Source organism: Klebsiella sp. Lac1, assembly GCF_009825425.1.
Classification (GTDB): domain Bacteria; phylum Pseudomonadota; class Gammaproteobacteria; order Enterobacterales; family Enterobacteriaceae; genus Klebsiella; species Klebsiella electrica.
Genome location: NZ_VJZJ01000001.1, coordinates 2,108,635 through 2,223,977 on the forward strand (window position 1 = coordinate 2,108,635; position 115,343 = coordinate 2,223,977).

General features: G+C 54.2%; 107 protein-coding genes, 2 tRNA genes, 1 other RNA gene, 1 pseudogene and 1 other annotated feature (1 of these 112 running past the window's edge). Of the genes and pseudogenes, 42 read left to right on the top strand and 69 right to left on the bottom strand.

Annotated elements, in window-relative coordinates:
* Together pykF and lpp are read left to right on the top strand one after the other, a co-directional pair.
* Positions 1 to 154: the end of a pyruvate kinase PykF gene (pykF, locus tag FNY10_RS10225; RefSeq protein ID WP_100683582.1), read on the top strand. 1,259 nt of this gene lie to the left of the window's left edge; the window shows 154 of its 1,413 coding nt (coding positions 1,260-1,413); its start codon lies beyond the left edge, outside the window; its stop codon occupies positions 152 to 154.
* A gap of 307 nt (positions 155 to 461) precedes the next feature.
* Positions 462 to 698, top strand: a complete 237-nt coding sequence (gene lpp, locus FNY10_RS10230) for a murein lipoprotein Lpp (RefSeq protein WP_001082307.1) — start codon at positions 462 to 464, stop codon at positions 696 to 698.
* Between the two features lie 72 nt (positions 699 to 770).
* Here lpp and ldtE read toward each other — a convergent pair whose 3' ends face one another.
* The 7 genes from ldtE to sufA form a co-directional block, all read right to left on the bottom strand.
* Positions 771 to 1,769: a L,D-transpeptidase LdtE gene (gene ldtE / locus FNY10_RS10235; protein ID WP_160704588.1), complete on the bottom strand. Its 999-nt coding sequence runs from the start codon at positions 1,767 to 1,769 to the stop codon at positions 771 to 773.
* A 98-nt stretch (positions 1,770 to 1,867) separates the two neighbouring features.
* The gene (gene sufE / locus FNY10_RS10240) at positions 1,868 to 2,284 is read right to left on the bottom strand and encodes a cysteine desulfuration protein SufE (protein ID WP_100683580.1); all 417 of its coding nucleotides are present in this window, start codon (positions 2,282 to 2,284) and stop codon (positions 1,868 to 1,870) included.
* An 11-nt stretch (positions 2,285 to 2,295) separates the two neighbouring features.
* Entirely contained in the window at positions 2,296 to 3,516 is a 1,221-nt protein-coding gene (gene sufS, locus FNY10_RS10245) for a cysteine desulfurase SufS (RefSeq protein ID WP_131047916.1), read from the bottom strand.
* On the bottom strand, positions 3,513 to 4,787 hold the full coding sequence (gene sufD, locus FNY10_RS10250; protein WP_131047915.1) for a Fe-S cluster assembly protein SufD: 1,275 nt from the start codon (positions 4,785 to 4,787) through the stop codon (positions 3,513 to 3,515). The genes sufS and sufD overlap by 4 nt, the downstream gene beginning before the upstream one ends.
* Complete coding sequence (gene sufC / locus FNY10_RS10255) at positions 4,762 to 5,508, bottom strand: Fe-S cluster assembly ATPase SufC (protein ID WP_131047914.1); 747 nt, start codon at positions 5,506 to 5,508, stop codon at positions 4,762 to 4,764. The genes sufD and sufC overlap by 26 nt, the downstream gene beginning before the upstream one ends.
* 31 nt (positions 5,509 to 5,539) lie before the next feature.
* Positions 5,540 to 7,027 (bottom strand): Fe-S cluster assembly protein SufB, encoded by a 1,488-nt coding sequence (sufB, locus tag FNY10_RS10260; protein ID WP_131047913.1) that lies wholly within the window; start codon positions 7,025 to 7,027, stop codon positions 5,540 to 5,542.
* A gap of 2 nt (positions 7,028 to 7,029) precedes the next feature.
* Positions 7,030 to 7,407 carry a Fe-S cluster assembly scaffold SufA gene (gene sufA, locus FNY10_RS10265; RefSeq protein ID WP_160704586.1) on the bottom strand — a complete coding sequence of 126 codons (378 nt, stop codon included), beginning with the start codon at positions 7,405 to 7,407 and terminating at the stop codon, positions 7,030 to 7,032.
* Between the two features lie 769 nt (positions 7,408 to 8,176).
* Between sufA and FNY10_RS10270 the strand changes: the two genes are divergently transcribed.
* Positions 8,177 to 8,494, top strand: a complete 318-nt coding sequence (locus FNY10_RS10270) for a hypothetical protein (RefSeq protein ID WP_100683575.1) — start codon at positions 8,177 to 8,179, stop codon at positions 8,492 to 8,494.
* A 160-nt stretch (positions 8,495 to 8,654) separates the two neighbouring features.
* Here the strand turns inward: FNY10_RS10270 and FNY10_RS10275 are convergent, their stop codons facing one another.
* Positions 8,655 to 8,903 carry a GlsB/YeaQ/YmgE family stress response membrane protein gene (locus FNY10_RS10275; RefSeq protein ID WP_100683574.1) on the bottom strand — a complete coding sequence of 83 codons (249 nt, stop codon included), beginning with the start codon at positions 8,901 to 8,903 and terminating at the stop codon, positions 8,655 to 8,657.
* 166 nt (positions 8,904 to 9,069) lie between these two features.
* Between FNY10_RS10275 and FNY10_RS10280 the strand changes: the two genes are divergently transcribed.
* Positions 9,070 to 9,258 (top strand): YegP family protein, encoded by a 189-nt coding sequence (locus tag FNY10_RS10280; protein WP_141964424.1) that lies wholly within the window; start codon positions 9,070 to 9,072, stop codon positions 9,256 to 9,258.
* 74 nt (positions 9,259 to 9,332) lie between these two features.
* Here FNY10_RS10280 and menI read toward each other — a convergent pair whose 3' ends face one another.
* Positions 9,333 to 9,743, bottom strand: coding sequence for a 1,4-dihydroxy-2-naphthoyl-CoA hydrolase (menI, locus tag FNY10_RS10285; RefSeq protein ID WP_141964423.1), 411 nt, complete (start codon positions 9,741 to 9,743; stop codon positions 9,333 to 9,335).
* The gene (locus FNY10_RS10290; protein ID WP_141964422.1) at positions 9,740 to 12,796 is read right to left on the bottom strand and encodes an FAD-binding and (Fe-S)-binding domain-containing protein; all 3,057 of its coding nucleotides are present in this window, start codon (positions 12,794 to 12,796) and stop codon (positions 9,740 to 9,742) included. Before FNY10_RS10290 ends, menI begins: the two co-directional genes overlap by 4 nt.
* Before the next feature lie 370 nt (positions 12,797 to 13,166).
* Here FNY10_RS10290 and ydiK point away from each other — a divergent pair, with 370 nt between their 5' ends.
* Both ydiK and rprA read left to right on the top strand, forming a co-directional pair.
* Positions 13,167 to 14,291, top strand: coding sequence for an AI-2E family transporter YdiK (gene ydiK / locus FNY10_RS10295; RefSeq protein ID WP_131047909.1), 1,125 nt, complete (start codon positions 13,167 to 13,169; stop codon positions 14,289 to 14,291).
* Positions 14,292 to 14,465: 174 nt separating this feature from the next.
* Positions 14,466 to 14,573, top strand: an RNA gene (gene rprA, locus FNY10_RS10300) — antisense sRNA RprA.
* Between the two features lie 130 nt (positions 14,574 to 14,703).
* Here rprA and ppsA read toward each other — a convergent pair.
* Positions 14,704 to 17,082 (bottom strand): phosphoenolpyruvate synthase, encoded by a 2,379-nt coding sequence (gene ppsA / locus FNY10_RS10305; protein ID WP_131047908.1) that lies wholly within the window; start codon positions 17,080 to 17,082, stop codon positions 14,704 to 14,706.
* A gap of 76 nt (positions 17,083 to 17,158) precedes the next feature.
* Here ppsA and FNY10_RS10310 point away from each other — a divergent pair.
* The 4 genes and pseudogenes from FNY10_RS10310 to hemP all read left to right on the top strand — a co-directional run.
* Positions 17,159 to 17,275, top strand: a pseudogene (locus FNY10_RS10310) (hypothetical protein); the annotation flags it as partial.
* 148 nt (positions 17,276 to 17,423) lie between these two features.
* Positions 17,424 to 18,257: a pyruvate, water dikinase regulatory protein gene (locus tag FNY10_RS10315; RefSeq protein WP_100683568.1), complete on the top strand. Its 834-nt coding sequence runs from the start codon at positions 17,424 to 17,426 to the stop codon at positions 18,255 to 18,257.
* A 155-nt stretch (positions 18,258 to 18,412) separates the two neighbouring features.
* Positions 18,413 to 19,459 carry a 3-deoxy-7-phosphoheptulonate synthase AroH gene (gene aroH / locus FNY10_RS10320; protein ID WP_131047907.1) on the top strand — a complete coding sequence of 349 codons (1,047 nt, stop codon included), beginning with the start codon at positions 18,413 to 18,415 and terminating at the stop codon, positions 19,457 to 19,459.
* A gap of 163 nt (positions 19,460 to 19,622) precedes the next feature.
* A complete protein-coding gene (hemP, locus tag FNY10_RS10325) occupies positions 19,623 to 19,802 on the top strand; it encodes a hemin uptake protein HemP (RefSeq protein WP_160704874.1) in 180 nt (59 codons plus the stop codon).
* Between the two features lie 44 nt (positions 19,803 to 19,846).
* Here hemP and selO read toward each other — a convergent pair whose 3' ends face one another.
* The 4 genes from selO to FNY10_RS10345 form a co-directional block, all read right to left on the bottom strand.
* Entirely contained in the window at positions 19,847 to 21,289 is a 1,443-nt protein-coding gene (selO, locus tag FNY10_RS10330) for a protein adenylyltransferase SelO (RefSeq protein ID WP_141964420.1), read from the bottom strand.
* A 115-nt stretch (positions 21,290 to 21,404) separates the two neighbouring features.
* Positions 21,405 to 21,869, bottom strand: a complete 465-nt coding sequence (locus tag FNY10_RS10335) for an NlpC/P60 family protein (protein WP_100683564.1) — start codon at positions 21,867 to 21,869, stop codon at positions 21,405 to 21,407.
* Positions 21,870 to 21,950: 81 nt separating this feature from the next.
* A complete protein-coding gene (gene btuD / locus FNY10_RS10340) occupies positions 21,951 to 22,700 on the bottom strand; it encodes a vitamin B12 ABC transporter ATP-binding protein BtuD (RefSeq protein WP_131047904.1) in 750 nt (249 codons plus the stop codon).
* Positions 22,700 to 23,251: a glutathione peroxidase gene (locus FNY10_RS10345; RefSeq protein WP_100683562.1), complete on the bottom strand. Its 552-nt coding sequence runs from the start codon at positions 23,249 to 23,251 to the stop codon at positions 22,700 to 22,702. Before FNY10_RS10345 ends, btuD begins: the two co-directional genes overlap by 1 nt.
* Positions 23,252 to 23,475: 224 nt before the next feature.
* Between FNY10_RS10345 and FNY10_RS10350 the strand changes: the two genes are divergently transcribed.
* Positions 23,476 to 24,276 carry a MetQ/NlpA family ABC transporter substrate-binding protein gene (locus tag FNY10_RS10350; RefSeq protein ID WP_131047903.1) on the top strand — a complete coding sequence of 267 codons (801 nt, stop codon included), beginning with the start codon at positions 23,476 to 23,478 and terminating at the stop codon, positions 24,274 to 24,276.
* 48 nt (positions 24,277 to 24,324) lie between these two features.
* On the opposite strand, the gene btuC is transcribed toward FNY10_RS10350, so the two are convergent.
* From btuC to FNY10_RS10405, 11 genes are all read right to left on the bottom strand, one after another.
* Positions 24,325 to 25,311: a vitamin B12 ABC transporter permease BtuC gene (gene btuC / locus FNY10_RS10355; RefSeq protein ID WP_131047902.1), complete on the bottom strand. Its 987-nt coding sequence runs from the start codon at positions 25,309 to 25,311 to the stop codon at positions 24,325 to 24,327.
* Positions 25,312 to 25,550: 239 nt separating this feature from the next.
* Positions 25,551 to 25,850 carry an integration host factor subunit alpha gene (gene ihfA / locus FNY10_RS10360; protein WP_004102960.1) on the bottom strand — a complete coding sequence of 100 codons (300 nt, stop codon included), beginning with the start codon at positions 25,848 to 25,850 and terminating at the stop codon, positions 25,551 to 25,553.
* Positions 25,851 to 25,854: 4 nt separating this feature from the next.
* Positions 25,855 to 28,242 carry a phenylalanine--tRNA ligase subunit beta gene (pheT, locus tag FNY10_RS10365; RefSeq protein ID WP_141964419.1) on the bottom strand — a complete coding sequence of 796 codons (2,388 nt, stop codon included), beginning with the start codon at positions 28,240 to 28,242 and terminating at the stop codon, positions 25,855 to 25,857.
* A 15-nt stretch (positions 28,243 to 28,257) separates the two neighbouring features.
* Entirely contained in the window at positions 28,258 to 29,241 is a 984-nt protein-coding gene (gene pheS, locus FNY10_RS10370; RefSeq protein WP_160704584.1) for a phenylalanine--tRNA ligase subunit alpha, read from the bottom strand.
* A 174-nt stretch (positions 29,242 to 29,415) separates the two neighbouring features.
* Positions 29,416 to 29,541 (bottom strand) — a sequence feature (Phe leader region).
* Positions 29,492 to 29,536, bottom strand: a complete 45-nt coding sequence (gene pheM / locus FNY10_RS10375) for a pheST operon leader peptide PheM (protein WP_001386830.1) — start codon at positions 29,534 to 29,536, stop codon at positions 29,492 to 29,494. Its footprint overlaps the feature before it by 45 nt.
* A 118-nt stretch (positions 29,542 to 29,659) precedes the next feature.
* Positions 29,660 to 30,016, bottom strand: coding sequence for a 50S ribosomal protein L20 (rplT, locus tag FNY10_RS10380; protein ID WP_004102963.1), 357 nt, complete (start codon positions 30,014 to 30,016; stop codon positions 29,660 to 29,662).
* A 51-nt stretch (positions 30,017 to 30,067) separates the two neighbouring features.
* A complete protein-coding gene (gene rpmI / locus FNY10_RS10385) occupies positions 30,068 to 30,265 on the bottom strand; it encodes a 50S ribosomal protein L35 (protein WP_001124225.1) in 198 nt (65 codons plus the stop codon).
* A gap of 96 nt (positions 30,266 to 30,361) precedes the next feature.
* The gene (gene infC / locus FNY10_RS10390; RefSeq protein ID WP_049267827.1) at positions 30,362 to 30,904 is read right to left on the bottom strand and encodes a translation initiation factor IF-3; all 543 of its coding nucleotides are present in this window, start codon (positions 30,902 to 30,904) and stop codon (positions 30,362 to 30,364) included.
* A 3-nt stretch (positions 30,905 to 30,907) separates the two neighbouring features.
* On the bottom strand, positions 30,908 to 32,836 hold the full coding sequence (gene thrS / locus FNY10_RS10395) for a threonine--tRNA ligase (RefSeq protein WP_100683558.1): 1,929 nt from the start codon (positions 32,834 to 32,836) through the stop codon (positions 30,908 to 30,910).
* A 454-nt stretch (positions 32,837 to 33,290) separates the two neighbouring features.
* Positions 33,291 to 33,524, bottom strand: a complete 234-nt coding sequence (locus tag FNY10_RS10400; protein ID WP_142255869.1) for a hypothetical protein — start codon at positions 33,522 to 33,524, stop codon at positions 33,291 to 33,293.
* Positions 33,525 to 33,794: 270 nt separating this feature from the next.
* Positions 33,795 to 34,553: a DUF481 domain-containing protein gene (locus FNY10_RS10405; protein ID WP_131047900.1), complete on the bottom strand. Its 759-nt coding sequence runs from the start codon at positions 34,551 to 34,553 to the stop codon at positions 33,795 to 33,797.
* Between the two features lie 412 nt (positions 34,554 to 34,965).
* On the opposite strand from FNY10_RS10405, the gene pfkB reads away from it, so the two are divergent.
* From pfkB to FNY10_RS10420, 3 genes are all read left to right on the top strand, one after another.
* Complete coding sequence (pfkB, locus tag FNY10_RS10410) at positions 34,966 to 35,898, top strand: 6-phosphofructokinase II (RefSeq protein ID WP_141964418.1); 933 nt, start codon at positions 34,966 to 34,968, stop codon at positions 35,896 to 35,898.
* A gap of 90 nt (positions 35,899 to 35,988) precedes the next feature.
* The gene (gene ghoS / locus FNY10_RS10415; RefSeq protein ID WP_131047899.1) at positions 35,989 to 36,273 is read left to right on the top strand and encodes a type V toxin-antitoxin system endoribonuclease antitoxin GhoS; all 285 of its coding nucleotides are present in this window, start codon (positions 35,989 to 35,991) and stop codon (positions 36,271 to 36,273) included.
* 105 nt (positions 36,274 to 36,378) lie between these two features.
* Entirely contained in the window at positions 36,379 to 37,251 is an 873-nt protein-coding gene (locus FNY10_RS10420) for a fructosamine kinase family protein (RefSeq protein ID WP_100683553.1), read from the top strand.
* Between the two features lie 21 nt (positions 37,252 to 37,272).
* On the opposite strand, the gene tonB is transcribed toward FNY10_RS10420, so the two are convergent.
* Positions 37,273 to 38,007, bottom strand: a complete 735-nt coding sequence (tonB, locus tag FNY10_RS10425; protein WP_100683552.1) for a TonB system transport protein TonB — start codon at positions 38,005 to 38,007, stop codon at positions 37,273 to 37,275.
* Positions 38,008 to 38,096: 89 nt separating this feature from the next.
* On the opposite strand from tonB, the gene FNY10_RS10430 reads away from it, so the two are divergent.
* The 4 genes from FNY10_RS10430 to FNY10_RS10445 all read left to right on the top strand — a co-directional run bounded on the left by FNY10_RS10430 (position 38,097) and on the right by FNY10_RS10445 (position 41,895).
* The gene (locus FNY10_RS10430) at positions 38,097 to 39,668 is read left to right on the top strand and encodes a recombinase family protein (protein ID WP_160704582.1); all 1,572 of its coding nucleotides are present in this window, start codon (positions 38,097 to 38,099) and stop codon (positions 39,666 to 39,668) included.
* 282 nt (positions 39,669 to 39,950) lie between these two features.
* On the top strand, positions 39,951 to 40,373 hold the full coding sequence (locus FNY10_RS10435; protein WP_223325918.1) for a hypothetical protein: 423 nt from the start codon (positions 39,951 to 39,953) through the stop codon (positions 40,371 to 40,373).
* Between the two features lie 205 nt (positions 40,374 to 40,578).
* Positions 40,579 to 41,202, top strand: a complete 624-nt coding sequence (locus tag FNY10_RS10440; RefSeq protein WP_048331938.1) for a recombinase family protein — start codon at positions 40,579 to 40,581, stop codon at positions 41,200 to 41,202.
* 330 nt (positions 41,203 to 41,532) lie between these two features.
* Positions 41,533 to 41,895: a protease inhibitor I42 family protein gene (locus tag FNY10_RS10445; protein WP_053092156.1), complete on the top strand. Its 363-nt coding sequence runs from the start codon at positions 41,533 to 41,535 to the stop codon at positions 41,893 to 41,895.
* 46 nt (positions 41,896 to 41,941) lie between these two features.
* Here FNY10_RS10445 and FNY10_RS10450 read toward each other — a convergent pair whose 3' ends face one another.
* Positions 41,942 to 42,259 carry a hypothetical protein gene (locus FNY10_RS10450; RefSeq protein ID WP_160704580.1) on the bottom strand — a complete coding sequence of 106 codons (318 nt, stop codon included), beginning with the start codon at positions 42,257 to 42,259 and terminating at the stop codon, positions 41,942 to 41,944.
* Between the two features lie 1,265 nt (positions 42,260 to 43,524).
* Between FNY10_RS10450 and FNY10_RS10455 the strand changes: the two genes are divergently transcribed.
* The 3 genes from FNY10_RS10455 (at position 43,525) to FNY10_RS10465 (ending at position 45,687) form a co-directional block, all read left to right on the top strand.
* Positions 43,525 to 44,046: a hypothetical protein gene (locus FNY10_RS10455; protein WP_080792513.1), complete on the top strand. Its 522-nt coding sequence runs from the start codon at positions 43,525 to 43,527 to the stop codon at positions 44,044 to 44,046.
* Positions 44,039 to 44,392 (top strand): hypothetical protein, encoded by a 354-nt coding sequence (locus tag FNY10_RS10460; protein WP_170918840.1) that lies wholly within the window; start codon positions 44,039 to 44,041, stop codon positions 44,390 to 44,392. Before FNY10_RS10455 ends, FNY10_RS10460 begins: the two co-directional genes overlap by 8 nt.
* Before the next feature lie 998 nt (positions 44,393 to 45,390).
* On the top strand, positions 45,391 to 45,687 hold the full coding sequence (locus FNY10_RS10465) for a YciI family protein (protein WP_004863379.1): 297 nt from the start codon (positions 45,391 to 45,393) through the stop codon (positions 45,685 to 45,687).
* Between the two features lie 312 nt (positions 45,688 to 45,999).
* Here FNY10_RS10465 and FNY10_RS10470 read toward each other — a convergent pair whose 3' ends face one another.
* The 5 genes from FNY10_RS10470 to FNY10_RS10490 form a co-directional block, all read right to left on the bottom strand.
* Complete coding sequence (locus FNY10_RS10470; RefSeq protein WP_202395492.1) at positions 46,000 to 46,320, bottom strand: hypothetical protein; 321 nt, start codon at positions 46,318 to 46,320, stop codon at positions 46,000 to 46,002.
* A gap of 8 nt (positions 46,321 to 46,328) precedes the next feature.
* Positions 46,329 to 47,021 carry an EAL domain-containing protein gene (locus FNY10_RS10475; RefSeq protein WP_141964416.1) on the bottom strand — a complete coding sequence of 231 codons (693 nt, stop codon included), beginning with the start codon at positions 47,019 to 47,021 and terminating at the stop codon, positions 46,329 to 46,331.
* A 348-nt stretch (positions 47,022 to 47,369) separates the two neighbouring features.
* Complete coding sequence (locus FNY10_RS10480) at positions 47,370 to 48,434, bottom strand: diguanylate cyclase (RefSeq protein ID WP_131047896.1); 1,065 nt, start codon at positions 48,432 to 48,434, stop codon at positions 47,370 to 47,372.
* Between the two features lie 568 nt (positions 48,435 to 49,002).
* On the bottom strand, positions 49,003 to 49,383 hold the full coding sequence (locus FNY10_RS10485) for an RND transporter (protein WP_131047895.1): 381 nt from the start codon (positions 49,381 to 49,383) through the stop codon (positions 49,003 to 49,005).
* Positions 49,384 to 49,875: 492 nt separating this feature from the next.
* Positions 49,876 to 50,049: a YciY family protein gene (locus tag FNY10_RS10490; protein ID WP_131047894.1), complete on the bottom strand. Its 174-nt coding sequence runs from the start codon at positions 50,047 to 50,049 to the stop codon at positions 49,876 to 49,878.
* Positions 50,050 to 50,193: 144 nt separating this feature from the next.
* Between FNY10_RS10490 and cls the strand changes: the two genes are divergently transcribed.
* Positions 50,194 to 51,654 (top strand): cardiolipin synthase, encoded by a 1,461-nt coding sequence (cls, locus tag FNY10_RS10495; protein ID WP_100682461.1) that lies wholly within the window; start codon positions 50,194 to 50,196, stop codon positions 51,652 to 51,654.
* Positions 51,655 to 51,688: 34 nt separating this feature from the next.
* Positions 51,689 to 52,018 carry an HI1450 family dsDNA-mimic protein gene (locus FNY10_RS10500; protein ID WP_100682460.1) on the top strand — a complete coding sequence of 110 codons (330 nt, stop codon included), beginning with the start codon at positions 51,689 to 51,691 and terminating at the stop codon, positions 52,016 to 52,018.
* An 80-nt stretch (positions 52,019 to 52,098) separates the two neighbouring features.
* Here FNY10_RS10500 and FNY10_RS10505 read toward each other — a convergent pair whose 3' ends face one another.
* The 7 genes from FNY10_RS10505 to FNY10_RS10535 all read right to left on the bottom strand — a co-directional run bounded on the left by FNY10_RS10505 (position 52,099) and on the right by FNY10_RS10535 (position 59,962).
* A complete protein-coding gene (locus tag FNY10_RS10505; protein ID WP_100682459.1) occupies positions 52,099 to 52,932 on the bottom strand; it encodes an ion transporter in 834 nt (277 codons plus the stop codon).
* A gap of 45 nt (positions 52,933 to 52,977) precedes the next feature.
* Positions 52,978 to 53,982, bottom strand: coding sequence for a murein tripeptide/oligopeptide ABC transporter ATP-binding protein OppF (oppF, locus tag FNY10_RS10510; RefSeq protein WP_141964414.1), 1,005 nt, complete (start codon positions 53,980 to 53,982; stop codon positions 52,978 to 52,980).
* A complete protein-coding gene (locus FNY10_RS10515) occupies positions 53,979 to 54,992 on the bottom strand; it encodes an ABC transporter ATP-binding protein (RefSeq protein ID WP_100682457.1) in 1,014 nt (337 codons plus the stop codon). Before FNY10_RS10515 ends, oppF begins: the two co-directional genes overlap by 4 nt.
* Positions 54,993 to 55,003: 11 nt before the next feature.
* Positions 55,004 to 55,912, bottom strand: a complete 909-nt coding sequence (gene oppC, locus FNY10_RS10520; protein ID WP_141964413.1) for an oligopeptide ABC transporter permease OppC — start codon at positions 55,910 to 55,912, stop codon at positions 55,004 to 55,006.
* Between the two features lie 14 nt (positions 55,913 to 55,926).
* Positions 55,927 to 56,847: an oligopeptide ABC transporter permease OppB gene (oppB, locus tag FNY10_RS10525; RefSeq protein ID WP_004863406.1), complete on the bottom strand. Its 921-nt coding sequence runs from the start codon at positions 56,845 to 56,847 to the stop codon at positions 55,927 to 55,929.
* An 84-nt stretch (positions 56,848 to 56,931) separates the two neighbouring features.
* Positions 56,932 to 58,563 carry an oligopeptide ABC transporter substrate-binding protein OppA gene (oppA, locus tag FNY10_RS10530; protein WP_131047893.1) on the bottom strand — a complete coding sequence of 544 codons (1,632 nt, stop codon included), beginning with the start codon at positions 58,561 to 58,563 and terminating at the stop codon, positions 56,932 to 56,934.
* 751 nt (positions 58,564 to 59,314) lie between these two features.
* Entirely contained in the window at positions 59,315 to 59,962 is a 648-nt protein-coding gene (locus FNY10_RS10535; RefSeq protein ID WP_131047892.1) for a YchE family NAAT transporter, read from the bottom strand.
* Positions 59,963 to 60,437: 475 nt separating this feature from the next.
* Here FNY10_RS10535 and adhE point away from each other — a divergent pair, with 475 nt between their 5' ends.
* On the top strand, positions 60,438 to 63,116 hold the full coding sequence (gene adhE / locus FNY10_RS10540; RefSeq protein WP_131047891.1) for a bifunctional acetaldehyde-CoA/alcohol dehydrogenase: 2,679 nt from the start codon (positions 60,438 to 60,440) through the stop codon (positions 63,114 to 63,116).
* A 331-nt stretch (positions 63,117 to 63,447) separates the two neighbouring features.
* On the opposite strand, the gene tdk is transcribed toward adhE, so the two are convergent.
* The gene (gene tdk, locus FNY10_RS10545; protein ID WP_131047890.1) at positions 63,448 to 64,065 is read right to left on the bottom strand and encodes a thymidine kinase; all 618 of its coding nucleotides are present in this window, start codon (positions 64,063 to 64,065) and stop codon (positions 63,448 to 63,450) included.
* A 559-nt stretch (positions 64,066 to 64,624) separates the two neighbouring features.
* On the opposite strand from tdk, the gene hns reads away from it, so the two are divergent.
* Positions 64,625 to 65,032: a histone-like nucleoid-structuring protein H-NS gene (hns, locus tag FNY10_RS10550; protein WP_004863421.1), complete on the top strand. Its 408-nt coding sequence runs from the start codon at positions 64,625 to 64,627 to the stop codon at positions 65,030 to 65,032.
* A 117-nt stretch (positions 65,033 to 65,149) separates the two neighbouring features.
* On the opposite strand, the gene galU is transcribed toward hns, so the two are convergent.
* The 3 genes from galU to rssA form a co-directional block, all read right to left on the bottom strand.
* On the bottom strand, positions 65,150 to 66,052 hold the full coding sequence (gene galU, locus FNY10_RS10555) for a UTP--glucose-1-phosphate uridylyltransferase GalU (RefSeq protein ID WP_100682452.1): 903 nt from the start codon (positions 66,050 to 66,052) through the stop codon (positions 65,150 to 65,152).
* Between the two features lie 196 nt (positions 66,053 to 66,248).
* Positions 66,249 to 67,262, bottom strand: coding sequence for a two-component system response regulator RssB (gene rssB / locus FNY10_RS10560; RefSeq protein WP_100682451.1), 1,014 nt, complete (start codon positions 67,260 to 67,262; stop codon positions 66,249 to 66,251).
* Between the two features lie 90 nt (positions 67,263 to 67,352).
* Positions 67,353 to 68,249, bottom strand: a complete 897-nt coding sequence (rssA, locus tag FNY10_RS10565) for a patatin-like phospholipase RssA (protein WP_100682450.1) — start codon at positions 68,247 to 68,249, stop codon at positions 67,353 to 67,355.
* A 111-nt stretch (positions 68,250 to 68,360) separates the two neighbouring features.
* Between rssA and FNY10_RS10570 the strand changes: the two genes are divergently transcribed.
* The 4 genes from FNY10_RS10570 (at position 68,361) to FNY10_RS10585 (ending at position 70,168) form a co-directional block, all read left to right on the top strand.
* Entirely contained in the window at positions 68,361 to 68,819 is a 459-nt protein-coding gene (locus FNY10_RS10570; RefSeq protein WP_131047889.1) for a YchJ family protein, read from the top strand.
* A gap of 43 nt (positions 68,820 to 68,862) precedes the next feature.
* Complete coding sequence (gene purU / locus FNY10_RS10575) at positions 68,863 to 69,705, top strand: formyltetrahydrofolate deformylase (RefSeq protein ID WP_100682449.1); 843 nt, start codon at positions 68,863 to 68,865, stop codon at positions 69,703 to 69,705.
* Between the two features lie 159 nt (positions 69,706 to 69,864).
* Positions 69,865 to 69,949 (top strand) — tRNA-Tyr (locus FNY10_RS10580).
* Between the two features lie 134 nt (positions 69,950 to 70,083).
* A tRNA-Tyr gene (locus tag FNY10_RS10585) sits at positions 70,084 to 70,168 on the top strand.
* A 146-nt stretch (positions 70,169 to 70,314) separates the two neighbouring features.
* Here FNY10_RS10585 and FNY10_RS10590 read toward each other — a convergent pair.
* Positions 70,315 to 70,758: an Lrp/AsnC family transcriptional regulator gene (locus FNY10_RS10590; protein WP_004863438.1), complete on the bottom strand. Its 444-nt coding sequence runs from the start codon at positions 70,756 to 70,758 to the stop codon at positions 70,315 to 70,317.
* 108 nt (positions 70,759 to 70,866) lie between these two features.
* Here FNY10_RS10590 and FNY10_RS10595 point away from each other — a divergent pair, with 108 nt between their 5' ends.
* Entirely contained in the window at positions 70,867 to 71,763 is an 897-nt protein-coding gene (locus FNY10_RS10595) for a DMT family transporter (RefSeq protein WP_141964411.1), read from the top strand.
* Positions 71,764 to 71,781: 18 nt separating this feature from the next.
* Here the strand turns inward: FNY10_RS10595 and narI are convergent, their stop codons facing one another.
* The 5 genes from narI to FNY10_RS10620 form a co-directional block, all read right to left on the bottom strand.
* The gene (narI, locus tag FNY10_RS10600) at positions 71,782 to 72,459 is read right to left on the bottom strand and encodes a respiratory nitrate reductase subunit gamma (protein ID WP_131047886.1); all 678 of its coding nucleotides are present in this window, start codon (positions 72,457 to 72,459) and stop codon (positions 71,782 to 71,784) included.
* Complete coding sequence (narJ, locus tag FNY10_RS10605; protein ID WP_160704578.1) at positions 72,459 to 73,169, bottom strand: nitrate reductase molybdenum cofactor assembly chaperone; 711 nt, start codon at positions 73,167 to 73,169, stop codon at positions 72,459 to 72,461. The genes narI and narJ overlap by 1 nt, the downstream gene beginning before the upstream one ends.
* Entirely contained in the window at positions 73,166 to 74,704 is a 1,539-nt protein-coding gene (gene narH, locus FNY10_RS10610; protein ID WP_131047884.1) for a nitrate reductase subunit beta, read from the bottom strand. Before narH ends, narJ begins: the two co-directional genes overlap by 4 nt.
* Positions 74,701 to 78,444, bottom strand: a complete 3,744-nt coding sequence (locus FNY10_RS10615; RefSeq protein ID WP_141964409.1) for a nitrate reductase subunit alpha — start codon at positions 78,442 to 78,444, stop codon at positions 74,701 to 74,703. The genes narH and FNY10_RS10615 overlap by 4 nt, the downstream gene beginning before the upstream one ends.
* Before the next feature lie 343 nt (positions 78,445 to 78,787).
* On the bottom strand, positions 78,788 to 80,179 hold the full coding sequence (locus tag FNY10_RS10620) for a NarK family nitrate/nitrite MFS transporter (RefSeq protein ID WP_141964408.1): 1,392 nt from the start codon (positions 80,177 to 80,179) through the stop codon (positions 78,788 to 78,790).
* A gap of 311 nt (positions 80,180 to 80,490) precedes the next feature.
* On the opposite strand from FNY10_RS10620, the gene narX reads away from it, so the two are divergent.
* Together narX and narL are read left to right on the top strand one after the other, a co-directional pair.
* On the top strand, positions 80,491 to 82,269 hold the full coding sequence (gene narX / locus FNY10_RS10625) for a nitrate/nitrite two-component system sensor histidine kinase NarX (protein ID WP_131047881.1): 1,779 nt from the start codon (positions 80,491 to 80,493) through the stop codon (positions 82,267 to 82,269).
* A 10-nt stretch (positions 82,270 to 82,279) separates the two neighbouring features.
* Positions 82,280 to 82,930: a two-component system response regulator NarL gene (gene narL, locus FNY10_RS10630; RefSeq protein ID WP_004863467.1), complete on the top strand. Its 651-nt coding sequence runs from the start codon at positions 82,280 to 82,282 to the stop codon at positions 82,928 to 82,930.
* On the opposite strand, the gene FNY10_RS10635 is transcribed toward narL, so the two are convergent.
* The 7 genes from FNY10_RS10635 to nasR all read right to left on the bottom strand — a co-directional run bounded on the left by FNY10_RS10635 (position 82,927) and on the right by nasR (position 95,484).
* Positions 82,927 to 84,303 (bottom strand): YchO/YchP family invasin, encoded by a 1,377-nt coding sequence (locus tag FNY10_RS10635; protein ID WP_131047880.1) that lies wholly within the window; start codon positions 84,301 to 84,303, stop codon positions 82,927 to 82,929. The genes narL and FNY10_RS10635 overlap by 4 nt on opposite strands.
* Before the next feature lie 102 nt (positions 84,304 to 84,405).
* Positions 84,406 to 87,006: a nitrate reductase gene (locus tag FNY10_RS10640; RefSeq protein WP_160704576.1), complete on the bottom strand. Its 2,601-nt coding sequence runs from the start codon at positions 87,004 to 87,006 to the stop codon at positions 84,406 to 84,408.
* Positions 87,006 to 91,067, bottom strand: a complete 4,062-nt coding sequence (gene nirB / locus FNY10_RS10645; RefSeq protein WP_141964406.1) for a nitrite reductase large subunit NirB — start codon at positions 91,065 to 91,067, stop codon at positions 87,006 to 87,008. The genes FNY10_RS10640 and nirB overlap by 1 nt, the downstream gene beginning before the upstream one ends.
* A 9-nt stretch (positions 91,068 to 91,076) precedes the next feature.
* Positions 91,077 to 91,865 (bottom strand): ABC transporter ATP-binding protein, encoded by a 789-nt coding sequence (locus FNY10_RS10650; protein ID WP_047665141.1) that lies wholly within the window; start codon positions 91,863 to 91,865, stop codon positions 91,077 to 91,079.
* Positions 91,866 to 91,875: 10 nt separating this feature from the next.
* Positions 91,876 to 92,760, bottom strand: coding sequence for a nitrate ABC transporter permease (gene ntrB, locus FNY10_RS10655; protein ID WP_160704574.1), 885 nt, complete (start codon positions 92,758 to 92,760; stop codon positions 91,876 to 91,878).
* A gap of 1 nt (position 92,761) precedes the next feature.
* Positions 92,762 to 94,018 carry an ABC transporter substrate-binding protein gene (locus FNY10_RS10660; RefSeq protein WP_160704572.1) on the bottom strand — a complete coding sequence of 419 codons (1,257 nt, stop codon included), beginning with the start codon at positions 94,016 to 94,018 and terminating at the stop codon, positions 92,762 to 92,764.
* Positions 94,019 to 94,287: 269 nt separating this feature from the next.
* Positions 94,288 to 95,484 carry a nitrate regulatory protein NasR gene (nasR, locus tag FNY10_RS10665; protein ID WP_160704570.1) on the bottom strand — a complete coding sequence of 399 codons (1,197 nt, stop codon included), beginning with the start codon at positions 95,482 to 95,484 and terminating at the stop codon, positions 94,288 to 94,290.
* 70 nt (positions 95,485 to 95,554) lie between these two features.
* On the opposite strand from nasR, the gene FNY10_RS10670 reads away from it, so the two are divergent.
* Positions 95,555 to 95,908, top strand: coding sequence for a DsrE/DsrF/TusD sulfur relay family protein (locus FNY10_RS10670; protein WP_100682433.1), 354 nt, complete (start codon positions 95,555 to 95,557; stop codon positions 95,906 to 95,908).
* A gap of 240 nt (positions 95,909 to 96,148) precedes the next feature.
* Complete coding sequence (locus tag FNY10_RS10675; protein ID WP_004863495.1) at positions 96,149 to 96,391, top strand: DUF1883 domain-containing protein; 243 nt, start codon at positions 96,149 to 96,151, stop codon at positions 96,389 to 96,391.
* Positions 96,392 to 96,422: 31 nt separating this feature from the next.
* On the opposite strand, the gene FNY10_RS10680 is transcribed toward FNY10_RS10675, so the two are convergent.
* Together FNY10_RS10680 and chaB are read right to left on the bottom strand one after the other, a co-directional pair.
* Positions 96,423 to 97,103 (bottom strand): gamma-glutamylcyclotransferase, encoded by a 681-nt coding sequence (locus FNY10_RS10680; RefSeq protein ID WP_131047874.1) that lies wholly within the window; start codon positions 97,101 to 97,103, stop codon positions 96,423 to 96,425.
* A gap of 150 nt (positions 97,104 to 97,253) precedes the next feature.
* Positions 97,254 to 97,484 carry a putative cation transport regulator ChaB gene (chaB, locus tag FNY10_RS10685; RefSeq protein ID WP_100682431.1) on the bottom strand — a complete coding sequence of 77 codons (231 nt, stop codon included), beginning with the start codon at positions 97,482 to 97,484 and terminating at the stop codon, positions 97,254 to 97,256.
* Between the two features lie 264 nt (positions 97,485 to 97,748).
* Between chaB and chaA the strand changes: the two genes are divergently transcribed.
* On the top strand, positions 97,749 to 98,849 hold the full coding sequence (gene chaA / locus FNY10_RS10690) for a sodium-potassium/proton antiporter ChaA (RefSeq protein ID WP_100682430.1): 1,101 nt from the start codon (positions 97,749 to 97,751) through the stop codon (positions 98,847 to 98,849).
* A 114-nt stretch (positions 98,850 to 98,963) separates the two neighbouring features.
* On the opposite strand, the gene kdsA is transcribed toward chaA, so the two are convergent.
* Genes kdsA through hemA form a run of 6 tightly spaced genes read right to left on the bottom strand, consistent with a single transcriptional unit; the run spans position 98,964 to position 104,294 of the window.
* On the bottom strand, positions 98,964 to 99,818 hold the full coding sequence (gene kdsA, locus FNY10_RS10695) for a 3-deoxy-8-phosphooctulonate synthase (protein WP_160704568.1): 855 nt from the start codon (positions 99,816 to 99,818) through the stop codon (positions 98,964 to 98,966).
* 39 nt (positions 99,819 to 99,857) lie between these two features.
* The gene (gene sirB1 / locus FNY10_RS10700) at positions 99,858 to 100,670 is read right to left on the bottom strand and encodes an invasion regulator SirB1 (RefSeq protein ID WP_100682428.1); all 813 of its coding nucleotides are present in this window, start codon (positions 100,668 to 100,670) and stop codon (positions 99,858 to 99,860) included.
* 3 nt (positions 100,671 to 100,673) lie between these two features.
* Positions 100,674 to 101,066, bottom strand: coding sequence for an invasion regulator SirB2 (gene sirB2 / locus FNY10_RS10705; protein WP_100682427.1), 393 nt, complete (start codon positions 101,064 to 101,066; stop codon positions 100,674 to 100,676).
* The gene (gene prmC / locus FNY10_RS10710) at positions 101,063 to 101,914 is read right to left on the bottom strand and encodes a peptide chain release factor N(5)-glutamine methyltransferase (RefSeq protein WP_160704873.1); all 852 of its coding nucleotides are present in this window, start codon (positions 101,912 to 101,914) and stop codon (positions 101,063 to 101,065) included. The genes sirB2 and prmC overlap by 4 nt, the downstream gene beginning before the upstream one ends.
* On the bottom strand, positions 101,914 to 102,996 hold the full coding sequence (gene prfA, locus FNY10_RS10715; RefSeq protein WP_131047871.1) for a peptide chain release factor 1: 1,083 nt from the start codon (positions 102,994 to 102,996) through the stop codon (positions 101,914 to 101,916). Before prfA ends, prmC begins: the two co-directional genes overlap by 1 nt.
* A 41-nt stretch (positions 102,997 to 103,037) precedes the next feature.
* Complete coding sequence (gene hemA, locus FNY10_RS10720) at positions 103,038 to 104,294, bottom strand: glutamyl-tRNA reductase (RefSeq protein WP_131047870.1); 1,257 nt, start codon at positions 104,292 to 104,294, stop codon at positions 103,038 to 103,040.
* Positions 104,295 to 104,567: 273 nt separating this feature from the next.
* Between hemA and lolB the strand changes: the two genes are divergently transcribed.
* From lolB to dauA, 4 genes are all read left to right on the top strand, one after another.
* Positions 104,568 to 105,179, top strand: a complete 612-nt coding sequence (gene lolB / locus FNY10_RS10725) for a lipoprotein insertase outer membrane protein LolB (RefSeq protein ID WP_032687099.1) — start codon at positions 104,568 to 104,570, stop codon at positions 105,177 to 105,179.
* A complete protein-coding gene (ispE, locus tag FNY10_RS10730; RefSeq protein ID WP_160704872.1) occupies positions 105,179 to 106,030 on the top strand; it encodes a 4-(cytidine 5'-diphospho)-2-C-methyl-D-erythritol kinase in 852 nt (283 codons plus the stop codon). Before lolB ends, ispE begins: the two co-directional genes overlap by 1 nt.
* A gap of 180 nt (positions 106,031 to 106,210) precedes the next feature.
* Positions 106,211 to 107,158, top strand: coding sequence for a ribose-phosphate diphosphokinase (gene prs / locus FNY10_RS10735; protein WP_002910407.1), 948 nt, complete (start codon positions 106,211 to 106,213; stop codon positions 107,156 to 107,158).
* A 124-nt stretch (positions 107,159 to 107,282) separates the two neighbouring features.
* The gene (gene dauA / locus FNY10_RS10740) at positions 107,283 to 108,962 is read left to right on the top strand and encodes a C4-dicarboxylic acid transporter DauA (RefSeq protein ID WP_131047869.1); all 1,680 of its coding nucleotides are present in this window, start codon (positions 107,283 to 107,285) and stop codon (positions 108,960 to 108,962) included.
* On the opposite strand, the gene FNY10_RS10745 is transcribed toward dauA, so the two are convergent.
* On the bottom strand, positions 108,963 to 110,009 hold the full coding sequence (locus FNY10_RS10745; protein WP_141964401.1) for a MerR family transcriptional regulator: 1,047 nt from the start codon (positions 110,007 to 110,009) through the stop codon (positions 108,963 to 108,965). It abuts the gene before it with no gap.
* A gap of 243 nt (positions 110,010 to 110,252) precedes the next feature.
* The gene (gene ychH / locus FNY10_RS10750; RefSeq protein WP_100682421.1) at positions 110,253 to 110,528 is read right to left on the bottom strand and encodes a stress-induced protein YchH; all 276 of its coding nucleotides are present in this window, start codon (positions 110,526 to 110,528) and stop codon (positions 110,253 to 110,255) included.
* A gap of 272 nt (positions 110,529 to 110,800) precedes the next feature.
* Here ychH and pth point away from each other — a divergent pair, with 272 nt between their 5' ends.
* Both pth and ychF read left to right on the top strand, forming a co-directional pair.
* Entirely contained in the window at positions 110,801 to 111,385 is a 585-nt protein-coding gene (pth, locus tag FNY10_RS10755; RefSeq protein WP_100682420.1) for an aminoacyl-tRNA hydrolase, read from the top strand.
* A 117-nt stretch (positions 111,386 to 111,502) separates the two neighbouring features.
* Complete coding sequence (ychF, locus tag FNY10_RS10760) at positions 111,503 to 112,597, top strand: redox-regulated ATPase YchF (protein ID WP_131047867.1); 1,095 nt, start codon at positions 111,503 to 111,505, stop codon at positions 112,595 to 112,597.
* Positions 112,598 to 112,943: 346 nt separating this feature from the next.
* On the opposite strand, the gene FNY10_RS10765 is transcribed toward ychF, so the two are convergent.
* Positions 112,944 to 113,483: an efflux RND transporter periplasmic adaptor subunit gene (locus FNY10_RS10765; protein ID WP_416309042.1), complete on the bottom strand. Its 540-nt coding sequence runs from the start codon at positions 113,481 to 113,483 to the stop codon at positions 112,944 to 112,946.
* Positions 113,484 to 113,890: 407 nt separating this feature from the next.
* Here FNY10_RS10765 and FNY10_RS10770 point away from each other — a divergent pair, with 407 nt between their 5' ends.
* Complete coding sequence (locus FNY10_RS10770) at positions 113,891 to 114,490, top strand: TetR/AcrR family transcriptional regulator (RefSeq protein ID WP_131047865.1); 600 nt, start codon at positions 113,891 to 113,893, stop codon at positions 114,488 to 114,490.
* A gap of 513 nt (positions 114,491 to 115,003) precedes the next feature.
* Here FNY10_RS10770 and FNY10_RS10775 read toward each other — a convergent pair.
* The gene (locus tag FNY10_RS10775) at positions 115,004 to 115,228 is read right to left on the bottom strand and encodes a glycogen synthesis protein GlgS (RefSeq protein ID WP_407081463.1); all 225 of its coding nucleotides are present in this window, start codon (positions 115,226 to 115,228) and stop codon (positions 115,004 to 115,006) included.
* Positions 115,229 to 115,343 lie beyond the last annotated feature (115 nt).

A 115,343-nucleotide genomic window follows, 5' to 3' on the forward strand; every position in this document is an offset into this window, starting at 1 on the left:
TGACCAGCTCTCCTCTACCGATGATTTCTACATCCTCGGCAAAGAACTGGCGCTGCAGAGCGGCCTGGCGCGTAAAGGCGACGTGGTTGTTATGGTCTCTGGCGCACTGGTCCCGAGCGGAACCACCAATACCGCATCCGTGCACGTGCTGTAATAATTTACAGGTTAATTCGTTTTTAAAGGCGCCTCTTGCAGGCGCTTTTTTTTTATTCATCCCTGGCGACTCTTAATAAAAATGCAAATCGGAATTTACTATTTAATGAGAGATTATCTAAGATGAATCCGATGGAAGCGTGCTGTTTTCACAAAGATTTTTAAACTAATCCGTAAAATTCGATGTTTCTTTGAGCGAACGATCAAAAATAAGCGTATTACCGTAAAAAAATATTCTCATCCCAAAAAAGTTTGTGTAATACTTGTAACGCTACATGGAGATTAACTCAATCTAGAGGGTATTAATAATGAATCGTACTAAACTGGTACTGGGCGCGGTAATCCTGGGTTCTACTCTGCTGGCTGGTTGCTCCAGCAATGCTAAAATCGATCAGCTGTCTTCTGACGTTCAGACTCTGAACGCTAAAGTTGACCAGCTGAGCAACGACGTGAACGCAATGCGTTCTGACGTCCAGGCTGCTAAAGACGACGCAGCACGCGCTAACCAGCGTCTGGACAACCAGGCTACTAAATACCGTAAGTAATAGTACCTGTTAATAAAAATGGCGCACAATGTGCGCCATTTTTTTTGTCCTCTCTTTCCTTCCCGTCTCGCGCTACTGCACCCTTTTCGCTTCGTCCACCGGCGCGTTCGATACCGACATCGCCGATAGCGCTGCGCCGCTCGCCGTCTCATTGCCCGCAGAGACCACCACCGGATAGCCCGCGCGTCGGGACAGCGCTTTCTTCAGTTGGGCATCGTCTATGGTTTTATCTCCGGCAAACTGATGGAAGTCCGCTGGCAGCGTGTACGCAAGCGTACGGGTATCGCCCGCTTCATCCTGCGTCAGAGGCCGATGAACTTCGACATAGCGTTTACCGTCGGGCTCAATCGCAAATTTCACCGGCTGGTTGATAACGCGCACCGGCGTCCCGGTTTTTACCTGACTAAACAGCGCCTGGATGTCCGCGGCGTTCATGCGCATACAGCCCGAACTGACCCGCAGGCCAACGCTATCCGGCGCGCTGGTACCGTGGATAAGATACTCACCGTTGCCGTACGCCAGGCGCAGCGCATAGCGTCCTAACGGATTATTCGGCCCTGCCGGCACCACGGGCGGCAGCTTGATGCCTTTTTCCAGCGAACGCGCGCGGATGCCCGCCGTTGGCGTCCAGGTCGGATTAGGGATCTTTTGCCCGATGCGCGTGGTCATCTCCGGCGTCTCCAGCCCCTGCTGACCAATCCCCAGCGGATAAACCTGAACCTGGTTCTGCCCCGGCGGGAAGTAGTACAGCCGTAGCTCCGCCAGGTTCACGACGATGCCTTCCCGGGGAACATCCGGCAGCAGCATCTGCGAGGGAATCAAGACCTGAGTCCCGGGCTTCGGGTACACCGGCGCAAGCGTGTCGTTCGCTTCGAGAATCAGCATCGCCGCCGTGTCGAAATGGCGGGCAATCGCCTGCAGATTGCGATCCCCTTCCTGTACCGTCCACCATTGATTCTGGCCAATGAGTCGACTGTTAGCCGGGGGAAGTGGGTAATCTACCGCCCAGGCGCCGTGTGAAACGCTGAGGGCTGTCAGAAGGGCTACGGTGATAAGAGATGCGCGTTTCATACTGAGATTCCTTCTTTCGCTGATAAAACGCCAGGGTCTGCAGTCAGGCAGGCATCACCTCCGGCCTGACGTAACAGAATGAAATCTACCTGTTTATTCTAGCTAAGATTTTCAGCTTTCGCGCGAATTGCACGAATCATGGCTTCCAGGCCCTGAGATCGTGAAGGGGTAAGATGCTGGGCCAGCGCCATTTTTTCAAACCATGGTCGCACGTCAAAGGCGATGATATCCTTGGCCGTCATCTGGTCGTAGAGGATAAAGACCACGGCAATCAGTCCTTTGACGATCGCCGCATCGCTATCGCCGCGCAGCGATAGCCCCCCGCCTTCCCCTTGTTCCACCACGATCCACACCTGGCTCTGGCAGCCCTGAATGATATTTTGCGCGGTATGCTCTTCGGCGCTCAGCGGCGCCAGCCGCTGGCCGAGTTCAATAATATAGAGGTACTTCTCTTCCCAGTTCGCGCAACGACTAAAGTTGCGCAGCAGTTTGTCTTTATCCGGTAATGCCGCCATGATTGCGTCCTTTAGCCCAGTAGCGTGTGGATGCGCTGCAGTCCTGCGACCAGGCGATCCACCTCTTCCGTGGTATTGTACATCGCCAACGAGGCCCGACACATGGCCGGTACGTTGTAAAACGCCATTAGCGGCATCGCGCAATGATGGCCGGTGCGGATGGCAATGCCGTAATTATCCAGGAAGCTGCCCACATCGTAGGCATGATGTGCGCCAAGGTTAAAGGCAATCACCCCCAGACGCGCCTCAGGGCCATACAGGGTCAAGTCCGGCACCGCTTTCAGCGCCTGCAAGGCATAGCGCATGAGAGTCTGCTCATATTCACCAATCTGCGCCAGCCCCAGCGCGCTGACATACTCCAGCGCGGCGCCAAGGCCGATAATCCCGCCGGTATTGGGGGTGCCCGCCTCGAAGCGCCACGGCGCTTTCGCCCACGTTGTCCCTTCGCTCAGGCTGACGGTGGCAATCATAGACCCGCCCCCTTCCCACGGCGGCATCGCCTGCAGCAGCGCCTCTTTGACATACAGAATGCCAATCCCGGTCGGGCCATACAGCTTGTGGCCGGAGAAAACATAAAAGTCGCAGTCCAGCGCCTGCACATCCACCGCGTGATGCATCACCGCCTGCGCCCCGTCCACCAGCACTTTTGCCCCATGCTGGCGGGCCAGCGGGATCAAGGCCGCCAGCGGGTTCTCCGTCCCCAGCACATTCGAGACCTGGGTGATGGCCAGCAGGCGGGTCCGCGCATCGAACAGCGCCGGAATGGCATCCAGTTGCAGAGTGCCGTCCGGTGTCAGCGGGATAACCCGCAGCTCGGCGCCCACCCGGGCACAGAGCATCTGCCAGGGGACGATGTTCGCGTGGTGCTCCATGGCGCTGATGATGATGTTATCGCCGGCGCCGACGTTGGCGTTCCCCCAACTGTTGGCCACCAGATTGATCCCTTCGGTGGTCCCCCGAACGAACACCAGCTCTTCCGCCGAGCGGGCGTTGAGGAACCTCGCCGCCTGCTGACGAACCTGTTCCATCCGCGCCGTCGCCTCTGCGCTCAGCGTATGGATACCGCGATGGACGGCGGCATAGCCGTGGCGATAAAACTCCGCCTCGGCGCGAATCACCGCCTCTGGTTTTTGCGCGCTGGCGGCGCTGTCGAGATAGACCAGCGGCTGACCGTTGACCTCCCGGCTCAGCAACGGAAAATCCGCGCGGACCCGTTCAACAGAAAATGTCATGCTTTTTCTCCCGGTAAACGTTGGCCGATTCGCGCCAGAATCTGCGCCCTCAGCGCCTCATCGCCAATCGCTTCCGTCAGCTCGGCGGCGAAAGCATAGAGGATCATATGCTGTGCCGCCTGGTGAGTAATACCGCGTGAACGGAGATAGAACAGCTGTTCGTTGTCGATACGCCCGATGGTGGCGCCGTGGCTGCACTTGACGTCGTCGGCATAAATTTCCAGCTGCGGTCGGGTATCCACTTCCGCCAGGCGCCCCAGCAGCAAATTATTGTTGGTCATCTGACCGTCGGTTTTCATCGCGTGCCTGGCGACATTAATCAGACCGTTAAACACCGCCCGCCCTTTATCGCTGACAATGGTCTTATGCAGCTGGCGGCTATTACAGTAGCCAACGCGATGATCGAGCCAGGTTCGGCTGTCGCAGACCTCATTGTTGACCGGCATCGCCAGGGAGTTGATCCGCAGGGTGCTGTTTTCCCCCAGCAGTTGAGTACTGGTGCGATGGTGCAATACCGCGCCTCCGAGCAGAAAGCTGCTGCTGAAGGCCGACGCGTCGCGGCCCAGCAAGAGATCGTTGTGGGCAAAGTGGTTGCTCTGCGCATTCTCAAACGCCAGCTTGATATGCTGCAGATGGGCATTATCCGCCACCGACATCGTCAGACGCGCGCCGGTAAAGTGGCGCTGTTCATCCAGACTCAGATAGTGTTCGATAATCGTCGCCTCGGCGCCGCTCTCCAGCTCAAGATGATGGCGATAGTGCGCGGTGTTGAGGTCATCGCCCGCCCCCCCACGGGTCACATGCATCAGCAGCAGCGGCTTCGCGGGCCGCTGATGACGTTTTACGCGGATTCGCGTCACCGTCTGAGCAAGGCTCTCCGTGAGATGCAGGAACACTTCCGGCTGCACCGCGTCAGGCAATCCCTGACGATCGTCCGCCACGCTAACGTCGTAGCCGCTGTCGGCCAGGTTGTCGCTTAAGGTCTCGCTAAACTGCCCGTCGATGAACACCAGCCGCCAGGCGTCCATCGACAGCGCCCGCTGATCCCGCTCTGTCGCCGTTAAAGTACCCGGCTGCAGCGCGACAAATGTGCCTTTGTTCAGTGTATCCAGCGGCGTATATTTCCAGTCTTCATGTTTGCGCGTCGGCAGACCGAGGCGCAGGACCTGCTGGAGATGCCGGCGGGCTTCAGGCGTTCGCCGTTCACCCAGCGCCTCAAACAGATGATGCCACTGCTGCAGCGCGTTACTGCTGTTCGGTAAGCCAGCCATAGCCCTGCTCCTCCAGTTGTTTGACCAGGGTAAAATCGCCGGATTTGACGATTCGCCCCTGATAGAGCACGTGGACGTAATCAGGCTTGATATAGTCGAGAATACGCTGATAGTGGGTGACGATAATAAATGCGCGCTTGCCGTCGCGCAGCGCGTTGACGCCGTCAGAGACTATCTTCAGGGCGTCGATATCCAGCCCCGAATCCGATTCATCAAGAATGCACAGGTCCGGCTCCAGCACGGCCATTTGCAGGATATCGTTGCGCTTCTTTTCACCGCCGGAGAAGCCCACGTTCACCGAACGGGTCAGTAAATCTTCCGGCATCTTCAGCAGCTTAATTTTCTCTTCCATCAGATCCTGGAAATCGAAACGGTCCAGCGCTTCCTGGCCGCGATAGCCGCGCACCGAGTTGAGCGCAGTTTGCAGGAAGAACTGGTTGCTGACGCCGGGAATCTCTACCGGGTACTGGAAAGCCATAAAAATGCCTTCGCCGGCGCGGTCTTCCGGCGCGAGGCTGAGCAAATCTTTGCCTTTAAACTCCACGCTGCCGCCGACGACCTCATAGTCTTCACGCCCGGCCAGCGTCGCCGACAGGGTACTTTTGCCGGAGCCGTTCGGCCCCATAATGGCGTGCACTTCGCCAGGGCGAATGTCCAGATTTAATCCGCGCAGGATCTCTTTGTCTTCAACGGCGACCTGCAAATTTTTGATACTTAACATCGCATTTCCCTTAATTCGTAAAGCCTGGCGCTTAGCCGACGCTGTGTTCCAGACTGATAGCCAGCAGTTTTTGCGCTTCAACGGCAAACTCCAGCGGCAGCTCCGAGAAGACATCTTTACAGAAGCCGTTGACAATCATCGAGATGGCATTGTCTTCGCTGATGCCGCGCTGCAGGCAGTAGAACAATTGATCTTCGCCGATCCGCGAGGTGGTGGCTTCGTGCTCCAGCTGCGCGCTGTCGTTGCGACACTCCACGTACGGGAAAGTATGCGCCCCGCAGTCCGGTCCAATCAGCATCGAGTCGCATTGGGTGAAGTTACGCGCGTTGGTGGCGGTCGGCATAATTTTGACCAGTCCACGGTAGCTGTTCTGGCTTTTGCCGGCGGAGATCCCTTTCGAGATAATCGTCGAACGGGTGTTTTTGCCGATGTGGATCATCTTGGTGCCGGTGTCGGCCTGCTGGTGTCCGCTGGTCAGCGCCACGGAGAAAAATTCGCCGATGGAGTTATCGCCGCGCAGAATGCAGCTCGGATACTTCCAGGTAATGGCGGACCCCGTTTCTGACTGCGTCCAGGACATCTTGCTGTTTTCGCCTTCGCACAGCGCTCGTTTGGTGACAAAGTTCAAAATCCCGCCGGTGTTGTTATCCCCGGGGAACCAGTTCTGCACCGTGGAATATTTCACCTCGGCGTCTTTATGAATAATCACCTCAACCACCGCCGCATGCAGCTGATAGCTGTCGCGCACCGGGGCGGAACACCCTTCGATGTAGCTGACATAGCTGCCTTCATCGGCCACCAGAATGGTGCGTTCGAACTGGCCGGTTTTTTCGGCATTAATGCGGAAATAGGTCGACAGCTCCATCGGGCAACGTACGCCTTTAGGCACGTAGATAAAGGTGCCGTCAGAGGCCACCGCCGCGTTCAGCGCGGCAAAAAAGTTGTCATTGCCCGGCACCACGGTGCCGAGATATTGTTTCACCAGCTCCGGGTGATCGTGGATAGCCTCACCAAACGAACAGAAGATAATCCCCTGTTCCGCCAGTTTTTCCCGGTAGGTTGTCGCCACCGAAACGGAGTCGAAAATCGCGTCAACCGCGACTTCACGCCCTTCGCGTACCGGCACGCCCAGCAGGTTAAAAGCCTCTTCGACTTCCTGAGTCAGATAGGCGCCGGGGCCGGTTTGCTGCACCGCGCCAGGCTCCGAAGCGCAGGTGTCGTCGCAGTTGCCGCAGGACGGCGCCGAGTAATAGCTGTAATCCTGGTAGTTGAGCTTTTCATAGTGCGCTTTCAACCAGTGCGGCTCTTCCATCGCCAGCCAGGCGTGATACGCCTTCAGGCGAAACTCGAGCATCCACTCGGGCTCATTGCGGCGGGCGGAAATGGCGCGCACCACCTCTTCGTTGATGCCTTTCGCCAGCTCATCGGTCTTTAAGCGGGTAAAAAAGCCTTCTTTATAATTGAGCGGCCCGTCGGACCAGGTTTTGACATCGTCAGTTGCTTCAGTATTACGAGACATAGTTACTCCGCCTGAACCCCAAAGCTTTCGCCGCAGCCGCATTCGTGCTGCGCTTTCGGGTTATGAAACTTAAAGATTTCATTTAATCCTTCCCGAACATAATCCAGCTCCGTCCCGTCGATAAACGGCATGGCCTGCAGCGGCGCCCACAGTTTCGCCCCGTCGCGCTCAAACAGCAGGTCGTCTTCCGCCGGCTCGGCAATCAGCTCGAGTACGTAACCAAAACCGGCGCAGCCGCTGGTTTTTACCCCCAGACGTAGCCCCTGCTTGTCGGGATGTTGACTCACCAGGCTGCGAATATGGGCCGCTGCCGCCGGGGTCATCATCAGACCACGCCAGCTAAATTCATCGGGATTGAAGGTTCCTGTATCTAATTCCATCGCTCTACCTCATTGGTTAGCGCCATAAGGGCATACGACCATGTTAATGATAACAATTATCACTTCAACCCAGCCGGAGAAGGGGTATTCCCCTTGCGAACCCTTTTATCTCGCTTTTTATAAGCATAGACCCTCGCCTGCAGGTTATCAGGTGACTATTTTGCAATTTAATATATTGATAAATAATAACTTATTTAGCGTTTTACCCGGACATGACGGGCAATGAGAAAGGTGTATCGGAAATACCTATTTTTGAAATCGAAAACGGTCCATTCAACATGATCAGCATTTACTGTCAAATCAATAGATTGTTCTTTGTACCGTGCGACGACGTGACGCTCTTTACGCTACCTCTTTAGAATTATCTATAAGTATCCTTCTGGATGGCTATTCGTTATCCGGTAAAGCGGAACGGTTATCATTTTAAATTCGGACAAAAACCAGGAATAAAGCTTTTTTCTCTACTGGTAAATTGATGTACAATTCCTGCTTAAATTTCCTACAGTTCTCGACCCTGTGTCGGAGGCACTGCTTACATGGAGTTTGTCCGTACAGGATGATAGATATCAGTATTATGTCGATGTGCATGGTGGTACTGCTGGTTATGAGCGTATTGCTAAACTAGGTCAGCCACAGCCCCTGCTTCCCACATCGGAGCTTCACATTCGTGATGAAATGAGGAGTTTTAGAGGATTCGTCCGCAGTGGCATTGTTCAGCAACGGCGTTGCCTCTAAGATTTCAGCCATATTCCAGCGAGAGGTAACGAAGATGAAAGGAACAATCATTGCTCTGTTAGCCACCGTATCCATTGCCACAGCCAGCGCATTTGCAGCAGATAAAAATGACGTCCCTGCTCCCCCCGATAATCCGCCCGGACAGCCGATGATGGAAATGCCGCAAGGGCGTGGCCCAATGCCGATGCCTCTACCGCCATTGCCACCGCGAAAACCGCTATTATTCTCTGCAACGGTTGCCACCGATAACCCGGCCGAGACGATTAATAAACTGACCGCGCTGATCCCGACAGGGAGCGCTAAACATTATGAAGTGCGCGTGGAAGTCGTTCCTGTACCCGATATGCCCTGAATTATCCCGGCGACTCCCGGTATCATTGACCGGTTAATATCTGCGACATAAAAAAAGCTGCCAGTGAGCGTGGCAGCTTTTATTTTGCGTCTGATTTGGCGCTCAATGTCTATATCCTCACCGCCGATGGCGATGAGGATAGCGGTATGATGACGGGATATTAACTCTTAATCTTTCTGTAGATAAACAGGACGACTAATGCACCAATGACCGCCACTACAAAGCTGCCGAAATTAAAGCCATCGACCTTGCCGTAGCCAAAAAACGTACTGATCCAACCACCTACTACCGCACCAATGATGCCCAGAACAATAGTGACAATAAAGCCGCCGCCGTCTTTGCCTGGCATAATCCACTTAGCCAAAATACCGGCAATAAGACCAAAAATGACCCAGGAAATGATACCCATAGTTAACTCCGTCCTCTTCGTTACTCAAAAGTATTTCGTACTTAAAATAGTAGCATAAGTAACGTGAATAATTCATGAATTATATTTTTAGCGCCGCTGACTTGCTATATAAGCCGCTATGGTCTACATATCATGGTGTCGGTGCTAATGCACAAAGGGGTTAACAATGGGCTATTACGTGATTAAAAAATCTGAGAAAAGCGTTTCCCAGCCATGGTATTTCCTGCTAAAAGCAGATAATCATGAAACCATCGCCACCAGTGAAATGTATTCCTCGAAGGAGGCGGCGAAAAAAGGAATTGCTTCAGTGCAGAAGAATGGTCTCAGCGAAACGATTAAAGATGAAACACAATAAAATCCGCTGAATATAAGGGGAATAACATTCCCCTTATATTTGTACGAGAATCGCCTCAGCCCGCTGCGGCTCTCTCAGACTACCGCCGTGGTCAGGCGCGAGGAGCAGCATAAGCGCCGCTGTTCATCGAAGATTTCAATCTGCCACACCTGGTGGCGCGATCCGATATGCAGCGCTTTACAGACCCCTCTGACCCGGCCACTGCGCACCGAGCGAATGTGGTTGGCATTGACCTCCAGCCCTACCACCTTCTGCTCGCCTTCACTGCACAAATAGCCGGCAACCGAGCCCAGCGTTTCCGCTAGCACCACCGATGCTCCGCCATGTAGCAGACCAAACGGCTGATGCGTGCGGCTGTCCACCGGCATGGTGGCTTCGATGGTATCATCGGTGACGCTGTCAAAATGAATATCCAGCAGCCCGACCATATTGCCTTCACCCATGCGGTTAAGCTGTTCCAGCGTTGTCTGACGTTTCCAAATCATCCAATAATCTCCAGCAGCGCCTGCAGCGGATGGCGGACACCGCTGCCTTCAATGCGCTTCACCTGACTGCGACAGGAGTAGCCGGTCACCAGGCAACGGTTACGCGGTAGACGCTGAATCGCCTGTTGCCAGGAAAGCGCGTAGATATCCAGCGAGTTGGCATGGTTTTTCACCTCATGACCGTAGGTTCCGGCCATCCCACAACAGCCCACGCTGACGTTCTCCAGTTTCGCGCCAAAGCGTGCAAAAATTTCTGCCCACTGCTTCGGCGCAGCGGGGAGCGCCGTGACCTCGGTACAGTGGCCAAACAGATACCACGCTTCGCCGCCCTGCTCCTGCTCGCGAGCTTCCGGCAGCGCCTGCGGCAGCCACTCGTGCACCAGCATCACGCGGAAATCACCGCGTTTGTCGCCCAGGACCTGGTTGTACTCATCGCGATAGCACAGCACCAGCGCCGGATCGACCCCAACCATCGGCATGCCCAGTTGCGCCACGCGGTTAAGGAAATCTGCGGTTTTCTGCGCCGTGCGCGCAAAGCGCGAGAGGAATCCTTTGATATGCTGCGCCTTGCCGTTTGGCGAGAACGGCAGCAGTACCGGCTGGTAGCCGACTTTTTCCACCAGCCGGACAAAATCGGCCACCACCTGCGCGTCGTAATAGCTGGTGAACGGATCCTGCACCACCAGCACCATTTTGGCTTTCTGCGCGGCGCTGAGGGTTTCCAGCTGCTCCAGCGTCATGTTTGCCGAGCGATGTCCCACCATTCTCTGCTTCAGCGACGGCGTCGAGAGCAGCGGCAGATCCACCATCCCGATGTGCTTCTCCGACAGCTTGCGCATCCACGGCTGGTTAATAAAGAAGTTGAACGTCTTCGGCGCCTGGGCCATCAGCGGCGCATAGGATTCCACCGTCGCCACCAGATGATCGCGAACCGGCCGCAAATAGCGACTGTGGTACAGCTGCAGGAAGCGTGAACGAAATTCCGGGACATCGATTTTAATCGGACATTGGGTAGAGCACGCTTTACAGGCCAGGCAGCCGGACATCGCCTCTTTGACCTCATGGGAGAAGTCATATTCCCCCTTGCGCGCATGCCAGCTGTTACGGGTCCGCGCCACCAGCGTCCGCAGGCTGGCGCGTTTTTCCGGCAGATCTTTTTCCAGCTGATTGGGGTCGATGCCACGATCCGCCAGCAGGCGCAGCCATTCGCGCACCAGCGTTGCGCGCCCTTTCGGCGAGTGGATACGGTGATTGCTGACCTTCATCGACGGACACATCGGGCTTTTAACATCAAAGTTAAAGCACAGACCGTTGCCGTTACACTCCATCGCGCCACGCCATGCGCTGCGCACCGCGATAGGGATCTGGCGATCCCAGGTGCCGCGCTTCACGGCATCCACCTTCATCATCGGCGCATCTACGCCTTCCGGCGGACAGATTTTCCCCGGGTTAAGACGGTTGTGCGGATCGAACGCCGCTTTGACTTTTCGCAGCTCGCCGTAAAGCTCTTCGCCAAAGAATGCCGGACTGTACTCGGCGCGGAAGCCCTTGCCGTGTTCACCCCACAGCAGGCCGCCGTATTTCGCGGTCAGCGCCACGACCTCATCAGAGATCTGCTTCATCAGCACTTCTTGCCGCGGATCGCACATATCCAGCGCCGGACGCACGTGCAGAACGCCAGCGTCCACATGGCCAAACATGCCGTAGCTCAGACCGTGGCTGTCGAGCAGCGCGCGGAACTCGACGATGTAATCGGCAAGATGTTCCGGCGGTACGCAGGTATCTTCCGCAAAGGGAATCGGCTTGGCGGCGCCTTTGGCATTCCCCAGCAGCCCCACCGCTTTTTTACGCATCGCGTAGATGCGCTCAACGCCGTCCAGTTCGTGACAGACCTGCCAGCCGATGACGCCCGCTTCATTGGCGGCAATCAGCTCATCAAGACGCTGACACAGCGTAGTTACCTGGTTATCGATAAGCGCGGCGTCATCACCGGCGAATTCGACAATATTCAGTCCCAGCATCTCTTTATGCGGGACATCGGTAATCAACTCGCTGACCGAATGCCAGACGATATCTTCACGCGCCAGGTTAAGGACTTTTGAATCGACGGTTTCCACCGACAGCGCTTTCGCCTCGACCATAAACGGCGCATTGCGCAGCGCGGAGTCAAACGAATCGTATTTGATGTTCACCAGACGGCGGACTTTCGGCAGACGGGTAATATCGAGACGCGCTTCGGTGATAAAGGCCAGCGTCCCTTCCGAACCGGTGAGAATTCGGGTCAGATCGAACTCGCTCATGTCATCATTAAAGACGTGGCGCAGGTCATATCCGGTCAGGAAGCGGTTAAGTTTCGGAAATTTATCGATGATCAGCTGACGTTGCGCTTTGCAGCGCTGAAAGACCGTCCGGTAAATCCGTCCAATCGCCGACTGTTCGCGGCTTAGCGTCTCCGCCAGGGCAACGGGCATCGCCTGGGTATCGAGAATATCGCCGCCCATCAGCACCGAACGAACGCCCAGTACATGGTCTGAGGTTTTGCCATAAACCAATGACCCCTGACCGGAGGCATCGGTGTTGATCATCCCCCCCAGGGTGGCGCGGTTGCTGGTGGAAAGCTCCGGGGCAAAAAAGTAACCGTACGGTTTAAGATACTGGTTCAGCTGATCTTTAATCACGCCGGCTTCGACACGAACCCATCCCTCTTGCGGGTTGATTTCGAGTATGCGGTTCATATGGCGGGACATATCGACGATGATCCCCGCATTCAGCGCCTGGCCGTTGGTCCCGGTGCCGCCGCCGCGCGGGGTAAAGACCAGCGATTTGAAGCGTTCTTCGGCGGCGAGTCGCGCCAGCAGGACGACATCCGCCGTCGAGCGGGGAAATAAAATCGCATCCGGCAACAGCTGATAAACGCTGTTATCTGTCGCCATTGTTAGCCTGTCGGCATAGCTGGTGGCGGTATCGCCGGTAAATCCTTGTTGCTCCAGTACCTGCAAAAAATTCAATACCAGTTGAACGACACCTGGTGCTTGAGAAATTTGTGGGATCATAACGCTTGACCCTGCCTGACTATGTTGTGTTGTAGAGATGTCATCCTTCAGACTGCCTCGTGTTGGCGCATTCGCTGCCGAATCCTTGCGTGAAGCTGACCCTGGCGGGTAATACAAACCACGTTCACCACGCCGGGCAAAAATAGCCTGCAAGCCGGGAGTCGGCCGCCACCTCGCTGCGTCCGGATGATTTGGTGTATGGATAACTAAACGATTGCGTGGCGCAGTCAACTTTTTATCACATTTTTTTCATATGCGCCCACGAGATTTATGTGCAAAATCAGGCCCGTGAAATTATTGATATTATTATCAGTATATGGATTTACGCGGCGCCAACATTCTGACGCGACTGGAAAGGTAAAATTTCATTATGATTAACGCTCGCCAACCTCGGGATATACCGCAAATTCTGCTGTCGGTGCTGTTCTTATCCCTGATAATTATCTCCTGTCTGTGGGTGGTGCAACCCTTTATTCTGTCCTTCGCCTGGGCAGGCACCGTCGTCATCGCCACCTGGCCCGTTCTGCTGCGTCTGCAGCGTTTGCTGTTTGGTAAACGCGCCCTCGCCGTGCTGGTTATGACCGTCTTACTGTTTTTACTGTTCGTCATCCCCATTGCGCTGCTGGTAAATAGCCTGGTCGATAACAGCATTCCGCTGATAAAACTCATCTCCGCCGGGAATGTGACGCTGCCGGATTTGGCGTGGCTTAATAGCGTTCCGCTGATTGGCGACAAGCTGTACGCGGCCTGGCACGGTCTGCTGGATATGGGCGGCGCGGCCATCATGGCCAAAATTCGTCCCTATATCGGCACCACCACCACCTGGTTCGTCGGTCAGGCGGCGCATATCGGCAAACTGCTGGTCTACTGTGGTCTGATGCTGTTGTTCAGCGCCCTGCTGTACTGGCAGGGTGAGAAAGTCGCCTATGGGTTCCGTTATTTCGCAACGCGTCTGGCGGCAAAACGCGGCGATGCGGCGGTGCTGCTGGCCGGTCAGGCCATTCGCGCCGTGGCGCTGGGCGTGGTGGTGACCGCGCTGGTTCAGGCGGTGCTCGGAGGGATTGGTCTGGCGATTAGCGGCGTCCCTTACGCTGCGCTGCTGACCGTGGTCATGATCTTCACCTGTCTGGTACAGCTGGGGCCATTGATTGTCCTGATCCCTTCGATTATCTGGCTCTACTGGAGCGGAGATACCACCTGGGGCACGGTGCTACTGGTGTGGAGCTGCGTGGTGGGCACCATGGATAACGTTATTCGCCCGATGCTGATTCGTATGGGCGCCGACCTGCCGATGATTCTGATTCTCTCCGGCGTTATCGGCGGGCTGATCGCCTTCGGGATGATTGGCTTGTTTATCGGTCCGGTGCTGCTTGCCGTCTCCTGGCGCCTGTTTGATGCCTGGTTGCAGGAGGTTCCACCGCCGCCGAAAGATCCCGATCAGGTACTGGCGGAACTTGAAGCGTTAAATGTCAGTAATATCAACAACCAAAAGTAAAAAATCGAGGCGGGGAAACCCGCCTTAATCATAAGAAAAACTGATAAAAATAATTCACTCCTCCCCCCGCTATCCCCCTCTCTCATGAGATGCAATCGGCATATTCTTCACACCCGTTTAACTATTGGGATGAATCCGATCGACGCAAAAACAGGCTGTGTCTACTATTAGGGCACGGTTATAGATCAACACCTTGATTTATAAGCATGGAAATCCCCTGAGTGAAACAACGAATTGCTGTGTGTAGTCTTTGCCCATCTCCCACGATGGGCTTTTTTTTACTTCGAATCCGTGAGCCGCAGACCGCTATTTTTACGGTTTGCAGGTACGGCCGTCACTGGCGGACGGCAGACGCTGAAAATAAAAAATCCCCGCCATTGCTGACGGGGATCGGCTGATTGAAAACGAGGGCTTACTTATTCATTTCAGCCAGACCAAGCCAGGTTTGCACCACGGTATCCGGGTTCAGGGACAGGCTGTCAATCCCCTCCTCCATCAGCCATGCGGCAAAATCTTCGTGGTCAGAAGGGCCCTGGCCGCAAATGCCGACGTATTTACCCTGCTTCTTCGCTGCGCGAATCGCCATCGACAGCAGCGCTTTCACCGCGTCGTTACGTTCGTCAAACAGCTCAGAGACCACGCCGGAGTCGCGATCGAGGCCAAGCGCCAGTTGGGTCATGTCGTTCGAGCCGATGGAGAAACCGTCAAAGTGCTCGAGGAACTGTTCGGCCAGCAGCGCATTCGACGGGATTTCGCACATCATAATGATTTTCAGACCGTTTTCGCCGCGCTTGAGTCCCTGGCGCGCCAGCTCTTCAACCACCGCTTTCGCCTGGGCGACGGTGCGGACAAACGGCACCATGATTTCGACGTTGTTCAGCCCCATATCGTTGCGCACGCGTTTCACCGCATCGCACTCCAGCGCGAAACAATCGCGGAAGCTATCGGAGACGTAACGACCGGCGCCGCGGAAGCCCAGCATCGGGTTTTCCTCTTCCGGCTCATAACGCTCGCCGCCCACCAGGTTGGCGTATTCGTTAGATTTGAAGTCGGACAGACGCACGATGACCCGCTTCGGATAGAACGCCGCGCCAAGGGTCGCAATCCCTTCGGTCAGCCGACCGACGTAGAACTCTCTCGGCGAGTCGTAGCCTTTCATCAACTCGCGGATTTCGTTCTGCAGCGCGGGCTCCTGATCGTCAAACTCAAGCAGCGCGCGCGGGTGGACGCCAATCATGCGGTTGATGATGAACTCCAGACGCGCCAGCCCCACGCCTTCGTTCGGCAGACAAGCGAAGTCGAATGCGCGATCCGGGTTACCGACGTTCATCATGATTTTCAGCGGCAGGTCCGGCATTTCCCCCACGCTTGAACTCTTAATGCTGAAGTCGAGCAACTCGGCGTAGACGTAGCCGGTATCGCCTTCGGCACAGGAGACGGTCACGTTCTGGTTTTCCTGGATGCGGTCGGTCGCGTCACCGCAGCCAACGACCGCCGGAATCCCCAGCTCGCGGGCAATAATCGCCGCGTGACAGGTACGGCCGCCGCGGTTGGTGACAATTGCCGAGGCTTTCTTCATGATCGGTTCCCAGTCCGGGTCGGTCATGTCGGTCACCAGCACATCGCCGGGCTCGATACGGTTCATTTCACTGATATCGTGAATCACTTTTACCGGGCCGGCGCCGATACGATGGCCGATAGCGCGGCCTTCCGCCACAATCTGCCCTTGCGTATGCAGGGTGTAGCGCTCCATCACCTGACCGCGCGAGCGGACGGTCTCCGGACGCGCCTGAACGATGAACAGCTCACCGGTGTGGCCATCTTTCGCCCATTCGATATCCATCGGACGGCCGTAGTGTTTCTCAATCTGCACCGCCTGCTGCGCCAGTTCCTGCACTTCCTCGTTGGTTAACGAGAAAATATCGCGCTGCGCCTGCGGAACGTCTTCGATACGCACCTGCTTGCCGTGCTCCTGGGTCGGGGCATAAACCATGCGAATTTTTTTCGATCCCATGGTGCGACGCACGATGGCCGGACGACCCGCCGCCAGCGTCGGTTTATGCACATAGAACTCATCCGGGTTGACCGCGCCCTGCACCACCATTTCGCCGAGGCCCCAGGCGGAGGTAATAAATACCACCTGGTCAAAGCCGGACTCGGTATCAATGGAGAACATCACGCCGGATGAGGCGAGGTCGGAGCGCACCATCCTTTGTACCCCGGCGGATAGCGCCACGCCGCGATGGTCATAACCCTGATGCACGCGATAGGAGATCGCGCGATCGTTAAACAGCGAAGCAAACACGTGCTTCACCGCGACGAGCACGGCATCAAAGCCCTGCACGTTGAGGAATGTCTCTTGCTGCCCGGCGAAGGAGGCATCCGGCATGTCTTCCGCCGTCGCGGACGAACGCACGGCAAAAGAGGCCTCGGCATTGTCCGCGGACAGCTGTCGATAGGCATCACGAATCGCGTCTTCCAGTTCGCTCTGGAACGGCGTATCAATGATCCACTGACGGATCTGGGCGCCCGCTTTCGCTAATGCGGAAACGTCGTCAATGTCGGTTTCATCCAGCAGTTCATAAATGCGCTGGTTAACACCGCTTTGGTCCAGGAACTGATTGAAGGCATCAGCGGTGGTGGCAAACCCGTTCGGTACGGAAACACCCATACCGGACAGATTCGTAATCATTTCACCAAGGGAGGCATTTTTGCCCCCAACTCTGTCTACATCATTCATGCCGAGTTGGTTATACCAAAGCACCAGCGGTGACGAGCCATTGTTGGACATCGAGACAATCCTTTTGTGATTTAATACCAGTGATAAAAAACTCACGATCAACTACGGGATTTATCCTGACATATTTATGCGACTTAAAAAAACGGTGAATCGTTCAAGCAAATTATTTTTCGTTTTTCAGGATACTTTACCCGATATACCTAACCCAATGATTCTGCTTAAATCTGCTGCAATAAGATACAAAATTCCGGCAAAACAGAAAACTGAACCGGCCTTTTCATTAAAAATAAAAATACCGTTTCATTTTTTAAAGTGAGACAAAGCCTAAAGGGATATGCTTAAATTTAATTTCTGCTTTCAGATAATTAAACTCATTATACCGGATGGTCAAAATGGAAAGTGCTGTAGATCGCCACGTATTTTATATTTCTGACGGTACCGCCATTACGGCTGAAGTACTGGGGCATGCGGTGATGTCGCAATTCCCGGTCGCTATCAGCAGTCTTACGCTGCCGTTTGTCGAAAATATCAGCCGCGCGCGGGCAGTAAAGGAACAAATTGACGCCATCTATCAGCAGACCGGCGTGCGACCGCTGGTTTTCTACTCCATCGTTATCCCTGAAATTCGCGATATTATTTTGCAAAGTGAAGGATTTTGTCAGGATATCGTACAGGCGCTGGTGGCGCCGCTTCAGCAGGAGCTACGACTCGACCCGACGCCAATCGCTCACCGGACCCATGGCCTGACGCCGGGTAACCTCAACAAATACGATGCCCGTATTGCGGCGATTGATTACACCCTCGCCCATGACGACGGCATCTCGCTACGTAATCTCGATCAGGCGCAGGTCATTTTGCTGGGCGTCTCGCGTTGCGGCAAAACCCCGACCAGTCTTTACCTGGCGATGCAGTACGGTATCCGCGCGGCAAACTACCCGTTTATCGCCGACGATATGGACAACCTGATCCTCCCCGCCTCCCTCAAACCCTTACAACATAAGTTGTTCGGTTTAACCATTAATCCGGAGCGGCTGGCGGCGATCCGCGAAGAACGTCGTGAGAACAGCCGCTATGCGTCGATGCGCCAGTGCCGCATGGAGGTGACCGAGGTGGAGGCCCTGTATCGCAAGAATAAAATTCCGTGCCTGAACAGCACCAATTATTCAGTGGAAGAAATGGCGACTAAAATCATGGACATCATGGGACTGAGTCGCAAAATGTACTAATGAACTAGTGCATTGGAGAAAATTTGTTTATGCTATCGCCCGTGGCCCATACAGGATCATGACCTGTCCTTGCAATAAACAGGGATTGGTTTATCGTGATGCGCATCACTTCCCGGCATTTTCGCCGCGGAAGAAACAGATTTTTTGAGACTCCAATGAACAGAACAGATGAATTGCGTACCGCGCGCATTGAAAGCCTGGTGACGCCCGCGGAACTGGCGCAGCGGCATCCCGTCTCTGCCGACGTTGCGGCGCACGTCGCCGCCTCCCGCCGCCGGATTGAAAAGATCCTCAACGGGGAAGATAGCCGTTTACTGGTGATTATCGGACCGTGTTCCATCCATGATACCGACGCGGCGATGGACTACGCGCGCCGCCTGCAGGGGATGCGCGAGCGCTACCAGCCGCAGCTGGAAATCGTCATGCGCACCTACTTTGAAAAGCCGCGCACCGTTGTCGGCTGGAAAGGGTTAATTTCCGATCCTGACCTTAACGGCAGCTATCGGGTGAATCACGGTCTTGCGCTGGCGCGTCGGCTGCTGCTACAGGTCAACGAGCTGGGGGTTCCCACCGCCACCGAATTTCTCGATATGGTGACCGGGCAGTTTATTGCCGACCTGATAAGCTGGGGCGCCATCGGCGCGCGCACCACCGAAAGCCAGATCCACCGGGAAATGGCCTCCGCGCTCTCCTGTCCGGTCGGCTTCAAGAACGGTACCGATGGCAACACCCGTATCGCTGTCGACGCCATCCGCGCATCCCGCGCCAGCCATATGTTCCTGTCGCCGGATAAGCAGGGACAGATGACCATCTATCAGACCAGCGGCAACCCGTACGGGCATATCATCATGCGCGGCGGCAAACAGCCGAACTACCATGCTGAAGATATCGCCGCCGCCTGCGATGCGCTGCGTGAATTTGACCTGCCGGAACAGCTGGTGGTTGATTTCAGCCACGGCAACTGCCAGAAGCAGCACCGCCGTCAGCTGGAGGTGTGCGCCGATATCTGCCAGCAGATTCGCGCCGGTTCCACATCGATTGCCGGCATCATGGCCGAAAGCTTCCTGCGGGAAGGCACGCAGAAAGTGGTGGCCGGGCAACCGCTGACGCGCGGCCAGTCCATCACCGATCCTTGCCTGAGCTGGGAAGATAGCGAACGTTTGCTGGCCGAACTGGCCGCAGCAACCGCTACCCGCCTGTAGTCCCCGCCCCCGCCACGCCGTGGTGGGGGAGATTCTCTCCGCACAATCTGACGCACACTCCCAAAAAACAGGGTTTTGACAAATAACGCTTGCCGTGAAAATTAACATTACTGATAATGATTATCATTGTTTCTTTTATTTTTATTTTGGTGCTATGACGCGTATGGATAACACTGCCACAGCAGAAAAAACAAAAGACAATGCCCCTTACCCCATGCCCACGGACCGTAAGATCAACAGTCACACCCTACTCGGCGCTGAAGGCCGGGTGGTGATTGAACACGGGGGCCAGCGCTACTTGCTGCGCCAGACCCATGCGGGGAAACTGATTCTGACTAAATAGGACGGTCTCCGCCCGTGGGCACGGAGAAAGTCCGCAAGATAAGGTCAGCTGGAACAGCTGACTTCCAGACGCCTTCCCCAGTCGGGCGGACGGTTGACATAATCATCGTCCCGGTCTGTAAACGGCTGACTTAACGCTTCATGCAGGCGCGCCAGTTCGCTCATCTCCCCTTGTTCTGCCTGCTCGATAGCCCGTTGTGCCAGCCAGTTGCGTAACACCAGCACCGGGTTAACGCTCTGCATCTGCTGCTGGCGCTGCGCATCATCGATCGCCTCATCGCGCAGGCGCGCGCGATAGTTTGCGAACCAGCTATCGAAGGCCGCGCGATCGATAAACTCATCGCGCAGCGGCGACGCCGCGCTGTGTTGTTCACTCACGCTCAGCATGCGAAACGTCCGGGTGTAATCGCTGCCTTCCCGTATCATCAGCGCAAACAGCCCATCCAGCAGGTCGTTATCGCCTTTCTGCTGGGTGAACAGACCCAGCTTATCGCGCATCCGGCGGCCGTATACCGTCAGCAGGGCATGCTGGTAGTCATCCAGCGCGGCATTAAGCGCATCCACCGCAATAAACGGCGACAGCGACTGCGCGAGACGTTGTAAATTCCACAGGCCAACCGCCGGCTGGTTTTCAAAGCTGTAGCGGCCCTGATAATCGGAATGGTTGCAGATAAAATCGGGTTTGAAGTCGTCCAGGAAGCCGTAGGGGCCGTAGTCCATCGTCAGTCCAAGAATCGACATATTATCGGTGTTCATCACCCCATGAGCGAAGCCTACCGTCTGCCAGCTGGCGATCAGCGTCGCCGTTCGCGTGACAACGTCACGGAACCATAAAACGTATTTATCGGCTTCATCCACCAGCGCTGGCCAGTGGTGACGAATCACGTAGTCGGCCAGCTGTTGTACCTTTTGCGGCTCACGGCGATAATAAAAATGTTCAAAATGGCCGAAACGCACGTGGCTTTCGGCCAGGCGCAGCAACATCGCGCCGCTTTCCAGCGTTTCGCGTTGCACGGGGGTTTCGCTGGCGACCATGGCGAGCGCGCGCGTCGTCGGGATCCCCAGCGCATGCATGGCTTCCGAGGCCAGACTTTCGCGGATCGTCGAACGCAGCACCGCTCGCCCGTCGCCCATTCGCGAATAGGGCGTCAGTCCGGCGCCCTTGAGGTGCCAGTCCAGGCGGCGGCCGTCCGGCAACTGCTGTTCAGCCAGCAAAATCCCCCGGCCATCACCAAGCTGGCCGGCCCAGGCGCCAAACTGATGGCCGCTGTAAACCTGCGCCAGCGGCGACATGCCGGGCAGCAGCGTTTCACCGCCCCACACGCCGGCGCCCTGCGCCGGATGAAACAGCGCCTCTGGAATACCCAGGGTTTGCGCCAGCGGCGCATTGTGCCAGACAAGTCGGGCATTTTTCAGCGGGGTGGGCGCTAAAGCGGTATAGAAATCCGGCAGTTCATCACGCCAGTGGGTAGTAAAAGACAGGGTCATGGTTCCTCCTCTCTCCAGTGTAGTGCCTTCAACACGGTATTAACACGGGAGAACCGCAGGGTTATCGACATAAAAAAGGGAAGCCAGTGCTTCCCCTTCGCTACGACGTCCGTCGCTATATCCTGCGGGCCTGCCAGAATTTCTTGTTCCAGTAGACGTTATTCAGGGAAGAGCGCGTCACCCCCTGGCTGGTCGAGGCATGGATAAACTGATTGTCGGTATCGTAGATGCCCACATGCAGACCGCTGTCGCCGGAACCGGTTTTGAAAAAGACCAGATCCCCCGGTAACAACTCGCTTTTATCAATTTTAGTGCCAATCTCTGCCTGATCGCGAGTTTCACGTGGCAATTGCAGGGCAAACTTATCGCGGAAGGTCATGACGACAAACCCGGAACAATCGACCCCGCGCGGAGACATACCGCCATAGCGATACGGCGCGCCCCGCCAGTTGCGCAGCTGTTCGTTCAGGTTGGCGATAACGGTAATGGAATCTGCAAGCCGCGGATTCGGCGGCGGCGCCCGGTGGTGGCTGCAGCCAGCCAGCAATAGCGCCGCCAGTAAAATGAACCACAAACGCATCTCAGACGATTCCTCTGTTCCTTATCATTTCGTCAGGATAATTTAGCTGGTTTATCAATGCACTGGCAAGGTTGCTTCGTGCTACTGTGACGCCACGAGCATAAAATGACCGGCGACCGCGATGCGTTGAAAAGGAATCGCGTAGGCCGCGGTTAAGTTTTCTTCGGTTAGCACCGCCGATGTCTCACCGCAGGCAATGGCCTGTCCCCGGCAGATAAGCCAGGATTGATGCGCGTGTCGCAGGGTATGGTTAAGATCGTGACTGCTCATCACCACCGCCACGCCCGACTCGCACAGTTCGCCGAGCACCCGATCGAGCGCCGCCTGCTGCGCCACGTCCAGGCTATTCATCGGTTCATCCAGCACCAGCAGTTGCCCCGCCGGATTCGCCAGCGGATGAACCTGCAGAATGACCGCCGCCAGGCGCACGCGCTGCCACTCGCCGCCAGAGATATGATTCACCTGGCGCCCGAGCTTATCGCTCAGGCCCAGCTTACCGGCAATGCTGCCGAGCAGTTCGCTTTGCCCGCCCTGCTGCAGATGCAACGACAGGTAGTGCCATACCGGCATGGCGAAAGGCGGCATCTGGTGCTGGCTCAGGTAGGCCCGGTGGCGCGCCAGCTCCTGAGCCGACCACTGTTCCAGTTTACGTTGGTTGAAAACAACCTCTCCGGGACCTGCGGTCAGGCCTGCCATTCGCATCAGCAGCGTGCTTTTGCCTGCGCCGTTTGGCCCGACCAGATGGACCATTTCACCGGGACGGACCTGCGCGCTAAACGGCGCCAGACGCCCCGCCTCTTTGACATTACGCAGCTGCATCAAAAACGGCATTATTTCGCTAACGCCCCTTTAATGGCGGCCACCAGCTGCGGATCGTCCGGGGTCATATCCGGCGAGAAGCGCTGAATAACCTGGCCATCTTTGCCCAGCAGGAATTTTTCGAAGTTCCACAAAATGTCGCCGACGTTGGCTGGCGCCCGGCCTTTGCTTGCCATACGCTCGTAGAAACCGCTGCCTTCCGGCGCCACGGCCTGTGGCGCGACCGCAACCAGTTTCTGGTACAGCGGATGACGATGTTCCCCGTTGACGTCTACCTTGCTGAACAGCGGGAAAGTCACGCCATAGGTGGTACTGCAAAACGTCTTGATCTCCTCTTCGCTCCCTGGTTCCTGACCCAGAAACTGGTTGCACGGGAAGCCAAGTACGGTAAACCCGTCGTTTTCGAGATCTTTTTGCAATGTTTCGAGCTGCTCATACTGCGGCGTGAGACCACATTTTGACGCCACATTCACAATCAGCAAAACGCGACCGGCATAATCAGCCAGCGTCGTTTTTTGACCATCAATCGTGGTGACTTCAGTATTCAGAATATCGTGTTGCATAGCCTTCCCTCCGTCCATAAAGCAGGTTGCTGATTAAGGTGATCCCTATCTACTGTAGCGGATTCACGAGCGTTCATTGTACGTCGAATCGGCCGCCAGGAATACCGCGCCATAAAGGCCGGTAACATGAATTCCTCTCAATATGGTCAGCAGACAATTCAGTGTACAGTGTTAAACGGATGTAATAGCCTTTTGTTATGGACCCATTTGAGAGAGTTTTATAGATGAAAAAGTTGTTAAGTTCGGTATTAATCGCCACATCGGTAGTGTTGTTATCGGCCTGTTCTCCTGACGATAATAACAAAGTTAAGGTGGCGATTAACACCGGGCCGGATGAAGCTATCTGGAAAGTGGTTGAGCAGGTCGCGAAGGATAAATATAACCTCGACGTCGAGGTCATCTCTTTTAATGATTACGTCCTGCCTAATGAAGCGTTAAATAATAAAGACGTCGATGCGAATGCCTTCCAGACGCTGCCCTACCTTGAGGCTCAGTCGAAAGAACGCGGCTACAAGTTCGCCATCGTTGGTAAAACGTTTGTCTTCCCGATTGCCGCCTATTCGCGCAAAATTAAACATCTTAACGAGCTGCCGGACGGCGCAACGATAACTATCTCTAACGAAACCACGACCTTAGGCCGCAGCCTGCTCCTGCTGCAGGCGCAGGGCTTAATCAAGTTGAAAGAGGGAGTGGGCTATTTGCCGACCTCGCTGGATATTATCGACAACCCGAAACATTTGAAAATTGTTGAAGTCGATACGCCACAGCTGACCCGGACCCTCGACGATCCCAACGTCGCGCTGTCGATTATTAACACCAACTTCTCCGCGCAGGCGGGTCTCTCCGCCGCTCGCGATGGTTTATTTATGGAAGGACCTGACTCTCCGTATGTGAATGCCATCGTTTCACGTGAAGAGAATAAAGACAGTAAAAAGATTCAGGAGCTGAAAGAGGCCTTCCAGACTAAGGAAGTCGCGGATAAAGCGATGGAAGTGTACAAAGGCGATGCGATCAAAGGCTGGTAAGCCCCGCCCTCCCCTGGCGCAGCGATAATGGCTGCGCCAGCCTACCGCTTATTGCGAATGGGTAGATTTCAGCAGTAGCCAGATGAAAACCGGCGCGCCCAGCGTCGCGGTGACCACGCCGATCGGTAATTCCGCCGCCGACAGCGCCAGGCGGGCAATGATATCGGCGCCGAGCAGCGCACTGGCGCCAGCAAGCAGACAGGCCGGAAGCAGTACCCGATGATCGCTCAAGCCGCATAAGCGCAGAATATGCGGTATCACCAGCCCAATAAATCCGATTGCCCCCGCCAACGCCACGCTCACGCCAACCAACCATCCTGTCGCCACCACCAGCAGCCTGCGCCATAGCCAGAGAGGCAGTCCCAACTGACGGGCTGATACCTCACCCAGCGCGAGGAGATTCAGCGGCTGTGATTGCAGACACGCCCAGATAAGTACCGGCAACAGCGCCAGCATCAGCCACAGCTGCTGCCAGTCTACGCCGCCAAACCCGCCCATCATCCAGTACATAAGCTGGCGCAGATCGAACGAGGTGGAGAAATAGACCGCCCAGGTCATCAGCGCGCTACAGATAATGCCGAGCGCGACGCCCGCCAGCAGCAGACGGCTGGTTGACAGATGCCGGCGGGCAAAACGCAGCAGAATAAAGGTAATCACCAGCGCGCCGAGAATCGCGCACGGTCCCAGCGCCCAGCCCGGCAGATAGCCTTTGCCCAGCAATACCGCGGCAATTAACCCCACGCCAGCGCCGTTGGAGACGCCGAGCAGCCCCGGCTCCGCCAGCGGGTTTTCGAATAAGGCCTGCATGATAGCCCCGGAGAGCGCCAGCGCAGCCCCTACCAGCAGAACGGCCAAGGTACGCGGCAGACGAATCTGCCAGATAAACAGCTGCCCTTTGGCGCTGACCCACTCCTGCGGGCCAATCCACTGCTCTCCGGCGCAGAGACTGACGGTTATCATGGCGAGAAGCAACAGCAGGAGTGCAATGAGCCAGCGCCGGTTGCGGCGCTGTTGAGTTTGGGCAAAGGTCAGCATAATTTCCGTCATGCCAGAAAGAGATAGCGGTGATTTTACGGTGGCGACAGAGGTGAGAAAAGCAAAACCTCCCGCAGAGTAACAGATAACCGGCTGACCCGATGACCGACACGCGCGGTCGTCCAGGCGGGGATGGTGCACCCTGACATCCTCGTCGAAGTGAAGGTTATGGCCATAAGCAGTTAATTTTCAATGTAAAAGAAAAAGGCCGCATCAGCGGCCTTTTTAGTTAGTTCAGATTATTTGTCTCTGGGCGAAGCGTTTTCGACACGGCTTTTAAGTTTCTGGCCGGGTCTGAAGGTCACCACACGCCGGGCTGTAATGGGAATATCTTCCCCCGTTTTCGGGTTACGACCCGGGCGTTGGTTTTTATCCCGCAAATCGAAGTTGCCGAACCCGGAGAGTTTTACCTGTTCTCCGTTTTCCAGAGCACGACGCACCTCTTCGAAAAACAACTCTACCAGTTCTTTGGCATCCCGCTTGCTAAGCCCAAGCTTATCAAACAGATATTCTGACATTTCAGCTTTTGTAAGCGCCATAGGTTCAATCCCTCAATGATGCCTGGAATCGCTCTTTTAATGCCTCTACACATCTGGCAACGGTAGCGGCAATCTCCTCTTCTTCGAGTGTACGGCTGGTATCCTGCAGGATGAGGCTAATCGCAAGGCTCTTACTGCCTTCCGCCACCCCTTTACCACGGTACACGTCAAATAAGTTTACGCCAACTATCTGATTTACGCCAACTTTCTTACACTCTGTCAAAACATCGGCTGCGGGTACGTTTTCCGCAACGACAACGGCGATATCACGACGGTTCGCCGGGAAACGAGAAATCTCGCGCGCCTGAGGCACCACGCGGTCTGCAAGCTTGTTCCACTCCAGTTCGAACGCTAAAGTCCGACCGTTCAGATCCAGTTTACGTTCCAGTTCAGGATGAACAACCCCAATGAAACCAATACGTTCACCTTTCAGATAAATCGCCGCTGACTGCCCCGGATGCAGGGCTTTGTTCGCTTGCGCGCGGAATTCGATATCCGCTAATTTACCGGTCAGGTCGAGAATGGACTCCAGATCGCCTTTCAGATCATAGAAATCAACGGTCTCTTTTGCCAGATTCCAGTGCTCTTCGTCGCGGTTGCCGCAGATAACGCCAGCCAGCATCACGTCCTGACGAATGCCCAGTGGAGCCTGAGTATCCGGAACAAAGCGCAAACCGCTTTCAAAAATACGCACGCGGCTTTGCTGACGGTTTTGGTTGTACACGACCGTACCCAGCAGGCCGGTCAGCAGCGACAGACGCATCGCCGACATTTCGCTGGAGATTGGGCTTGGCAGAATCAGGGCTTCTTCACCCGGATGAACCAGCTGCTGCACTTTCGGGTCAACGAAGCTGTAGGTGATCACTTCCTGATAGCCTTTGTCGTTAAGCAGCGTTTTTACACGTTTCAGCGACAGATTCGCTTCGCGGTGGGTGCCCATAATCAGCCCCGCCTGCACCGGCCGGTCCGGAATATTGTTATAGCCGTAAACGCGAGCCACCTCTTCGACCAGGTCCTCTTCGATGGCAATATCGAAGCGCCAGCTCGGCGCGACGGCCTGCCATTCGCCTTCGCCAGCGGTCACCTCACAGCCCAGACGAGTCAGAATATCGCTGACCTGCGCATCATCAATATGATGGCCAATCAGACGATCCAGTTTGCTACGACGCAGGGTAATGGTCGCCGCCTTCGGCAGCGCAGCTTCGTTGCTCACATCGATAACCGGACCCGCTTCGCCGCCGCAGATATCGATCAGCAGGCGGGTTGCACGTTCCATCGCTTTATACTGCAGCGCGGGATCCACGCCGCGCTCATAGCGATGAGAGGCATCGGTGTGCAGACCGTGGCGACGCGCGCGGCCGGTGATGGACAGCGGGCTGAAGAATGCGCATTCCAGCAGCACGTTCTGCGTTTCGTCATTGACGCCAGAGTGTTCACCGCCAAAGATACCGCCCATCGCGAGCGCTTTGTGATGATCGGCAATGACCAGGGTATCGGTATCCAGTTTGGCTTCGCTACCGTCCAGCAGAACCAGTTTCTCACCCTCTTTCGCCATACGGACCACGATGCCGCCGTTGATGCGGTCGCAATCGAACGCATGCATCGGCTGACCCAGTTCGAGCAGCACATAGTTGGTGACGTCAACCACCGCATCGATAGAGCGAATACCGCAGCGACGCAGTTTCTCTTTCATCCACAGCGGGGTTGGCGCTTTCACATTGATACCCTTCACCACGCGGCCCAGGTAACGAGGACAGGCCTCTGGCGCTTCAACGCTGATAGGCAGCGTATCGGTAATGGTGGCGGCAACAGGGGTCATCTCCGGCGCGTTCAGCGGTTCTTTATTCAGAACGGCTACGTCGCGGGCGACGCCGATGATACCTAAGCAGTCCGCACGGTTCGGCGTGACGCTGATTTCGATAGTGTTATCGTCCAGCTGCAGGTATTCACGGATATCCGTGCCGATCGGCGCATCTGCCGGCAGCTCGATAATGCCGCTATGATCGTCGGAAACGCCCAGCTCAGAAAACGAGCACAGCATCCCTTCGGAAGGTTCACCGCGCAGTTTCGCGGCTTTAATTTTGAAGTCGCCCGGCAGCACGGCGCCGATGGTGGCAACCGCAACTTTCAGCCCCTGGCGGCAATTTGGCGCCCCGCAGACGATGTCCAGCAGACGTTCGCCGCCGACGTTGACTTTGGTGACGCGCAGTTTGTCGGCATTCGGGTGCTGGCCGCACTCAACCACTTCGCCCACCACAACGCCGTTGAAGCTACCGGCAACCGGCTCAACGCCGTCCACTTCGAGGCCGGCCATGGTAATCTGCTCGGACAGCGCTTCGCTGTCGATCGCCGGGTTAACCCACTCGCGTAACCACAGTTCACTGAATTTCATTGTTCTGTCCTGCCCTTATTTAAACTGTTTGAGGAAACGCAAATCGTTTTCGAAGAACGCACGTAAATCGGTCACGCCGTAGCGCAGCATCGTCAGACGCTCCATCCCCATGCCGAAGGCGAAACCGGAGTAGATTTCCGGATCAATGCCCACATTGCGCAGCACGTTCGGATGCACCATGCCGCAGCCGAGGACCTCCAGCCACTTGCCGTTTTTACCCATGACGTCAACTTCCGCGGACGGTTCGGTAAACGGGAAGTAGGACGGGCGGAAACGAATCTGCAGGTCTTCTTCGAAGAAGTTATTCAGGAAGTCGTGCAGCGTCCCTTTCAGATTGGTGAAGTTGATATTGGTATCAACAATCAGACCTTCCATCTGGTGGAACATCGGCGTGTGGGTCTGGTCGTAGTCGTTACGGTAAACGCGGCCCGGCGCAATAATGCGGATCGGCGGCTGCTGGTTTTCCATCGTACGAATCTGCACGCCGGAGGTTTGGGTACGCAGCAGACGCGTCGCATCAAACCAGAAGGTATCGTGATCGGCACGTGCCGGGTGGTGGCCCGGAATGTTCAGCGCATCAAAGTTGTGGTAGTCATCTTCGATTTCCGGACCGGTCGCTACGGTGAAACCAAGCTCACCGAAGAAGTGCTCAATGCGGTCGATGGTCCGCGTCACCGGATGCAGCCCGCCGTTCTCGATACGACGACCCGGCAGAGAGACATCGATAGTCTCTGCGGCCAGACGCGCATTCAGCGCTACGCCTTCCAGATCCGCTTTACGCGCGTTAAGCGCCTGCTGAACCTGCTCTTTCGCTTCGTTGATGACCGCACCAGCCGCCGGACGCTCTTCTGGCGGCAGCTCACGCAGGGTCGTCATCTGAAGGGTCAGATGCCCTTTCTTCCCCAGGTATTCCACGCGGACGTTGTCCAGCGCGGCAACATCTGATGCCTCATTAATGGCTGCCTTCGCACTGGCAACCAGCTCTGCGAGATGTGACATGGTTTTCCTCATTATGTCGGTGCAGACACCGGTTATGGTCATTATTTTATTCTGACTATTTCGAGTTACAGGCGGCGCCGGGCCGCATGGCACTTAGCGCAGAGAAATCGCCGTCGCCGGATGCGCACTCAGCCCGCACACCTGCAGCTTGAAATAGAATGAACACGTTCATATACGAAAAAAGCCTCCACAGTGGGAGGCTTTCTGGCGCTGTTTTCCGTTTCTTCTTTCACGCGCTAGCCTCCTGAGTTCAGGTGCTAAAGTAAAAAAAGAAGCGGAAAATAGCAGCATTCATGCTTGCATTACCTTGTCTGGTACGAGACGTAAGACCTGTATTGAAAAGCTTACGGCAATAAAAGTCAATGTATTGATGGTGTTGAAATGAAAAGAGGGAGACAAGCTCCCTCTTTCAACTGGCTTATGCCAGAGCTGCTTTCGCTTTTTCGACCAGCGCGGTGAACGCTAATTTGTCGAATACGGCGATGTCAGCCAGGATCTTACGGTCGATTTCAACAGAGGCTTTTTTCAGGCCGTTGATGAATTTGCTGTAAGAAATACCGTTCTGACGTGCTGCTGCGTTGATACGCGCAATCCACAGTTGACGGAACTGACGCTTTTTCTGACGACGGTCACGATAAGCGTACTGACCAGCTTTGATAACAGCCTGGAAGGCAACGCGGTATACGCGAGAACGCGCACCGTAGTAGCCTTTAGCTTGTTTCAAAATTTTCTTGTGACGTGCACGGGCAACTACACCACGTTTTACGCGAGCCATATGTGCTCTCCTGTATCTATTCTAATTAAAAAGTTTAAAAGGGTTAACGACTTATGCGTACGGCAGGCACGCGATTACCAGGCCCAGATCGCCTTTGGAAACCATGGCTTTCGGACGCAGGTGACGTTTACGCTTGGTAGCTTTTTTAGTCAGAATGTGACGCAGGTTAGCGTGCTTGTGCTTAAAACCACCTTTACCGGTTTTTTTGAAGCGCTTAGCAGCACCGCGTACGGTCTTAATTTTTGGCATTTTAATAACTTCCACTTCGCATTGTTAATAAACGAAACATAGGCGAACAACGCCAGTGTAGCCTGAAGGCGCCACAGGCGTTGCTACTTGAAGGCCTTACTGTTTCTTCTTAGGAGCGAGCACCATGATCATCTGGCGGCCTTCGATCTTCGATGGGAAGGATTCGACCACTGCCAGTTCACTCAGATCGTCACGGACGCGATTAAGCACTTCCATACCGATCTGCTGGTGAGCCATCTCACGACCGCGGAAACGCAGCGTGATCTTAGCTTTATCACCCTCTTCCAGAAAGCGAACCAGGCTGCGGAGTTTTACCTGGTAGTCGCCATCATCGGTGCCAGGACGGAATTTGATTTCCTTAACCTGGATAACTTTTTGCTTTTTCTTCTGTTCCTTAGAAGACTTGCTCTTTTCATAGAGGAATTTGCCGTAATCCATAATACGACAAACCGGCGGCTCGGCGTTAGGGCTGATTTCGACTAAGTCTACTCCGGCTTCTTCAGCTTTTTCCAGAGCTTCTCTCAGACTCACAATACCAAGCTGCTCGCCTTCCAGACCTGTTAAGCGAACTTCTTGCGCGCGAATTTCGCCATTAATACGATTCGGACGCGCCGTTTGAACTCGTTTTCCGCCTTTAATACCTTATTCCTCCAGTTGTTGAAGACTGCGGCTGCGAATCTCTTGTTGCAGCTTTTCGATCACTTCATTTACGTCCATGCTGCCGAGGTCTTTACCACGACGGGTACGCACGGCCACTTTGCCAGCTTCGACTTCTTTGTCGCCACAGACCAACATATACGGGACACGACGTAAAGTGTGCTCGCGGATTTTAAAGCCAATCTTCTCATTTCTCAAGTCCGCTTTTACCCGAATGCCCGCATTTTGTAGTTTACGAGTCAATTCGTTAACGTATTCAGACTGAGAATCGGTAATATTCATCACTACGACCTGCACCGGCGCAAGCCAGGTTGGGAAGAAGCCGGCAAACTCTTCGGTCAGGATGCCAATGAAGCGCTCCATAGACCCCAGAATTGCGCGGTGAATCATTACCGGTACCTGACGCTCGTTGTTTTCGCCCACATAAGAGGCGCTTAAACGCTGCGGCAAAGAGAAGTCCAGCTGTACCGTACCGCACTGCCATGCACGATCGAGGCAGTCATACAGAGTAAATTCAATTTTCGGACCGTAGAACGCGCCTTCACCCAGTTGATATTCAAACGGGATATTATTCTCTTCCAGCGCGACCGCCAGATCCGCCTCAGCACGATCCCAGGTCTCGTCGCTTCCGATACGTTTTTCCGGACGCGTTGAGAGTTTGACGACGATTTTCTCGAAGCCAAAGGTGCTGTACATATCGTAGACCATACGAATACAGGCGTTCACTTCCTCACGGACCTGCTCTTCTGTACAGAAGATGTGCGCATCATCCTGAGTAAAGCCACGTACGCGCATCAGACCATGCAGCGCGCCCGAAGGCTCGTTACGATGGCAGCTACCGAATTCCGCCATACGCAGCGGCAGATCGCGGTACGATTTCAGACCCTGGTTGAAGATCTGCACGTGACCCGGACAGTTCATCGGCTTGATGCAGTATTCACGGTTCTCAGAAGAGGTGGTGAACATCGCATCTTTGTAGTTGTCCCAGTGCCCGGTTTTTTCCCACAGCACGCGGTCCATCATGAACGGGCCTTTCACTTCCTGGTACTGGTACTCTTTCAGCTTGGAGCGCACGAACACTTCCAGCTCGCGGAAGATTGTCCAGCCGTCGTTATGCCAGAAGACCATGCCCGGCGCCTCTTCCTGCATATGATACAGGTCGAGCTGCTTGCCAATTTTGCGGTGGTCGCGTTTGGACGCTTCTTCCAGACGCAGCAGATGCGCGTTAAGCGCTTTTTTATCTGCCCACGCGGTACCGTAAATACGCTGCAGCATCTTGTTGTTGCTGTCGCCGCGCCAGTACGCGCCCGCGATTTTCATCAGTTTAAAGTGATGACAAAAACGCATGTTCGGCACGTGCGGTCCACGGCACATGTCAACGTACTCTTCATGATGATACAAGCCTGGCTTGTCATCATGGGCGATATTTTCATCAAGAATAGAAACCTTATAGGTCTCGCCGCGCTTCACGAAGGTTTCACGCGCTTCGTGCCAGCTGACTTTCTTCTTGATGACGTCATAATTCTTCTCGGCGAGCTCGTGCATACGTTTTTCGAGCGCGTCGATATCTTCCTGGGTCAGCGTATGATCGAGGTCAACGTCATAATAGAAGCCGTTATCGATAACCGGACCGATAGCCATCTTAGTGTTTGGCCACAGTTGCTTAATCGCATGACCAAGCAGATGCGCGCAGGAGTGACGAATGATCTCCAGACCGTCTTCATCTTTTGCAGTGATGATAGAGAGGGTGGCATCGTTTTCGATGGGGTCACAGGCGTCAACCAGCTCACCATTCACCCGTCCAGCGATCGTGGCTTTCGCCAGGCCCGGACCGATATCCAGAGCAACATCCAGCGGGCTGACGGCGTGGTCAAAATGGCGTTGGCTGCCATCAGGAAGCGTAATTACAGGCATTTTATGTCCTTATTTGCAGTGGTGCCCCACACGAAAGAGCACATACAAAAAAATATAATAATAATTATCAACAAGTTATAGCTCAGTTCCCGCTTCACTCTGCGAAATATGAGGACGCTCGTTTACCGAACCATTCCCACCTGCAGCCGCCTGTTGATAACACCGGCCCTTAGTTTACACATCATTAGTGCGTGTTAAAAGTCAGAACCGGATAAATGGTGGCGGTTATGAGTAAAACAAGGGGAGGACGGAAATCATCTGCTGAATATTCAGCCACGGGAACAACGCGGCGGACAAAAGACGGACAATAAAAGGAATGCCGCTCGCGCCACAATACGCACAGGGTAAAAAGAGCAAACAAGAGAAATCACTTTTGCCCGCAATTCAGGAAATAAACCGGTACAACGCTACCCGGTTTTATATTCCCTGAAAGGTCACCATATTATCGAGAAAATCAGGACCACTCGCCGGCCACAAGGGTATGGACATTAAATGCATCATCCATAGAGTGACCGGTTGATTGTGAACCGGGAGCAATATTCGACCCGGCTTCCACGTCGGTGGCCTTGGCAATACCGATCTGCGTGTGGTCGGTGTTGCCTGGCTGCGGGAGCGGATCGGCGGCTAACGCGCCAAAAGACAGGGTGCACAGCATCACAGTCGCAGTTGCGATTTTGCTATTTTTCATGATGGTGATTCTCTTATTTACTGAAGATTGTCGGGCAAAGAGCGCATCTTTGTCATTAGTCAACAGTATAGATCCCGATCACACTTTTGTTCGACTCAATATTTAGCTATTTGTGTCAAATTATCTGCAGAGTTGTCAGGGAAAAATGAATTATGAGGAAATTATGGAGTTATTTTCTTTTTATAAAAAACGAAACAAAAGACCAAAAATAATAATGCCACTGGTTGTTAATTTTAAAACAATCAGGCCGGTTTCCCGGCCTGAAATAAATTACATCTTATACCCTAAAGATAGCGTCGTGCGTCTGTCGGTATGATTCGGCGCCGATGATGGCGGTTCGGAGTTCCAGGTCAGGTTGTAGGCGACCCGCAGCGCAAAATGCGCATTGATAGCGACGTTCAGGGCACTTTCCGAGTTCAGTGTGGTGTCCTGGGCACCGAACACCGACACCCCTTGAGTGAACTTAGCGTTATCGGTCATCTGCCAGGCCCAGGTACCGGAAGCGTAGCCCAGCGGCTGGGTTTGATTATCGCCATCGGTATACTCGTCATAGCGCACGCCAGGACCAAATTCAAAGCGCAGGCTGTGGACCGGGCCGTTCAGAATCTGGCGACCATAACCTGCGGTTAAAACGTCGCGTTGTTGATAGCCATTATAGCGGTCAGTCAACCAGCTGGCCTGGCCAAACAAGTAGTTGCTGTCGGTCAGGTTGTAGCGACTACGACCGCCAATCGCGTATTTTTCGGAGGAGCGCTGATCGTTAGACGACGTGTTGCTGGCATTACCCCACAGCGACCATGCCGTCGTATCGCCGTACCAGGTCAACGTGGAATCCGCGGTCGCTGAAGAACTTTTCGTATTTCCGGACTGCGCCAGATAGCCGGCGTTAACAGCACCTTCGAAAGGTTTTTTGGCAGTGGAAGGGTCATCCATAACAGTAAAAACGGAATCATCGGCCAATGCGTGCGCCGACGCAAAGAGCCCCCCCGCCAGCAATGCCGCTGCGGGTACTGTCTTCAAAAGCTTCATTTAATTTAGAGTCCGTACAACAAAAAGAGAGACCCAGCTGGTCCCGGAAACTTTCGCAAGGATCGCTATACGCGTCATCCTTCAGGCGACTTCTTTGCTTGAGTCACTAAGACATCCCCCCACACAGCCTGAACTGTGCTTGCGTAGGATGGCTTCCCTCGCCGCCTCTTGAATGATTTCTGTATCTTGCAGGTCCAATGAAAGGCAGAGAATTATAAAAAAGCACGATTGACATAGCAATCAATTACTATTTCATTTTTTGAATAAGACAGCTCCTGGAACAATCTTTATTTCATAAAGATAAAAATAAAAAGTGCTTTACAAATCACGACCCGCAATCGCTTCCTCTTCCCGGGAAGAAGTGCCATGCTTAAAAACAGAACAGCTTAATCCGTATCATGGAGGACATTAGATGACTAAAATCTATACGCTAACGCTGGCTCCCTCGCTCGACAGCGCAACGCTGACGCCGCAAATGTACCCTGAAGGCAAACTCCGCTGTAGCGCGCCGATTTTCGAACCCGGCGGTGGCGGTATCAACGTCGCGCGGGCAATCACCTTTCTCGGCGGTAAAGCTACCGCCATTTATCCGGCCGGTGGCGCCACCGGCGAACACCTTACGGCGCTGCTCACCGCAGAACAGGTTCCGGTTGTGCCTGTCGAGGCGCACGACTGGACGCGGCAAAATCTGCATGTACACGTGGGCTCAAGCGGCGAACAGTACCGTTTCGTCATGCCTGGTGCCGCCTTAACGGAAGAAGAGTTCCGCCTTCTCGAAGAAAAAGTTCTGGCAATCGAAACCGGCTCATTGCTGGTCGTGAGCGGCAGCCTGCCCCCAGGCATCGACGTTAACAACCTGACCGGGTTAGTCAAAATCGCGCAGCGTCACGGGCTTCGCTGCATCATTGATAGTTCGGGCGAGGCGCTGGCCGCCGCTCTTGATGTCGGCAATATTGAACTCGTCAAGCCTAATCAGAAAGAGCTGAGTGCCCTGGTAGGGCGCGATCTGAGCCAGCCGGATGACGTTCGACACGCAGCGCAGGAGCTGATTCGTTCGGGTAAAGTCCGTCGGGTGGTGGTCTCACTCGGCCCACAGGGTGCGCTGGGCGTTGATGCCAGCGGCAGTGTACAGGTCGTGCCGCCGCCGATGAAAAGCCAAAGTACCGTTGGCGCCGGCGACAGCATGGTGGGCGCTATGACCCTGCGTCTGGCGGAAGATGCCAGTCTGGAGGATATGGTCCGCTTCGGCGTCGCCGCCGGTAGCGCCGCCACCATTAATCAGGGTACCCGCCTGTGCTCGTTGGAAAACACACAAAAAATCTACACTTATCTGTGCGGTCGCTAGTTCCCCCTTCCCTCTGCTGACGCAGAGGGAGTCGCCAAATCATCATCATGGTCTATGCTGAAAATTCCATGGATTACAACAGGGTGAAAAATGAGCACAGAAATTGTTACCCGCGTCGTCACGGTCAACTTTCAGGAAGAGACGCTGACCGAAATTAACGAGCTAAGTAATCATCTCACCCGCGCAGGATTTACTCTCGTGCTGAATGACGAAAACGGTAAGGTCCATGAACTGGGGACGAATACCTTTGGCCTGATTTCCGGGCAAAGCGCCGACGAGGTCAAAGCGCTTAGCGCCGGACTGGCGGAAACAGCGCTGGGCCGCCCCGTCGACGTTACCGTCACCACATTTGCGGAGTGGTTGAAAGCTCAATAAGTGCGATTCGCGCAGCGGAGCGCGCCAGTTGTGCGTCAGTTCGAATTTTACACCGGGGTTATGGGCTAACCTTATGAAATGGTGGAAAACAAGGGGAGAGACAGCATGTGGCAAGCTATCAGCACGTTGTTAAGCGACTGGCATACCGAAACCGCTGAAATCGAACTCCGCAACGAACTGCCCGGCGGCGAAATTCATGCGGCCTGGCACTTACGTTTCGGCGGACGGGACTACTTTGTTAAATGTGATGAGCGAGAACTGCTGCCTATCTTTACCGCTGAAGCAGATCAGCTCGAGCTGCTGTCGCGGAGTAAAACCGTTAGCGTTCCGCAGGTTTATGCTGTTGGCAGCGATCGCGACTACAGTTTCCTGGTCATGGAGTATCTGCCCCCTCGCCCGCTGGACGCGCACAACGCCTTCTTACTCGGTCAGCATATTGCGCACTTGCATCAGTGGAGCGATCAGCCGCAGTTTGGGCTGGATTTTGATAACGATCTTTCCACTACACCGCAGCCGAACGCCTGGCAACGCCGCTGGTCGACTTTTTTTGCCGAACAGCGTATCGGCTGGCAGCTGGAGCTGGCTGCCGAAAAAGGGCTCAACTTCGGTGACATCGACAGCATCGTCGATAATGTGCAGCAGCGCCTGAGCAATCACCAGCCTCAACCGTCACTGCTGCATGGGGATTTGTGGTCGGGAAATTGCGCGCTAGGACCAAACGGCCCCTACATTTTCGATCCCGCCTGTTACTGGGGAGACAGAGAGTGCGATCTGGCGATGCTGCCGCTGCACCCTGAACAGCCGCCGCAGATCTACGATGGCTACCAGTCGATATCGCCGCTGCCCGCTGACTTTCTTGAACGTCAGCCGGTTTATCAGCTCTACACGTTGTTAAACCGGGCGATTTTGTTCGGCGGCCAGCATCTGGTGACGGCGCAGAAAGCGCTGGATGCGGTCTTAACGGAAAAGGCCCCCTGAGGGGGCCTGATTACAACGCGGTTAGCTTATCTCAACGCCCTTCAGACGGAATTTGATCGTCATGGTGACGCCGGTTCCCGGCTTGCCCACTTCATAGCGCCATTTGCGCAGCGCGTTTCTCACATCCCGTTCAAACATATTGGCTGGCTGTGCGGAGAGAATTTCTATGTTATCCACGCGCCCATCCGGCGTGACATCAAACTTGACGCGAACAGAACCTTCGATGCGCAGCGCCTGTGCACGTGTCGGGTATGACGGCTGGTTGCGGCTCAGCGCTCGCGGGCCGCTCGGCGCGGTCTGGGTGGGCTTCGCCATGGCTGGCGCGGAGTTCGGCTGCGTACGCGCCGGCGCCGTATTGGTCGTTTCAAACGGTGAAGCCGCGCGCGTTTCCGCCGGTTTCACATCACGTTTCGGCTGTTCGACCTTCTTCTCTGGCTTCGGCTTCGGTTTAGGCTTCGGTTTAGGTTTGGCTTCGGGCTTGTGAATGACGACCGGCGCTTCTTTTGGCGGCTCGGGTTCCGGCACGACCTCCGGCTCAGGTTCCGGTTCAACAACGGGCTCCACTACCGGTTGTGCGGCCTGTGGCGGTTCAAGGTCTGCCGGTGCAACCATCGTAATTTCGATCGGTTGCGAGGGAGAGGGCTGTTCAATAACCTGATGTACCGAGGTATAAAGCAACCCCGCCACAACGGCACCGTGGATAGCCACGGACAGCAGCGTCGGCCACGGGAAGCGGCGAGGTAAATCAAGGGTCATTGTATTTGAGCTATTCGGCGAGGTAGCATAAGCCATAGTTTTTCAAGGTTCTTTGCTAATTGATAATCATTTACGTCGAGTCTATCACTATGCGTCAAGTAATTACATACCTTCGTTTCAGCAGTAAGCCACAAGAACGTGGTGACTCAATACGCCGCCAGAAAGGTCTATTTGAGAGATGGCTGAAAGATAACCCTGATGCAAAAGTTGTCGATGAATTCTCAGATGAAGGTGCATCGGCATATCACGGTCACCATCTGAAAGGCGATTTTGGACGAATGCTTCAAAACATACAGGATGGTAAGTACCTGTCAGGGCAAACTGTCTTACTTGTCGAATCAGAAACCCGTCTTAACCGACAGAAAGCACGTAATACCGAAAACCTTGTAGACCTCATTACGGGTAAAGGTGTCGATGTGATTTGTCTCGAATCAGGCAAAATCTACACCAGCACCAATATTGATGACCTTGATACATCTATTCAATTGAAGATTGCCGCACACATCGCACATCAGCAATCAAAAGAGAAATCAATCAAGGTAAGTGCTGCATGGGAGCATAGAGCACAGCTTGCATTAGAAGGCAAACAGCAACTGACTAAAAATGTCCCAGGCTGGATAGACCCTGATACTCGTAAACTTAACGAGCACTCATCAACCGTTGTGACAATTTTCGATTTGCTCCTTTCTGGTGAATCTCTTCACAACATTGCTCGTTACCTTCAGGCAAACAACATTAAGTCATTCTCTCGACGTGAAAAAGCGAATGGCTTTAGTGTTCACTCTGTCCGTACTATCTTACGCTCTGAGTCAACCGTTGGAACACTGGCAGCATCCAAGCGTAATGACCGCCCCGCTATCCCCAACTACTATGAACCAGCGATTGATGTTGCCACCTTTAATAAGGCTCAGGAGATTCTGTCAAAAAATCGTGTTGGCAGAGCGCCAGCCAGTGACAATCCAATTACTATCAACCTATTTAAGGGAATCATTCGCTGTCAATGCGGTGCCTCAGTACATCCCACAGGTGTCAAGGCAACCTATCAAGGTGTTTACCGTTGTAACAATGTCCCTGATGGACGTTGCAATGTTCCTACCATTAAACGTAAACCCTTTGATAAATGGATGCTTGATAACATCGTTGGCTTCCTTGAGAGGGATGATGGTAACAACACTGACAAACGAAAAGCTGAGATTGAGTATCAAATTTCGTTGATAACCAGCAAGTTAAAAAAGGCAACCACCCTGCTTCTCGAACTGGATGATGTTACAGAGCTTAAAGAACAGGTCAAAGAACTGAACATTCAACGCAGTAACTTGCAAAGTGAATTAGACGAACTCACTCAGCGTGAAACATTGAGTGATAAGCCCTTGCATCACCTGTCGGAGATTGACTTGACGACCAAAGCAGGAAGAGTAGAAGCACAACTCATACTGTCAAAATTCGTACAATCCATCGAGCTGCAACGTGAAATGATAATAATCACGCTTCGAAACGGTACTGTAATTGGAAAATCAAGAGACTTATCTCCTGTGTTATCACAGGATTTAATGAAGCAAGTTGTATCATCCCCGTCACCTACAGACATCGACATGTTCAGCGTCATTACATCTGATGAAGAGTTCAGGAAGTCTGGTAAGCAGGTTACAAAACGTTCTTAGCAAGAGATTTTACGCTATGACCTGACGGCTTTACGTTTTCATTTTTGAAATGTGCATAAATAAACACCAAAACCCTGACAATACTGCGAAAAATGCATAAGCAATCACTTTATTAACAGGGTTTATCAGTGTATCAAGACATCTGAATTTTCACCATCAGCCCAGTGATACCAACGGTTGAGGGCGTTTTACTGTTTCACCACGGGGTACAGAGGGAATCAGACTATCTAACCCCTGATAAATAGCAGCTCATATGATGCATCATTGAACGTTGCTGAAAGCATGGCTAAAATCAAGAAAATTCTTATAAGTGGAATGATGTTGATGGTTAAGAAAATCTCATTGGTGGGCTTGTCAGTACTTGTTCTGGTGTCGCAATCTGCATTTGCGGCTGATTCACAACAATGGTTTCCTATGGCAACAGGCCAGAATGTTAGAATGTCAGCAAAGGGGGATTCATTTCGTAACATTGATGGCTCTTCTTCTTTGTTGGTTCAATATGAAGACACTGAGCATAAAACCGTCGAATATTACAAAGTTTCAGTAAAGAACAGCGACTGTGATAATGGATATGGGAAACTGAACTATTTCGATTTAGATGGTAAGTTCATTACTAAAGTCGATTATGTTTCCTCTGGTCGTAGCGTTGGTGCAGAAGTTGGTGATTTCATTTGCGGTGTAAGAAAGGGATTGAGTCAAAAGTAACGATTCATACAGGGGGGCTAACTTCGTTACCATCACCTCCCTGCTAACCCCCTTTTGACTTCTCCCCTTATGCTGGTTCACTTTAGGTATACCTCAAGAGGCACCGGTTTACTGAACCAGTTCACCCAAAAAATGATTTATTGAACCACACAAAACAGACTGATATAATTGAACCATCTTAAACAGACTGCTACGGTTCACTATCATGACTTCACGTGTCTACGCTTACCTCAGAGCTTCCACCACTCAGCAAGACGCAACACGCGCCAAAGGTCAGTTGGACGAATTCGCTACAGCCAACGGTATGACCATTTCAAGCTACTTCACAGAGAATGAATCAGGTGCATCTCTACAACGTCCTGAGTTGTTCAGACTGCTTGAGATTGCACAGAAGGGTGATGTTCTTTTAGTGGAGCAGGTAGACCGCCTGAGCCGCTTAAACGCTGACGACTGGCAGGCATTACGGCAGACCATCAGCAGTAAAGGGATTCGCGTTGTAGCGTTAGACTTGCCAACCTCGCACATGTTGTTAAACACTGGCGACGAGTTCACAGGGCGTATGTTTGAGGCGCTTAATTCAATGATGCTCGATATGCTGGCTGCAATCGCCCGTAAAGACTATACAGACCGTAAGCGTCGTCAGGCACAGGGGATTGTAAAGGCCAAGGCTGAAGGTAAGTTTAAGGGGCGTCCAGAAGACACGGAACGAAATGAGAAGATAGCCAAACTGCTACTGGCTGGTATGTCGTACAGTGACATCATGGACACGGTGAACTGTTCACGTGCGACTGTTGCAAGGGTGAGTAAGAGTCTCAAAGAATTAGCTTAATTTGGAGTCACGCCCTGCATCTTAGCGGGGCTTTCTGATTGATTTCATTGCAAATATGTCAAAAAAGTGCTTGTTAACCGCTACTTTCTCAGGTTCGCCTTCTAAGCAGGTATTCATCTGCTCATCAAATCTTCCAGACCCTCATAGATATGTTCCATAGTGTATAAATATTGGACTATCAAACGACCTTACCCAATTTTGGGAAAAATAAGATTAATGCCATTCGAGATGGATTCATAGTCTGCCATGATTCAATCATGCAGATGGAAAAACAGATATTGTTGTATCACTGGTTTTTTGGTCGATTTATATGTGAAAAGGAAGAGTAACATGAACAAAGTTAAAGCTGTTGTTTTCGGAGTTATGATGTCTGCTGCTATAACAGCCAATGCTGCAAATGAAACCACTACTGTAACAGGTGAAGTCGGGAAAGATATCAAACTATCCCTTGAGTCCAATCCGACTACGGGTTACGGCTGGATGATTAAAGACCTTCCTGATGGATTGATTTTCGTTTCTGGAGGATATGAGCAGTCAAAAGACTGTCCGAAAGGTGCTGTAGGGTGCGGTGGTGAAGAAGTGCTTCACTTCATTGGTGAAAAGAAAGGGGAAAGCACACTAAAACTCATTTACGGTCAGTCATTTAACAAATCAAGCTGGCAGGAAAAAGAAGTTAAAGTTGTGATTAAGTAATCTTGCCCTCCCTCTTTGTTTTCGCAGGGAGGGATGTATCATCTACTCACAGCCTAATACCTTTGAAAAATACCGCTGCAATTGTATAGGCAGAGCCAAAAGGTTTGATGTCTGGATCCGGCTTATGCTTACCGTTATCCCTGTACCATTGTTTCTGGCATTCAACACAAGCCATGCAGCTTGAGTAATGCTCACTAGCACCATGTCTCTTGCACATGTGAACAAAGAAACGCTGACCGCGTGCTCTGGCAATCTTTGCCGCAGCAGTTTTTCGGATGGTGAAGTCTTCTGTACCAGCCAGAAAGATGAATTGATTAGTTGGCTGAATAGCCTTATCAGGTAAATCGAAAGGTAGAACGCTCATAACACTGTTTGTCCATGTTCAAAAGTTAATCAAGTCCACTAGCAGAAATCACCAGTGAAAGAAAAACCCTTGCCGTGTAAGCGTTATGTGCTGCTGTTTCAGGGTGTAGGCAGCGATTGGAACCGATAATAAGTGATAGCTGTAGGTTGGTCACATTTGGGGTGTGAATCCTTCACCGTTCATCGGTCTGTTATTTGATGATTGCTAATCGGGTGGGCTTACTGGAATCTGTTACAAACTCAACTAAATGAGCCGTTACAGCAGAATTACCACATCGTTTCCGATGTTTCACATTCATCTCCTAATAGACTGATTATTCTATCAAAGATGATGGTTTGATGCAATTGCAATCTGAGCTGGTTTAGCACTCGCTGAGGGATTCTGATAGGCTATCTGAATAGATTACAAGGCGAAAGCAAGAAGCATGACAACGCGAAGCCATGCGAAAGTTGAAAGGATAATTTCCTTGATTGGTGATTCGGGAATTTAACTTTCTGTTAAGTGTTATTGATATTCTTTGTAAGTGAATCAATCAAATTTTCATGGCTTTTTGCGTTAGCCATGTTTATTGAAGTGAAACAAAAAGACTCAATCAGTTAACTTAACAGATAACTCTATTTATATCATATTTTCATCAATTTTTCTTAACAAAAAGTGCTAAATATGCATTTCCGCCATCACGCCATCCCGCCAATAATAACCATTCATCAATTTCTGTAATAACAAAATACCACTGGACAAAAACACAGTTCCGTATGATGATAATACAGTAATACTCATTTATCAAAATCGGTCAACAGGGTCTTAGATAGATGAGAATAGCTGGAAGGTCACTTTCTCAGGTTTTATTATGGGGGGTGACCTTTCCTGTTTAAGGGTTATTAATATGAATGAAAAAGAAATACTTTATCGTTGTAGCTGAAAAGACACATCGGTTCTACATGCAATATAAGAGCCTTTCCGAATTAACAGGAATTACACCTCCCTCTGATTACACCCCGCCTCGTATGATGACTAAAGCCAGACGGTACGAAATCATTAAGGCTATCTGTCAGAAACTGAAACCCCTTGACAGAACTTAACAACATGTTAACATTTGTATATTGGATTGATTTCCTAACAAATTAATGGCTTTCCTGTGGCATCCCTTCCTCGGGGACAGGTTAGCCAACCCCCTTACACATTCCAGATGACACTACACGGGTTACGTAAAAGACGGCCTGTGTGGTGTATTTTTGTATCTGAATTTCACGAGAGCGTTAATAATGAATAGTCCTACACAGAAACGAATTGAAATCGAATCACATTTCATCCCCAAAATTAAAGCCGCACTGGAAAACATAGAAGATGCAAAGGATATTTACAACGCAGACAGCCTGAACAAAGATACTCTTATTGCTATCAAGGCTAAGCAACTAATGTCTCAGCCAGTCGAAGATTATGGATTCAGAATCCGACAGATTACACACCCAGCGATGGTGCAGACCATTATTCAGAACATGATGAATGAGAATTACGTTGTGTATGAGATGGGCGCTGGATTTATCAAGTTTGTACCATTACAGCAGTCACCAAAACATAACCCGCTTGCTGAGATTGAAAATGCATGTAAGAAAGCTGCTGAGAAATTTGTTGATGCAGGAATCACTGAGAAAGCGAATAAGATAAATAGGGCTATCCATGCCCACAACGTATTGGTGAAACAGGCTGAAGAAGCGTTATCGGGAATTAAACCGCTTGAATCGTATCTATCTGTGATTGTCGCTGATGAGGTGGGTAATGACTAACAAAGTCACTGAAGCCGCTTACAAGGCTCAGATTGCTGCTTTACAGGCTCAGTTAATGCAACGCCATACGGTGACTGCTATCGACGCTGTACAGCCTTTCTGTGAAGCTATAGGTATTAATCCCGCTGATTACGTTAAGGCCACCAGCGCCATGAGCAACCAGCATAAAGCATTCTGTGACGGGATTCTGAAAGCAGCTTCTTCAAAGGTCACCCGCTTGCAGCGTGATGCAACTGTACGAATCCTTGAAGCACAGACAAAACGAAACAAAGCCATAACAGCAGCCTCAGAAGCGGCTGAAGTTGCTCAGTCGATGGGAGGGCTAAATGAATCAACTCTTCAATGAATATGGTCAGAAAGTACGAGCAAACATAGCTCTCAACCTTCACCCTTTTTATTTGGGGAAACTGGAAAGGCTGGCAAGCCGAATCGGTAGCGGGATTAAGTCAGAAGAACAGCGTCTAATACTGGCAATTGGTGAAATGCTACGAAACGTGGAGACTGAACAATGAACCTTTACGCATTCAACCCACTGAAACAAAATGATAAGCAAGAGGTGATTACCCCCGTAGCCTTTAATTTGGTCTTATCGCTACCTGAACAGCTACTGAAAAGGCTGGATAAGGTCGGCTATGAATTGGTTAAGCGTTACGGTATTGCAGGGTGTAGTGATAAGCAGCGACATCACATCGCTATAGTCCATTTGCTCAAAAAACATACATTTCGATGATAGCTTGTACCTTAAATAATCAGGCACTTTGTACCGTCAGGGTTTAGAAGCAAGACATCCCCCCTCACCTCCATAGACGAAATGCAAATTTCACTGAAATCAAAATCTCCCAGCTTTCTCAGATGATTTTGGACTTTGACTCTTGCCCCCTGCGGGCTATCCGCATGAACCAGAAACTTATAGATAACGCTGCTTTTTGACGTCAACTGAACCCGCGAATCATAAGAGGACATATGTAATCTCCTGAATGCTACTTGCTTTATCACGATTCACTGTACATAAAACCAGCATGGCAATCAATTGGCAATGTGAGATGAGAAGGGACTTAAAGGAGGCTTGCAAGTCAAATGAACGCCAGATAACCTAAAACCCGAATAGCCTATATTCAAGGGTCATTGCGCTCATAGTCGTTTCTGTTGAAAAATGATGCCTCGATTTTAAATGCAAATAGCAATCATATTCAATAAGCCTTGTTATCTTGCGTCAAAATTTGCCCCTTTTTGTCGGAAAAAATCCTGAAACACGGCATTTTAAGCCAGCGCGCATCTTTGCATTGCAGTCAACGGCGGATTCACTTAACGTGATTCGCCTGTTTATTGATAAGGAGCCTTGCCGTGCTTTACGTTATCTACGCTGAAGACATTGCCGATTCTCTGGAAAAGCGCTTGTCGGTACGTCCCGCCCACCTGGCACGTTTGCAGCTATTACAAGATGAAGGTCGCCTGTTGACCGCCGGTCCAATGCCTGCCGTCGACAGTAATGAACCTGGCGCCGCCGGGTTTACTGGTTCAACGGTCATTGCGGAATTCGAATCGCTGGAAGTCGCAAAAGCATGGGCAAATGATGACCCTTACATCGCGGCTGGCGTTTACCAGAACGTCTCCGTGAAGCCTTATAAGAAGGTATTTTAAAGCCCTGTATAACGCCGTGTGTATCAATAGCATGGCGTTATCAACTCTCTATCAGGCCGTAGTTAAGTCGATTTTATCGCGGTCGCAGGGTCTAAAAATCCTTTATCTATGCCCTGACTTTCACTTGCAGACCACAGGTGGCCCTGTGCCGACGCGTTGCCCAGTCACAAGCCGCGCAAAAAATTTTGCACGGTCTTATAGTTATTGTTCAATGACCAAAACATCGAAAATCCAGAGCGTTAGTTCAAATAGTCGATAGCACTGAATAGGTATCGATATTATAATCTTGTTGTCACTATTTTAATGTGCTTCCTACCATGCAACCATCGCTCGCTTCCAGACCACCTTCCCTTTTTTTACTTCTTTTGTAAACAGAAGTCGATTAAGCGCGAACAAAAAAACAACAGAAAAAACAAGTATTAAAATATATACGCCAATATCAACAGATGCCAGAAATGCGATGAAAGCTGCAACCAGCCCGATTATCAAGGACACGCAGGCAGATATCAGCTTAATTCTTCTACGCGCTTCTCTTGAAACATACCCTTTAATCTGGAATGCGTTGCAACTATGGCAATGGTCTTCAGTAATTAAATTAGCGCCGCAAAATGGGCATTTATTTTCACTTTTCATGATTTTTATTAACACTCAATGTAGTAGTAATCACCTTTCCATAACCGTCCCTGGCAAGCACTATCAATAACAGAAAAAACCTTATTTTTTTGCTCTATTGTTTCAACTCCCTCAACGATGACAAAGTCACAATACGATTTTATTTTCCCTAATATCGCTGTAAAATCATTATCGTTTTGAATCTCCCAAAAGTAATCCTTGTCTATTTTTATACATTCAAATTCAAATGATTCAATAACCTTTATGCTTGTCAGTCCTCGGCCAAAATCATCCAACCATACTGGACACAATGTGGACAGTTGCGTTAACTCAGCCATACAGCTCGGGTGCTTAAACTCGTGAAAATCCTCGTGGATCTCGACAGTAATATTTTTTTGCTTTTTTATGTAATCACTTACATATCTGTCGTTTAATATATAATCACTGATAAGGCTATCAACATTCAATGATACCGGCCTGTCATTTAAGAACAAAGGGTCGATTTCAGCAATTGTCAATAACTGCTTATTAAATACATCAATTATTTCCTTTTCGTTTAATGAACTGAAACAAAAAACCTTTTCATTAGGCAGATCATCATTGAAATTCTTTTTATTTACTTTCTTCGTTAGAATTTCCCAAGAGTGAACAGAACCATCTTTTTTGTAAGATGGCTCTAAAACAAAGCTATAGGATTCTATTTCCATCTTGTTCTTTATCATTAAAAAACACCGGAACTAGGAATAATCCTAATCCTGTCACAAATAAAAATAAAAGAGAAATAGTTTAAAATGATCGATAAAGATTGAACGATTGGTGAAAACTATCACAATGCAATAATCGATCGGTCATTTGAATTGATGGGGTTTTATGGCAATAAGAGAAACACGATTTCATTATCATGGATAATGAAATCAACTGGTTACAACCAACCAGTTGACCGGCAAATTCCTGACAACATTCGCTGTTTGTATCAGTGTTCTTTAGAAAAAGGCATGGCTGTTACCAGTTTTGCTCATTAATAATCCTTAATGTTTATATTTTATCTAGTTAAGAGATGGCTAATTACATTATTTTTTATTACTTTTCATGCAAAATCCATTTTTGCCATTACGCTTAACCTCATAAAGCATTTCATCCGCTTCCTTAATCCAGCTAATAATTGACGTTTTGTTTTTAGCACATGAAATACCGATACTGACAGTACAAGAAATATCTTTATGAGAAGGTAAGGAAAGGACCTCGATTCGTTCCTGAATTGCATGAACCATCGCTAAAACAAGCTGATCATTACTGTTGTTAACAATAACCGCTAACTCATCCCCACCAAATCTTGCAGGAATATCCTGCGCACCTGCACACTCTCTTAGTATTGTTGATATGCGAGATAATACTGCATCACCTACTTCATGACCGTAGGTATCGTTGATGTATTTAAAATTATCCACATCAATGAGAAGAAGATATGACAATATGCGTTTTTTTCGCGTCGCCCTGAAAGCCCCTTCCATTTTTTGCTCAAAAAACCGACGATTGGGAAGGTCTAATCCTGGATCCATAAGCGCTTGTTTTTCCAGTAACTCTCTCCTTTTTCTCAATTTTATAGATAGCCGTCTCGAAACAACACTCAAGAGTATGGGATAACATGTAACCAGCGGCAAAGAGAACCATACCGTCCTCGTGCTAAATTCAGTCGTATAATTAAAATCATTCAACAACCATATTAGTGTAAAACTGAGGAGCATACATAATAACGCTGGTTTTAAAATCCTCCAGCCACCCGCGGCATAACGATCTGCTATTTGAATTGAGACAATGAATATTGATGGAATCGGACTCACTTGCATTACTGCAATCCACATACCAGCCCAACACGAATCAAGTATCATGTTCTTTTTTTCAGTATTGAGCATGTCCTTCGACATAATACTGGCAATGTAAGCAATGGATGGCCAGGTCAGCGCATTCAGAATCAGCAAGGCAATTGTTATTTTATGATGTGATTGTTCTTCAAGCACTGAATATATAGGAATGAAACAAAGTATGACCCCTGCCTGACGCAGAAGATACACTCGTTTAATAAAGGATGCATTTCTGTCAGAAATGTATTTTTCATCAGGAAAGTTTTTTAACATGGTGTATCCATTATGAATTACTTAGCGTCGGCCATCCAGTTAACCCTCTAAATTCTAAGGTGAAAACTTGCATAACGATTTTAAAATTATAATATGAACGTGCAATTTACAAGGTCTCATATCAATGAATAATAAACATACTGATAATCAGATTTGGTATCGGTGTTTATTTTATACTTTCTTATACCTGTGCTTATCAAACAAAAACCTCTTTTCGTAGTGTTAGTTGCCAGGAAATCAAAGCCGTACAACATTAAACTCTGTTAATTTACCAATTTTGGTAGGAGTGATAAAAAAACAGCATAACATACGACCAGTACAGCCCCACCTGCAGTTATCTATCCTTTACTACAAATTATTTTGTTATGGACACAGCAACATTGCCATGAACGATTTCCCCGGAGTCCCTCTGCCAGGGGTTTTATCGTCGCATTGCGCCGGGGACTATTTGTCAATCGTCTTCCCCTGCTCCGATCGCATCTGCAACCGGCTCTTTTGCGGCGGCCTGCGGCCCTGGCCGACCCGGCGTCCGGAGCGACAGCGCATCCCCGGACGCAACTGCGGATATTCACCGGGAATTAGCCAGAGCTGCGCTGGAGGTAGCCGCGCCATCTGACTGAATGTTTGATGCGGAATTCCAGTCTTTGCCGATCAGCGCGCTATCTGATTGCCCGGATGAGGAGCTGATTGTCTCATCCTGGGGTGACAATGTTGAGCCATCAATGGCTTCATTCGTGCCAGCACCATCCGGTGTCGTGCTTGACCATTGTCCATCGCTGGAATAGGTATCCAACCCATTAATCTCATTTGGGATGCTGTCAGATGTTGTCCCGTCATCATTAACGCAGACCTGGCCTCCCATATTGTTAGGTTCGCAGTCAGAGGCATAAGTTACCTCAGTCATTGAAATCAGGATGACCCCGGCAAATAACAAACCTTTTAATTTCATTATGATATCCAGCGAATCAACGAAAGTACATCTTAACTATATGATTTAACAGGAAGCATCGTGGTTAAATTATGTGTTTTTTTGTAAGGTGGTTTGAATCAGCGCAATATCGGGTTGCGCGTATGGGTGATGGCATGAATCCTGAACCTGGCCATTTTTCCCATGGCGTATCTGCGGGGGATTTTTTAACTGATGACAATCTGCCCTGATAACAGGTTTTCAGCGTTGAATAATCGCTTGATTTTTTCTGCTGTTGGCCGATTAACCACCGCCCTCACCCAGGCTCCTGAAGCGGGCCGTTAAACCCGCCACCCATCGCCTGGTCCTGAGGTCCCTGCAACGTAACCGGGGTAGAGCAAGTGATGATGGAAGACAGGGCCAGGGATGAAGGTAACGCTTCGTTTTGGTCAGCAATTCTTCTACACTGCGGGCGGTGTTTTGCGACCGTCCGGCAGCAAAACAACAGAGGCACCGTAAAAGGTGCCTTTTAGATCAGTACTCAGTGAGGACAAACAGCAGGGAACTACGTTGTCGTTTCACCAGTTCCTTCCTGATGGAGAGGATGCGCATGTTGCGGCGCGATTGGGCTTCCAGCCAGCGGGACTTGCGGCGACTCACCTGTCTTAGCATGCGCCAGCGCCCTACTTCCGTTCTACTACGCTTCATTGCTACTACTCTACAAGTGAAAAACAGACCACATTATAGACCCATGAATCTGGCTAACCAACGCTTTCGCTGCGTTTTTATTTGCCAGATGGATGTTGATGCGTAAACTCATGACATAGAGTTATTCAAAAGGATTTTTCATCTATGACAACCTTTTACACGGTGGTGAACTGGCTGGTCATCCTCGGTTACTGGTTACTCATCGCCGGTGTAACGTTACGTATTCTGATGAAACGGCGCGCCGTACCTTCAGCAATGGCGTGGTTGCTGATTATCTACATTCTTCCGCTGGTCGGTATTATTGCCTATCTCTCATTTGGCGAACTGCATCTGGGCAAACGTCGTGCGGAGCGGGCCCGGGCGATGTGGCCCTCAACCGCCAAATGGCTTAACGATCTCAAAGCCTGCAAACATATTTTTGCCGAGGATAACAGCCCGGTCGCCGCATCGCTGTTTAAGCTCTGCGAACGCCGTCAGGGGATCGCCGGTGTAAAGGGCAATCAGCTGCAGCTCCTGACCGAGTCTGATGACGTGATGCAGGCGCTGATGCGCGATATCCAGCTGGCGCGGCACAATATAGAGATGGTGTTCTACATCTGGCAACCCGGCGGCATGGCCGATAAGGTCGCGGAATCGCTGATGGCCGCGGCACGGCGCGGCGTCCACTGCCGGCTGATGCTCGATTCCGCCGGCAGCGTCGCCTTTTTCCGCAGCCCGTGGGCCGCCATGATGCGTAACGCCGGTATCGAGGTTGTTGAAGCGCTGAAGGTTAACCTGATGCGTGTTTTTCTGCGCCGCATGGATTTACGCCAGCACCGCAAAATGGTGATGATTGATAACTATATTGCCTATACCGGCAGTATGAACATGGTCGACCCGCGCTTCTTTAAACAGGATTCTGGCGTCGGTCAGTGGATTGACCTGATGGCGCGTATGGAAGGCCCGGTCGCCACGGCAATGGGCATCGTCTACTCCTGCGACTGGGAGATTGAAACCGGCAAGCGTATTTTACCGCCGCCGCCGGATCTCAATATTATGCCCTTTGAAGAAGCCAGCGGGCACACGATTCATACCATTGCCTCTGGCCCCGGTTTCCCGGAAGACCTGATTCATCAGGCGCTACTCACCGCTGCCTATTCCGCCAAAGAATATCTGATAATGACCACCCCTTACTTCGTGCCCAGCGACGATCTGCTGCATGCGATCTGTACCGCGGCGCAACGCGGGGTCGACGTCAGCATTATCCTGCCGCGTAAGAATGATTCGCTGCTGGTTGGCTGGGCCAGCCGGGCCTTCTTCACCGAGCTGCTGGCGGCCGGAGTTAAAATTTATCAGTTTGAAGGCGGCCTGCTGCATACCAAAAGCGTTCTGGTCGACGGCGAGCTCAGCCTGGTCGGTACCGTGAATCTCGATATGCGCAGTCTGTGGCTTAATTTCGAAATCACGCTGGTCATTGACGACGTCGGATTCGGCGGCGATCTGGCCGCCGTTCAGGACGATTATATTTCTCGTTCGCGCCTGCTGGACGCCCGGCAGTGGTTAAAACGACCGCTCTGGCAGCGGATCACCGAGCGACTGTTTTACTTCTTCAGTCCGTTGCTGTAAAACGTGCCAATCAGATGTTGAATGGGTAGCAATCATGGATATGGATTTAAACAATCGCCTGACCGAAGACGAGACGCTTGAACAAGCTTATGACATCTTCCTGGAGCTGGCTGTCGACAACCTCGATCCGGCGGATGTCATTCTGTTTAACCTGCAGTTTGAAGAACGCGGCGGCGCCGAGCTGTTCGACCCCGCGCCGGACTGGGAAGAGCATGTCGATTACGACCTTAACCCGGACTTTTTCGCCGAAGTCGTGATTGGTCTTGCCGATACCGATGGCGGTGAAATTAACGATATCTTCGCGCGCGTTCTGCTGTGCCGCGAAAAGGACCACAAGCTGTGCCATATTCTGTGGCGTGAATAAACAACGCCCTCACTGAAGCAATAAAAAACGGCAGACGGTCGCCACACCGCCTGCCGTTTTATTTTTCTCCGCGACGATGACTATTTCGGCAGTTCACTCCCGCAGGCGTTGCAGAAACGCGCATTTTCATCATGCGCGGCGTGCTGACAGTTTGAACACGCGCGTGCACGGCGATGTTGCCATGCGCTGGTCATATGCGTGGTGATAAGCCCTGTCGGAATGGCGATAATGGAATAGCCGATTAAGATCAGAATCGAGGCCAGAATTCTGCCGATCGGCGTATGCGGCGTAATATCGCCATACCCTACCGTCGTAATGGTCACAATTGCCCAATAGACCGATGCATTTAAGGTGGTAAACCCGTATTGCGGCCCCTCAATCAGGTACATCAGCGATCCAAAGATAACCATCACGATGGCAATAAAGGAATAAAAGAGGATCAGCTGATGGCGGGCGCTGACGATAGCCGCCCAGAAAATATTCAATGACGGCATAAAACGCAGCAGCTTAAGAATACGCAAGCAGCGAATCGCCCGCATCGCCCGCCACGCAAAGACATAATTGAGGCCCATTTCCGGCCACATCCACATCACATACATCGGCAGGATAGTGGCTAAATCGATCACCCCCCAAAAGCTGAAAATATAGCTGAAGGGTTTTGGCCAGCTGATAATACGCAGGAAATACTCGAGGGTAAAAACAACGGTGACAAACAGCTCCAGCCAGACAAAAATATGCCACTCATCAAACGTCAGGTGATATTGCGTGCCCAGACCGGACTCAATAAAAATCACCAGCACGCTCAACAGCGCAAAAAGACCGCACAGACCTTCAAATCGTCGTCCGGAAAGACGGGTTTGATCGAAGAGCAGATGATACAGCCGCTGGCGAGCGGCGTGAAAATTAACAACCACGTTTAACCTCGCAAAAAAAGGGCTGACCTGCGTCAGCCCCAGAGATTATAACGGGTCTACCTTCAGGCAGGAAACCGCATGTCGGAAACTCCCCTCCAGCACCGGCCGCGTTTTCGCGCATTCTGGCCCGGCGATGGGGCAACGCGTACGGAAAACACACCCCGACGGCGGGTTTATCGGCGACGGCAGCTCCCCTTCCAGCAGCTGTATGGTTTTGTTCTTTTCCAGATCCGGGTCTGGAATCGGCACCGCGGACATCAGCGCTTTGGTATAGGGGTGCAGCGGATTGTGGTACACCTCATTATACGTGCCCAGCTCTACCGCATGGCCCAGATACATCACCAGAACGCGATCGGAAATATGCTTCACCACCGCCAGATCGTGGGCGATAAAGATCAGCGACAGGCCCATTTCTCGCTGCAGCTGCTGCAGCAGGTTAACAACCTGCGCTTGAATCGAGACGTCCAGCGCCGAGACCGGCTCATCGCAGATAATCAGCTTCGGCTCAAGGATCAGCGCACGAGCGATACCGATACGCTGACACTGCCCGCCGGAAAACTCGTGCGGATAGCGGTTAATCAGGTTCGGCAACAGACCCACTTTCATCATCATCGCTTTCACGCGGTCACGCACTTCCTGACGCGACATTTTTGGATGATAGGTGCGCAGCGGCTCGGCAATAATTTCACCGATCGTCATACGTGGGTTCAGCGAAGCCAGCGGATCCTGGAAGATCATCTGGATATCGCTGCGAACATCGCGCCACTCTTCCTGCTTCATGCCCAGCAGATCTTTGCCAAGCCAGGCGACTTTACCGTCGGTCGCCTTCACCAGACCAATAATCGCCCGGGCAAAGGTCGATTTACCGCAGCCGGATTCCCCGACCACCCCCAGCGTTTCGCCCTCGTAGAGACGCAGCGTGACGCCATCCACCGCTTTCAGCGTTTTGGCCGGCTGCCAGAACCATTGCCTGCCATCCTTAATATCAAAGTGGACCTTCAGATCGGCAATTTCGAGCAGGACTTTTCTTTGTTCCGTAACGGCGTTCATAGCAGATCCCCGACTGGTTGAAAGCAGGCGCGCAGGCGGCCCGGTGCAAACTCCTCCAGAGGTGGAGCGCTATAACAAATCTCCATTGCGTGCGGGCAACGCGGCTGGAACGGGCAACCTTTCGGCAGGCGCAGCAAGTTTGGCGGGTTGCCCGGAATGGTCAACAGCGACTCGCCCTCGGCGTCCAGACGCGGAACCGCATTCAGCAAGCCGATAGAGTACGGATGCGAAGGATGATAAAAGACATCCCGCGCCATGCCGTATTCCATGGTTCGCCCGGCATACATCACCAGCACTTTGTCGCAGATCCCGGCGACAACGCCGAGATCGTGGGTAATCATAATGATCGCCGTATTGAACTCGCGCTTAAGCTCGTTCAACAGGGTCATGATTTGCGCCTGGACCGTGACATCCAGAGCGGTGGTCGGCTCATCGGCAATCAGCAGTTTAGGCCGGCACAGCAACGCCATCGCAATCATCACGCGCTGGCGCATCCCGCCGGAGAACTCGTGCGGATACATTTTCATGCGCTTGCGCGCTTCCGGCATCTTTACCGCATCCAGCATTTTCACCGACTCTTCAAACGCTTCGGCTTTTCCCAGACTTTTATGCAACATCAGGACTTCCATCAGCTGCTCACCCACCCGCATATACGGGTTCAGGGAGGTCATCGGGTCCTGGAATATCATTGAAATTTGTTCGGCGCGAAGCTTATTCAGATCGCGCTCCGGCAGATTGAGAATCTGGCGGCCGTTAAACAGCGCCGACCCGCCAATCTGACCGTTGGAGGCCAGCAGGCCCATTAAAGCAAACGCGGTCTGCGACTTACCGGACCCCGATTCGCCAACGATGCCCAGCGTTTCCCCGGCCCGCAGGTTAAAATTGAGGTCGTTCACCGCCGTGACATCGCCATCCGGCGTTTTGAACGTGACGCGGAGATCTTTGACATCCAGCAGCAGGCCAGATTGTTGCTGTGCCTGCGGCGCTTTTGCCGTTTCAATTGTGTTCATGACGGCGCTCCTTAGCGATCTTTCGGGTCGAGGGCATCACGCAGGCCATCGCCGATAAAGTTAAAACAGAACAGCGTCACCACCAGGAAACCCGCCGGGAACAGCAGCAGCCACGGCGACACTTCCATAGAGTTCGCGCCATCGCTGAGCAATGCCCCCCAGCTGCTCAGGGGTTCCTGAGTCCCCAGACCAAGGAAGCTTAAGAAGGATTCAAACAGGATCATGCTCGGTACCAGCAGCGAGGCGTACACCACCACCACACCCAGTACGTTAGGCACGATATGACGAACCACAATACTGAATGTTGAAACACCGCCGACCTGCGCCGCTTCGATAAACTCTTTGCGCTTCAGGCTCAGCGTCTGGCCGCGAACAATACGCGCCATATCCAGCCAGGAGACCATCCCGATGGCAACGAAAATCAGCAGGATGTTCTGGCCAAAGAAGGTGACGAGCAGGATAACGAAGAACATAAACGGGAAGGAGTTGAGGATCTCCAGCAGGCGCATCATCACAGAATCGACTTTGCCGCCCAGGTAGCCGGAAAGTGAGCCGTAGAGCGTACCGAGAACCACCGCCACCAGCGCCGCGGCCACCCCGACCATCAGCGAGATGCGCCCGCCGATAGCGACGCGAACCAGCAGGTCGCGGCCGGAAGAGTCGGTACCAAAGTAGTGGCTGGATGTCGTATCCGGCGCACTGGACATCATGCCCCAGTCGGTATCGAAGTAGGAGAACTGCGACACCATCGGCGCAATAGTCACAAACAGCGCGATAATCACCAGCACAATCAGGCTGGCCACGGCGGCACGGTTATGCATGAAGCGACGGCGGGCATCCTGCCACAAACTACGTCCTTCGACTTCCAGCTTTTCACTGAAGTTTTCCAACGCCTCGTTGCTTTTCTTACTTAACATCATGGCGAACTCCAGCCTCAATAGCGAATCTTCGGATCGATAACGGCATACAGCACGTCAACAATCGCGTTAAACAGAATAGTCAGCGCACCGACCAGAATTGTCAGGCTCAGCACCAGCGAATAGTCACGGTTAAGCGCGCCATTGACAAACAGCTGACCAATACCCGGAAGACCGTAGATCGTTTCGATAACCATCGAGCCGGTGATGATCCCGACGAAAGCGGGCCCCATATAAGAAAGAACCGGCAACAGAGCGGGTTTCAGCGCATGGCGCAAAATAATGCGCCGCATCGGCAGCCCTTTCGCTCGCGCGGTGCGGATAAAGTTGGAATGCAGGACCTCAATCATTGAGCCGCGGGTAATACGCGCGATACTGGCGATATAGGCTAACGACAAGGCCACCATCGGCAGAATCATAAATTTCAGCGCCCCGCCGTTCCAGCCGCCGCCGGGCAACCAGTGCAGCGTGATGGCGAAGATCATCACCAGCAGCGGCGCAACCACGAAACTGGGTATCACCACGCCGGTCATTGCCACCCCCATGACCGCATAATCCCATTTCGTATTCTGCTTCAGGGCCGCAATAACCCCTGCCGTCACGCCGAGAACCACCGCCAGCAGGAAAGCAGCAAGCCCTAATTTAGCGGAAACCGGGAAGCTCGACGCCACCAGATCGTTGACCGAGTAGTCTTTATATTTAAAAGAGGGACCGAAATCACCGTGCGCCAGCTGCTTCAGATAATTGAAGTACTGGGTCATGATGGGGTCGTTTAAATGGTATTTGGCTTCAATATTCGCCATCACTTCCGGCGGCAACGTGCGTTCACCGGTAAATGGACTTCCCGGCGCAAGGCGCATCATGAAGAAAGAGATGGTAATAAGAATAAATAGCGTCGGAATCGCTTCCAGACAGCGACGAAAAATAAATTTTAACATTGCCCGTACCTTCTGGCCTGTGCCTATCGAGTGCGATGAATTCAGACACGGTGGGGCAAGCGTCGCCTGCCCCACGTATTGCCATTAATGTTTGATAATATAAAGATTTTTAACGTAGATATTATCTAACGGGTCTTTACCGGTATAGCCACCCACCCACGGTTTAACCAGACGGGCGTTGACGTAATAGAAGACCGGCACGATCACAGAATCTTTATCGAGCTGCTGTTCCGCCTGCGCATACAGGTCTGCACGCTTCGCGTCATCATTAGTTTGTAATGTTTCTGCGATAATTTTATCGAAAGCCGGGCTCTTATAATGAGAGGTGTTATTTGAGCTGTCGCTCAGCATCGTATTCAGGAATGAGGTCGGTTCGTTGTAATCCGCACACCAGCCAGCACGCGCTACGTCGAAGGTCCCCTGATGACGATTATCGAGGAAGGTTTTCCATTCCTGATTTTCCAGCTTGACGTTGGCGCCCAGGTTTTTCTTCCAGATAGAGGCGACGGCAATAGCCAGTTTTTTATGCAGGTCGGAAGTGTTATACAGTAAATTAAAGGTCAGCGGCTTATCGGCGGTATATCCGGCTTCGGCCAGCAGTTTTTTCGCCTCTTCGTTACGCTTGTCCTGAGACCAGGTAAACCATTCTGGTTTGACAACCTTCATGCCATCGGTATACGGCGGCGTATAGCTATAGGCCGGCAGGTCGCCCTGATTCTTCACTTTATTCACGATAATATCGCGATCCAGCGCCATTTTCAGCGCGGTACGGACGCGCACATCGGTAAACGGTGCTTTCTGGTTATTAATTTCGTAGTAATAGGTGCAGAGATACGGGTCAACGTGTACTTCTTGCGGGATCTCTTTTTTCAGTTTCTGGAACAGTTCAATCGGCATGTTGTTATAGGTCATGTCGATTTCACCGCTGCGGTAGCGGTTAACATCGGTCACTTCGGAAGAGATCGGCAGGTAGGTGACCTGATTAATGACGGTTTTTGCGTTATCCCAGTATTGCGGATTACGTTCAAGCACAATACGTTCGTTAACAACCCAGTCTTTCAGCTTATAAGCACCGTTGGTCACGATATTAGCTGGCTGGGTCCATTTCTCGCCATATTTTTCGATGGCGGCTTTCGGCACCGGAGAAACGGATGGGTGCACGAGGAGTTTATAGAAATAAGGAACCGGTTCGCTCAGCGTGACTTCGAAGGTTTTATCATCAATCGCTTTGACGCCCAGATCGGTGATCGGTTTTTTGCCCGCGATAATGTCATCCACATTCAGCAAGTGGCCATATTGCAGGTAGCTTGCATAAGGTGAAGCGGTTTTCGGATCCGCCAGACGCTGCCAGCTATAGACGAAATCCTGCGCGGTAACCGGCGTGCCATCAGACCATTTCGCATCTTTACGCAGATGGAAGGTCCAGACTTTAAAATCCTTATTATCCCAGGATTCTGCGACCCCAGGGATCGGGTGGCCTTGAATATCGCCAATCACTAACCCTTCAAACAAATCGCGGTTAATGTTGGATTCCGGAACGCCTTCAATTTTATGCGGGTCGAGGGATTGCACTTCCGCGCCATTATTACGTACCAGCGATTGTTTATCCGCCAGCTGTACCCCAGCAGGTACATCCGCTGCCATGGCAACATTCGCGGTAATTAGCGCGGACAGAATCCCCGCGGCTACCAGACTTTTTTTGGTGATGATGGTCATTGTGTTGTTACTCCATTCATTATAATTACTGGTTATTTAACCAGCCTGTTCTTTTCCCCATACGGGATTCTGTACAGTGCAGGAGTTTATGCTGCTGTCAGAGTTTACTGCTTGCTATCACCGACTTAATTTATTACGACCGCTCAAACGGCGACCTTGACGTCGATTCTTTCATCCCCTGTCGCGGGGCGGTTTCAGCCACAACGAGTTATTTAATAATGATTCTCATTTATGGGCATTTGTTCAGTTAGCGATCACGGCGGAAAGTACCAAAAGGTCGTATCATCCGCCAATGCAATTTGCAAATATGTTACCGGATTCTCTTTTATGGTTTTTTCTACGCCGTTATCTGGCCCTGTCTTTTGGCGAAAAAATCATTAAAGATGTTATTTTTCATACAGATAATTTCAACAACCTGTTGCGGATGCCGCCAAACCACGCGGAGATGCATTTTTGTACAAAAATTTAACAATCGGTTATTATTTAGCACATTCATCTGCCCCGGTTATGAAATTACTAATATCATTTCAATTATGCGACGGCAAGCACCAGAGAATGATGTGAAGAAAATAACAGTGGTGAAGGTGTAAGAAAAGGAGAGGAAATGAACAGAAAGTTAGTTAAGATAATGATAAATAACAGTATTTATTAATATCACAGAAAGCTATCGTGCACGGCCATATCTGTTTCATTGATAACTTTTGCTAATAAAGCAAAGCGGAGCGCCCGGCTCCGCATCGCCCGGGCTCGTTTAATTAACCAGACCAGGAAACAGCGCTTTGATACCGGTGACGATAAACTCAATCCCCAGCGCCATCAGCAACAGCCCCATAATACGCGTGATGACGTTGATACCGGTCTGGCCTAACAAGCGCACCAGCCACGGCGCCATGCGGAAAATCCCCCAGCAGCATAAGGCAAACAGGGCAATCGCAATCGAGAACCCCAAAAGGTAGGTTACCGTGTGGTAGCGCGTTCCCCAGACGATAGTCGAGCTGATTGCGCCCGGCCCTGCCATCAACGGCAGCGCCAGCGGCACGACGCCGATACTTTCCCGAATCGCGGTTTCTGATTTTTCCTGCTTATTTTGTTTATCCTCGCCGAGCTTGCCGCTTATCATCGACATCGCAATCGTCACGACCAGGATCCCGCCGGCAATGCGGAATGAATCAATAGAGATGCCGAAAATTTGCAAAATCGAGTCACCGAGAAAGAGCGACGTCAGCAGAATAATGGCCACCGAAAGATTCGCCGTCAGGTTGGTCTTATTGCGGATCGCGGCCGTCTGGTAACTGGTCATACTAATGAAGACCGGGATGATGCCAACCGGGTTAACCAGCGCAAATAGCCCGATGAAAAACTTGAAGTAAGTTGAAAAATCAAACAACGGTAGAGTCACAGTGCGCTCCGCAGCATCATTAAAAATGGCTGTTGACAGTTAACCACATAAAATATTCGCGCAGAAGATACGCTTTTTAGCAGCATAATTCATCACAAATATACCTATAACGACGCCAGAATGGCATGTTATATATTTGTTTACCGCCGTTACTTATTCACTAAGTTTGCATACCTATTATTACACTTGATTTGACCGGTCAAAAAACAGCCTGCTGAAAGGTGTCAGCTTGAAGCAAACTTGATCTAAATCACGTAAATTGTACTCAGAAGTGAGTAACCTTGTTGACACCAAAAGAGTGCAGCATAGCGGTCTCTGAGCATTAAAAGATCGAGCTTCTTTAGTAAATCAACGCAGCCAGCGGCGCCAGAAAACGGCACCTTAACATTTAGATGCAAGCTGTTAACAGCCTGTCTATACTGTCGAATCGAGCTACTGATTTACTAAAAAAGTTTAACATTATCAGGAGAGCATTATGGCTGTTACTAATGTCGCTGAACTTAACGCACTCGTCGAGCGCGTAAAAAAAGCCCAGCGTGAATATGCCAGTTTCACTCAAGAACAAGTTGACAAGATCTTCCGTGCTGCCGCCTTGGCCGCCGCAGATGCTCGAATCCCTCTCGCCAAAATGGCCGTAGCCGAATCCGGCATGGGCATTGTCGAAGACAAGGTTATCAAAAACCACTTCGCTTCCGAATATATCTATAACGCATATAAAGATGAAAAGACCTGCGGTGTTCTCTCTGAAGACGACACCTTCGGGACTATCACCATCGCCGAACCCATCGGTATTATCTGCGGTATCGTTCCGACGACTAACCCGACGTCCACAGCAATCTTTAAATCCCTGATCAGCCTGAAAACGCGTAACGCAATTATCTTCTCTCCACATCCGCGTGCGAAAGATGCCACCAACAAAGCAGCAGATATCGTTCTGCAGGCGGCTATCGCCGCAGGCGCGCCGAAAGATCTGATCGGTTGGATTGACCAGCCTTCTGTTGAGCTGTCTAACGCGCTGATGCATCACCCTGACATTAACCTGATCCTCGCGACCGGTGGTCCAGGCATGGTTAAAGCCGCTTATAGCTCCGGTAAACCGGCTATCGGCGTAGGTGCAGGTAACACGCCGGTTGTTATTGATGAAACGGCTGACGTCAAACGTGCGGTCGCTTCCGTACTGATGTCTAAAACCTTTGATAACGGCGTTATCTGTGCGTCTGAGCAGTCAGTTGTCGTTGTCGACTCGGTCTATGATGCTGTTCGCGAACGTTTCGCCAGCCACGGCGGCTACCTGCTGCAGGGTAAAGAGCTGAAAGCCGTTCAGGACATCATCCTGAAAAATGGCGCACTGAACGCCGCAATCGTCGGTCAACCGGCCTACAAAATTGCTGAACTGGCAGGCTTCACCGTTCCGGCCACCACCAAAATTCTGATTGGTGAAGTGACTGACGTTGATGAAAGCGAGCCGTTTGCTCACGAAAAACTGTCTCCGACGCTGGCGATGTACCGCGCGAAGAACTTTGAAGACGCTGTTGATAAAGCTGAAAAACTGGTGGCGATGGGCGGTATCGGTCATACCTCTTGCCTGTACACCGACCAGGACAACCAGCCAGCTCGCGTTGCGCACTTCGGCCAGAAGATGAAAACCGCACGTATCCTGATTAACACCCCGGCTTCTCAGGGTGGTATCGGTGACCTGTACAACTTTAAACTCGCGCCTTCCCTGACTCTGGGTTGTGGTTCCTGGGGTGGTAACTCCATCTCCGAAAACGTTGGTCCGAAACACCTGATCAACAAGAAAACCGTTGCTAAGCGAGCTGAAAACATGTTGTGGCACAAACTTCCGAAATCTATCTACTTCCGTCGTGGCTCACTGCCAATTGCACTGGATGAAGTGATTACTGATGGTCACAAACGCGCGTTGATTGTGACTGACCGCTTCCTGTTCAACAACGGTTATGCAGACCAGATCACCTCCGTGCTGAAAGCATCCGGTGTTGAGACTGAAGTCTTCTTCGAAGTTGAAGCTGACCCGACCCTGAGCGTAGTACGTAAAGGCGCGGATCTGGCTAACTCCTTCAAACCGGACGTTATCATCGCCCTGGGCGGCGGTTCCCCGATGGATGCCGCGAAAATCATGTGGGTCATGTACGAACATCCGGAAACCCACTTCGAAGACCTGGCGCTGCGCTTTATGGACATCCGTAAACGTATCTACAAGTTCCCGAAAATGGGCGTGAAAGCGAAGATGATCGCCGTCACCACCACTTCCGGCACCGGTTCTGAAGTAACGCCGTTCGCCGTTGTTACCGACGATGCGACCGGTCAGAAATATCCGCTGGCTGACTACGCGCTGACTCCGGATGTGGCGATTGTTGATGCTAACCTCGTGATGGACATGCCGAAGTCCCTGTGTGCCTTCGGTGGTCTTGACGCCGTGACCCACGCCCTGGAAGCTTATGTTTCCGTACTGGCATCTGAGTTCTCTGACGGTCAGGCTCTGCAGGCACTGAAACTGCTGAAAGAGTACCTGCCAGCATCCTACCACGAAGGTTCTAAGAACCCGGTAGCACGTGAGCGTGTGCACAGTGCAGCGACTATCGCCGGTATCGCGTTTGCTAACGCCTTCCTCGGCGTATGTCACTCCATGGCGCATAAACTGGGTTCTCAGTTCCACATTCCGCACGGTCTGGCTAACGCCCTGCTGATTTGTAACGTGATTCGTTACAATGCGAATGACAACCCAACCAAGCAGACTGCATTCAGCCAGTACGACCGTCCGCAGGCACGCCGTCGTTACGCTGAAATCGCCGATCACCTGGGTCTGAGCGCGCCTGGCGACCGTACCGCAGCGAAAATTGAAAAACTGCTGGCATGGCTGGAAAGCCTGAAGGCTGAGCTGGGTATTCCTAAGTCTATCCGTGAAGCTGGCGTACAGGAAGCTGACTTCCTGGCCAACGTTGACAAGCTGTCTGAAGATGCATTCGATGACCAGTGCACCGGCGCTAACCCGCGCTACCCGCTGATTGCCGAGCTGAAACAGATTCTGCTGGATACCTTCTACGGTAACGACTTCAGCGAAGGTGAAACTGCCGCGAAGAAAGAAACCGCAGCAGCGCCGAAAGCCGATAAAAAAGCGAAGAAATCTGCTTAATCGACTATGATAACACGTGTAAAGGCCCCATCTCCGGATGGGGCCTTTTTTTATCCCATTCTGGCAAAGGATGAGCGCTAACAAACGCCGTTTCCCGCCCCACGTCTTGCAACCCGGATATTTAGTGTGTCCCGGTGGTACCGGAGCCTGGTCAGCCCCGGAACGCCGCCCTCATACCGTGGATACGGCAAAGAGAAGTCCATCGCCAGGAATCGGCAGCAGCAGGCGCGTCAGGCATGACCGCATCAGAGGAAAGGTTGGGCATCTGTTCACAACAACAAGACGCAGCAGGCGCCATACAGGCGCCTGGGAGAGGATTAACCGCTACAGGTCAGCAGGGGCGATGTTTACTCTGCACCCGCGTCAGCGAGCCTTCACTTAACGCTTCTTTATAATGCTTACGGCAAACGGAAACATAGCGCTCATTACCGCCAATCACAACCTGCTCGCCTTCATTATATGGCCGCCCTTCCTGATCGAGACGCAGCACCATACTCGCTTTACGCCCGCAGAAGCAGATCGTTTTTAATTCAACCAGCTTATCGGACCATGCTAATAAATACTGACTGCCAATAAACAACTCGCCACGAAAATCTGTGCGCAGACCGTAACACAGCACCGGAATATCCAGCCGATCGACAACTTCAGACAATTCATGCACCTGCTCGCGGGTCAAAAACTGGCTCTCATCCACCAGGACACAATGAACAGGCTGTTGCACATGTTCGCTCGCAATATCGCTAAAGAGCGATGTCTGAGGGTTAAACAGACGGGCTGGCGATGAGAGGCCAATTCTTGAACTGACCTTACCTGAGCCAAAGCGGTCATCAATCTCGGCGGTATAAACCAGGGCACGCATGCCTCGCTCGTGATAATTGTAAGCCGACTGTAACAAAGCGGTCGACTTACCTGCATTCATTGCAGAATAGTAGAAATAAAGTTGAGCCATCGGCGGCATCACCCCAATCAGTGTGTTTTATCGCGGCAAAATTGTAGCATATTTTCCCGTGCCATCCCCCTTTTGACCATGGGTATAGTGGCATACGCTCTGCTTGCCCCCGGCAGATAGATGACGCTTTTTAATTGAATGCGGGTGTTGGCAATTTGTACAGCCGCTCCCCTTTCCGGCGCCCTGCGATTGTCGTTTTGTGCGAATCGAAGCGCGAGACAGACCGCTATAACGTTTTTTGCTCAGCAGATTATATTAAAGATCGCCGTTACTAATACGCTAATACTCAAGAGGGATATTTATCCCTGCAAAGTATAATTTTACTCCCGACCAGCAGAGAAAAGCATACTATCTCAGGGTTTTAGCTCGGGATTTAGGTCAGGCTATAAGCAAAAAAGATGTGAAGTCACGCGTAGAATTTAACTTAAATTAATTAATTACCACGACAAATAACAAGTAATTTTGAATTCCTTACATTCTACCCTATTGCACATCTGATTATATCGCTCTATTATTAGTCCAACAAACCACCCCACAATATAAGTTTGAGATTACTACAATGAGCGAAGCACTTAAAATTTTGAACAACATCCGTACTCTTCGTGCGCAGGCAAGAGAATGCACCCTTGAAACGCTAGAAGAAATGCTGGAAAAATTAGAAGTTGTCGTTAACGAACGTCGCGAAGAAGAAAGCGCTGCAGCTGCAGAAATTGAAGAGCGTACTCGTAAACTGCAACAATACCGTGAAATGCTGATTGCAGATGGTATTGATCCGAATGAACTGCTGAGCACCATGGCAGCAGTCAAAGCGGGTACTAAAGCTAAACGCGCTGCGCGTCCGGCTAAATACAGCTACGTAGATGAAAACGGCGAAACCAAAACCTGGACAGGTCAAGGTCGCACCCCGGCAGTGATCAAGAAAGCCATGGACGAGCAGGGTAAAACCCTGGACGATTTCCTGCTGTAATCGACGGTTGTATTTGAAAAATCCCGCTTCGGCGGGATTTTTTTTATCTGTCGCCCGCAGATATAAAAAAACCGGGAAACGAAATTCGCCCCCGGTTTATCACTACGCTGAAAACGATTACTTCGCTACGGCTTTTTCCAGCCAGGCTTTAAAATCTGCGCCGAGGGATTTATGGCGCACGCCATATTCCACAAACGCCTGCATATAACCCAGTTTATTACCGCAGTCGTGGCTCTTACCTTTCATATGATAGGCTTCAACCGTCTCTTTCTCGATCAGCATATCGATTGCGTCGGTCAGCTGGATTTCATCCCCGGCTCCCGGAGGCGTTTTTGCCAGCAGCGGCCAAATGTCCGCACTCAGCACATAGCGACCGACGACAGCAAGGTTAGACGGCGCCACGTCGGCTTTCGGCTTCTCAACCACACCGACCATCGGAACGCTTTCACCCGGCTGCAGGGATTCGCCTTTGCAGTCGACAACGCCGTAGGCGGTAACATCAGCAACAGGCTCAACCATAATCTGGCTGGATCCTGTTTCATCAAAACGCGCGATCATTTCAGCCAGGTTATCACGGGAAAGATCGGACTCGTATTCATCCAGAATAACGTCTGGCAGAATAACCGCGACCGGCTCGTCACCCACTACCGGATGCGCGCACAGTACCGCGTGACCAAGACCTTTAGCCAGACCCTGACGGACCTGCATAATGGTGACGTGTGGCGGGCAAATAGACTGAACTTCTTCCAGCAGCTGACGTTTAACACGTTTTTCCAGCATGGCTTCCAGTTCAAAACTGGTATCGAAATGGTTTTCGATAGAGTTTTTAGACGAATGGGTTACCAGAACAATTTCAGTAATTCCGGCTGCAATACATTCGTTAACAACGTACTGAATTAAAGGCTTATCTACCAGTGGCAGCATTTCTTTCGGAATAGCCTTGGTGGCGGGTAGCATCCTGGTACCTAACCCCGCAACCGGGATAACAGCTTTTCTTACTTTAGAATTAAGGGCAGCCATTGAAATCTCCTGGACTGTTCATTTTTTAAACTTTTCGTTAATAATAACGCGTCGAGTATATCAGTCCACTCAGGCAAACCTGGTCTGAAAAGGTTTGTGTTCCCTCGAATTAGGACTTTACTTATAAATCTCAGTGATAGTACCACCGCAAAAGATTACCCGGTAATCCTACCAGCTTAAAAAAACAGGCAACTGCTCATTCCGCAGACAACATCAGCCGTAAACGCCCTCCGGCCCCCCAAATTTGGCACTGCCATGATGCGCAGCGCTGGCTAATTTGGTTGAGATAAGCATTACCCAATGTCCCTAACGGAACGCCATTGCTAATCTGAATTTGATGTTCTCCGGTATTGAGTGTGCCGTTCAGACCTGCCGATACCAATATCAAATTTTTCAGACCGCTATGGTAATAACCCACCAGTAATGGAAATTGCCCAGGTAAATTGGCCTGACGCAGTAATTGGTTCACCTGTTTTAACAGGTTTGCCATCTCCGGCAAGCGCTGCCCCTGATGGGCCAGCTGCTCCTGAAGCAATCCATTAAACAACGCCCGCAGCAACAGCGCTGCAAGCACACCATTATCGCCTGCTCGTGTGACATCCAGACAATAGAAAGCCAGATCATTTTCTGATAGTGGCGCAATATCGAGTACCAGACCGGGTTTATCCGCCGACACCAGCTGACGATAATGAATACGGCACTTCGAAATTTCTTGCTGCACGGGAGGCTGAAGCTCCTGCAATAGCCTTGAGGCCGCGGTAGGGTCGCTAACCAGCGCATCCCAGTCCTCAAACAACCGTTCTTCTTCTTCAACCCGCGAGTTGAACATATTGGGATACAGACAGGCATACACCGTTTCCCGCAGGCGGTTGAAATCTTTTACCGGCTTTAGCAACACATCCTGGACGCCAAGGCGCAACGCCCTGGCAATATCGGCCATATTTTCGGTTGCCGAAATCATCAGAATCGGCAGCGTTTCGCCGCGGTTACGCAGATGTTCCACCAGCTCAAGACCATTCATTCGCGGCATAGAGATGTCGCAAATCATCAGGTCGGGTTTGGACTCGGCCATTTCCTGGAGTGCCTCCACGCCATCCCCCGCCTCAGCCGTTGTCGCGCCCAGTGAGGTGAGCCAGGAGTGCAAGAGTGAGCGGAAAACGGCTTCGTCTTCAACTATCAGAATCAGTTTTCCCGCCAATGGCTGCGTCATGATCTCTCCTCTGGCTGACGATAGTTAAATAGTGGCATGCAATTCACACTATCGCCTGTCAGAATTTACTTAAGTCCTGGTTAAATGGCGTCACACCGCGGTGCGCACCAAGGGTAGTAGTTCATCCATCTTCTTTTCAACCGCCTGATGCCCGGCAGCAATCGCCTCAGCGGCACGATGAAAATCAAGTGTGGATATTTGTGGGCAAAAAGGCTGCAGCAGGATATCGGGAGGATCGCCCGCCATACGATTGCGCTTCAGGCGATTTTCCAGCACCTGAATAGAGGTCGACATGATCTCCATTGCCGTTGGCGTCGCCGCGCGGCGGGAGGTCATTCCGCTCAGACGCGCGCGGATGCGCCCATGCCAGGAAAAATCTTTTTCTTCTTCAGGTTGAGGCTTTTCAATTGACCATAGATCCTGCTGCATCAGGTGCGCATCGTGCTGTAAGTCGACGGCAATCACGATATCCGCCCCCAGCGCGCGCGCCAGAGAAACCGGAACGGGGTTGACCACCGCGCCATCGACCAGCCAGTAACCATTATGCATAACGGGCGACATCAGGCCCGGCATACTGCAGGAGGCGCGCACGGCCTGGTGCAGATCGCCCTCGGTAAACCACAGTTCGCGACCGGTACTTAAATTAGTCGCAACGGCGGCAAAGCGACGGTCGCAGCGTTCAATTTCGGCGACGGGCAAAACCTGGCGAAACTGGTTGAATACGCGCTCACCGCGCAGCAGACCGCCGCGGCGCCAGGAAAGATCCATCAGCCGCAGCACGTCCCAGTTACTAAAAGAGGAGACCCATTTCTCAAGGACCGGAAGTCGATTGCAGGCAAAGGCAGCCCCTACCAGCGCGCCGATTGAACATCCAGCGACGATATCAATTTCAATACCCGCGCGCTGTAGTGCTTTAATCGTACCAATATGTGACCATCCGCGGGCAGCTCCCGCCCCTAACGCCAGACCAATTTTAAGCTTTCTCATTATTACCGATATACTTCCTTCCACTCCGGGCATGGCATCATTGCCACAGCTCAGTTAACATAAAACACTTTGGCGCCGATGCGCCGGGATTCTTTTTCCATGGAGGCCGTTTTGTCGCCATTATGCCCTTGCGGCAGCGCTCTGGAGTATAGCTCATGTTGTCAGCGATATCTGAGCGGTTCGCTGCCCGCACCGGATCCATCACAGCTGATGCGCTCCCGCTACAGCGCGTTTGTCATGAAGGATGCCGATTACCTGATAGCCACCTGGCACCCTTCCTGCCAGCCGCAGCACTTCCGGGCCGAGCTGGAAAAGGGGTTCGCAAAAACGCAATGGCAAGGCCTGACCGTATTTGCCGCCGATGAAGGCCGGCACTCCGACGAGGGGTTTGTCAGTTTTGTCGCGCGATATCACGACGATAACCGCCCCGGCGCGATTATTGAACGTTCCAGATTCTTAAAAGAAAATGGACGGTGGTATTATATCGACGGCACACGACCGCTGATTGGCCGTAACGACCCCTGCCCTTGCGGTTCAGGTAAAAAATTTAAAAAATGCTGCGGCCAGTAAAACTGGCGCCAGCAATAGCAAACACTACAGGATTTTCCCCGCGATGCATTCATTACAACGTAAAGTACTACGCACCATTTGCCCTGACCAGAAAGGACTCATCGCGCGTATCACGAATATTTGTTACAAGCACGAGCTGAATATCGTGCAGAATAACGAGTTTGTCGATCACCGTACCGGTCGCTTCTTTATGCGTACCGAACTGGAAGGTATTTTTAACGATGCCATTCTGCTCGCCGACCTTGATAGCGCGCTGCCGGAAGGCTCTATACGCGAACTGACGCCCGCCGGCCGCCGTCGGGTGGTCATCCTGGTCACCAAAGAAGCGCACTGTCTGGGCGATCTGCTGATGAAAGCCAACTATGGCGGCCTGGATGTTGAGATTGCGGCCGTCATCGGCAACCATGAAACGCTGCGCTCGCTGGTTGAACGTTTTGATATTCCCTTCCAGCTGGTCAGCCATGAAGGGCTGACGCGCGAAGAGCACGACAAGCAGATGGGCGACGCCATCGAATCCTACGCGCCGGATTATGTGGTGCTGGCGAAGTATATGCGCGTCCTGACGCCGGAATTCGTTTCCCGCTTCCCGAACCAGATTATCAATATTCATCACTCCTTCCTGCCAGCCTTTATTGGCGCCCGCCCTTATCATCAGGCTTACGAGCGCGGCGTGAAGATCATCGGCGCCACCGCCCACTACGTTAACGACAACCTGGATGAAGGCCCGATCATTATGCAGGATGTTATTCATGTCGATCACACCTATACGGCGGAAGATATGATGCGCGCGGGCCGCGATGTGGAAAAGAATGTGCTGAGCCGCGCGCTGTATCAGGTTCTGGCCCAGCGCGTGTTTGTTTACGGTAACCGAACGATTATTCTTTAATCGATAATGAAATTAACTGGTTAGCTTTGCGCCTTTACGTGTAAATTTCAGGCAACCAGTTTAATTTTATCAACGGAAAGCTTTACAGGGGCGCATCATTTGGTATGATGCGCCCCGCTTCCCCGGAAGGAAGCAGGCCAGTATTAAGCATGACCCCGTGGTGGGGTTCCCGAGCGGCCAAAGGGAGCAGACTGTAAATCTGCCGTCATCGACTTCGAAGGTTCGAATCCTTCCCCCACCACCATTATTCACCACAGCAACGTGGTAACCCCGGTAGGCCTTAGCGAGGTTTGCACTTATCGGGAAGGGTGAGTCGCGAAGCGATGAATAATCCTTCAATCACCATCAAAAGTATTACGCTCAAGTAGTTATACCCCTGGCGGGGTTCCCGAGCGGCCAAAGGGAGCAGACTGTAAATCTGCCGTCACTGACTTCGAAGGTTCGAATCCTTCCCCCGCCACCATCATCTCCCTGTAACATCTTCGTTATCCCCATCTCACTTGCAATATATTCTGCCCGTGCAGGGAAGGATGAGAAGCTTCGACCAGGTTCGATTCGAACAACGGTCGGGTAGCCCGGATAAGGCGTTTACGCCGCCATCCGGGGCGGTTACATCGGCGGCAGACGGCGGGTTACCGGCGAGCTTTTTACTATCGAAGTATTACACTGAGCATGCTCTGCCAGGCCATCCAGCAGGGTATCAAGCTGCGCAATATCCCGTACCACCAGGCGCATCACAAAGCAATCCTCACCCGTGACCTTGTCACATTCGATGCATTCTGGCATTGCCTGAATATATTTATCAACCTTCTGCAGTAAACCCGGCAGCGGTCTGACGCGAACCAGCGCCTGCAGGGTATACCCTAGCGCCGCAAGATTCACCCGGGCGCCATATCCCTGAATCACCCCGCGCTCTTCCAGACGCTTCACCCGCTCGGCGGTACTGGGTGACGTCAGCCCTACCCGCGCGCTCAACACCTTGAGCGAGATGCGCGCATCTTCTGCCAGACAGGCCAGAATAGCGCGGTCGATATTATCAATTAAGTGTTCCATTCGTTTTACCTGATAAATAAAAGCAATACTCGCCTTTTACCTTAGATCATGCATATCAACCTGTCAGCAGATTAACGACAATATCGGCATCATAACGGAGGTTGAAAAATGGCACATACCGTGACGGGCGTCTGGCAAATGAGCCTGGCGATGATCATTTCGGGTTCGATCGGCGTCTTTGTTTTACTCTCCGGCCTGCCGGTTATCGATGTGGTTTTCTGGCGTTGTCTGATTGGCGCCCTGACCTTACTGGGGTTTATCTATCTCAGCCGGCAGCCGTTCAGTCAGCTCACGCGCTTAACGCTGCTGCTGGCGATCCTCGGCGGCATCGCGCTGGTCATTAACTGGCTGCTGCTGTTCGCCGCTTACGCCCGCATTTCGATCGGTATGGCTACCGTGGTGTATAACACCCAGCCGTTTATGCTGGTATTGATGGGGATGCTGGCCGGCGAGCGGGTGGCGTTGGTTAAATGGGGCTGGTTAACATTGGCTTTTATCGGCGTGGTCATCCTGCTCTCCAGCGAGTTAATGCAGGCTCATGGCGGCCAGCTCGCTGCGGGTATTGCGCTGGCGCTTGGCGCCGCCTTTTTCTACGCCTTAACTGCGATGATCGCTCGCAAGCTACGTCCGCTTGCGCCTGAGCATATTGCCTTTATCCAGGTTATCGTCGGGACAATCATGCTGCTGCCGCTGGTCCACGCCCCCGATTTCACCGCCGCATTCCCCTGGCGCTACCTGTTGATTCTGGGCATCGTGCATACCGGCATGATGTACCAGTTGCTCTACAGTGCGATTCAGAAACTGCCGACGCCCATAACCGGTTCGCTCTCCTTTATCTATCCGCTTGTGGCGATGGGGGTCGATTATCTGGTCTTTCACCATGCGCTGGCACCGGTACAGTTGGCCGGGGGGCTGCTGATTCTGTTAGCGGCGGCGGGAAATAATCTCGGCTGGGGCGACGGACTGGCGTCGGGCCACAAAAAACCCCGCCGCAGCGGGGTGTGATTCTGCCGGACAGGGATATCAACGACGAGCGCGGACTATCTGATATCTGCGCGTCAGGTACTCTACCGGCACGCTCCAGATATGTACCAGACGGGAGAACGGGAACAGCAGGAACAGCGTCATCCCCAGCACCAGATGCACACGGAAAATAAAGGCGACGCCGTCCAGGTGTGCGGACGCGCCGCCGTGAAACGTCACCACGGACTGTGCCCAGTTCACCAGCTTCATCATTTCGCTGCCGTCCATATGCTGTGCCGAAAACGGAATGGTCAGCAGGCCCAGCGCACACTGGAGAATCAGCACCGAGAGTACCAGAATATCCGCCCCGGTCGTGGTTGCGCGTACGCGCGGGCTGAACAGCCGGCGTTTAAGCAGCAGCAGACCTCCCACCAGCGTCATCACGCCGCAAGCGCCACCGGCAAGCATCGCCATTTTCTGTTTCACGGAAATCGGTAGCCACGCTTCATACATCCAGTGCGGCGTCAGCATCCCAAGGAAGTGCCCGGCGAAAATCCCGAGGATCCCGATGTGGAACAGGTTAGACGCCAGATTCATCCCTTTGCGATCCAGCATCTGACTGGAGGCGGCGCGCCAGGTGTACTGTCCGTAATCGTAGCGCAGCCAGCTGCCTGCCAGGAACACCGCTCCGGCAATGTACGGATAGATGTCAAAGAAGAACATATTCAGGAAGTGCATTATTGCTGTCCTCCGTTAGAGATATTCAAATATTGCGGGGCCACGGCTCCGGCAAAACGACGCTGGTGAGCGGCGATGTCGGACTCACCGCAGCCTTGATCGGCAAAGAATTTCACCTGCTCCTCTTCCCAGACCGCATCCAGCGCCTGCGGCGTATCGTCGCGCGCTTCATCGGCGATTTTTTCCGCAACTTTCGCTTCATCTAGCGCGCTGTTCGCCAGCTTCAGCAGCGGTGCAAACAGAACGGCATAGCGGCTTTCACGCTGTTGCAGACGCGCGCAAAGCAACGCCAGAATCGGCGCAATATCCTGCAGACCGCCGATGGCTTCACACTCCGGCAGCTGCGCCAGATATTCCAGATACAGCGGCAGGTGATCGGGCAGCTCGCGGCTGTCGAGCACCAGACCGTGCTGCTCATACTGATTCAGCAGATCAACCATCGCCTGCCCGCGGTCGCGAGATTCGCCGTGCACGTGTTCGAACAGCAGCAGCGAGGTGGCGCGCCCCCGGTCAAACAGCTCGCTGTAGGCGGCCTGCGCATCCAGCAGATCCTGCGCGGTTAAATCACGCAGGAAGACGCCCAGGGCCCGGGCATCCGCCTTTTCCAGTTTTTCTGACGAAGCCAGAACGTCGAAGAGTTCGTCCTGATGCTGCCATAAGTCCGCATCCGGGTACTCAAGCAGACGCGAAACAACCACGAGTTCGATCATGCGTGCGGCTCCGTTTTGCTGGTCACATCCACGGCATCAATGCGGCGGCTGTTGAACAGGTTGAAGGACGAATCAGACCCGTGGCAGCCATCACCGAAGCTAAAGCCACAGCCGCTTTTCTCCGGGAAGGCTTCGCGCGCCAGTTCACGATGGCTGCTCGGCACCACGAAACGGTCTTCGTAGTTGGCAATCGCCAGGTAACGGTACATTTCCTGCGCCTGCGCTTCGGTCAGGCCGACCTCTTCCAGCGCCCGGGTATCGATAACGCCATCGACGGTTTCGGTACGTTTGAAGTGGCGCATCGCCAGCATGCGTTTCAACGCCAGCAGAACCGGCTGGGTATCGCCTGCGGTCAGCAGGTTAGCCAGATACTGAACCGGGATGCGCAGGCTTTCTACGTCCGGCAGGATACCGTTGCTGCCCAGTTCGCCCGCATCGGCGGCGGACTGGATCGGCGACAGAGGCGGTACATACCAGACCATCGGCAGCGTGCGGTATTCCGGGTGCAGCGGCAGCGCCAGCTTCCAGTCCATCGCCATTTTATAGACCGGCGATTTCTGCGCCGCGTCAATCACGCTCAGCGGAATACCGTCTTTCTGCGCCTGCTCAATCACTTGCGGATCGTGCGGATCGAGGAACACGTCCAACTGACGCTGGTAGAGGTCTTTCTCGTTCTCGGTGCTGGCGGCCTGTTCAATCGCATCCGCGTCGTACAGCAGCACGCCAAGGTAACGGATACGCCCGACGCAGGTTTCGGAACAGACCGTCGGCTGACCCGATTCAATACGCGGGTAGCAGAAGATGCATTTCTCGGATTTGCCGCTCTTCCAGTTGAAGTAGATTTTTTTATACGGACAGCCGGTGATACACATCCGCCAGCCGCGGCACTTGTCCTGGTCGATCAGCACAATGCCGTCTTCTTCACGTTTGTAGATAGCGCCGCTCGGGCAGGTTGCCACGCACGCCGGGTTGAGACAGTGCTCGCACAGGCGCGGCAGATACATCATGAAGGTGTTTTCGAACTGGCCGTACATCGCTTTCTGCATGTTCTCGAAGTTTTTGTCTTGCGACAGCTTCGCGAATTCACCGCCCAGATCGTCTTCCCAGTTCGGACCTTTCTCGATCTTGTCCATTCGCTGACCGGTAATCAGCGAGCGTGGGCGCGCGATGGGCTGCGCCTTGCTGTCTGCCGGCGCGTTGTGCAGCGTCTGGTAGTCAAAATCAAACGGCTCGTAGTAATCGTCCAGACCCGGCAGATGCGGGTTAGCGAAGATTTTCCCCAGCAGCAGCGCTTTGTTACCCATGCGCGGCACCAGCTTACCGTTGATCTTACGGATCCAGCCGCCCTTCCATTTTTCCTGATCTTCCCAGTTGGTCGGGAAGCCGGTGCCCGGCTTGGTTTCAACGTTGTTGAACCACGCGTACTCGGTCCCTTCGCGGCTGGTCCAGACGTTTTTGCAGGTCACTGAGCAGGTATGACAGCCGATGCATTTATCGAGATTCAGCACCATGCCGACTTGTGAACGAATTTTCATTTTACGCTCTCCTGTACCTGGTCATTGCCTTCGCCATCCAGCCAGTTAATGTTCTTCATCTTACGGACTACCACAAACTCATCGCGGTTAGAGCCGACGGTGCCATAGTAGTTAAAGCCATATGCCAGGTGCGCATAGCCACCGATCATATGCGTTGGTTTCGGCGTAATACGCGTCACCGAGTTATGAATACCACCGCGCTGACCGGTAATTTCCGATCCCGGCAGGTTTACGATACGTTCCTGCGCGTGGTACATCATGGTCATCCCGGCCGGTACACGCTGGCTCACGACCGCCCTTGCGGTCAGTGCGCCGTTGTTGTTGAAAACTTCAATCCAGTCGTTGTCTTCAACTCCGATCTCTTTGGCATCCTCTTCGCTTATCCAGACAACCGGACCGCCGCGACCTAAGGTCAGCATCAGCAGGTTGTCGCTGTAGGTCGAGTGAATGCCCCATTTCTGGTGCGGCGTGAGGAAGTTCAGCGCCTTCTCCGGATTGCCGTTGGACTTCTCTCCCATCGCCGATTTCACCGAACGCGTGTCGATCGGCGGACGGTACACCAGCAGGCTTTCACCGAAGTCGCGCATCCACTGGTGATCCTGATACAGGGACTGACGACCAGAAAGCGTACGCCATGGGATCAGCTCATGAACGTTGGTATAACCGGCGTTATAGGAAACGTGCTCGTCCTCTAAACCAGACCAGGTCGGGCTGGAGATAATCTTGCGCGGCTGCGCCTGAATATCACGAAAGCGGATCTTCTCATCTTCTTTATTGAGCGCCAGATGGGTATGGTCGCGACCGGTAAATTCGCTGAGCGCCGCCCAGGCTTTCACCGCCACCTGACCATTGGTCTCCGGCGCGAGGGTGAGGATCATTTCTGCCGCGTCAATCGCCGTATCCAGCATCGGCTGACCTTTCGCCGGGCCGTCCGCCTTGGTGTAGTTGAGCTTACGCAGCAGGTCCATTTCGCTCTGGGTGTTCCAGGCAATCCCTTTACCGCCGTTACCGATTTTCTCCATCAGCGGGCCGATAGAGGTGAAGCGTTCATAGGTTGCCGGGTAGTCGCGCTCGACCTGAATGATATGCGGCGCGGTTTTACCCGGAATCAGATCGCACTCGCCTTTTTTCCAGTCCTTCACCTCCAGCGGCTGCGCCAGTTCGGCAGCGGAATCATGCTGGATCGGTAGCGTCACCACGTCGGTTTCTTTACCGAGGTGGCCCACGCACACTTCGGAGAATGCCTTCGCGATGCCTTTATAGATTTCCCAGTCGCTTTTCGATTCCCATGCCGGATCAACGGCGGCAGACAGCGGGTGAATAAACGGATGCATATCCGAGGTATTCATGTCGTCTTTTTCATACCAGGTCGCGGTCGGCAGCACGATATCGGAGTACAGACAGGTGCTCGACAGACGGAAGTCCAGCGTCACCACCAGATCCAGTTTGCCGTCGAGGCCGTTATCCTGCCACTCCACCTCTTCCGGCTTCACGCCGCCCTGCTTGCCAAGATCCAGCCCCTGAATACCGTGCCCGGTACCCAGCAGGTACTTGAGCATGTACTCGTGGCCTTTACCGGAGGAGCCCAGCAGGTTGGAACGCCAGATAAACAGGTTGCGCGGATGGTTCTTGCCGTTTTCCGGCTGCTCCGCCGCAAAACGAATCGAGCCTTCTTTCAGGGATTTAACGGTGTAATCCACCGCGCTCAGGCCGGCTTTTTTCGCTGCGTCGGCAATGCGCAGCGGGTTGGTGCCCAGTTGAGGCGCCGACGGCAACCAGCCCATGCGTTCAGCACGGACGTTGAAGTCAATCAGATGGCCGCTGTAGCGCGATTTGTCCGCCAGCGGCGACAGCAGTTCCTGCGCGGTGACGCTTTCATAACGCCACTGGCTGGAGTGGTTATAGAAGTACGAGGTGCTGTTCATGTGACGCGCCGGACGCTGCCAGTCGAGCGCAAACGCCAGCGGTTGCCAGCCGGTCTGCGGACGCAGTTTTTCCTGGCCCACGTAGTGCGCCCAACCGCCGCCGCTCTGACCCACGCAGCCGCAGAACACCAGCATGTTGATCAGGCCACGATAGTTCATATCGAGGTGGTACCAGTGGTTCAGACCGGCCCCGACGATGATCATCGAACGACCGTGGGTCTTATCGGCGTTATCGGCAAATTCACGCGCGGTACGAATGATTTGCGCGCGGGAAACGCCGGTAATTTTTTCAGCCCACGCTGGCGTATACGCTTTAATATCATCGTAGCTGGTCGCGCAGTTTTCATCGTTGAGACCGCGATCCAGACCGTAGTTGGCCATGGTCAGGTCGTACACGGTAGTCACCAGCGCGGTGCGGCCATCCGCCAGCTGCAGGCGTTTTACCGGCAGCTTATGCAGCAGGATATTTTCCAGTTCGACGCTGGCAAAATGTTCGGTGCCGTCACCGCCAAAGTACGGGAAGCCCACCTGCGCGATGTCATCCTGGCTGCCGAGCAGGCTGAGCTGCAGTTCGGTCTCTTCGCCGGATTTACCGTCGCGCTGTTCCAGGTTCCACTTACCTTTTTCGCCCCAGCGGAAGCCGATGGAACCGTTTGGCGCCACCATGTCGCCGTCGCTATTCAGCGCCACGGTTTTCCACTCAGGGTTGTTTTCCTGGCCCAGGGAATCGACGAGGTCGGCCGCGCGCAGCATGCGGCCCGCAGCATAGTAGCCTTCACGTTCTTCGAGCATCACCAGCATCGGCATATCGCTGTAGCGGCGAACGTAGTCGGTGAAATACTGGCTCGGCTTATCGAGGTGGAATTCACGGAGCATGACGTGGCCCATCGCCAGCGCCATCGCCGCATCGGTGCCCTGCTTCGGCGCCAGCCACAGGTCGCACAGCTTGGCGATTTCGGCGTAGTCCGGGGTGATAGCCACGGTCTTGGTGCCTTTATAGCGAACTTCGGTGAAGAAGTGCGCATCCGGCGTACGGGTCTGCGGTACGTTGGAGCCCCAGGCGATAATGTAGCTGGAGTTATACCAGTCGGCTGACTCAGGGACGTCGGTCTGCTCGCCCCAGGTCTGCGGGGAGGCCGGTGGCAGGTCGCAGTACCAGTCATAGAAGCTCAGACAGGTGCCGCCAATCAGCGACAGATAGCGCGCGCCGGAGGCATAGGAGACCATCGACATCGCCGGAATGGGCGAGAAGCCCGCCACGCGGTCCGGGCCATAGGTTTTGACGGTGTAGACGTTAGAAGCCGCGATCAGCTCATTCACTTCCTGCCAGGAGGAACGGACGAAACCGCCGCGTCCACGCGCCTGTTTGAAGCTTTTGGCTTTATCGGCGTCTTCAATAATGGACGCCCAGGCATCTACCGGATCGGCATGCTGCACTTTCGCTTCGCGCCACATTTTCATCAGCCGTTTGCGCATCAGCGGATACTTCAGACGGTTGGCGCTGTAGAGATACCAGGAGTAGCTGGCGCCACGCGGGCAGCCGCGTGGTTCGTGGTTCGGCATATCCGGGCGAGTACGCGGATAGTCGGTCTGCTGGGTTTCCCAGGTGACGAGACCGTTTTTTACATAAATCTTCCAGCTGCATGAGCCGGTGCAGTTTACCCCGTGAGTGGAGCGCACAATTTTGTCATGCTGCCAGCGCTGGCGGTATCCATCCTCCCAGTCCCGGTTGGTTTTTAGAAACTGGCCATGCCCATCGGCAAAGGTTTCACCCTTCTGTTTGAAGTAGCGAAACCGGTCCAGGAATTTACTCATCGGGTTTCTCCTGTTTGGAGCCTGACGGCTCTCTGATAAATCGACATTGCTGGATTTGCAGCGAAGGTAACGCTATGAAAGAGGGAGAGAATTGATAACGATCAATGCGACAGGGCTTATAAATAGCCCCTCAGGCGGCAAATACCTCCGAAGTGGTAGCATTTTCTGTTTTTTATCTTTATGTTTTTTAAGGAATTTAATGAAAAACGAGCGATTATTGTACGCCTGTGGCGTGCGCCAGGGTATTAAGGGGTAGATACCCCTGTCGGCGGATTGGGCTCATTCCTGTCGGCATAAAAAAGGGCGCAATATACATTGCGCCCTGAGAGCAAACAGAGATGGCTTAAGACTTCTGTTTACGACCGTAAACCGCCCAGGTAATCAGGATGCAGGCGATATAGAAGACGAAAAAGATCTTCATAGCGCCAGCCGGAGAACCGGTCAGTTCCAGAGAAATACCAAACGCTTTCGGAATAAAGAAGCCACCGATAGCGCCGATGGCAGAGATAAAGCCCAGCGCTGCCGCCGTATCCGTTGCGGCTTCACGCATCGCCTGCTCTTCATTACCGCCCTGCGCTTTTACGCGTTCCATCGTCATTTTACGGAAGATAATCGAAATCATCTGGAAGGTAGAGGCGCTACCCAGCCCGGCGGTCAGGAACAGCACCATAAACACGCCGAAGAAGGCAATGAAGTTACCGCCGACACCCTCCGTCGGGAGCGTCAGGAACAGCAGTCCGCTGAAGACCGCCATCACCACAAAGTTCACCAGCGTCACGCGGGTACCGCCCAGGCGGTCAGAGACAGCCCCGCCCATCGAGCGCGCCAGCGCGCCGATAAACGGCCCGAAGAAGGCAAAGTGCAGAATCTGAACATCCGGGAACTGGGTTTTCGACAGCATCGCAAAGCCCGCCGAGAAGCCGATGAATGAACCAAACGTCGCCAGATAAAGCAGCGCCATAACCCACAGATGAGCGCGCTTAAGCACCGGCAGCTGCTCGCTCAACGAGGCCTTCGACGCCGACAGGTCGTTCATAAAGAACCACGCCGCCAGGGTGAAGATAATCAGGAACGGCACCCAGATCCACGCCGCGTTTTCCAGATACAGCAGCGAACCGTCCGGCTGCTCGCTGCCCGTCCCGCCAAAGACGGCGAAAATAGACAGCGAAACCACCAGCGGTGCAACCAGCTGCATCACGCTGACGCCCATATTGCCAAGGCCGCCGTTAATACCGAGGGCGCCGCCCTGCTTCTGTTTCGGGAAGAAGAAGCTGATGTTGGCCATGCTGGAAGCAAAGTTCGCCCCGGCAAAACCGCAAAGCAGAGAGATAATCACAAAGATGCTGAACGGCGTAGAGGTATCCTGCACCGCGAAGCCCAGCCATACGCAAGGGACTATCATGATCCCGGTACTGAAGGCGGTCCAGCGGCGGCCGCCAAACAGGGGAACCATAAAGGCGTAGGGCACGCGCAATAAAGCGCCGGACAGCGCCGGAAGCGCGGTCAACATAAACAGCTGGTCGGTCGAGAACTGGAAGCCAACCTTATTCAGATTGACCGCCACCGCGCTGAACAACATCCAGACGCAAAACGCCAGCAACAGACAGGGAACGGAGATCCACAAATTCCGGCTTGCAACACGGTGTCCGCGCTGCTGCCAGAACTCGGGATCTTCAGGACGCCAGTCGGTGATGACTGAAGTACTGGCCTTCTCCGGTAGGGAAGATTGACTCATAAATACCTCTGATTATTCATATATCCTGCCGCTACATTAGGGATTACAGAGGGCGGTAAGTTGATATAAATCAAAGGAAAAGTTGGCAGCAAATTGCTTAAAAAAAAACTATCACCCGAAGTGAGTAGTTATTTTCTACAAAAAAAGTGTGGTTTTTCACATGGCTGCCGGGTTTAAGCGATCGCCTGCCGTAAACCTACCCACCCCCGACAATTAAGGGGTAATCCCTTATAGGTATGGGTATACTCCATGGGATATCCGAGAATAGACGCCACTCCCGGATGGTTTGCCGGTCAGGAGCCATGCACTGTATGTTAAAACGTCTTTTTACCCCGCTTACGTTAGTGAATCAACTGGCGTTAATTGTGCTGCTATCGACGGCGATTGGCGTCGCGGGAATCGGTATCTCTGCCCGCCTGGTTCACGGCGTACAGGGCAGCGCGCACGCGATCAATAAAGCCGGTTCGCTGAGAATGCAAAGCTATCGTCTGCTGGCGGCAATCCCGCTCAACGCGGACGATAGCAAGCTGCTCGACGAGATGAATGCCACCGTCTTCAGCGAAGAACTGCAGAATGCCGCCCTCCGGGACGGCCAGAATAGCCAGCTTAAAGCGCTGCAGCAATACTGGCAGCTGGAGCTGGCACCGGGAATGGAGCACGCGCAGAATCAGGCGAGCGTCGCCGTCGATGTCGCCAGCTTTGTCGACCGGATAGACCACCTGGTCACCTCTTTTGATCATACCACCGAGCAGCGCATCCGCTACGTCGTCTGGCTGCAGCGGGTGATGGCCATCGGCATGGCGCTGCTGTTTCTGTTTACTATCGTCTGGCTACGGGCCCGTCTGCTGCGCCCGTGGAAACAGCTGCTGGACATGGCCCGGGCAGTCAGCCATCGCGATTTTACCCAACGCGTCCACATCAGCGGCCGCAATGAGATGGCCAGCCTCGGCATGGCGCTTAACAACATGTCAAAAGAGCTGGCGGAAAGCTATTCGGTGCTCGAACGACGGGTGCAGGAAAAAACCGCCGGGCTGGAGCAGAAAAATGAGATCCTCGCCTTTTTATGGCAGGCCAACCGTCGTCTGCACTCCAGCGCCCCGCTGTGTGAACGCATTTCACCGGTGCTCAACGGACTGCAGGGGCTGACGCTGCTACGCGATATTGAGGTGCGGGTATATGACTTCGAAGATGAGGACAATCATCAGGAATTCGTCTGTCACTCGGATATACAGTGCGATGACAAAGGCTGCTATTTATGCCCGCGCGATCTGCCGCCGCTGCCGGATGCCGGCGCCACATTGAAATGGCGGCTGTCCGATGCCCATAACCAGTACGGGATCCTGCTGGCGACGTTGCCCGTCGGACGTCACCTGAGCCACGATCAGCAGCAGCTGGTGGATACGCTAGTCGAGCAGCTGACCTCCACGCTGGCGCTCGACAGGCACCAGGAGCATCAGCAGCAGCTTATCGTAATGGAAGAACGCGCCACCATCGCCCGCGAACTACACGACTCCATCGCCCAGTCGCTCTCCTGTATGAAAATGCAGGTCAGCTGTTTGCAAATGCAGGGCGCAAACCTGCCGGAAGAGAGCCGTCAGCTGCTGGGCCAGATTCGCAATGAGCTGAATACGTCATGGGCACAGCTGCGTGAACTGCTGACAACCTTCCGCCTGCAATTAACCGAAGCAGGATTGCGCCCGGCGCTGGAGTCCAGCTGCCAGGAATACAGCGCCCATTTTGGCTTTACCGTCCAGCTTGATTACCAGCTGCCGCCGCGCTTTGTCCCGTCACATCAGGCCATTCACGTCCTGCAAATCGCGCGCGAGGCGCTGAGTAATGCGCTGAAACACGCCCAGGCGACCGAAGTTATCGTGACCGTCGCGCTGCGGGAAAACCAGGTACGGCTGGTGGTCGCAGACAACGGCCGCGGCGTCCCCGATCAGGCGGAACGCAGCAACCATTACGGCTTAATTATCATGCGGGATCGCGCCCAGAGTTTGCGCGGAGACTGTCAGGTTCGTCGCCGGGAAAACGGCGGTACCGAGGTGGTGGTCACTTTTATCCCGGAAAAATCGTTTTCAATCCAATAAGGAGAACCCTATGAGTCAACAGGAGCGGGCAACCATCCTTCTCATTGACGATCACCCGATGCTGCGCACCGGCGTAAAACAGCTCGTCAGTATGGCCAGCGATATTCAGGTTATTGGCGAGGCCAGTAACGGTGAACAAGGTATCGCCCTCGCTGAGACGCTGGATCCCGACCTGATCCTGCTGGATCTCAACATGCCCGGCATGAACGGACTGGAAACCCTCGACAAGCTGCGCGAAAAGTCGCTCTCCGGTCGAATCGTGGTCTTCAGCGTCTCTAACCACGAAGAAGATGTGGTCACCGCCCTCAAACGCGGCGCCGACGGCTACCTGTTGAAAGACATGGAGCCAGAAGATCTGTTAAAAGCGTTGCAGCAGGCCGCGGCGGGCGAGATGGTTCTCAGCGAAGCGCTCACGCCGGTGCTGGCAGCCAGCCTGCGCGCCAACCGCGCCACGTCAGACCGCGATATCAGCCAGCTGACGCCGCGCGAACGGGATATTCTCAAGCTGATTGCCCAGGGACTGCCGAACAAAATGATCGCCCGTCGTCTGGAGATAACCGAAAGTACCGTCAAGGTGCACGTTAAGCATATGCTGAAGAAAATGAAGCTGAAATCACGCGTTGAAGCGGCGGTATGGGTCCATCAGGAGCGGATTTTCTAAGGCATATTTCCCCAACTGACGCCGTCGGCCGGGAATTTGACCAACGGCTCGCTCAGCGCCAGCGCGATCTCATTGGATGAAACGCGCTGACCCGTTTTGTCTTCCACCACTACCGACAGGTGCCACAGATTGCTCGCTCCCGGCTCGCTGTTCCAGGCCGGAAGAATCACGCTCCAGCCGTCCGGGCTGTTGGCATCGACGGGAGACGTTAAGCTCAGCGCTTGCGTATCACCTTGCCATTTCAGCGATTTTATCCCATGCAGGCTACGAATTTGTAGCTTCAGTTGCACCGTCTCCCCCGGCTGTAAATCCCACGGCGGCGTCGCCAGGTAGACCGACAGCGATTTACGCTGACGATACTCGACCACCGGCACATGATCGCGCTCCGGGCTGTCGTAACGACTGCCGCGCAAGGAGCGGCTGACCGCCACCTCATCGGCCGCCAGCTGCTGTTTAAGCGGCACGCCAAAACGATAGTTCAGATTCAGACCGACATTGTTTTGACTGAGCCCGCTTTCACCCTGTTTATGCTTTGCGGTCATGGTCACGAGCGGCACCGGGGTATAGTTCAGCCCCACCGACACCGCCACCGGATTCCGGTAGCCGGTACCGGAATGGAACAGGTCGACGCTATCGCCAAAATACTGCTCGACGCTGACGCTGGTATTAATATGCTGATAGAACGGTAGCCGCGCCTGGGCGGTGACATCGTAGCCGCTCGCCATCCGCTGTTCCTGGGTCAGGCTATCGCCACGCTGCCAGCTGCCGACGGGATGATAATAGTTGGCCGACAGGCGCAAATATTCGCCCCAGGCTTCAGCGCCAATACTGCCTCGCGCCATGCTGTCACCCAGCACTTTGTCGTAGAACGAGTTATAGCCCAGCAGCCAGTCTCCCCTGCGCCAGCGCTGTCCCAGCCCGATGTTGCCCACCAGATCGTTTTGCCGCTGGCTGACGGAATACTGATTCCAGGTCAGATACTGGCCATTATCCTGCAGCGGGATAAACCAGTTGCCCTGCGTGCCGGTGAAGCGGCCTTCTTTATCCACCCGCAGATCGACGCTGGCATTGCCCCACGGCGAGAGCCAGTTTTCCAGTTGATGACTCAGCTCGTTGCCAAGCTTGCCGATAGCCAGCATTCGCGCCTGTTCACCGGTCGTCAGGCCATTATCGCTCATGCTGGCCTCGCCAAACTTTTTCGCCACTTCGGCAAAATGCCGGGCGTCATCATCCACCTGCGGCGCAATCCCCAAATCCGGCAGCGCCGCCTGTTTTTCACTGAACGCCGTGTTTCCCTGCAGGGCACGGGCAGGAACGCTTGCCAGCAGCAAGAGTAGCGCAAGGAGTGGGGGGACGCGGTACGACGAAGGCATTAAATGGGTTACATTGGCTCACGAAGAATATGACAGTCTTTAAGTTTACCGTTTTTTGCCCTCTCCGGCAGCTCTGAGGGCAATTCCAGGAATATCCCGAACTCAGGCCCGTATCTGCGCCTCTGCCAGCAGCGCTTTGAGTTCGGGAATACAAGAGCCGCAGTTGGTACCGCATTTCAGCACCTTGCCCAGTTCACCAACCGTGCGGCAACCGTTCGCGATAGCCTCACCGATCGCGCGTTCGCCAACGCTCAGGCAACTGCATACGATCCGTCCCGTGGGCGCCGTCTCGCCGCTTTTTTTCCCGCTGAGCAGCGCGTGACGATGCGTGGGCGTTTCCGGGGGCGAGAGAAACGCGTCGGCTATCCACCCGGCATCGATTACCGGCTCGCCGATATCGCACCACCAGCCCAACATCAGCTGACCCTCACGCCAGGCCAGCAGGCTCCATGTCGTCCCGGCGCGCGCCGTTTGCATCTGCCACTCCTGCTGATGACACCATTCGGTTAGCCATTCCTGCGAAGGGTGTTCTCCGGCTAAAGAGAGATGGTTTACCGCCCGCGCCGCCCGCCGACGCCAGTGGACGGCAGCCGGCAGCGGAACCGGCTGGCGACAAAACAGTTCCCCGTGCCAGGCGGGACGCCAGGGGGCAATCGCCACCGCCGCCTGTTTGCTCTCCGGCTGTCCGGACCAGGGATCCGTCACCGCCGACAGCAGATCGTTGACCCTTCCCCGGCGGGCAAACTGATTATTCCAGTGCATCGGCACAAACAGTGAGCCTGGGCGCTGCCCGCGGCTGACCACCGTTTTAGCCACCATCACGCCGTTGCGCGACCAGATTCGCGCCAGTTCTCCCTCGCGCAGTTGCAAACGTCGGGCATCCGCTGGCGCGACCTCAACGACCGGTTCGGCAATATGCTGCATCAGACGCGGCACGCTACCGGTACGGGTCATGGTGTGCCACTGATCGCGAATACGGCCGCTATTGAGGATCAGCGGATAAAAGGCGTCGGTCACGGCGCGCGTGGCCTGGGGGGTCACCGGCACCATGCGCAATTTACCATCGCCGTGCCAGCCGCGCTGTAAATCGAGAGCGGCGCCGCTGCGGCTGACCGGCCAGCGAACCGGCGCCAGGTTGTCCCACGCCTCACGGCTGAGCTCCGCCAGCCCGCCGATATCGAACGCCCGCTGGCCGTCATTTTCAAACCCCGAAAGCGCGGCATGCTCGCTGAAGATCTCATGCGGATGGCGCCAGGCAAAGGCCGCGCCAAAGCCGAGCTGTTCAGCCACGCGAGCGATTATCCACCAGTCGGCTTTGGCTTCTCCCGGCGGCGGCAGAAAGCTGCGCTGGCGGGAAATACGCCGCTCCGAGTTGGTAACGGTGCCATTTTTTTCTCCCCACGCCAGCGCCGGGAAACGAATATGGGCAAACGCTGCCGTATCCGTTCTGGCGCTCACCTCGGAGACGATCACCAGCGGGCATCCGGCCAGCGCCTGGCTGACGGCCAGACTGTCCGGTAACGACACTACCGGGTTAGTGCCCATAATCCACACCGCTTTCACCTCGCCGCGGCCAATGGCGGCAAACAGCTCCACCGCCGTCAATCCCGGCGTCTGCGCCAGCCGTTCGCTGCCCCAAAAGCGCGACAGCCGGTGCAGATCCTGCGGCTCAAAATGCATATGAGCGGCCAGCATCGTTGCCAGGCCGCCCACCTCGCGGCCGCCCATCGCATTTGGCTGTCCGGTCAGCGAAAACGGCCCGCAGCCCGAACGCCCGTATTTCCCGCAGGCCAGGTGGACGTTAATAATGGCATTACACTTGTCGCTGCCGCTGGCCGACTGATTGATCCCCATGGTGTAGAGCGTTATCGCCCGCGGTGCGGCGATGAAGTCGCGATAGAACCCGGCGACCTGCTCGACCTCCAGCCCGCAGAATTCGGCCACCCGCGCCGTGTCCCAGGCTGCGGCGGCGGCCAGCGCCTGCGTCTGGTCGTGAAAATCGCCGGTCAGCGCGCCAGCCCCGGCAATCGCCCTCAGTAAACCGACAAACAGCCCGCCATCGCTGCCGGGCGCAACCGCCAGGTGGCTATCGGCGATATCGCAGGTGGCGGTTCGGCGCGGATCAATCACCACCACTTTCATCTGCGGATTATCCCGTTTCGCCTGCACCAGCCGCTGATACAGCACCGGATGCGCCCAGGCCGCGTTCGACCCCACCAGCACCACCAGATCGCTGTTTTCCACATCCTCGTAGCTGCACGGCACCACGTCGGCGCCAAAGGCGCGCTTATAGCCGGTCACCGCCGAGGACATACAGAGACGGGAGTTGGTATCGATATTGGCGGCGCCGATAAACCCCTTCATCAGCTTATTCGCCGCGTAGTAGTCCTCGGTAAGCAGCTGCCCGGAGGCATAAAATGCCACCGCCTGCGGCCCGTGTTGCTCAATGATTTGCCGCAGTCGGCTACCGGCGGCCGTCAGCGCCTGTGACCAACTGACCGGCTCCCCCTCCAGCTCCGGTCGCAGCAAGCGCCTCTCCAGGCCGGTGGTTTCTCCGAGCGCCGCGCCTTTGACGCACAGACGTCCCAGGTTTGCCGGATGCTGCTCATCGCCGCGCACGCTGACCAGGCCATTTTCTGCCCTTCGCGCTAGCACGCCGCAGCCCACGCCGCAATAGGGACAGGTGGTGCGGATTTCATCCATCAGGAGGCCTCCGCGCGCGCCAGCAGAAGCTGATTGCCTACCCACACCGTGCCGTTTTCGACCTTCACCGGCCAGGCGCGGACCATCGGTTCACCGCCATCGCTGGGGCGCCCGTCGCGCAGCCGGATACGGTGTTTATACAGCGGCGAAATGACAATCGGCTCCCCGCCAGCATCGCCCAGTATGCCGCGCGACAGCACGTTGGCGTCGCTACCGGGCTCCAGGTTGTCGAGGGCATAAACCTGTTCGCCAAAACGGAACAGCGCAATCTGACGCTCGCCCAACCGCGCGCCGATCCCGGCCTGCGCGGGAATCGCCTCCAGATTGCAAATGGCCTGCCACGGACGAGCCGACGCCTCGCCTTCGCGGTGCACCGGCGCGACGACCGGCTGCGGCTGGCCGCGTAACATTTGCCGCTGCACGGCGTCATCCGGCTGGTCGCTGTTAACATAAGACCGGAACAGCGCCAGCCGCTGCGGATCGTTCAGCGTGGTCTGCCATTCGCACTGGTAGCTTTCCACCACCCGCGCCATCTCCTGCTCCAGCTCTTCGCCGATCCCGAGGCTGTCTTCGAGGATCACCTCGCGCAGGTAGTCGATTCCGCCTTCGAGGTTATCCATCCACGTACTGGTTCGCTGTAGTCGGTCGGCAGTGCGGATATAGAACATCAGCAGCCGATCAACCGTGCGGATCAGCGTCGCGTCGTCGATGTCGCTGGCAAACAGATCGCCATGGCGCGGCTTCATCCCGCCGTTGCCGCAGACGTAGAGATTCCAGCCTTTTTCCGTGGCAATCACCCCGATATCTTTCCCCTGCGCCTCGGCGCATTCGCGGGTACAGCCGGAGACCGCCATTTTAATCTTGTGCGGCGCACGCAGCCCCTTGTAACGATGTTCAAGCGTCACCGCCAGCGCCGTCGAGTCCTGCACGCCGTAGCGACACCAGGTCGAGCCGACGCAGGATTTCACCGTGCGCAGCGACTTGCCGTAGGCGTGACCGGTTTCAAAACCGGCCTCCGCCAGCTCGCGCCAGATGGCCGGCAGAGCTTCGAGCCGGGCGCCAAACAGATCGATCCGCTGGCCGCCGGTAATTTTGCTGTACAGCTGGTAGCGTTTGGCAATCTGGCCGATGGCAATCAGCCCGTCCGGGGTCACTTCGCCTGCCGCCATACGCGGGACCACTGAATAGGTGCCATCTTTCTGAATATTGGCGAAGTAGCGGTCATTGGTATCTTGTAGCGGCAAATGCGCCGGTTTCAGCAGGTATTCATTCCAGCAGGAGGCCAGAACTGAAGCCACCAGCGGCTTACAGATTTCGCAGCCGTGTCCCTGACCGTAACGACTAATCAGCTGATCAAAGGTGCGGATATGGTTCACGCGCACGAGGTGATAGATCTCCTGACGCGACCACGGAAAGTGTTCGCAGATATCTTTTTTCACTTCCACGCCCTGCGCCGAGAGCTGATATTCCATCACCTGCTTGACCAGCGCGCTGCATCCACCGCAACCGGTGGCGGCTTTGGTGCAGCTTTTTATCGCCGCCATATCACCGGCGCCATGATTAACCGCCGCGCAGATGTCCCCTTTACTGACGTTGTGGCACGAGCAGATCTGCGCGCTGTCCGGCAGCGCCGCTACGCCCAGCGCTTTTGGCGCACTCCCCTCCAGCGCGGGCAGAATCAGGCTTTCCGGGCGCGCGGGCAGCGCCATCGCGTTCAACATCATTTGTAGCAGCGTGGCGTAATCGCTGGCATCGCCCACCAGTACGCCGCCCAGCAGCGTTTTACTCTGCTGGCAGACGACAATTTTCTTATAGATTTGCCCCGGGCCGTCCGTCCACTGGTAGCTCTGGCTACCGGGCGTGCGTCCCTGGGCATCGCCGAAAGAAGCCACATCGATGCCCAGCAGTTTCAGTTTGGTGCTCATATCGGCACCGCTAAAACTCGCTTCTTCTCCGGCCAGCATTGCCGCCGCCGTTCTCGCCATCTGATAGCCCGGTGCCACCAGGCCATAGATTTTGTTCTGCCACAGGGCGCATTCACCAATCGCCAGCACCTGCGGATCGGAGGTGCGACACTGATCATCGATAACGATCCCACCGCGTTCGCCCACCGTCAGTCCGCTGCCACGCGCCAGCGTATCCTGCGGGCGAATCCCGGCGGAAAAAACCACCATATCGGTGGCCAGCGATTCGCCATCGGCGAAGTTCAGCACCAGGCCGTCAGCATCGCGTACGATAGCCTGCGTCGATTTGCTGGTGTGCACCCCGACGCCAAGATCATTGATTTTCTCCCGCAGCATCGCGGCGCCCGGGCTATCCAGCTGGACCGCCATCAGATGCGGCGCGAACTCCACCACGTGGGTTTCCAGCCCCAGTTGCCTGAGCGCGTTGGCGGCCTCCAGCCCCAGCAGGCCGCCGCCAATCACCACCCCGCGTTTTGCTCGGCCGGCGCAGGCGGCAATACGGTCGAGGTCGTCGAGGGTACGATACACAAAACACCCCTCCTGATCGTGGCCCGGCACCGGCGGCACGAAGGGATATGAGCCGGTCGCCAGCACCAGTTTATCCCAGTGGGTTTCATGGCCGCTGGCATCGCGTACCACCCGCGCCTCACGGTCAATGGCGGCAATCGTCTCAGACAGCCGCAGTTCGATTCCGTGCCGGGCGAAGAAATCGCCCTCCACCAGCGACAGCGATTCCGCGCTACGCCCGGCAAAATATTCTGATAAATGCACCCGGTCGTAGGCGGCATAACGCTCTTCGCCAAACACCACGATCCGAAACTGTTGATGCAGGTTACGGCTGACGCATTGCTCAAGAAAATGGTGGCCGACCATGCCGTGTCCGACCAGCACCAAAACAGGTTTTGTCATCGTGATTTGTCCTGCAGCGCGCGGCTGCGTTGAAGAAGGATCAAAAAGCCAGTCTGCTGATGCGCGTTCGCCCAGCAGAGCCGTTAACGGCGCTGCATTTGCGCAGTCGCCAAGCAATAACACGCCGCACAGCTTGTCGTTACGGACCAGCAAACGGCGGTAGTGGCGGGCCAGCGGGTCCCAGCTGGTCCACAGCTCATCCTGCTCAGTCGCCTGTAATTCCCCGGCGCTGAACAGCTCGATGCCCGTGACCTTCAGGCGAGTGCCGCTGTCCTGCCAGTGAAAATCTGCGCCTGGCGCCCCACATAAACGCGCGGCCAGCACCTCGGCCTGACGCAGACAGGGCGCGACCAGCCCCCAGGTCTGACCATCAATTTCACAACATTCGCCGATGGCGCTAATTCCCGGCCGCGCGGTCGCCATCTGGCGGTCCACCACAATGCCGCGTCGGCAATCGACGCCGCTGCGCTGCGCCAGCTCAATGTTGGGGCGCACGCCGGTCGCCAGCACCACGCGGCTGGCGGCAAAAGTCCTGCCATCCTCCAGCACAACCTCGTGCTCGCGAATCGCGGCGATCGCGCAGTCCGTGACGCACTGAATGCCTCGCGCCTCCAGCTGTTGCTGTAGCTGCTGACCGGCAAAGGCATCGGTTTGCTGTTCCATCAACCGGTCGCCGCGATGCAGTAAAGTGACATTGTCACCATGACGTCGTAACGCGGCGGCAGCCTCGACGCCGAGCACCCCGCCGCCAATCACCACCGCCGGGCCGCCGGTTGCCAGAATGGCGGCCACATCGGCAAAGGTGCGAAACGCAAAGACGTGCGGCAGCGCCACGCCGGGCAACGGCGGGATGAACGCCTGTGAACCGGTGGCAAAGATCAGCTCATCCCACGACAGCTCGCCTCGCGTGGTGCGCAACGTTCGCGTCGACATCTCCACCGCCAGCACCGATTCGTCGCGGCGGACCGTCACGCCGTGCTGGTGATACCACTCCTCAGGCAGCAGTCGCGTTTGCGCCAGCGTTTTTTCCCCGCCCAGTACCGGTGACAGCTGGATACGGTTATAGGCCTGCCAGGGTTCATCACCGATAATCACTATCTGAAATTTATCGCCCCCCCGCGCCACCAGCGTCTCCGCCAGCCGGGTGGCCGCCATACCATTGCCGATAATCACCAGTCGCCGCTTCATCGCCGCCCCTTACGCCGCCTTCGGCTGTTTTTCGTAGAGGAAATGGAGAATCTGCTGACGCAGGTGGTGATAACGGCTGTCATCCGCCAGCTGAACGCGATTGCGCGGCCGGGGCAGATCGATGGCGAGAATCTCCCCCACCGTCGCCGCCGGGCCGTTGGTCATCATCATCACGCGGTCAGAGAGCAGTACCGCCTCATCAACATCATGGGTAATCATCACGATGGTGGTATTCAGCGCCTGCTGAATCTGCATCACCGCATCCTGCAAGTGGGCGCGGGTCAAGGCGTCGAGCGCGCCAAACGGCTCATCCAGCAGCAGCACTTTCGGCTTCATCGCCAGCGCCCTGGCAATTCCCACCCGCTGCTTCATCCCGCCGGAGATCTCCCCCGGACGCTTGTGCAGCGCGTGGCCCATTTGCACCCGTTCAAGGTTGTGTTCGATCCACTCCTTGCGCTCGGCTTTGCTCATGGTGCGGCGAAAAACCTGGTCGACCGCCAGCGCCACGTTGTCAAAGCAGGTCAGCCACGGCAGCAGGGAGTGGTTCTGAAAGACCACCGCGCGCTCGGGGCCCGGCCCGGCGATTTCGCGGTTATCGCACAGCAGCCCGCCTTCCGTGGGTAAGGTAATGCCGGCAATCAGGTTCAGCAGCGTTGATTTCCCGCAGCCGGAGTGGCCAATCAGACTGACGGTCTCCCCTTCGTAAATGTCGAAAGAGACGTTTTGCAGGGCCAGAAATTCGCCGCTGGCGGTATTAAAGCGCTGGCTGACGGCCTGCACCTGAATTAATGGTTTCATAGCGATTCCCCTATTTTTCTTGCCAGCTGAAGCGACGAGCGATCAGCATCAGCCCCTGCTCAAGCAGCAGGCCGACGACGCCGATAATGACGATGGCGATAATGATGTTTTCCACGTTGAGGTTGTTCCATTCGTTCCAGATCCAAAAACCGATCCCCAGCCCGCCGGTCAGCATCTCAGCGGCGACGATCACCAGCCAGGCAATGCCGATAGAGAGACGCACGCCGGTCAGCACCGCGGGCAGCACCGCCGGGAAGAGAATGCGCCGCATCACCGTCCACTCCGAAAGCTGTAACACGCGGGCCACGTTGAGATAATCCTGCGGAATGCGGCGCACGCCTTCGGCGGTGTTAATCACCATCGGCCAGATAGAGCAGATAAAAATGGTCCAGCTTGAAGCCGGTTCCGCCTTCTGGAACAGCAGCAGACCAATCGGCAGCCACGCCAGCGGACTGACCGGGCGCAGCAGCGCGATCAGCGGATTAAACATGCGGGCGAAGAACAGCGAGCGGCCGATCAAAAAGCCCAGCGGGATACCCACCAGCGCCGCCAGACCGAAGCCCACCGCCACCCGTTGCAGTGACGCCAGCACGTTCCAGCCGATGCCCATGTCGTTCGGCCCATCCTGATAAAAAGGATCGGCAAACAGGGTCAGTGCGGAGTCGAGCGTACTCAGCGGCGTCGGAAAGCCCTTGCCGTTGATCGCCGCCAGCTGCCAGCAGAGTAAAAGCAGCCCCAGCCCGAGCAGGGGCGGCAGGAGTCGCTGTACGGTTTCACGTAGCCAGCGTCTGACGGGCGGCGTCGGTCGCCGGACCTGCACCGGCGGCAGAATAATCACTTCGCCCGGCGTTTTTTCTGTGGCAATAACAGGTTGCGTATTGTGCGCGTGTTTCATTTCATGCCCCCTTATGTTGAATCGCGAAGCTGCGGGCGTAACCTTGCGGATCGGCCCCCGTCCAGACCGTACCGTCTATCAATGTGCTGCTACGCATGAGCGCTGTTGGTGTGGCGATGCCGCCCACCGCCTGCGCCGCCGCTTTCCAGACGTCAATGCGGTTGATGCGCCGGGCCACCGCCTGATAATCCGGGTCTGTTTTCAGTAATCCCCAGCGGCGAAACTGGGTTAAAAACCACATCCCGTCCGACAGCCACGGGAAACTCACCTCCCCCTGGTCGTAAAAACGAATCGGATGCGCGTCCTGCCAGCGGCGTCCCAGCCCGTTGTCGTACTCTCCGAGCATCCGTCCGGTGAGATACTGCTCTTTGGTATTCAGCCAGGCGCGCTTCGCCAGAATGCGCGCCGTCTCCCGTTTGTTCTCTTCCGACGCGTCAATCCAGCGCGCGGCCTCCATCACCGCAGCGACCAGCGCGCGGGCGGTGTTCGGGTTGCGCTCGACCCATTCGCTGCGGGTGCCGAGAATTTTTTCCGGGTGTTCCGGCCAGATAGCCTGCGAGGTGGTCGCGGTAAAACCGATGCGGTCGTTGATCGCCCGCGCATTCCACGGTTCGCCGACGCAAAAGCCAACCATGTTGCCGATGCGCATGTTCATTACCATTTGCGGCGGCGGCACCACGACGGTGCGCACATCCGCAAACGGGTCGATGCCGCCGCTGGCCAGCCAGTAATAGAGCCACATGGCGTGCGTCCCGGTGGGAAAGGTGTGGGCGAAGGTGTAGCTGCCCGGCGCGCTCTGGCCAATCAGCCGTTTCAACCCACCAAGGTCGGTCACCCCTTTCTCCTGCAGATCGCTGGAGAGCGTAATCGCCTGGCCATTGCGGTTGAGGGTCATCAGGTTGGCCATCGTGTGTGGCTTGCCAGCGATCCCCAGCTCCAGGCCATACAGCAGGCCGTAGAGAATGTGCGCCGCATCGAGTTCACCGGCGATCAGCTTGTCGCGCACCGCCGCCCAGCTGGCCTCTTTGGTCGGCACCAGGGTAATACCGTATTTTTTATCGAACCCTTTCAGCGACGCGATGGCGAGCGGCGCGCAGTCCGTCAGCGGAATAAAACCGACCCGTACGGTAGATTGTTCCGGCTTATCGGATCCTGCCGCCCATGCGGCATGCATCGCGCCGGGCAGCAACATTGCCCCGCCCAGCGCGGCACCTGCCTGTAAAAAACGCCGCCGTGAAATCGAAAATTTATCGCCCATACCCGCTCCAGAACACGCAAAAAAAAAGCGCCCGACAGTGCTGATGCACTGCTGGACGCCTTTATCCATGGACACACAAACCGCCGTTGGCCTGTTGCCCAAAATTGTTTACTGAACGATTTAACGCATTAACCGTTGTCTGTTGGATATTGCAAAACAGATGCCAATATTCACAGACGCGCTATTAAGCCATTTTCCGCTTTTCACGGGGCGACTTTCCCCCGCTCATTGCACCGCTGACAGGCAGTCGCTGCCCAACCATCGTGCACCTACTCCTTTGGTGTTATGGACCACAACGCCTTTACCGTCAGCAGCGCGCGGGCGATTTCCACCATCCTCTGGTTCTTATCCATCGCCATTTTCCGCAACGTCTGCCAGGCCTGCTCCTCCTGCATTCCCTGATGAGCCATCAGCACGCTTTTCGCTTTTTCAATCAGCTTGCGCTCTTCGAGCGTATCTTTGAGCGACGCCAGCTGCGTGGAGAGCTGCTGCAACTCAAAGGCCTGCTGGCGCACCAGCGGCAGCAGCTGTTTGTCGAGACGGCGCGCGATGCTGTCGTCCTCCTCCTCGTCCGGCCAGCTGGCGGGCGGCGCTTCCGGCGCCTCGCCGCTGAGCAGCGTATCGGCGACGCTCAACAGATCGTCAATCAGGCGCTCTTCCAGAGCTCGCATCTGCTCCAGACGCTGCGTCTGGGCGCAAAACCAGCGCAGCGCCGTCTCCCCCTCATCCGCCGGGGGCTGCCGGGTGCAGGCGATCCGCCGCAGCTGTTCAATGTCCAGACTGGCCTGGCACTGGTTCATAAACAGCGCGGTCTGCGGCGCCTCAGCCAGCGCCTGGAAGCTGTCAAAACAGGGCTGCTGACCATCGATTCTGTCCACCAGCAGCTGGCGCAGCTCAGCGCTGAACTGACCGCGGGCAAAGCCGGATGCTCCCAGCGCGCGCTCCTGCCCCACCAGCTCTTTCCCCTGCATAAAGCTATAGAGCGCCACCATGCGCCCGGCAATTTGCGGGTCGTCAATGCTGTCGTTGAGCTGCGGGACAATATTTAATAAGTGGCGGATAATGCGACTAAACTGGTTTGTCGCCTCTTCGGCGACAATGGTGCGGCTGCGCACGGCGTCGCGCAGCGTCAGCAGTTGTTCCAGGTACCAGAGCGCGCTGGCTATCCGCCAGCATAGCGCGCCGCTGGCGCACTCCCGCACCGCTTCCAGCGCCTCGCGGAAAGCGATAAGCTGTTCATCCACCAGCGCCGATCCCGCGCGACACTCCGCGGCATACAGCCGCCCGGCGGAACAGAGCCAGAGGTTGGACGCACCGCGCTCACACTGTAGCATGTGCACCAGCGCACTTATCCGGCTTGCCAGCGTACCCTGCTGCGCCAGCTGGCGTAGCTGCTCTTTTTGCAGTTGCCGCGCGCGGTGAAACCACCTGTTGGCCTCAGGCGTGATGCCAGCCGTATTATTCATACCCCCTCCCGGGTCAACGCTTTATACTTTAACCACAAGCAATAACCGTGCCTTATACCAAGGAGTCCTTATGCAAAGTATTGTGATTGTCGCCAACGGCGCCGCCTACGGTAGCGAATCGCTGTTTAACAGCCTGCGTCTGGCGATTGCCCTGCGTGAACAGCCGTCTGAACTCGATCTGAAGCTGTTTTTAATGTCTGATGCGGTGACGGCTGGCCTGCGAGGGCAGAAACCGGCGGAAGGCTATAACATTCAGCAAATGCTGGAGATCCTCACCGCCCAGAATGTCCCGGTGAAATTGTGCAAGACCTGCACCGATGGCCGCGGCGTGACCTCCCTGCCGCTGATTGATGGCGTGGAGATAGGCACTCTGGTGGAGCTGGCGCAGTGGACGCTGGCGGCCGATAAAATCCTGACCTTCTGAAGAAAGAGGCTCTGGCGGGATTTAATATTATTCAGGCCGCGTTTATTAATCGAAAAGGTAAGTCAGCTGAATGCTTTCAGGGACAACATCATTTTTGTTTAATCTTTATCCTTTTTTTTGATCAAAATCAGCATTCGTCCCCTCGCCATTTGGTGTTATGCCATGAGTAAAGTGTGAACAATATCACGCGCAGGATTGAGCAGGCAGGATGCTGTAGACAGACAACAACGGGGTAGATAAATGGCGATGGTTAAAGCAAGTTTGATGTTGTTTGGCGGCGATACGCTGGTTGTACGGTGTTCTGAACGCTGCCATATTCACCTGATGAGTGCCAAGGCTGCCGGTGACAGCCATGCGGATATTCTGAGCGTCCAGGATCGTGACAGCGCCTATCTGACCGTGCCGTACAACGGCACCTGGAACGTCCTGATCGATAGCCACAGCCAGTCTCTGGAGCACTCCATTAGCTACGTTCCCGCCTGACCTCACCTGCCCGGGCTATCCCGGGCATTTTTCAGGCCAGCCCCGGCTGGCTGTTTTCTCCCAGCAGCGTCCGAACCTTGCCGACAAGATCGTCAAGACAGTCATCGTGCATGCCGAGTTTACGTAGTTCCTGATCCAGAGAGAACAGATACTGGGCATTGGTGCCGAGCGGCCCGCTGGCTTTGGCGATCAGCGGCGCAATGATCTGGGCGCGGGTATCCGGTTCGAACAGCGGATGACGCGGATCCATAATAAACACCAGCGCATTCACCGTCCGCCCGTCATCAAGCTCCAGCTTACACCAGGTCGGCATATAGCAACCGGTGATCATCTCCCGCTTCCACAGCAGCATCAGCTCGTCTTCCAGCGTCTCATCAGGGAGCCGATAGGCTACGCCGGTGGTACGCCCGCCCTCTTTCAGCGCCAGCATGCGCCCCGGCTGACAGGCGCTGCCCCGCCCGGCGGTCAGCCGCAGGCAGAAGGCGCGGTGCCAGCCCGGCAGCGTACCGGTACAGGTTTCGCGATACTCAAGGGCCGGGTTCCACATCAGCGAACCGTAGCCAAAAATCCATACTGAGCCGGCATCCGGACGACAGGCCAGGGTTGCCGCCAGGGAAGCGGCCCGTTGCTCTGCCGACCAGAGTAGCGATTCCTCAATAGCGCCAAACGCCGTCTTACAATCCGCATTGATTAAGAAATCACGTGTTAACACTTTCTACTACCTCCGCCACTGCCCGCTTCCCGGCGATTATCTGATGGCATCCGTGAAATATTGCCGAATTATTATCCAGCTTTCATCGACAATAAGCAATGAACGACACGCTGGCAAGGCGCGGAGCAGCAGATGAGGCAGCAGGAACGATTATTTTTTCTTATGCCACTTATCATCGTCCCCTTTTTGGTAGTCATTCTTGACCGCCGCCCAGGCGACCTTATGCGCCGTCTCTTCCCGGCTGGCGTCGTCCCGCCGGTCCGCCGGATGCTGGTACTGCTCCCAGGCGCTATTAAACGCTTCTTTATAGATCTGCTGGGCATGCGCCGGTAACACGTGCTGGACGCTATCGGGTAGCTGTTGTTTACTGCGATAAGGCATATGCACCTCCGGATGGTGGTAAAAAGATAAGTCTGGGACGCTAATTCCTGATTTTCAAGGATGGATATAAGGCAGAATAGTTTTTAGTAATTATCTGAATAATAAATATAAAATTGCGATAACGATAAGTTATGGCAATCTCAAGGCATTAGTTAGCAATAGCCGTAAATTTAAGTAAAAAAACAATTAAGATTGCAAAATGTCTGTTATTTTATCTACTTACGGTATCTATAATTATAACACCTGCATAAATGGAGATGGTTCATGACGCATGTACATGAGGCGGTGAAAACCCGCCACAAGGAGACATCGCTGGTTTTCCCGATTCTGGCGCTGGCGGTGCTTATCTTCTTCGGAAGTAGTCAGTCACTGCCAGCGGTCATTGGCATTAACATTCTGGCCTTAATCGGTATCCTGAGTAGCGCGTTCAGCGTCGTACGTCACGCAGATGTTTTGGCCCACCGCCTGGGCGAGCCTTACGGTTCGTTAATTTTAAGTCTTTCGGTGGTAATTCTTGAAGTCAGCCTGATTTCTGCCTTAATGGCAACCGGCGACGCGGCCCCCACGCTGATGCGCGATACACTCTATTCAATCATTATGATTGTCACCGGGGGGCTGGTCGGCTTTTCTCTGCTGCTGGGCGGGCGTAAATTCGCCACTCAGTATATGAATTTGTTTGGTATCAAGCAGTATCTCATCGCCCTGTTCCCGCTGGCGATTATTGTGCTGGTCTTTCCGATGGCGCTGCCGGGGGCGAATTTCAGCACCGGGCAGTCGCTGCTGGTGGCGCTGATTTCCGCCGCCATGTACGGCGTGTTTCTGTTGATTCAGACCAAAACGCACCAGAGCCTGTTTATTTATGAGCATGAAGATGACGGCGACGACGACGACCCGCATCACGGCAAACCGTCCGCCCACAGCAGCGCCTGGCATACCGCGTGGCTGTTAATTCACCTGGTGGCGGTTATCGCGGTCACCAAGATGAACGCGAATCCGCTTGAGACGCTGCTGACCAGTATGAACGCGCCGGTGGCCTTTACCGGCTTCCTGGTTGCGCTGCTGATTCTCTCGCCGGAAGGGCTCGGCGCGTTGAAAGCGGTACTCAACAATCAGGTGCAGCGTGCGATGAACCTGTTCTTTGGTTCGGTGCTGGCGACGATTTCCCTGACCGTGCCGGTGGTCACCTTAATCGCCTTCTTAACCGGCAACGAGCTGAAATTTGGTCTTGGCGCACCGGAAATGGTGGTAATGGTCGCCTCGCTGTTGTTGTGCCAGATATCGTTCTCGACCGGCCGCACCAACGTGCTGAACGGCGCCGCGCACCTGGCGCTCTTCGCCGCCTATCTGATGACCATTTTTGCCTGACCGCTCTCCCCGGCGTCGCGGCGTCGGCCGGGGAGCGTTCTGCGCCATTGCCGGCGCATAAAAAAGCCTGCCGGTTTTACAACGGGCAGGCTTTTCGCATTCAGGAGCGCTGAATTAGTTGCTGGTATCCAGCTCCGCAAAGCTCTTCACCAGATCGTCAATCGCTTTGATCTGCTGCAGGAACGGCTCCAGTTTAGCCAGCGGCAGCGCGGACGGGCCGTCGCACTTCGCGTGTTCCGGGTCCGGGTGCGCTTCGAGGAACAGACCTGCAAGGCCGGTTGCCATACCGGCACGCGCCAGCTCGGTTACCTGAGCACGACGACCGCTGGACGCGGCGCCAAACGGGTCGCGACACTGCAGCGCGTGGGTGACGTCGAAGATAACCGGCGAGTTGTTGGACACTTTCTTCATCACGCCAAAGCCCAGCATGTCGACAACCAGGTTGTCATAGCCGAAGTTCGCCCCGCGATCGCACAGAATCACTTTGTCGTTACCGCCTTCGATAAACTTGTCGACGATGTTACCCATCTGGCCTGGGCTGACAAACTGCGGTTTCTTGACGTTGATCACCGCGCCGGTTTTCGCCATCGCTTCGACCAGGTCGGTCTGGCGAGCGAGGAACGCCGGCAGCTGGATAACGTCAACCACGTCGGCAACCGGCTGCGCCTGGCTTGCTTCATGAACGTCAGTGATGATTTTCACGCCGAAGGTCTGCTTCAGCTCCTGGAAAATTTTCATCCCTTCTTCCAGGCCCGGACCACGATAGGAGTGAATGGAAGAACGGTTGGCTTTATCAAAAGAGGCTTTGAACACGTAAGGAATGCCCAGCTTCTGCGTGACGGTCATATAGTGTTCGCAGATGCGCATCGCGAGATCACGGGATTCCAGCACGTTCATCCCACCAAACAGGACGAAAGGCAGGTCGTTTGCTACGTTGATATCACCAATGCTAACCACTTTTTGTTTCATAAGATCGCCTTATCAGGGTGTAACCGGATTCATTCCAGATTAGTGAAGAGTAATTTGTTTATGCGAAATCGTATTAATTTGCGCGCGGATCATTTCGCTGATCGGGTCCTCCGGACACTGTTCGACGAAATAGTTCAGATCCAGCAGCGCAACATGATCGCACTCAAGCTGGGCGTAGATCAGCCCGCGGTCGCGAATCTCGTACGGGTCTTCCGGATTAAACTGCAGCAGCGCTTCGCTGGCGCGCAGGGCCAGCTCCATCTGCCGCTCTTCCATCAGCGCCGATTTTAAAGTGTCGAGCAGCTTGTGGATCACCTCCGCGTTATCCGCTTCGTCGAGATCCTCGTTGAACAGCTCGGCGACCGGACTAATATTGCCCTTCAGCCAGACTTCCAGCGTATGTTCGTTGAGCGTTTCACCGTTGAAAGGGTTAATCAGCCACATCTCTTCGCTGGTTTCCGGGTCGGCGCGCAACAGCAGCTGCGTCGGGAAGATAACCGGGACCAGCGGCAGCGACAGACGCTGGGCAATCCACAGCACGATAGCGCCTAATGACGCCGCGCTCCCCTGACGGTTAAGCAGGACTTTGTCTATCCACAACGCATCGGACAGCCGGTAAACACCGTGGGAATCGCGAAAACCCCACTCATGGTAGAACAGCTCCAGCAGCCGCTCCAGCTGACGCTCCTGATCCCAGGAAGAGGCAATTTCCTCCTGCGCCAGGCCCAGCAGTCGTTCCAGCTCATCCTGCACGTAGTGCGTCGGAAAATCGTCGCGGATTAATTCAGAAATGAGGACCATGCCATCGCACAATGGCGCTTTGTTAAATTCGAAATCAGCTAATGACCTCATGACTTACCCCAGTAACGGTGTTCTTGTAATGGCGAGTTGTATGATGATGAACAACACCACCAACGCCAACAGAAAGGCAATAAACCGGCTCTGCTGGCTGCGCGGGCGACGACGGCCCAGCGCGATAAAACCCAATGCGATGTAAATAATAACGCCAAACAGCTTTTCAGTCAGCCATGAGCCGTCTTCAGTGAAGGGCAGATAGTGCGTTATAGCCATTAACCCTGCGCCGCTCAGCAATAACAGCGTATCGCAGCAGTGCGGCGCAATGCGCACCCAGCGCTGGTTCAGCCGGGCATTGCCGCTGTAGGTCCACCAGTAGCGCAACGTAAACAGACTGACGGAAACCACCACACACGCTATATGCAGATACAGCACCGCGCTAAACAGATTCATATGCCAGCTTTCTCCATGCCGGAAAACCGCCCTGTCGTCAGGCGGTCGTTATCGCCGTAGTCACGGCAGGTCGTCACATCGTGGTAGCCCGCGTCGCTGAACAGCGCCCGTACCGCCGCCCCTTGTTTCCAGCCGTGTTCCAGCAGCATCAGTCCGTCGGGCGTCAGGAAACGACGCCCTTCGCGGATGATATGCGCGAGGTCGGCAAGGCCGTTATCGGCAGCAACCAGCGCCGTTTTCGGCTCAAAACGCACATCGCCCTGCTCAAGATGCGGATCGGCTTCGTCGATATAGGGCGGGTTGCTGACAATCATCGTGAACCGCTGTCCGGCCAGCGCGCTGAACCAGTGGCTTTGCAGTACGGTAACGTTAGTGAGGGCAAGGCGCCCGGCGTTACGCGCGGCTAATGCCGCCGCATCGGGCATGAAATCCACCGCCGTGACCTGACAGTCCGGGCGTTCACTGGCTAACGCCAGGGCGATCGCGCCGGTGCCGGTGCCTAAATCCAGAATCCGGCACGGGGTCGCCGGCAGCCGCGCCAGCGCCTGCTCGACGAGGCATTCGGTATCCGGACGCGGAATGAGCGTTGCGGGGGAAACCAGCAGCGGCAGCGACCAGAACTCGCGCTCGCCCACCAGATGGGCCACCGGCTCGCCGCGCTGGCGGCGGCTCAGCAACGTCTCCAGCTGCGCCTGCTGTTCCAGAGTCAGCTCCGTTTCACCGAAGGCGAGGAGCCAGGTCCGCGCCCTGTCGGTGACGTGCCCTAACAGGATCTCGGCGTCGCGTCGCGGGCTTTCACTCGCGCTCAGTCGGGCAATCGCCTGCGCCAGCCACTGTTGAAAGGTCATCATTCCTGCTCGGAAAGCGCGGCCAGCTGATCGGCCTGATATTCCTGAACAATCGGCTCAATCAGCATATCCAGTTTCCCTTCCATCGTTTCGTCCAGACGGTAGAGCGTCAGGTTGATACGGTGGTCGGTCACGCGGCCCTGCGGGAAGTTATAGGTGCGGTTACGATCGCTGCGATCGCCGCTGCCCAGCAGGTTACGACGGGTTGACGCTTCCGCCTGCTGACGCTTAGCGATTTCCGCCGCGCGAATACGCGCGCCGAGCACCGACAACGCTTTGGCTTTGTTTTTGTGCTGCGAACGCTCGTCCTGACACTCCACCACTATCCCGGTCGGTAAGTGGGTAATACGGATAGCCGAATCGGTGGTGTTAACGTGCTGACCGCCGGCCCCGGAGGAGCGGAAAGTGTCAATACGCAAATCGCCCGGATTGATATCCGGCATTTCGGCTTCCGGCAGCTCCGGCATCACCGCCACGGTACAGGCGGAGGTGTGAATACGCCCCTGGGATTCGGTGGCCGGCACGCGCTGCACGCGATGACCGCCGGACTCAAATTTCAGCCGACCATACACGCCATCGCCGCTGATTTTGGCAATCACCTCTTTATAACCGCCATGTTCGCCTTCGTTGGCGCTCATGATCTCCACGCGCCAGCGGCGGGCTTCGGCATAACGGCTGTACATCCGGAACAGATCGCCGGCAAACAGCGCCGCTTCATCGCCACCGGTACCGGCGCGGACTTCGACAAAGGCGTTGCGTTCATCATCCGGATCCTGCGGCAGCAGCAGCACCTGCAGCTGTTGCTCCATCTCTTCGCTTTTCGCTTTCGCGTCGCGCAGTTCTTCCTGCGCCATTTCGCGCATTTCCGCATCGTCGAGCATCATCTGCGCAGTCTCGATATCGTCCTGCACCTGGCGCCATTCGGTATAGCAGCGCGCCACGTCGCTCAGCTGCGCATATTCCCGCGACAGCGCGCGGAATCGATCCTGATCGGCGATGGTCGCGGCATCGCCCAGTAGCGCCTGAACTTCCTCATGGCGTTCGTACAGAGCTTCCAGTTTGGCAACAATAGAAGGCTTCATAGGCGTGAATTCACCCTGTCCTGAAAAAAGAGAAATGTGCGCTATTCCAGCCCGAGGCTGTTGCGCAGAATATGCAGGCGTTCATCATCCCCGTCACGGGCAGCCTGCTGAAGAGATTTGGTTGGTGCGTGGATCAGGCGATTGGTCAGCTTACGCGCCAGATCCTGCATGATTTCCTGCGCATCGCCGCCCTGCTCCAGCGCAGCCAGCGCTTTCGCCGTCAGCTCCTCACGGACCTGCTCGGACTGGGAACGATATTCGCGGATAGTCTCGCTGGCGCTCTGGGCGCGCAGCCAGGCCATAAATTCGCTGGTTTCCTGCTCGACGATCGTTTCGGCCTGTACCGCCGCGGCTTTACGCTGCGCCAGGTTATGCTGAATGATGTTTTGCAGATCGTCCACGCTGTACAGATAGGCGTTCGCCAGCTTACCCACTTCGGGTTCGACATCGCGGGGCACCGCGATATCAACCAGCAGCATCGGCTGATTACGCCGCGCCTTCAGCGCACGCTCCACCATTCCTTTGCCGATAATCGGCAGCGGGCTGGCGGTTGAACTGATGATGATGTCGGCCTCTTTTAGCCGCTCGTCGATGTCGCTCAGGGCGATCACCTCCGCGCCGACTTCCTCGGCCAGAGCCTGCGCGCGCTCGCGGGTACGGTTAGCAATCACCATATTGCGCACGTTGTGCTCGCGCAGATGACGCGCCACCAGTTCAATGGTTTCCCCGGCGCCGACCAGCAGCACCGTCACGCTTGAAAGGGATTCGAAGATTTGTCGCGCCAGCGTACAGGCGGCGAAGGCCACGGAGACCGCGCTGGCGCCGATATCGGTTTCAGTGCGTACGCGCTTTGCCACCGAGAACGACTTCTGGAACATCCGCTCCAGTTCGCTGACGTTGAGATGTCCGCGGCTGGAATCAGCGAAGGCTTTTTTGACCTGTCCCAGAATCTGCGGCTCGCCGAGCACCAGTGAATCGAGGCCGCTGGCGACGCGCATCAGATGGCTGACCGCATCATTATCCTGATGCCAGTACAGACTTTTACGCAGGTCTTCTTCATTAAGATGGTGGTAATCGCACAGCCAGCGGATTAGCGCATCCTGCTGATTATCCTGTTCCTCAACGCTGAGATACAGCTCCGTGCGGTTACAGGTCGACAGCACCACTCCACCCTGCACCATTGGCTGAGCCAGTAAGCTCTCCAGCGCCTTATCGAGCGTGTCCGGCGAAAACGTTACGCGTTCTCGCAGCGCGACCGGGGCTGTTTTGTGATTAATGCCAAGGGCTAAAAGGGTCATTGTGAGGGAATAGTACCAGCGTTGCTAAGGTTAGTCTGAGCGCATCATACAGGATGCGCGGAATCAATAAAAGAGACGCTCCCCTTTTGGAGTAATAGGTTCCGGGCTTAAAAGCCATTAACGGTAATTTTTTGATTTCAGACAATTTGAACGTAGACGCTATCGCCGGGCAACGCTAGCATTAAGGGTTATCATTGTAACCCGCTACACAAATCGGGCGCGTATCGTCGCGTCGCCGAATTTCACTGTAGATATCAAGGATTTGTCATCATTATGAATCGACTGCTCCGCCTGTTACCGCTGGCAAGCCTGGTCCTGACCGCCTGTACTCTCAACGCCCCGAAAGGCCCTGGCAAAAGCCCTGACTCTCCTCAGTGGCGTCAGCACCAGCAGGATGTCCGCAATCTGAGCCAGTACCAGACCCGCGGCGCCTTCGCTTATCTCTCCGATGAACAAAAAGTTTACGCCCGCTTCTTCTGGCAGCAAACCGGTCAGGATCGCTATCGCCTGCTGCTGACCAACCCGCTAGGCAGCACCGAACTGTCGCTGACCGCCCAGCCGGGCAGCGTGACGCTGATCGATAACAAGGGCCAGACCTATACGGCGACCGATGCCGAAGAGATGATCGGCCGCCTGACCGGAATGCCGATTCCGCTCAACAGCCTGCGCCAGTGGATAGTCGGCCTGCCGGGCGACGCCACCGACTACTCGCTGGACGATAAGTATCGCCTGAGCGAACTGAACTATACGCAGAACGGCAAAACCTGGCATGTCACCTACGGCGGCTACACCAGCGATACCCAGCCATCGCTGCCGGCCAACATGGAGCTGAATAACGGCAGTCAGCGCATCAAGCTGAAAATGGATAACTGGATTGTGAAATGATGACCCGCTGGCCCTCTCCTGCAAAACTGAACCTGTTTTTGTACATCACTGGACAGCGCGCCGATGGTTATCACACTCTGCAGACGCTGTTTCAGTTTCTGGACTATGGCGATACCTTAACTATCGAGCCGCGTCATGACGGCACGCTGCGCCTGCTGACGCCGGTTGCCGGCGTACCCGATGAAGAGAATCTGATTATTCGCGCCGCCAGGCTGCTGATGGAGGCGGCGACGGCATCCGGACAGCTTCCCCCCGGTAGCGGCGCCGATATCAGCATCGATAAACGTCTGCCGATGGGCGGCGGTCTGGGCGGCGGTTCCTCCAACGCCGCGACGGTGCTGGTGGCACTCAATCATCTGTGGGGCTGCGGTTTGTCGGAAGAGGAACTGGCGACGCTGGGATTGCGTCTGGGTGCCGATGTGCCGGTATTCGTACGCGGTCACGCCGCCTTTGCCGAAGGCATTGGCGAGATTCTGACGCCGGTCGAACCGCCAGAAAAGTGGTACCTGGTCGCTCATCCTGGGGTCAGTATTCCGACGCCGATCATTTTCCGCGATCCCGGGCTACCACGAAATACCCCGGTCAGGTCAATAAGTACGTTACTAAAATGTGAATTTCGCAATGATTGCGAGGTTATCGCAAGAAAACGTTTTCGCGAGGTTGATGCCGCGCTTTCCTGGCTGTTAGAATATGCGCCGTCGCGCCTGACTGGCACGGGGGCCTGTGTCTTTGCTGAATTTGACACCGAGTCTGCCGCTCGTCAGGTGCTGGAGCAAGCCCCGGAATGGCTACAAGGCTTTGTCGCGCGCGGAGTGAATATCTCCCCGCTCAAGCTAGCCCTACCCAGGTAGTTGTGCTTTTTTGCACGAATTACCGTCGTACGCCGGGGAAATTGAGTAACGGTGACAACGTCACCCTGTTCCAGACGTTGCATCGTTCTCTTTAAATACACCGCCTGGATAGAAGAGTGCCGCCCGCACGGTTTCTGGCGCTTTTCATCCACCACTGGACGCATGCCTGAGGTTCTTCTCGTGCCTGATATGAAGCTTTTTGCTGGTAACGCCACCCCGGAACTAGCACAACGTATTGCCAACCGCCTGTACACTTCTCTTGGCGACGCCGCTGTAGGTCGTTTTAGCGACGGCGAAGTCAGCGTACAAATCAATGAAAACGTACGCGGTGGTGATATTTTCATCATCCAGTCCACTTGTGCTCCCACCAACGACAACCTGATGGAACTGGTTGTTATGGTTGATGCTCTGCGTCGCGCTTCGGCGGGTCGTATCACCGCTGTTATCCCTTACTTCGGCTATGCTCGTCAGGACCGTCGTGTGCGTTCTGCCCGTGTGCCGATTACCGCGAAAGTGGTTGCCGATTTCCTCTCCAGCGTTGGCGTCGACCGCGTACTGACCGTTGACCTGCATGCAGAACAGATCCAGGGCTTCTTCGACGTTCCGGTTGATAACGTATTCGGCAGCCCTATTCTGCTGGAAGATATGCTGCAGCTGAACCTGGATAATCCGATCGTGGTTTCTCCGGACATCGGCGGCGTGGTGCGCGCTCGCGCTATCGCCAAACTGCTGAACGATACCGATATGGCTATCATCGACAAACGCCGTCCGCGCGCTAACGTTTCCCAGGTGATGCACATCATCGGTGACGTTGCCGGCCGCGACTGCGTTATGGTTGACGATATGATCGATACCGGCGGCACGCTGTGTAAAGCAGCTGAAGCGCTGAAAGAACGTGGAGCGAAACGCGTATTTGCCTACGCCACTCACCCGATCTTCTCCGGCAATGCTATCCAGAACATTAAAAATTCTGTGATTGATGAATTCGTCGTCTGCGATACTATTCCGCTGGCGCCGGAAATCAAAGCGCTGGACAAAGTACGTACGCTGACGCTGTCTGGCATGCTGGCGGAAGCGATTCGTCGTATCAGCAACGAAGAATCTATCTCTGCTATGTTCGAACATTAATCGAGCCCGGCCAAAAAACCCGCTGCGGCGGGTTTTTTTGTCTCTCAACCTGATTTGTATGACTATTGCCTCCTTCACCTGCCATTTAGTTGACAGATGATGCGCTCATGGATCAAACATTATTGTGAACAGATTATTTTCCTCACATGTGATGCCTTTCCGCGCCCTCATCGATGCTTGCTGGAAAGAAAAATATACGCTATCTCGTTTCACCCGCGATCTGATCGCCGGGATCACGGTCGGGATTATTGCCATTCCTCTGGCAATGGCATTGGCTATTGGCAGCGGTGTCGCGCCGCAGTATGGACTTTATACCTCCGCCGTCGCCGGGATTATTATCGCTCTGACCGGCGGCTCGCGCTTTAGCGTATCCGGGCCTACCGCCGCATTTGTGGTCATCCTCTATCCGGTGTCGCAGCAATTTGGCCTCGCCGGGCTGCTGGTGGCGACGTTGATGTCCGGGGTCTTTTTAATTCTTTTCGGCCTGGCCCGCTTTGGCCGGTTAATCGAATATATCCCGGTGTCCGTGACCCTCGGATTTACCTCCGGTATCGGTATCACTATTGGTACCATGCAGATTAAAGATTTTCTGGGTCTGCAGATGGCGCACGTTCCCGAACACTATCTGCAGAAAGTCGGCGCGCTGGCTATGGCGCTGCCGACCATTAATCCTGGCGATGCCGCCATTGGCATTGTCACGCTGGGCACGCTGATTATCTGGCCGCGTCTGGGCATTCGTCTGCCGGGCCACCTGCCTGCACTGCTGGCGGGCTGTGCGGTGATGGCGATCGTCAACCTTCTGGGGGGCCACGTCGCGACTATCGGCTCTCAGTTCCACTATATTCTGGCTGACGGTAGCCAGGGCAACGGGATCCCACAGTTGCTGCCGCAACTGGTGCTACCGTGGGATATGCCTGGCTCCGACTTTACGCTCAGTTGGGAGTCGCTGCGGGCGCTGCTGCCGGCGGCTTTCTCGATGGCGATGCTCGGCGCGATTGAATCACTGCTGTGTGCGGTGGTTCTCGACGGGATGACCGGCACGAAGCACAAAGCCAACAGTGAACTGATAGGCCAGGGACTCGGCAATATCGTCGCCCCTTTCTTTGGCGGTATTACCGCCACGGCCGCCATTGCCCGCTCAGCGGCTAACGTCCGCGCCGGCGCGACATCGCCGGTATCCGCCGTTATCCATGCGCTGCTGGTGATTATGGCGCTGCTGGCGCTGGCGCCGCTGCTCTCGTGGCTCCCGCTGTCTGCAATGGCGGCGCTGCTGCTGATGGTGGCGTGGAATATGAGCGAAGCGCACAAGGTGGTGAATTTGCTGCGCTACGCGCCGAAGGACGACATCGTGGTGATGCTGATGTGCATGTCGCTGACCGTACTGTTTGATATGGTCATCGCTATCAGCGTCGGTATCGTGCTGGCCTCGCTGTTGTTCATGCGCCGTATTGCGCGCATGACCCATCTGGCGCCGGTCAACGTGGATGTGCCCGACGATGTGCTGGTCCTGCGGGTCATTGGCCCCCTGTTTTTTGCCGCTGCCGAAGGGCTGTTTAACGATCTGGAAACGCGGATTGCCGGTAAGCGGATCGTGGTCCTGAAGTGGGATGCAGTGCCGGTACTGGATGCCGGTGGTCTGGATGCCTTCCAGCGTTTCGTCAACAAACTGCCGGAAGGCTGTGAACTGCGCGTCTCTAATCTTGAGTTTCAGCCGCTGCGCACGCTGGCACGGGCAGGCGTTCAGCCGATTGCCGGGCGTCTGAGCTTCTATCCCGACCGTGCTGCCGCGCTGGCAGACATTTAACTATCGTGACGCGGGCGCATGCGCCTGCGTCATCATCACGCCAATCGCCCGCTGGAGCCAGCCAAGCACCTCCGGCGTCATCCAGGTCCCTTTCATCAGGTGCGGTTCGCGCTCCATGGCAAAGCGGAATTTTTGCTGAGTCTGGGGATGGGTTCCGGCATAGGACTGAAACAACGCCAGCCACTGCCTGGCCAACGCCTGCCCCGCTGCTGAAGCCGGGTCGCAATGCTCGCGACAGGCCTCGTGCAGCGCCGTCACCAGCACCGGCCACTCCATCAGCCGATCAAAGTAGTGCGCACGCGTGAAGGCCAGCTCATCGGCGTTCAGATAGCGCGCCCAGATAGCCAGCTTACTCTCGGCAAAGGCGCGGGTAATGTAGTCCATAACCTCCACGGTGATACCGGTTTGCTCGCGCATTTGCGGTTCGGCGACGTGCATTTCATTCAGGCGGGTAAGAAACTCGGGCCGCCCGGCCGTGTCCAGCTCCAGGCGCTCCATCCAGCGGGTCGCCAGCGCCATGGCCCGCGGATCTTCCGCCGGGCACGCCGCGGCAATTAACTGGCGAACCTCCGTCACCAGCGCCAGCCAGACCTGGTTGCGCTGCTCATCCTGCTCCGCAAACGGCAGCGCCTGTAATTCCTGCGGACTAAACCAACGATCGTACATTTTCATTAACTCCAGCGTCTGTAGCCAGGACTCCAGGTCAGGCTCGCTACCGCCTTCCAGCTCTTCGCGTAGTTGAACCAACCGTTCGCGTAGCGTGGAGACCGCGCGCAGCTGCTTATCCAGCGTCGAGATCTGCTGTACCAGCAGGTCGGAAAGCGAAAACGCGTCCTGGTCAAGGTAGTCCTTAATAGTGGCGAGTTCCAGCCCGGCCTGCGCCAGCGCCTTAATCATATGCAGACGCTGAACCGCCGCCAGGTTATAGAGTCGGTACCCCGCCTCGCTTCTGGCCGACGGCATCAGCAGCCCCGTTTGTTCATAGTGATGTAGCGTGCGGACGGTCATTCCGGCGCGTCTCGCCAGTTCACCCACCTGAATTAACATAACTGCTCCTGTCGCGCGACCATAGCGCTACTCTGCCGCCTGACGTTACGTCAGGGTCAAGAGTCAAAGAAAGATCTATTTTACCGTGAAGGCGCCATTCGGGCAGCAAAGGCGTTGATGTGAAGAAAAGTGGGACGCGAAAAGCACAACAGCCAGCTACCGGTAAGGCAGCTGGCTGCAGATAAATACGTTATCTAAGCGCACCGCCACCTGAGACAGCTGGTGCGATAAACTAAAACGGGCTTAGCTGTGCCGGTGCTGATCGCGGCGGCCGCGTTTATCGTAATGGCGGACCCACCAGTATTTATCGCAGACCTGTTCATGTCCGCCAACGCGCGCCCCGGCAAGCCAGAGAACAGCGCCGACAAAAATACTTAATATCGCGCCATGAGCGAAGAACTGAGGCAGGTCAATCTGCGGAAGCTGGTTTAAAATAGAGTAACCCACGCCAACAACCATGACGACCAATCCTAAACCCATCAGTACATTACCGAGTAACGAAGCATTTCTGCGTTTCATATGTCACCTCCGGAACCTTGGGTTACCTGGGAATATCCCCAAAACTTATAGATCTAGTATAGACAATGGGGATAAGGTTGATTGCGTCGGCGATCACATTAGTCAATATCAAACCAACAAAAACTTACAAATAAGTGACTGAACAACATAAAATTCTAATGGTTCATGAGGGTAATTATCTCTTTCCCTGTCGTTGTGCCGGCAGAATTTTGTCAACCGCGTCGGCAAACAGTACACTACGCGCCAGAGAACGACCCAAGCAGGATAGAAAAGTGACGATAAAACTGATTGTCGGCCTGGCGAACCCCGGCGCTGAATACGCGGCGACCCGGCACAACGCTGGCGCCTGGTACGTAGATTTACTGGCAGAGCGCCATCGCGCCCCGCTGCGCGAAGAGAGCAAATTCTTCGGTTACACCTCGCGGATTAACCTTGCCGGCGAAGATGTCCGCCTGTTGGTCCCGACCACCTTTATGAATCTCAGCGGCAAAGCCGTGGCGGCAATCGCCACCTTCTACCGCATTAACCCGGATGAGATTCTGGTGGCGCACGATGAGCTGGATCTGCCGCCCGGGGTGGCAAAATTCAAGCTCGGCGGCGGCCACGGCGGCCACAATGGCCTGAAAGATATCATCAGTAAGCTGGGCAATAACCCCAACTTTCATCGCTTACGTGTCGGAATCGGCCATCCGGGCGATAAAAATAAAGTTGTCGGCTTTGTGCTGGGTAAACCACCGGCGAGCGAACAGAAACTGATTGATGAAGCGGTTGACGAAGCGGCGCGTTGTACCGAGGTGTGGCTGAAAGACGGTCTCACCAAAGCGACCAACCGTTTACACGCTTTTAAAGCGCAATAACCGGTCGACGTGCGGAATTTTTGCCGCGCACCGTGTATAATAGCCCAGGCTATTTACTTTTCTGCAATCTGCTCACTGTAACAGGTTGATTATCCAAAGATTAAGGTGATTTAAATCATGGGATTCAAATGCGGTATCGTCGGTTTGCCCAACGTCGGCAAATCCACCCTGTTCAATGCGCTCACCAAAGCGGGTATTGAAGCGGCCAACTTCCCCTTCTGTACCATTGAGCCGAACACCGGTGTCGTGCCGATGCCCGATCCGCGTCTGGACAAGCTGGCTGAAATCGTCAAACCACAGCGCATTCTGCCGACCACCATGGAATTCGTCGACATCGCGGGCCTGGTGAAAGGCGCATCCAAAGGCGAAGGTCTGGGTAACCAGTTCCTGACCAACATCCGTGAAACCGAAGCTATCGGTCACGTGGTGCGCTGCTTCGAGAACGACAACATCATCCACGTGAATAACAAAGTGGATCCGGCAGACGACATCGATGTGATCAACACCGAGCTGGCGCTTTCCGACCTCGATACCTGCGAACGCGCGATTCACCGCGTACAGAAGAAAGCGAAAGGCGGCGATAAAGACGCTAAAGCTGAGCTGGCGGCGCTGGAAAAATGCCTGCCGCAGCTGGAAAACGCCGGCATGCTGCGCGCGCTGAAAAACCTGACCGAAGAAGACCGGGCCGCCATCAAATACCTGAGCTTCCTGACGCTGAAGCCGACCATGTACATCGCTAACGTCAACGAAGACGGTTTTGAGAACAACCCGTACCTCGATAAAGTTCGCGAGATCGCCGCTGCTGAAGGTTCCGTGGTGGTCGCCGTGTGCGCCGCTGTCGAATCTGATATTGCTGAACTGGACGATGCCGACCGTGATGAGTTCATGGCCGAACTGGGTCTCGAAGAGCCGGGCCTGAACCGCGTGATCCGCGCCGGTTATGAGCTGCTGAACCTGCAGACCTACTTTACCGCTGGCGTCAAAGAAGTTCGCGCGTGGACCATCCCTGTTGGCGCTACCGCTCCGCAGGCGGCAGGCAAAATTCACACCGACTTCGAAAAAGGCTTTATCCGCGCACAGACCATCGCCTATGAAGACTTTATCACTTACAAAGGCGAGCAAGGGGCGAAAGAAGCCGGCAAGATGCGCGCCGAAGGGAAAGACTATATCGTTAAAGATGGCGATATCATGAACTTCCTGTTTAACGTCTAAATAAAATTTGCTGTGTCATGAGGTTTCGCTGAATCTCATAACAACGGAAAAACCCTATAAAATCCACGCGGTTGCGTGGATTTTTCATTTCACAGAGTCTCAGCTCATCTCGCAACAGCGCAGTCAAAAATGAGTACATGGATGAGTACAACATTCTTCCATCTTCATTTTAAGTGAGTAGGTAATCTCCCGAAAAACCGGTGTGTTCATAAGTAGAATTTTCTCGTAATCTGAACCGGGGAGATCTCTATGAAAAATCACGTTTCACTGACAGCCAGATCATATCCATCCTGAAGTAAGCCGAGGCAGGAACGTCGGTGGCCGAACTGAAGCCCGCGGCCAATGGTCACGGAAGTCGCGCCGGAGCGTCAAAATACGCATCGAGACCGCCGTGCTGCGCCAGCGTGATCACCTGGCTGCCGGTCGCCACTACTTCGCCCACTTCCGCATGTTTCGCTACCACCACGCTGTCGGCCGTTGCACGCAGCACCGTGTAACCCAACTGTGCCTCGGCGGAACCAAGCGGGACCCCGGCGGCGCGCACTTGCTCACGCGCTGTTTTCATCTGTCGCTCAACATCTTCATAGTCCATATACGACACAGCCCGCTCTTTCGCCAGTACCGCCAGACGCCGCTCATTGGTCTGAGCCTGGGTCAGCACGGCACGTGCCGCTGCCAGGTCAGCCTGCGCAGCATCGCAGGTATTCAACTCGGTGGTATTCTCCAGGCGGGCCACAATCTGCCCCACCTTGATCTCATCGCCTACCTCCGCTGGACCAGCGACAATTTTCCCCGCCAGTTGAAACGCAAGGTTTACTTCCCGGCGAGCGTGGATCTGCCCCGTCAGCACGATACTGTCACTCATCTGGCGCGGTTCCGCCGCCACGCTGCGTACAGGACGAACCCAGCCCGCATATCTGGCTATATCTCATGCTGTCGTTACCTTATGCTTTCGATTTCCGGGGATCACCAAGGTACAGCCGCTAACAATTGCGGATTTTGTTGGCGATGAACGAAGGAGTTCTTACCATGCGGCGCCTTGATTTGAATCACCATGGCCGGATGTCGCCCACGCGGGAAGGATCATAGAGTGATAGACATTAATTCTGCCGATACCGTTTCTCATCTGCTTCTTCTCCTACAATTTGTGCGACCAGCGTCTCCCCCAAAGCCGCGTTCGGGGCAATACATTGCGGCGAGTACAGGCTCGCACCATACAACATCAGGACGCAAAAGGAAACTTATCGGTTTCCGTGATATAATGTCATGTGATTAACTGAACCAGGTACTTCCATGTCAGAATGTGATAACAGATCGCAAATTCCCGCCAAACTGCTGGCATGCGCAAAAACAGAATTTTTTGCTAATGGCTATGCCAGCGCCAACGTTGGCAATATCGCCACGGCCTGCGGAATGTCTAAAAAGACGATTTACAAATATGTCGCATCCAAAGAAGAGTTGTTCTTCGTCGTTGTCGCCGAGGCCCTGAGCCATCCCAGGGCCAGTCTGGATAAAATCTCGCCTCACCAAGAGCATGTCGTGCGTCTGGAGGCCTACCTGGAAGCATTCTCCACGCTGGCATTATCCATTGACGGTGTCACCTCTTACCGGCTTATCATGAGCGAAGGGATACGGTTCCCAACGCTGGCACGCACTTATGTCAATACGGTGCGTGATCTCGGGATCAGGCCGCTGGTGGACGAACTTGTTCTCTATTGTGAAAGCAGACAAATCAAGCTTGAAAACCCGATGAACGCGGCGGAAATGCTGATTAGCATGGTTATTGCCGAACCGCTGCGGGACGCAACGCTCGGCTTAATTCCATTGCCGGATAAGTCCGAGATTCGACAGCGCGTAGTAGAAAGCATGAAAATATTTCTGCATGGTATTTAAGCCGTACTCCGCACAAATAATTACTGACCTTTGATGGAATGGGAAAAACAGATGATTCATATCAAGCTAAAGTAACAACCACTTTGATTCCCATCTGGAGCAATGACGTCATCGAAAAAATGATGCGACCCATTTGGGCTTCTGTATTATCGACATGTTTTTATTAATAATTCCCATCATCTGACATCAATAAAAACGATAATGAAAGATTATCACATGTTAATGTAAATTTAATATACTGGGAGTTTTCCAGGTACAGCACCAATAAGCGTCCCGTCGCAGTACCCAGTATCAGAAAAACTGAGTCAATCGTAGCCCTTGCATCTGGTATACAGACCAGAGGGCAAAAACAGAGGTATTCAGAACTTATAGCCAGGGGACGGGATGAAAGAGTCGTCAGTGTATGTCGAATTGGTCAGCTATAATATTTCTGAACCTGGATTGCCGGCATAAAAAACCGGGCAGTTTTACCCACCCGGCTTATTGGAATAAAGCCACCTAAAACTCCTCAGGTCACTTTTCGCTTAGAGCATTTTTGCAGTAATACTCGTATCGTTCCAGAAACCACTTCCGCACTTCCCTTGGCATGTTACCGGTGATCGTTTCGATATCTATAATGTGACCAGACACATACATACTGGCGAAGCTCTTTGCGAGAAAATCATAGTTCTGTAAATCGTTTAAATTCTGCTTATTCATTGGCATACCCCTTAATTTGAACTGATGTAATAAGGTCATATGCTTTTCTGTTAATAGATTGCCTCTTTATCCTGGACAGTTCTTGATATATTGTGCGCATGTGGAAGCACTCCTGTGATGAACGTAAATTTATTGATCTCAGGCATAAAAATCG

Bases quoted from the DNA above. Each gene is read 5' to 3' on its own strand.
- lpp (WP_001082307.1), top strand. From the start codon at position 462: ATGAATCGTACTAAACTGGTACTGGGCGCGGTAATCCTGGGTTCTACT.
- ldtE (WP_160704588.1), bottom strand. From the start codon at position 1,769: ATGAAACGCGCATCTCTTATCACCGTAGCCCTTCTGACAGCCCTCAGC.
- sufE (WP_100683580.1), bottom strand. From the start codon at position 2,284: ATGGCGGCATTACCGGATAAAGACAAACTGCTGCGCAACTTTAGTCGT.
- sufS (WP_131047916.1), bottom strand. From the start codon at position 3,516: ATGACATTTTCTGTTGAACGGGTCCGCGCGGATTTTCCGTTGCTGAGC.
- sufD (WP_131047915.1), bottom strand. From the start codon at position 4,787: ATGGCTGGCTTACCGAACAGCAGTAACGCGCTGCAGCAGTGGCATCAT.
- sufC (WP_131047914.1), bottom strand. From the start codon at position 5,508: ATGTTAAGTATCAAAAATTTGCAGGTCGCCGTTGAAGACAAAGAGATC.
- sufB (WP_131047913.1), bottom strand. From the start codon at position 7,027: ATGTCTCGTAATACTGAAGCAACTGACGATGTCAAAACCTGGTCCGAC.
- sufA (WP_160704586.1), bottom strand. From the start codon at position 7,407: ATGGAATTAGATACAGGAACCTTCAATCCCGATGAATTTAGCTGGCGT.
- FNY10_RS10270 (WP_100683575.1), top strand. From the start codon at position 8,177: ATGAAAGGAACAATCATTGCTCTGTTAGCCACCGTATCCATTGCCACA.
- FNY10_RS10275 (WP_100683574.1), bottom strand. From the start codon at position 8,903: ATGGGTATCATTTCCTGGGTCATTTTTGGTCTTATTGCCGGTATTTTG.
- FNY10_RS10280 (WP_141964424.1), top strand. From the start codon at position 9,070: ATGGGCTATTACGTGATTAAAAAATCTGAGAAAAGCGTTTCCCAGCCA.
- menI (WP_141964423.1), bottom strand. From the start codon at position 9,743: ATGATTTGGAAACGTCAGACAACGCTGGAACAGCTTAACCGCATGGGT.
- FNY10_RS10290 (WP_141964422.1), bottom strand. From the start codon at position 12,796: ATGATCCCACAAATTTCTCAAGCACCAGGTGTCGTTCAACTGGTATTG.
- ydiK (WP_131047909.1), top strand. From the start codon at position 13,167: ATGATTAACGCTCGCCAACCTCGGGATATACCGCAAATTCTGCTGTCG.
- ppsA (WP_131047908.1), bottom strand. From the start codon at position 17,082: ATGTCCAACAATGGCTCGTCACCGCTGGTGCTTTGGTATAACCAACTC.
- FNY10_RS10315 (WP_100683568.1), top strand. From the start codon at position 17,424: ATGGAAAGTGCTGTAGATCGCCACGTATTTTATATTTCTGACGGTACC.
- aroH (WP_131047907.1), top strand. From the start codon at position 18,413: ATGAACAGAACAGATGAATTGCGTACCGCGCGCATTGAAAGCCTGGTG.
- hemP (WP_160704874.1), top strand. From the start codon at position 19,623: ATGGATAACACTGCCACAGCAGAAAAAACAAAAGACAATGCCCCTTAC.
- selO (WP_141964420.1), bottom strand. From the start codon at position 21,289: ATGACCCTGTCTTTTACTACCCACTGGCGTGATGAACTGCCGGATTTC.
- FNY10_RS10335 (WP_100683564.1), bottom strand. From the start codon at position 21,869: ATGCGTTTGTGGTTCATTTTACTGGCGGCGCTATTGCTGGCTGGCTGC.
- btuD (WP_131047904.1), bottom strand. From the start codon at position 22,700: ATGCCGTTTTTGATGCAGCTGCGTAATGTCAAAGAGGCGGGGCGTCTG.
- FNY10_RS10345 (WP_100683562.1), bottom strand. From the start codon at position 23,251: ATGCAACACGATATTCTGAATACTGAAGTCACCACGATTGATGGTCAA.
- FNY10_RS10350 (WP_131047903.1), top strand. From the start codon at position 23,476: ATGAAAAAGTTGTTAAGTTCGGTATTAATCGCCACATCGGTAGTGTTG.
- btuC (WP_131047902.1), bottom strand. From the start codon at position 25,311: ATGCTGACCTTTGCCCAAACTCAACAGCGCCGCAACCGGCGCTGGCTC.
- ihfA (WP_004102960.1), bottom strand. From the start codon at position 25,850: ATGGCGCTTACAAAAGCTGAAATGTCAGAATATCTGTTTGATAAGCTT.
- pheT (WP_141964419.1), bottom strand. From the start codon at position 28,242: ATGAAATTCAGTGAACTGTGGTTACGCGAGTGGGTTAACCCGGCGATC.
- pheS (WP_160704584.1), bottom strand. From the start codon at position 29,241: ATGTCACATCTCGCAGAGCTGGTTGCCAGTGCGAAGGCAGCCATTAAT.
- rplT (WP_004102963.1), bottom strand. From the start codon at position 30,016: ATGGCTCGCGTAAAACGTGGTGTAGTTGCCCGTGCACGTCACAAGAAA.
- rpmI (WP_001124225.1), bottom strand. From the start codon at position 30,265: ATGCCAAAAATTAAGACCGTACGCGGTGCTGCTAAGCGCTTCAAAAAA.
- thrS (WP_100683558.1), bottom strand. From the start codon at position 32,836: ATGCCTGTAATTACGCTTCCTGATGGCAGCCAACGCCATTTTGACCAC.
- FNY10_RS10400 (WP_142255869.1), bottom strand. From the start codon at position 33,524: ATGAAAAATAGCAAAATCGCAACTGCGACTGTGATGCTGTGCACCCTG.
- FNY10_RS10405 (WP_131047900.1), bottom strand. From the start codon at position 34,553: ATGAAGCTTTTGAAGACAGTACCCGCAGCGGCATTGCTGGCGGGGGGG.
- pfkB (WP_141964418.1), top strand. From the start codon at position 34,966: ATGACTAAAATCTATACGCTAACGCTGGCTCCCTCGCTCGACAGCGCA.
- ghoS (WP_131047899.1), top strand. From the start codon at position 35,989: ATGAGCACAGAAATTGTTACCCGCGTCGTCACGGTCAACTTTCAGGAA.
- FNY10_RS10420 (WP_100683553.1), top strand. From the start codon at position 36,379: ATGTGGCAAGCTATCAGCACGTTGTTAAGCGACTGGCATACCGAAACC.
- tonB (WP_100683552.1), bottom strand. From the start codon at position 38,007: ATGACCCTTGATTTACCTCGCCGCTTCCCGTGGCCGACGCTGCTGTCC.
- FNY10_RS10430 (WP_160704582.1), top strand. From the start codon at position 38,097: ATGCGTCAAGTAATTACATACCTTCGTTTCAGCAGTAAGCCACAAGAA.
- FNY10_RS10435 (WP_223325918.1), top strand. From the start codon at position 39,951: ATGGCTAAAATCAAGAAAATTCTTATAAGTGGAATGATGTTGATGGTT.
- FNY10_RS10440 (WP_048331938.1), top strand. From the start codon at position 40,579: ATGACTTCACGTGTCTACGCTTACCTCAGAGCTTCCACCACTCAGCAA.
- FNY10_RS10445 (WP_053092156.1), top strand. From the start codon at position 41,533: ATGAACAAAGTTAAAGCTGTTGTTTTCGGAGTTATGATGTCTGCTGCT.
- FNY10_RS10450 (WP_160704580.1), bottom strand. From the start codon at position 42,259: ATGAGCGTTCTACCTTTCGATTTACCTGATAAGGCTATTCAGCCAACT.
- FNY10_RS10455 (WP_080792513.1), top strand. From the start codon at position 43,525: ATGAATAGTCCTACACAGAAACGAATTGAAATCGAATCACATTTCATC.
- FNY10_RS10460 (WP_170918840.1), top strand. From the start codon at position 44,039: ATGACTAACAAAGTCACTGAAGCCGCTTACAAGGCTCAGATTGCTGCT.
- FNY10_RS10470 (WP_202395492.1), bottom strand. From the start codon at position 46,320: ATGAAAAGTGAAAATAAATGCCCATTTTGCGGCGCTAATTTAATTACT.
- FNY10_RS10475 (WP_141964416.1), bottom strand. From the start codon at position 47,021: ATGATAAAGAACAAGATGGAAATAGAATCCTATAGCTTTGTTTTAGAG.
- FNY10_RS10480 (WP_131047896.1), bottom strand. From the start codon at position 48,434: ATGTTAAAAAACTTTCCTGATGAAAAATACATTTCTGACAGAAATGCA.
- FNY10_RS10485 (WP_131047895.1), bottom strand. From the start codon at position 49,383: ATGAAATTAAAAGGTTTGTTATTTGCCGGGGTCATCCTGATTTCAATG.
- FNY10_RS10490 (WP_131047894.1), bottom strand. From the start codon at position 50,049: ATGAAGCGTAGTAGAACGGAAGTAGGGCGCTGGCGCATGCTAAGACAG.
- cls (WP_100682461.1), top strand. From the start codon at position 50,194: ATGACAACCTTTTACACGGTGGTGAACTGGCTGGTCATCCTCGGTTAC.
- FNY10_RS10500 (WP_100682460.1), top strand. From the start codon at position 51,689: ATGGATATGGATTTAAACAATCGCCTGACCGAAGACGAGACGCTTGAA.
- oppF (WP_141964414.1), bottom strand. From the start codon at position 53,982: ATGAACGCCGTTACGGAACAAAGAAAAGTCCTGCTCGAAATTGCCGAT.
- FNY10_RS10515 (WP_100682457.1), bottom strand. From the start codon at position 54,992: ATGAACACAATTGAAACGGCAAAAGCGCCGCAGGCACAGCAACAATCT.
- oppC (WP_141964413.1), bottom strand. From the start codon at position 55,912: ATGATGTTAAGTAAGAAAAGCAACGAGGCGTTGGAAAACTTCAGTGAA.
- oppB (WP_004863406.1), bottom strand. From the start codon at position 56,847: ATGTTAAAATTTATTTTTCGTCGCTGTCTGGAAGCGATTCCGACGCTA.
- oppA (WP_131047893.1), bottom strand. From the start codon at position 58,563: ATGACCATCATCACCAAAAAAAGTCTGGTAGCCGCGGGGATTCTGTCC.
- adhE (WP_131047891.1), top strand. From the start codon at position 60,438: ATGGCTGTTACTAATGTCGCTGAACTTAACGCACTCGTCGAGCGCGTA.
- tdk (WP_131047890.1), bottom strand. From the start codon at position 64,065: ATGGCTCAACTTTATTTCTACTATTCTGCAATGAATGCAGGTAAGTCG.
- hns (WP_004863421.1), top strand. From the start codon at position 64,625: ATGAGCGAAGCACTTAAAATTTTGAACAACATCCGTACTCTTCGTGCG.
- galU (WP_100682452.1), bottom strand. From the start codon at position 66,052: ATGGCTGCCCTTAATTCTAAAGTAAGAAAAGCTGTTATCCCGGTTGCG.
- rssB (WP_100682451.1), bottom strand. From the start codon at position 67,262: ATGACGCAGCCATTGGCGGGAAAACTGATTCTGATAGTTGAAGACGAA.
- rssA (WP_100682450.1), bottom strand. From the start codon at position 68,249: ATGAGAAAGCTTAAAATTGGTCTGGCGTTAGGGGCGGGAGCTGCCCGC.
- purU (WP_100682449.1), top strand. From the start codon at position 68,863: ATGCATTCATTACAACGTAAAGTACTACGCACCATTTGCCCTGACCAG.
- FNY10_RS10590 (WP_004863438.1), bottom strand. From the start codon at position 70,758: ATGGAACACTTAATTGATAATATCGACCGCGCTATTCTGGCCTGTCTG.
- FNY10_RS10595 (WP_141964411.1), top strand. From the start codon at position 70,867: ATGGCACATACCGTGACGGGCGTCTGGCAAATGAGCCTGGCGATGATC.
- narI (WP_131047886.1), bottom strand. From the start codon at position 72,459: ATGCACTTCCTGAATATGTTCTTCTTTGACATCTATCCGTACATTGCC.
- narJ (WP_160704578.1), bottom strand. From the start codon at position 73,169: ATGATCGAACTCGTGGTTGTTTCGCGTCTGCTTGAGTACCCGGATGCG.
- narH (WP_131047884.1), bottom strand. From the start codon at position 74,704: ATGAAAATTCGTTCACAAGTCGGCATGGTGCTGAATCTCGATAAATGC.
- FNY10_RS10615 (WP_141964409.1), bottom strand. From the start codon at position 78,444: ATGAGTAAATTCCTGGACCGGTTTCGCTACTTCAAACAGAAGGGTGAA.
- FNY10_RS10620 (WP_141964408.1), bottom strand. From the start codon at position 80,179: ATGAGTCAATCTTCCCTACCGGAGAAGGCCAGTACTTCAGTCATCACC.
- narX (WP_131047881.1), top strand. From the start codon at position 80,491: ATGTTAAAACGTCTTTTTACCCCGCTTACGTTAGTGAATCAACTGGCG.
- narL (WP_004863467.1), top strand. From the start codon at position 82,280: ATGAGTCAACAGGAGCGGGCAACCATCCTTCTCATTGACGATCACCCG.
- FNY10_RS10635 (WP_131047880.1), bottom strand. From the start codon at position 84,303: ATGCCTTCGTCGTACCGCGTCCCCCCACTCCTTGCGCTACTCTTGCTG.
- FNY10_RS10640 (WP_160704576.1), bottom strand. From the start codon at position 87,006: ATGGATGAAATCCGCACCACCTGTCCCTATTGCGGCGTGGGCTGCGGC.
- nirB (WP_141964406.1), bottom strand. From the start codon at position 91,067: ATGAAGCGGCGACTGGTGATTATCGGCAATGGTATGGCGGCCACCCGG.
- FNY10_RS10650 (WP_047665141.1), bottom strand. From the start codon at position 91,865: ATGAAACCATTAATTCAGGTGCAGGCCGTCAGCCAGCGCTTTAATACC.
- ntrB (WP_160704574.1), bottom strand. From the start codon at position 92,760: ATGAAACACGCGCACAATACGCAACCTGTTATTGCCACAGAAAAAACG.
- FNY10_RS10660 (WP_160704572.1), bottom strand. From the start codon at position 94,018: ATGGGCGATAAATTTTCGATTTCACGGCGGCGTTTTTTACAGGCAGGT.
- nasR (WP_160704570.1), bottom strand. From the start codon at position 95,484: ATGAATAATACGGCTGGCATCACGCCTGAGGCCAACAGGTGGTTTCAC.
- FNY10_RS10670 (WP_100682433.1), top strand. From the start codon at position 95,555: ATGCAAAGTATTGTGATTGTCGCCAACGGCGCCGCCTACGGTAGCGAA.
- FNY10_RS10675 (WP_004863495.1), top strand. From the start codon at position 96,149: ATGGCGATGGTTAAAGCAAGTTTGATGTTGTTTGGCGGCGATACGCTG.
- chaB (WP_100682431.1), bottom strand. From the start codon at position 97,484: ATGCCTTATCGCAGTAAACAACAGCTACCCGATAGCGTCCAGCACGTG.
- chaA (WP_100682430.1), top strand. From the start codon at position 97,749: ATGACGCATGTACATGAGGCGGTGAAAACCCGCCACAAGGAGACATCG.
- kdsA (WP_160704568.1), bottom strand. From the start codon at position 99,818: ATGAAACAAAAAGTGGTTAGCATTGGTGATATCAACGTAGCAAACGAC.
- sirB1 (WP_100682428.1), bottom strand. From the start codon at position 100,670: ATGAGGTCATTAGCTGATTTCGAATTTAACAAAGCGCCATTGTGCGAT.
- sirB2 (WP_100682427.1), bottom strand. From the start codon at position 101,066: ATGAATCTGTTTAGCGCGGTGCTGTATCTGCATATAGCGTGTGTGGTG.
- prmC (WP_160704873.1), bottom strand. From the start codon at position 101,914: ATGACCTTTCAACAGTGGCTGGCGCAGGCGATTGCCCGACTGAGCGCG.
- prfA (WP_131047871.1), bottom strand. From the start codon at position 102,996: ATGAAGCCTTCTATTGTTGCCAAACTGGAAGCTCTGTACGAACGCCAT.
- hemA (WP_131047870.1), bottom strand. From the start codon at position 104,294: ATGACCCTTTTAGCCCTTGGCATTAATCACAAAACAGCCCCGGTCGCG.
- lolB (WP_032687099.1), top strand. From the start codon at position 104,568: ATGAATCGACTGCTCCGCCTGTTACCGCTGGCAAGCCTGGTCCTGACC.
- ispE (WP_160704872.1), top strand. From the start codon at position 105,179: ATGACCCGCTGGCCCTCTCCTGCAAAACTGAACCTGTTTTTGTACATC.
- FNY10_RS10745 (WP_141964401.1), bottom strand. From the start codon at position 110,009: ATGTTAATTCAGGTGGGTGAACTGGCGAGACGCGCCGGAATGACCGTC.
- ychH (WP_100682421.1), bottom strand. From the start codon at position 110,528: ATGAAACGCAGAAATGCTTCGTTACTCGGTAATGTACTGATGGGTTTA.
- ychF (WP_131047867.1), top strand. From the start codon at position 111,503: ATGGGATTCAAATGCGGTATCGTCGGTTTGCCCAACGTCGGCAAATCC.
- FNY10_RS10770 (WP_131047865.1), top strand. From the start codon at position 113,891: ATGTCAGAATGTGATAACAGATCGCAAATTCCCGCCAAACTGCTGGCA.
- FNY10_RS10775 (WP_407081463.1), bottom strand. From the start codon at position 115,228: ATGACCTTATTACATCAGTTCAAATTAAGGGGTATGCCAATGAATAAG.